Genomic DNA, 115,343 nt, shown 5'->3' with positions numbered 1-115,343 from the left:
GTACCTGGCCTGCCTGCTGCTGGCGCTGCTGGCGCTGGTGCCCACGCTGCTGTATTATTACTCAGTATATCAGTTGGGTAACCCCGAGGGCAACATCGACTCGGCCGCTACGGTGGGCTCCTACCTGGGGCTGGCGCTGCTGGCGGCCGTATTTGCGGCCATTGGCATTCTGGCCTCGGCCCTCACGCGCGACCAGATTATTGCGTTTTTGGTGGCCGTGGTAGGCTGCTTTCTGGTGTATTCGGGGTTCGACTCGCTGGCGTCGGTGCTGGAAGGCAGCGCGGCCTATTACGTGGGCCAGCTGGGCATTGCGGCGCACTACCGCGACCTGAGCAAGGGCCTGGTGGACTCGCGCGACCTGGTTTATTTCTTCAGCGTGGTGGCGGTGGCCCTGCTGGGCACGCGGCTCGCGCTGCGGAGCCGGAATTGGTAGTTTATTGACTGTTAGTCACTAGCTGGCAGCTAGTGGCTTCTGGTGTTAAGTATTAAAGTTGTCTTGTGGAAAACACTCCTAACGAGCTACCAGTGGCTAGCTCGCAGCTAGCGGCCAAAAAACGTGACTTGCTCACGTTTGCCGCCATTGTCGGCTTGCTCCTGCTGTTTAATTTTGTGGCGCAGCGCTTTTTCTTCCGCCTCGATTTGACGGAAGAGAAGCGCTACACCATGTCGGCAGCCACCAAAACGCTGTTGCGCGACCTCAAGCAGCCCGTCACCGTCACGGTGTACCTCACCGGTGACTTCCCGCCCGCGTTCCGCCGCCTGGAGCAGGGCGTGCGCGAAACCCTGACCGAATTCCAAGTGTACGGCGGCACCAACCTGAACTACATTTTCATTGACCCCAGCGCGGCCAGCACGCCCGCCGCCCGCGACGCCTTCTATCAGTCGCTGCTCAAAAAGGGGCTGAAACCCACCAACCTCGGCGCTACCGAAAACGGCAAGCGCGTGGAGAAAATCATCTTCCCCTACGCCGTGGTGAGCGTGGGCGGCCAGGACCGCAACGTGCTGCTGCTGCGCGGCAACCAGGCCGCCCCGGCCGACGTGCGCCTCAACCAGAGCATCGAAGGGCTGGAATACGAACTGGCCAGCACCATTCGCGCGCTGGTGCCCGCACTGCGCAAACGCATTGGCGTAGTGGAAGGGCACGGCGAGCTCACCAACGTGCAGGCCGGCGACATGCTCGGCTCCTGGCAGCAACAGTACGACGTGTTCCGCGTCACGCTCAGCCAGGTTAAAGACCTGAGCGCCCTCGACGCCGTGGTCATTGCCCAGCCCAAGACCCCGTATTCGGAGGACGAGAAATTCAAGCTCGACCAGTTCATTCACCAGGGTGGTCGGGCGCTATTTTTCGTCGATGCCCTGCGCGTGGACCTCGACAGCGTGAGCCGGAATGGCGTTGCCCTGGCCACGCCCTACGACCTTAACCTCGACGACCTGTTCTTCAAGTACGGCCTGCGCCTGAACCAAAACCTGCTTCTCGACCTCAACAGCGGCCAGATTCCGCTCGTGACGGGCACCGATGGCAACAAACCCAAAATAGAGCCCATGCCCTGGCAGCTCTACCCGCTCATCAACAAGTTCAGCGCCCATCCCATCACCCGCAACCTCGATGCGGTGTACCTGAAATTCGTGGGCAGCCTGGATACGGTGAAGGCCAGCGGTATCCGTAAAACGGCCTTGCTCACCACCTCGCGCTACACCCGGGCCCTGCCCGCGCCCGTGCCCATCAACTTCAACGATGCCCGCCTGGAGCCCAACCCCAAGCTCTACCAGAAAGGATTTCAGCCCGTGGGCTATTTGCTGGAAGGCCAATTCCCGTCGCTGTTCGCCAACCGCGCCCGGCCCGGCACCCTGCAATTCCAGCCCGAAAAGTCGCCCACGGCCAAGCCCTCCAAAATCGTGGTATTGGCCGATGGCGACTTCATGCGCTCCGAAATCGACCCCAAAACCGGCAACCCCTTTCGCTTGGGCTTCGACCGCCTCGCCAACACCGAATTCGCCAACCGCGAGCTGGTCCTCAACGCCACCGACTACCTGCTGGACGAAACCGGCCTCATCTCCGTGCGCGGCAAGCAAATCACCCTCCGTCCCCTCGACAAAGTGAAGCTAGCCGAGCAGCGCCGCACCTGGCAGCTGCTGAACCTGGGCGCGCCGCTGGTGCTACTGGGGCTGTTCGGCGCCGTGCGGGCGTGGCGGCGCAGGCGGCGGTATGCAGGGTTTGCGAGCTAATAGACAAACATATACCGATGGTTGTCATAAACCACTTTGGTTTCCGCATTGATTTTAAGGGTCATGCAGCCGTTACAATGGTTCTCTACTACCCAATAAAATGTAAGGTCATCTTTCTCGGCTAATCTTATGAGTGCCGGAATGTCATTCAAAACCATGTGTTCATCGTCGTAGCGTCTAACACTTGACGTAACAAATTCTGCAGTTGCCCTCGCCCGTGTTGAATTTAAGTCAACTCCGAATTGCTTGCCGATACTTAGAGCCTTGCGTTTGTCGACAGAAAATTTTCCATCTAAAATATACCTCAAGCCGATAAAATCGTCCACGTCAATATAATTAAGGCATAGCGTATTATCCAATGAAACCGTTGCTCGGCCAATAGTATCGCCTTCTGTTAACAGGTAATAAGTAAAGTCATAATTGAGTGGCATTTTATTGATTGAGTCATTTTCATATCTCTGCTCATCATAATACTCGAAATGGTAGCGACAATAAAAATTACCTAACTTCTCTGGGGCGATAACAATTCGCGCTAAGCTGTCAGAAATCAGTTTCGCCTGCCTGAAGCTATTTCTCAAATTTGGGTTCGCCGTTTTAATCTGAAAGCCGTCTGTTGTCACTTCACTTTTGCTCTTCGAGTTGGAACAGCCAGTGAAGCCAAACAAAAGCATGAGTAAAGGAAGAGTATTCCCCTGCTTGAACAGGAATTTCCACCAGCCCATTTCAGACTTGTTTATCATAGAAGTTAGCCCTGATAATCTGCTTTATTTCCTCCGAAGTAATGGCTTCACTCCGTCCGCTCGCTTCGATTTGTTGCTCTAGCTTTCTTACTTCTCCAAGGCACGCAAACAATACTTCCTTATCGAACTCGGCGGGCAATTCAGTAAAGGCAGACAAAAGTGTAGTCTTCAGCATGACTCATCGGGCTTTGTTTCGACCAATGTAAGGAGTTGCATTGAAAGAAGCTTCAGCTGCTCATCGCGCCCCTTCCAAACCCCAACCCCACCCCCTATCTTTGCCCTCCCTTAGCCCCAATCTTAGCCTCGCACCATGAAATTCATTGTATCCTCCTCCGCGCTGCTCAAGCAGCTGCAAAGCATCAACGGCGTGGTGACGAACAACCCCGTGGTGCCCATTCTGGAGAACTTTCTCTTTGAGATTGAGGCCGGTAAGCTCACCATCACCGCCTCCGACCTGGAGACGAGCATGATTACCGAGTTGCCCGTGGAGGCCCGCGACACCGGCCGCATTGCCGCGCCCGCCCGCATCCTGCTCGATACCCTCAAGAACCTGCCCGACCAGCCCGTCACCTTCACGCTGGACGAGGAAACCTACACCATCGAAATCAGCTCGGCCAACGGGCGCTACAAGCTGGCTGGCGAGAACGCCGCCGACTTCCCCCGCGTGCCGGTGGTGAAGGGCTCGGCCCCGATTGAGATGCCGTCGTCGTCGCTGGCGCGGGCCATCAACAAAACCATCTTCGCGGTGAGCACCGACGAGCTGCGCCCGGCCATGACCGGCATTCTGGTGCAGCTGGCCGACTCGCAGGTGACCTTCGTGGCCACCGACGGGCACCGCCTGCTCCGCTACCGCCGCCAGGACGTGGGCGCCGGCCAGACCGCCAACCTCATCATCCCGCGCAAAGCCTTCAACCTGCTGAAGGGCACGCTGCCCTCCGAGGCTACGCCGGTGAAGATGGAGTTCAACCAAAGCAACGCCTTTTTCTCCTTCAACCAGATGCGCCTCGTGTGCCGCCTGATTGACGAGCGTTACCCGGACTACGAAAACGTGATTCCGGTGAGCAACCCCAACAAGCTCATCATCAACCGCGCCGAGCTGCTGAATTCGGTGCGCCGCATCAGCATCTACTCCAACAAAACCACCCACCAGGTGCGTCTGCGCCTGGCCGGCTCCGAACTGGTAGTTTCGGCCGAAGACCTGGACTTCAGCAACGAAGCCAAGGAAACCCTCACCTGCCAGTACGACGGCGAGGACATGGAAATCGGCTTTAATGCCCGCTTCCTGCTCGAAATGCTGTCGAACATCGACTCGGAGGAAATCACCCTGGAGCTGAGCACGCCCAACCGCGCCGGCCTGCTCATGCCCACCACCCCGGATGACAACGAAAGCATCCTGATGCTGGTGATGCCAGTGATGCTGAATAACTACGTTTAACTACTATCGCGCTTACTGTCTGTGAACGTCATGCTGAGCTTGCCGAAGCATCTCTACCGCGCAAGTATTTAGTTACTAATGCGGTAGAGATGCTTCGGCAAGCTCAGCATGACGTTCTGGTTTTCCTCTTTTGAATTATGAAAAAATCAGAAATACGCTTCAGCATTGCCCTCGACAATAACAAAGTCCCCGAAGCCATCAGCTGGACGGCCACCGATGCAGGGCCAGACATTCACTTCGCCAAGGCCATCAACATTGCCCTCTGGGACCGGGAGCAGGCCGGCACCATGAAAATCGACCTCTGGACCAAGGACATGCCCGTGGACGAGATGAAGCGCTTCGTGGTGGACAACATTGGCTCGATGGCCGAGAACATTGTGACGGCGACCGACGACAAGGAAATGGCCACCAAAATGCGCGCCTTGTGCAAGGAGCTCTCAGCATACCTGGACACGCAGGAGCAAGGCAAGTAGGCCCTGCCAACACACAAAAAGCCCCGGTAGCAAAACGCTACGGGGCTTTTTTATTTCAGCTTGATGAACTGTCTAACGTGCGTTCCGGCCAAGGTTGCCGGCGGGCGTGTTGGCGGGCTTGGACTTGGCTGGGGAGATGGTCGCGTCGTTAGCCCGCGCTGGCGTGGGGTTCTGCACGGCGTTGGTCAGCATGATGCTGGCAGATTGCGTGGCGTAGTCCTTATCGTATTTGTAATAAGTGGAACGCGCACCAAAGTAGCTGCTGTACTGGTCGTTACTCAGCACGGCTTGCAGTTCCTGGTCGCGCTCTTTGCACACACCATTGCACTGCTCGTCGATGAGCTTTTGGTTGCCGGCATTTTTGCGCTCGATGGCGGCCATCTTCGCAATTTTATCCTCGTTGATGGCCCGAAGCTTGGTTGCCTGGTAGTTGTTGAGGCGCAGGTCGCGCACCATCTGCCTGCTCAGGCGGTCGGCGCGGGCTTCCACCGGGTTTAGACGCGGGGAAGACTGGGTCTTGTCCCGCACCTGTACCGTGGTGGCTACAGGAGCTTGCTGGGCGGAGGCGGCGCCGGCCAAAAGGGCCAGAAATACAGAAGCAAAAGCGGTTTTCATAGTCATCATGGTAGGGATTAGATACACTCTTACGCAAGGACCGGGCCAGTTAGGACTGCCCCAGCTCGGACCTTTTAAACGCAAAAATGGCCGAGGCGGTTCGGAATTGATTACCCAACTCGCACCTACGACACGCAGTAACTTCCCCAAACACCCCCTGCGTGCTCAAGTAAGGACGCATTATATTCCCGGAGCGCAGCATGGTCTGACCTGACAGGATACTTCGCAAGCGCAATAAGATAGGCTTACCTCCTATTGCGCTTACTACCAGTTATTTTTCCACATCATCGACTCCACTGGCTTGTTAGTGCGGTCGTTGTATTTCGCATTCAGCTTGCGGTTGTAGAACGTGTTAACGTCGCCCTGCACCATGAAATAAATCAGTTGGCCGATGGGCATGTGGCGGTACACCCGCACGGGCATCGATACGCTGATTTCCAGGGTCCAGTGGTTGCAAAAGCCCACGTCGCCTTTGCCCGCCGTGGCATGAATGTCGATACCTAATCGGCCCACGCTGCTCTTGCCTTCCAGGAACGGCACGGTGGCGAGCGTTTCGGTATATTCCTGCGTCACACCCAGGTAGAGGGTGCCGGGCTGCAGCACGAAGCCTTCGGTCTCCGGGATTTCGAAGGTATCGATTTCATTGTGCTTGCGGGCATCCAATACCTCGTCGCGGTAGGTGGAGAGGTACTGGCCGAGGTGCACGTCGTAGGAGTTGGTTCCCAGGCAGCTACGGTCGTAGGGCTCGATGACGATGGTGCCTTTTTCGATTTCCGCAAGGATTTGCTGGTCAGATAAAATCATGGGCGCTGGTGGGGCTGAATTTTTGAGTACGAAACTGCTCGGCAGGTAAAAAATTCAGGCGTTAGTCGTCGTCGTGGGGGCGGTTCGGGCCCTTGGGCTCGTCGTCGTATTCGTCTTCGTCGTACCGGTCTTCGCGCAGGCCCGGCGAGCGGTTGGGCCGCAGGCGGCTCGCCAAGCTGCGGGGCTCGGGCTCCGGCTCCGGGTCGGCTGCCAGATTGTTGATGCGGCGGCTCATGGCGGGCAGCACGGTGGTCATCAGGTAGGCCAGCATCACCACGCTGGTCAGGCTTAGTAGCAGGGTGAAGTAGTCTACCCAGTCGTGGCGCGGGGCGGGGCCTGGGGGGGCGGTGGCGGCGGTCTGGCTGGTGAGGGGCTCCTCGTCGTTGCCCGCCGCCGGGCCGTCACTGTCGTTGTCGTGCGTGGTGAGGGGGGCCGTCACGGGGGCTTCGGCGTCTACATCGGCGGGCGGCACGGCGGCCACTTCCTCGGGCGCGCCCGAGGCGTTGAACTGGGCCGTGGCTTGCTGAATGAGGCGCTGCTCGGCCCGCACCAGGGCCACCCGCTCGTCGCGCGGCAGGTTGTGAATGAAGAACTCAAAGTTCTTGTCCAGCAGTACCGACTTAAGCTGCTTCTCAAACTCAGCCAGCGTGTTGGGGCCGTTGCCGTAGCGGTTTTTGTAGCGCTCTGCCACGCCGTTGTAGTTCATAAACAGCTGCTTGAGCCCCGCGTTGTTGCCAAACTCATCGAAGTTGCGGCGGGCCGCGGCGGTGCGCAGCGTGATGGGAAACTTGCCGCGGGTAAACGACTTGTCGTACACCGTTTCCATGGTGCGGAAGTTCAGCTCGTCGATGGTTTTGTCGAAGAGGCGCTTGTTGGCGGCTGCGGGAGTCTGGGCATGGCTCAACTGTGCCAATAGCAGCAGCACAATCACAAATAACTGTTTTAACATGCCGCAAAGGTCGCGCAATGTTTCGCGAAGTAAAAATTAAGTTGCGCGAAGGCTGGGGTCTTCCAGTGCCCCACCGTGCTGATTACGACCTGGCAGCCTTCGCGCAACTTAATTTTTACTTCGCGCTACTTTGCGCGGTGGGCTTCTACCAGCGACTCGCGGCAGGCCTTAAGGTACATCTCTACCAGCTCCTCGCTGATGGCCGTGGACACGAACAGGGCCTCAAACTGCGAAGGTGCTAGGTAAATGCCGCGCTCCAGCATGGCGTGGAAGTAGCGGCCAAAGGCGGCGGTGTCGCACTGCTTGGCATCGTCGAGGTTACGCACCGGCTGGCTCGTGAAAAACAGGCTGAACATGGAGCCCACACGGTTCACCGTGTAGTTTAGGCCAAGCTCGGCGGCAATCTCGCGGGTGCCATCGGCCAGGCGGGCGCTGGTGGTTTCCAGGTCGCGGTACAGCTCGGGGTGCTCGTGCAGGTAGCGCAGTTGGGCCATGCCGGCGGCGGTGGCCATGGGGTTGCCGGAGAGCGTGCCGGCCTGGTACACCTTGCCCACGGGCGCTACCCAGTTCATTATTTCTTCGCGGCCGCCGTAGGCGCCCACGGGCAGGCCGCCGCCAATGATTTTGCCCAGCGTGGTGAGGTCGGGGGTGATACCGAACAACTCCTGGGCCCCGCCCGCCGCTAGGCGGAAACCGGTCATCACTTCATCAAAAATAAATACGATGCCGTGCTCGGTGCACAGGGCGCGCAGGGCCTGCAGGAAACCTTCGACAGGGGCCACCAGGCCCATGTTGCCTACTACGGGCTCCAGAATAAGGGCGGCAATCTGGCCGGGGTTGGCGGCGATGAGGGCCTCCACGGCGGGCAAATCGTTGTAGGGAGCGGTGAGGGTGTCCTGGGCCACGCCCTGGGTCACGCCGGCCGAGTCGGGCTCGCCCATGGTAAGGGCACCGCTGCCGGCCGCAATCAGAAAGGCATCGCCGTGGCCGTGGTAGCAGCCTTCGAATTTGATGATTTTGGCGCGGCCGGTGTAGCCGCGCGCCACCCGAACGGCCGACATGCAGGCCTCGGTGCCGGAGTTCACGAGCCGCACTTTTTCGATGCTGGGCACCATGGCCCGAATCAGCTCGGCCATTTCCACTTCGCGGTGGGTGGGCGCGCCAAAGCTCAGGGAGTCGGGCAGGGCCTTGCTCACGGCATCGAGCACCAGCTGCGGCGCGTGGCCCAGAATCATGGGCCCCCAGGAGTTGATGAAGTCCATGTAGCGGTTGCCGTCCACGTCGGTGAGCCAGGCGCCCTGGGCGCTTTTCATGAACACTGGCGAGCCGCCTACCGACCGAAAGGCCCGCACCGGGGAGTTGACGCCGCCCGGAATCAGGTTTTTAGCACGTTCGAAAAGGGCTGCAGAAGTGGTGAGATTGAGCATTTTTGGAAATGAGAATCAGTTTGAGTTTTGTAAGAATAGAGGTGCGACGCCCCCGCCGCAATTGGGCCGGGCGTTGCTCCTTTTCATCGCCTAGCAACTTGGTGGCACAGGTAGTTGAAAAGCATAGCACCTCACGCGGGTATGCTACCGAAGCACCTGGAGCTGGAGGCCGCTGAGCTTCACCACGGGCACCACCTGGTTGTCGTGGGCGCCGCCCGAATAGCTTGCGCCTTCGAAAATGGCCCCTGACGAGGGAGCGGCGGTGGCCAAACCGGCCTGAAACGCCGGGCCGTACTGAAAGAGCGTCGAGCCAAAGTATAACAGCATTTCGAAGCCTTGGTTGGCATACAGGGACGGCGGCACGCGCTGGCGCTGCAAGTAGAGCTGGCGGAACCGGCGAAATCCGGGCGCTGTCTCGTCGAAATACTTGGGATGGATGAAGTACACGTTGGGCGCACTGAGCTGCGATACGTCCAGCCGGGTATTGTTGAGCCAGGAGCCGGGGCAGAGCAGGGCGGGGCGCTTGGCCAGGGGCTGCAGCTGCAAGGCTTTGAAAGTGGCGGGGCCGGCTTTGCGGTTGTCGGAGAACACCACCACGTGGCCAGTGTTGGGCAGGTCGAGGCCGCTAAAAGCAGCGTTAAGACTCTCGTCCACTTCCGAATTGAAGCGCCGTAGCTGGCTAATCTGGCCGCCCTGGGCCTCGTAGGCGGTTTTGTAGGCCGTGGCAAACGCGGCATCGTCCTTGGTGTCCTCGTGCAGAATAACGCCGGGACGACCGGCCCCGAAGGCACTGAGCGCGAACTGCGCGGCTACCCGGCCCTGGGTGGCGGTGCTGGGGCTATACAGAAAATGCCAGGGGTTGTCGAGCACCAAATCACCATCTTCCGATAGTGGGTTGACGCATACTATCTGGTGCTCGCGGGCGAAGCGGGCCAGCAGACGCGCCCCGGACTTGTAGACCGGCCCAATGAGCAAATCCATGCCGGCCAGCTCGGGTTGGGCCAGCACCTGCTTCAGGGTCAGGGTGTCGGCGCCGGTGTCGTAGGCAAACAGCTGCACGGGGTAGCCGGCGCGCTGCAGGCTGTCCTGGGCCAGGCGCAGGCCGGCGTAGAGGTCCGTCACGAACTGGTTTTTGCGCTGGGTCTGCCAGCTGGGGTCGGCTAGCTCGAAGGGCAGCAGGACGCCAATGTTGTAGCTGGCCTTGCGGGTGGCGCGGGGGCGCGGGGTGTAGCGGGCGCGGTCGAGGCCGAACCTGCTGATGAGGTCGTCCAGCACCGGACGGTCGGCATCGGTGTAGGCACCACCGGTTACCAAGCGGTCGGCGTAGGCGCGGGCCAGGGTGGCGTCGTCGGGGTAGCGGCGGAGCAGGCGCAGCCAGGTATTGCGCTCCTTTATGCGCTGCACGTAGGTCGCCTTCAGGTTTTCACGTTCGGGAGTTAGCTTTTCGGCCGGCATCAGGGCCAGCGTTTTCAGGGCGGTATCATAATCCTCCTGCTCGAACGACGCCTGGCCCTGCAGCAGCAGCACGTCCGGCATGTTGGGATAGGTGGGGTACTCCGTGCGCAGCAGGTTGAGCAGTTGTTCGGCCTCGGGCCACTGCTTGAGGCGGGTGGCGGCCACAGCGCCCAGGTAGGCGGCATCGGCGGCACGGGCGAAGCGGGCGCCGGGCTGCGCCAGGGGCTCCAGGGCTTTTAGCGCGGCTTCGTAGCGGCCCTGGTCCAGGTGGGCTTTGCCGGTGCGGTAACGGGTGGCGGCATCGGCGGCTGGTGGGGCCGCAGGTGCAGGCGCGGGCACGGCAGGACGCGGCTTGGCTGGCGTCTGGGCCAGCGCGGGGCCGCCTAGCAGCAGGCTGGCCAGCAACCACCCCAGCAGGGATTTGGACAGGGAAAAGGGGAACGTCATTGAACCAGGAAAAAGCTTGCCGCAGTGGAAAGCGACACAAAATTAGCCAAAAAGCAACGGCCCGGCACCGGCCACAACTGTGCAATACGCAAGGCAGGCGCTGCCGTGGGAGATTATAATCCTATTAAAAATGATAGCAACACTTTCACGCCTCTTTGCCCTCGTTTACCTTTGTCCTTCCTTCGTTGCTCATCCACCCCGTTCATGCGGCCGTTCCTTCGCCCCGACCTCAACAACCACTTGTACCTGCGCGACCCGCAGACCACGGACCTGGGCCGCCGAGTGCTGGCGGCCAGCGTGCGGCTGTTCGATGAAATCGGCTTTGAGGCCTTCACGTTCAAAAAGCTGGCCACCTTGCTCGGTTCTACGGAGGCTTCTGTTTACCGGTATTTCGAAAACAAGCACCGCCTCCTCAACTATCTGGTGAGCTGGCATTGGTCGTGGCTGCGGTTTCGGGTGAGTGTGGCCCTGCACAACGTGGCCGACCCGTACCAGCGCCTGCACCTTGCTCTGCGGGCGGTATGCGAAGCCAGCACCAACGACCCGGCCACGCCTGATTTCGACGAGGCCGCGCTCCACCGCGTGGTGATGGCCGAGGCCAGCAAAGCCTACCTCACCAAAGAAGTGGACGCGGACAACCGCGCGGGCCTGTTCCGCGAGTACAAGCGACTGGTAGCCGAGCTGGTGGCTGTGGTACAGGCCGTAAACCCCGGTTACGTCCATTCGCACGCCTTGGTCAGCACGCTACTGGAAGCGGCGCGCAACCAGTTTTTCTACGCGCAGCACCTGCCTTCGCTCACCGACCCTGGCCAGAACGTGCGCTGCTTTCTGGAGCATTTGGCGCTGGCGGCGCTCACGGGTTCCACGGCGCCAACCGCTGTCCCAGCCAGCAACAACGCCGGGCCTTCGTCAGCGCATCTGGCCTAACCAGCTTATCAATATCTGCACTTTGGTTGTTGTGCTCCCACTCACCCCTCCCCTACGCCTTTTTTTTCTCCTTTATGTCTGATTCTTCATCGCTTTCGCCCGTTCAGCGCCTGTTTCGGCTGCTGGCAGCCGAGCGGCGCGACATCACCTACCTCTACGTGTACGCCACGCTGGCCGGCGTTATCAGCCTGAGTTTGCCGCTGGGCGTGCAGTCGGTTATCGGGTTTGTGAGCAGCGGCGCGGTGAGTACCTCGCTGGTGGTGCTCATCGGGTTCATCGTGCTGGGTACCGCGCTGGTGGGCGGCCTGCAAATCATGCAGCTGCACGTGGTGGAGTACATTCAGCAGCGCCTCATGGCGCGGGTAGCCCTGGACTTTGCCGTGCGCCTGCCCCGCGTGCGGTCCGAGGCGCTGGAAGGCGAGTACCTGCCCGAGCTCATGAATCGCCTGCTGGACGTGCCCACCCTGCAGAAGGGCTTGGCCACCATGCTGATTGAGTTCTCATCGGCGGCTCTGCAAATTATTTTTGGGCTTATCCTGCTCTCCTTTTACCACCCCATTTTTATTGCGTTTGGACTGGTGCTCATCGGGTTGCTGTATGCCCTGATTGCGGTGACGGGCGCCAAAGGCCTGCGCACCAGCATTGCCGAGAGCAAGTATAAGTACAGTGTACTGGCGTGGCTCGAAGACGTGGCCCGCACGGTGGGCAGCTTCCGGCTGCCGGCCCGTCAGGGCCTGGCCATGAGCCGTACCGACGACCTCCTCAACGACCACCTCAAGGCACGCCAATCGCACTTCAGTGTGCTCATCACGCAGTCGTGGGGCTTCGTATTGTTCAAAACGCTGGTTACGGCCGCGCTGCTGGGCATTGGGTGCTGGCTGCTGATTGACAAGCAGCTCAATATCGGGCAGTTTGTGGCGGCGGAGATTGTTATCATTCTCACCATTAGCGCCGTAGAGAAAATCATTTTCAAAATCGACGTAGTGTACGACGCACTCACAGCGCTCGACAAAATTGGGCACGTGCTGGACGTGGAAACCGTGGAGCCGGCCAGCGGCACGGCTGTCTTGCCGGGTGACTTGGGCACCGGAGCCACCCCCGGCCTGGCCGTGGACGTGCGCGGGCTCACCTACACCTACCCCCACGGCAAGCGCGCTGTGCTCGACCAGGTATCCTTCGCGCTGGCCGCCGGCGACCACCTTGCTCTGGTAGGGGCCGACGGCTCCGGCAAGACCACCCTGCTGCGCCTGTTGGCCGGCCTGCTGCAAGGCTACACCGGCCAGGTGGCCTACGGCGGCCTGTCGCTGCCCGACCTCAGCGCCGATGCCCTGGCGGCGGCCGTGGGCGACAGTCTGGCCCACCAGCACCTGTTTTCGGGCACGGTGTTCGAGAACATTACCCTTAACCAGCCGCACCTCACCGTGGCCGATGCCACCTGGGCCGTGGGCCTGGTGGGCCTGCGCGACGACATCTATTCCCGCCCCGACGGCCTGCAAACCCGCGTGGGGCCGGGCTATTCGCTGGGCACGGGCGCCACGCAAAAGCTGCTGCTGGCCCGCGCCATCGTGGGCCGGCCACGCCTGCTGCTGCTCGACGCCCTGTTGCCTGCCGCCTCGCTGGCCGAACGGGTGCGGGTGCTCCGGCGCCTGGTGGGGGCCGATTTCCCTTGGACCGTGATTCTGGGCACCACCCAACCCGAACTATTGTCACTAATGCCCCGTGTGGCTGTGCTGAGCGAAGGCCGCCTCGTAGCCGATGGCCCCATGGCCGCCGTGCAGGACAGCCCCGAGCTACGCGCCCTGCTGGGCGGCGAATAGCTTTTTGGCTATTGGCATTCTGTTGTAAAGTAGCAGCTGTGTACTTAACAAACTCGCCACACCAGCAGGCCGCCACCACCATTCAATAACCGACAACTCTTCCCCGATGCCTTTCGCCGAACACCCGTCCCCCGAAACCCACCCCGAGGCCAAACGCTTCACGGCCTTTGCCCGGGTGCGTACGCCGCGCTCGGGGCGCATACTGGCGCGCTGGGTCGGCGGCCTGAGCTTGCTGGTGTTCGCCGCCGGGTTTTTACCCTGGACGCAAAACATCCGCTCCACCGGCAAGCTGACCACGCTGCGGCCGCAAGACCGGCCCCAGACGGTGCCCAGCACCATAGGCGGACGCCTGAAAGCCTGGTACGTGCAGGAAGGCCAGCTGGTGCAGAAAGGCGACACGCTGGCCGAGATTGTTGAAATCAAGGAGAAATACTTCGACCCGCTGCTGCTGGAACGCACCCGCGAGCAGCTGGAAGCCAAAATAGCCGGCCTGCGCGAAAACGCGGCCAAAACCCAGGCTCTGGGCTCGCAGCAAGATGCCTTGCGGCTGGGCCTGCAAGCCAGCCTGGCCAAGGCCCGCAACAAAGTGCGCCAGTCCGATCTGAAGGTGCGCTCCGACCGCGCCGACCTGGTGGCCACCCGGGCCGAGTATATCATTGCCCAGCGCCAGCTGGAACGCCAGGAGTACCTGTACAAGCAAGGCCTCAAAAGCCTGACCGAGCTGGAGCAGCGCCGCCTGAAGCTGCAGGAAAGCACGGCCAAGCTCCTGTCGGTGCAAAACAAGCTGGGGGGCTCGCGGCAGGATTCGCTCAGCTCCCGCATCGAGCTGCAGTCCCTTGATGCGGAATATGCCGACAAGCTGGCCAAGAGCGAAAGCGACCGGCGCTCGGCCACGGGCTACCAGTTTGATGCCGAAGGCCAGATTGCCAAAATGCGCAACGAGCTGGCCAACCTGAGCATTCGGGCCGGTTTCTACTTCATCACCGCCCCCCAAACAGGCTACGTGGTGCGGGCCTTGAAGGAAGGAGAAGGCGAAATAGTGAAAGAAGGCGAAGACCTGGTGACGCTGATGCCCGCCAACCCGCGCCTGGCCGCCGAGCTCTACGTACTGCCCATGGATATCCCCCTGCTGCGGGTGGGCCGGCGCGTGCGCCTGCAATTTGATGGCTGGCCGGCGCTGGTGTTCACGGGCTGGCCGGGCAGCAGCTTCGGCACCTTTGCCGGGGTGGTGCAGGTGATTGACAACATTGATTCGCAGGGCAAGTACCGCATTCTGGTGACGCAGGAGCCTGGTACTGAACCCTGGCCGGCTCCTCTGCGTGTGGGCTCCGGGGTATACGGCTGGGCCCTGCTCGACGACGTGCCATTGTGGTACGAACTGTGGCGGCAGATAAATGGCTTCCCGCCCGACTACGTGGGCGATGTAGATGCCTACCCCGCCGGCAAACCCACCAAGAGCGGCAAAACGGCGAAAGCCGATAAAAGCACTGGCTATGGCACCGAGGAATAACGGCCGAGGGAGAAGGTTGAAATTGAAACTGGACTGCTTGAAGCACGCTGGCCGGGTACTTTTGAGCCTTAATTCTTTATTTTTAATTCGACCCCTTGCTGGCTGCATAGGTCGCCTAACCTTGGTGGCGCTGCTGCTGGGCACGGGCCAGGCAGCCCGTGCTCAGGCCCCGGACACCGCCGCTCTGGCGCACGCCGAGTTCCTGGCCCTGGTGGAGCAGTTCCACCCGGTGGCCCGGCAAGCCGCGCTCAACCCGGAGCGGGCCCGGCAGGACATCCGGCAGGCCCGCGGCGGCTTCGACCCCACCATCAACGGCAAATACTACGGCAAGCAGCTCAAGGGCACCGAGTACTACCACGACTGGGAAACCTACCTGCGCTTGCCCACTTGGTTTGGCGTGGACGTGAAAGCCGGCTGGGACCGCGGCACCGGCCCCTACATCAACCCCCAGGAATTCACCGCTTCCGGCGGTCTGAGCTACGTGGGCCTGAGCGTGCCCCTGGGCCAGGGCCTGCTGATAGACGAGCGCCGCACGGCCCTGCGCGTGGCCCAGGCCCTGGCCGGCCTGGCCGAAGCCGAGCGCCGCGCCATTCGCAACAAGCTGCTGCTGAGCGCCAGCAAGGACTACTGGGAATGGGCGCTGGCCACTGAGCGCCTGCGCCTGCTGACGGCCAACGAGTTGGTGGCCGCCGTGCGCTTTTCCGGCATCCGCCAGCGCGTGCTGGCCGGCGACCTCGCCGCCATCGATTCGGTGGAGGCCCAGGCCGAGCTGCAAAACCGCCAGAGCCAGCGCGTGGCCGCCCGCGTGCAGTTGCAAAATGCCAACCTGGTGGTTTCTACCTACCTATGGGACGACAATGGACGCCCCCGCGAGCTGCCGCCCCAGGCGCGGCCCCAGCCGTTGCCGCCGCCGGTGGCATGGCGGCCCCTTGCTCCCGACTCCCTGGCTGCCCTGGCAGCGCAGGCCCGGCAGCTGCACCCCGACCTGCTGAAAACCCGCGTGAAACAGGTGCAGCTGGGCCTGGAAAACCGCCTGCTGCTCAACAAGCTGCTGCCCAAGTTCAACGTGGACTACAACCTGCTGCTGCCCGGCCGGCCGTTTGCGCTGGAGAACAACCCCCAGCCCTTCCAGGGCGGCTACTCGACCAACAACTACAAGCTGGGCCTGAGCCTGAGCCAACCCATCCTGCTGCGCGCCGAGCGGGCCAAGCGCCAGCTCAACCAGCTGAAGCTGCGGGATGCCACCTTCCAGCTCGACAACGACCAGCGGCTAGTGGACAATGCGCTGCAAACCGCCGCCAACGACTGGCAGGCCCTGCTGGAGCAGCTGCGGCTACAGCAGCAGGCCACGGCCAATTACCAGCGCCTGCGCGACGGCGAGCTCATCCGCTTTGACAACGGGGAAAGCACCGTGTTCCTGGTAAATTCGCGCGAAGCCAGCCTGCTCAGCGCCCGCCAGAAGCTGGCCGAGCTGCAAGCCAAATATGCCCAGACCCAGGCCCAGTTGCGCTTTGCAGCGGGCGGCGCCGAGGCCCCGACTTTGGGTTTTGATGCGCTGCCTGGGTTGAAGTAGACGTCGGAGCCCGGGTTGTCCGCAGTACCTTGTAAGCGTATGCCAGCTCCGCTCCTGCCCAGTCTGCCTTTCACCCGCGCCCGGCTCACCCTGGTGTTTGTGCTGATGATGTCCCTCACCCTGAGCATTGTGCTGGTGGCCGGCCGGGTAGTGATGACGGGCAAGCTGCAGTTTCTGTTCTTGGTCTGGAACCTGTTTCTGGCCGTCATTCCGTTTGCGCTGAGCACGCTGCTGAGCATTTCGGCAGGCCGGCTGCGGGCCCGGCTGCTGCTGCCGGTGAGCGCGGCGTGGCTGCTGTTTTTTCCCAACGCGCCTTACCTGCTCACCGACCTTTTTCACCTCAACGCCCGCCCCGGCGTGCCGCTCTGGTACGACCTGGCCCTGATACTGAGCTGCGCCTGGAACGGACTGATGCTGGCCTACGCCTCGCTCTCGGACATGCAGCGGCTGGTGCAGGTGCGGCTGGGCGTGTGGATGGGCTGGGGGTTTGCCGCGGTGGCGCTGCTGCTCAGCAGCTTTGGCATTTACCTGGGCCGCTACCTGCGCTTCAACTCCTGGGACGTGCTCACCAACCCGCTCACGCTGTTCTACGACATCATCAACCGGATTCTCAACCCGTTTGCGTTCCCCGGCACCTGGGGCGTGACGCTGGTTTTCGGGCTGTTCCTGCTCATTGGCTACGCCACGGTACGCCTGCTGGGCCGGGAGCACGAGCAGCCGGCGGAGCTGGGCTAAACAGGCGCGGGCCTCCGCTACTGCGCGGCCACGATGCGCAGGGTTTTATCGTCTGGGGTTCCTTCGTAAAACTTATCCAGTACCTGCTGGAAAACCGGGTCGTTGCCCGCCAGCGCAAACAGCGTCATCGAGGACTTGAGCTTCAAATCGTCGGGGCTGCCCAGAACGTGGCGCGCATCAGCGGATGCCAGCCCGAGCAGCGCCCGGCTGATTTCGAGCAGCCTACTGCCCAGCACCGGGTGCGCCAGATAAGCCGCGGCCGCCTGCACATCGGCCAATGCATAGAACCGGGCCGTCTCGCTAAAGCCCAGCCCCTGGATTTGGGGAAAAACATACCACATCCAGTGGCTGCGCTTTCGGCCGTTTTGGATTTCGGCCAGCGCTGTTTGATACGACGAAGCCTGCGCGTCGAGAAAGCGCTGTAGGTTGGGGGTTGTAGTCATAATGGGTAGTTGGGTGGAGAGCACAGAACCACGCAAGCTGGTGCCTGCATGGGCTAAAAAGAGGCGTGCTCAACTGGCGGACTTGTCCCGGACCAGGTACCAAAGTACCAGCAACAACACGAACCCAAGGGCCACTGGCAGGAACCACCCGCCCAAGCCGCTTGCCTGTTCAGTAGCCGTTTGGTAGGTGCGAAATACGAGAAACAGGAACACGAGCACAATAACGGTTTTTAGCCCCTGCAACAGCCGCACCGCGCTGCGGTATTTGCCGGGGGCATTGGCCGCTGTGATAGCCGAAGGATAGTTGAGCACGTGCGGAAACCGGCCAAGTGCTGTCATCGCAACGAACAATACCGTGGCTACCATTGGCAGGTGCAGTACGCCTGCCTTCTCTCCATACCGGTCTGGCTGGCCTGCAAAATTGTAATGCACCGGAACGGTATCAGGTATCTGAAAGTAGCTCCAGGTTGCCAGGGCCCACAAAAATGCGAGCAGCCCCCACGCCAGCAGCTCCCGCTGGCTATCACCGGGGGTGGGCGCAATTATTATTTTGGGTCGTGTTTCCATCGTTGGCGCTGCATTGGCAGCCCCGCGGGCTGGTTGAATAGTGGGATTCATTAACCATTCAAAAATAAGACAGCTCCCGGATTTCACATCCTGTGCAGCGGCCTCTTGGTTGCCACGGTCAGGAGCAGCGCCGTAGCTTCGTCCCGCAGGTGCGGCTCTACTCCCCGCCTTCCCTTTTCAGCATGATGAAACGCATACTCTGCGCCCTGGTAACCCTGCTGCCCGGCCTGGGCCTGGCACAGCCCGCCAAACCCGCCCGCATATCAGCGGCGCCGTACTTCCAGCAGGAGGTAAACTATTCCATTGAGGTTGCCCTTGATGACAAAATGCACCAGCTCACGGGCCGCGAGGAGTTGACCTACACCAACAACTCGCCTACTACGCTCTCCTTCATCTGGTTTCACCTCTGGCCCAACGCCTACCGCGACAACAGCACAGCCTTTGCCCGGCAGCAGCTGCGCAACGGAGAACGCAAATTCCAGTTCGCCAAAGCCGCCGACCGCGGCTACATCGACGGGCTCGACTTCAAGGTGAACGGCCAGGCGGCCAAGCTGGAAATTGACCCCAACAACCCCGACATAGCCAAGCTACTGCTGCCGCAGCGCCTGGCGCCTGGGGCCAGCGTGAATATCACTACGCCGTTTCGGGTGAAGATTCCGGCCTCGTTTTCGCGGTTCGGGCACGTGGAGCAGAGCTACCAGATAACGCAGTGGTACCCTAAGCCGGCGGTGTACGACCGGCGCGGCTGGCACCAGATGCCCTACCTGGACCAGGGCGAGTTTTACTCAGAATTCGGCTCCTTTGATGTAAGCATCACCCTGCCCGCCAACTACACGGTAGGCGCCACCGGCGAGCTGCAAAACCCCGACGAGCGCGCCCGCATGGACGCCCTGGCCACCGCCACGGCCCGCAAAGCAACCGCCAAAGACTTCGGCTCCAACCTGGCCTTCCCACCCTCCGACGCCGCTACCAAAACCCTGCGCTACAAGCAGGACCGGGTGCACGACTTCGCCTGGTTCGCCGACAAGCGCTACAACGTGCTGAAAGACACCGTAACGCTGGCCTCGGGCCGCACCGTCACTTCCTGGGTACTCTTCACCAACAGTGAGCCCGAAAAGTGGATAAAGGGCCTGCAGGACGTGAACGACGCCCTTACCTACTACTCGCAGTGGGTGGGCGAATACCCCTATTCGGCGGCCACCGCCGTGGACGGCGCCCTGAGCGCCGGCTCCGGCATGGAGTACCCCATGGTGACCGTGACGCAGCCCGGCGCCATTGTGCACGAGGTGGGCCATAACTGGTTTTATGGGATTCTGGGCAGCAACGAGCGCGACTTCCCCTGGCTGGACGAGGGCGTGAACAGCTACGAGCAGCTGCGGGTGGAAAGCCGCGACAACCCGCAGGCGGGCATGCTGGGCGACCTCTACAAAAGCCCGAAGGCCGTTTCGGCCCTGGGTGTTGAAAACCTGCCAGGCAGCGCCCTAAACCTGCTGCCCTACCAGGCCATGGCCAGCCGCGGGCTCGACCAGGCGGTGCAGGGCCCCGGCTCGGCCGCTTTTGGTCAGGTGAACTACAGTGCGATTGTGTATTCTAAAACGGCGGGCCTGTTGAAGTACCTGGCCGGCTACCTGGGCCAGGACAAGTTTGACGAAGCCATGCGGGCCTACTACACCAAGTGGCAGTTCAAGCACCCCTACCCCGAGGACATGGAGGCAGTTTTTGAAGAAACCACCGGGCAAAAGCTCGACTGGTTTTTTCGGGAAATGCTCACCAACACCCGCGAATACGACGCCGACATTTTCGCCACCCAACAAATAGGCGACCTGGTGAAAGTGCTGGTCCGCACCGACTCGCCGGTGCTATGGTCGGTGCCCGTGTCCACGGTTGACGCACAGGGCAAAATCCTGCAGACCTTGTGGACCAAGCCCTTCGGCGACCCCGAAGACGAGGCCCAGGCCCAACTCGACTTCCGCCGCGAAAACGTGACCGCCGTGGTGGTCGATGCCGAATACCTCACGCCCCAGCTCAACCGCCGCGACGACCGCCTGCGCCTAGCCGACGGCAGCTTCCGCCGCTGGGAACCCCTGCGCCTGAAGCCCCTGCTGAGCGTGGAGCGCTGGGACCGGTCAGTTATCAACTGGATGCCGGTGCTGGGGGCCAATACCTCCGACAAGCTCATGCTCGGGGCCGCGTTCTACAACGGTTTGCTGACCACCAAACGGGTGCAGTATTTGGCCATGCCCATGTACAGCCTCAGCCGCAACGAGCTCAACGGCATTGCCTCGCTCAACCTCAACGTGCTGCCCGCCAAAGGCAGCCGGCAGGTAACCACCGGCGTCACGGTGCAGCGCTTCGAGCGCTACCTCAAGCTGGAGCCCAGCATCACGGTAGTGCTACCGCACTCGGCCTACGACCGGCCCCAGCACCAGTTCAAGCTGTCCACTACTTCCGTGGATGACCAGGATGAGGGTGTGACCAACGCCATTTCGGGCGAGTACGCCGTGCGCGGCGGCAACGCCCTGCACAACTGGACGGCCCACGTCGAGCTCAACCAGTACGACAACAAACCCACTGAGCTCATTAACACCGGGTCGGCGCTGCTGCTCCGGGCCCACGCCACCTATGAGCGGTTTTATGCGCCCAAGAAGCGGGCGTCGGTGCGCCTGTTTGGCGGGCGCTTCCTAACGCAGTCCAGCAAACCGGCCTTTGTGCTGGGCCTGAGCGGCAGCCCCGACTACCGCCGCCAAACTGCCTTCCTCGACCGGCAGCAGATTTCAAACAGCGTGACCGCGCAGTTGCACCAGACCGACAACCGCGACGGCGCCTTCAAGGCCTTTGTGCCTGGAGCCGTCAGCAGCGAGTGGATGAGTACACTGAACCTGTACGCCGATTTGCCGATTACCAAGCTCGGGGTGTTCGCTGATTTCGGGGCCACCGCCGAACGCCAACTGGTGGGGGCCGGCCGGGCCGGCCAACGCCTGTACTACGATGCGGGCCTGGCGCTGCCCATCCTGCGCAACGTGCTGGAAGTGTACCTGCCCGTGGCCGGCTCGCAGTACGTCGACGGCCTGCCCCGCAGCCGCAAGGAATTCACCGACCGCATTCGCTTCGTGCTCAACCTCAACCAGGCCAATCCGTTCCGCTTGCTCAACGAGAAACTAGCGCAATAATTCCTCCCCACTCTATGGCTTCTATGCACTGGACCCAGCTGCTTTCGCAGCGCCGCTTCCCCGACCAGCAGCTGCCGCCGGCCAGCGCGGCACCCGTGCGCGGGGCCTTTGTGGCCGATTATGACCGGGTGGTGTTCAGCTCCGCGTTCCGGCGCCTGCAGCGCAAAACGCAGGTGATGCCGCTGCCTGAAACCGACTTCGTGCACACCCGCCTCACCCACTCCCTCGAAACCGCCGTGGTGGGCCGCTCGCTGGGCCGGCTGGCCGCCCGCCACCTGCTGGAAAACGACGCCGCCCTGGCCCAACTGCTGCCCAACCTCGACCAGGATTGCGGCGACATCGTGGCCGCCGCCTGCCTGGCTCACGACATCGGCAATCCGCCCTTCGGCCATTCCGGCGAAGACGCCATCAGCAGCTACTTCGAAAGCGCGGCCGCGGCTCCGTTTCTGGCGCAGCTCACTGCGGCCCAGGTTGCCGATTTGCAGCATTTTGAAGGCAACGCGGCTGGTTTTCGCATCCTCACGCACACCTACGCGGCCCACAGTACCGGCACGGCCGGACTGGGCCTCACCTACGCTACGCTGGGCGCCTTCACCAAGTATCCCAAGCCTAGCGTCGTGCCCGCCGAGGCTCGCACCGGCGGCGCTTCGGAGAAGAAGTACGGCCATTTCCAGACCGAAAGTGCGCGCTTCCAGCACGTGGCGGCCGAGCTGGGATTGCTGCCGAAAGGCGACGCGGCCCTGGGCTTCACCCACCGCCACCCGCTGGCTTTTTTGGTTGAAGCCGCCGACGACCTTTGCTACCGCATCATCGACTTTGAAGACGGCCTGAAGCTGGGCCTCATCGCCCCCGAAACCGGCCTGCCGCTGCTCAAAAAGATGCTCAACGACCCCGCCGGCCGCGTGGGCAGCGTGCAGTGGCACGACTGGCGCGAAGAGCTGGGCTACATCCGCGCCCGCCTCATTGGCAAGCTGGTGGCGGAGCTGGCCGCGCTTTTCGCCTACCACGCCCCGGCCATCCTGCGCGGCGCGTACGACCAGTCGCTCATCAAAGAGCTGAGCTGCTGGGCAGACTTGCAGGAAGTGCAGCGCCTGAGCATCGAAAAACTCTACCGCAGCCGCCCCGTGCTGGAGATTGAAGCCGCCGGCTTCGACGTACTCGGCGGCTTGCTCGACGCCTTTCTCACCGCCATTTTCGACGCCAGCCAGGGCCACCGCAGCCGCAAGCTGCTCCTGCTGCTTCCCGCGCAGTTCCGCGCCGAAGGGCACCAGGCTGGAGTGTCGGACTACGAGAGAATCCTGCTTCTCACCGATTTCGTGGCCGGTATGACCGACCAAAATGCGCTGAGTCTGTACAAGACCATCAAAGGCATAGAGCTGCCGAAAGGATTTTAGCCCAGCGCAGGGCCATTGCGCGGCTGGCTGGCTTCACCGCCACCCGCGCAAAATGCGCGGCAGTTCCACCAGCACCGCGTCAGTGCGCGTGGCCAACTGGCGAGGCGTGGGAATAATTTCGACGTCCGGGCGCACGCCGCGTCCCAGTTGGGGACGGACGCATGCGCTCAACAGCCGGAAGTGCGGCAGTTGCAGCACCAGCTGGGTTTGGGGCAGGGTGATGGAAGAAATAATGCCACCGTTTGCGCCCGCTTCTGCGCCGCCGCTCTCTTGCCCTACCACGGTTATCCGGCGCTGGGCGCGCAAGCTGGCGGCAAAGTTGGAGGCGGCAGAAAAGGTGCCGCCATCAATCACCACCACCACTTTCCCGCGAAAATAATCCTGCCGATAAGGCTGTTGCTTGCCCGCCGTTGCGGCAGCAAAACCAAACGCGCCATTCGGAAGGCGCCTCACGTTGGTTGTGTCAAAAGCCGTATCACTGTCCTGCCCAACCGGCATGAATGAGGGAGCAAAAACGGTGGCGCGCGCACTTGCAGTCAGCGCAAAGTCCTTTTTCATCAAGTACTTAAGCACATCAATTGCAATGGCATTATTGCCACCCGTATTGCCCCGCAAGTCGATAACGAGCCGCTGAACCTTGCGCTGCGCCAGCTCAGCAAACACCGAGGCATGGTACTTCCGGTAGTCCTCCAGCTCATCGTAGCTAAAGCCGCTGATGCGCAGCACAGCGGTTGCTGGCAGCCCGGCGGGGTAGGTTAGCGAGCGGAGGCGCGCCAATTGCCGGGCCTGCGTTTGTTCGGGGGTCAGGGGTGGGCCGGCCGGCAGTTTGGCGGCCGGAGCGGCCGGCCGCTGGAGCTGTGGCGTGAGGCGGCGCTGTTGGCCCACACTGTCCTGCACCAACAGCTCGTAGGTGGGTTTGGCCTGGTACAAGGACCAGTAAGTATTGTCGAAGAAGCCCGCTTCCAACTGCTGGTCCTGGAAGCCGTAGTGGTAGCCATCGCCCGACAAAAAAGTGCGCATGCGGCTTAGCACCTCCGACGCCGGGTGCCCCTCAATGGCCAGTAGTTCCGTGCCCGGCCGCAACGTGGGGTCGGTGCTTTGGTTGGCCGCTACAAAGAGTCGGTTTTGACGAATTGCGACGGTAAACGGGAAGATATAGACCGGCTGCTGACGCGACCAAGTCCGGTAGGCCGGCGAATGTTGCACCCGCGTGTGCCCACAGTGCACCTTTGCCACCAAGCGCTGCAGCAAAGGCCAGTACTCTGCCTCACCCATCTCGTGCGTGAGGGCAGCGGCCGTACGGTCAAAATAGTGGTCCAGCGAGTCCTTGGGCGTGTACCAGTACAAACCTGGGTGAGCTTCCTCCAAAGCGCGGCGCAAGAAGGCCAAATCGGCTTGCAGCTGCGGGACTGCAAAGCGGCCTGTGGGGTCGTAAGGCGGCTTACTGGCCGTTTGAGCAGACACCGCAATCCAGCTAAATAAGCAGCAAGCGCTAACCCTTAGTTTATTCATCACGAAAGTAAAAAGTGCGCGAAAAGAGCAAACTAGTTGGTGTGGGTTGCACGAAACAAGTCTTCGTTTTCTTCCCCCTCATGCACCGCTACCAGATTCGCCAGCAGTGACTCCAGCAGCTTCCGCCCCTTCCACACCGATTTCAGCTTGGCTCGAATCTGCTCGGCGGTTTGCACAAACTCCTGCTCTTCGGCTGTTTCGTGGCCTTCAAAGGCCATGAGCTGCTCCACCATGGGCACCGTCATTTCGGGGTGAAACTGCAGGCCGATGATGCCATCGCCCCACACAAAGCCCTGCGTGGCGCACCCTGCCGACATGCCCACCCGAATAGCGCCCGGCGGCACCGTAAACGTATCCAGGTGCCAGTGCAGCACGGCCGCCTTTTCGGGCCAGCCGCGCAGCAGCGGGTGCGCCAGCGCCTTGGCCGAAAACCGCACAGTCCAAAACCCGATTTCGGGCTCCGGATTAGGCCGCACTTCCGCCCCGAGGGCCTCGGCCACCAACTGCGCGCCCAGGCAAATTGCCAGCGTCACCTTCCCAGCCCGCAGCACTTGCCGGATGAAGGCTTTTTCCGCCACCAGCCACGGAAAAGCAGCTTCGTCGTGCACGCTCATGGCCCCGCCCAAAATCAGCAGCCCGTCAAACTCGCTGATATCCGGAAACACGGGGTTGGGCTCGAATAGCTTGGTGAACGTGAGCGAGTGGCCGTGCGCGGCCAGCCAGTCGGCCGCGTGGCCGGGGCCTTCGTCGGGCAAGTGTTGGAGGCAGTGCCAACGCATGTTGTAAGAATTTAATGGAGAAACAAAAACGTCATGCTGAGCGAGCCAGCATCTCTACTGCATTAGTAATCGAATTACTTGCGCGGTAGAGATGCTTCGGCTCCGCTCAGCATGACGTTCTTTTAGTTATTGACCTAGATTTACTCCCACTCAATCGTCGCAGGTGGCTTGCTCGAAATGTCGTACACCACCCGGTTGATGCCGCGCACCTGGTTGATGATTTTGTTGCTCACCTCGGCCAGGAAATCGTAGGGCAGGTGGGCCCAGTCGGCGGTCATGCCGTCTACGCTGGTCACGGCGCGTAGGGCCACCACCCGCTCGTAGGTGCGCTCGTCGCCCATCACGCCCACGCTCTGCACGGGTAGTAGCATGGCGCCAGCCTGCCACACTTTGGAGTAGAGGCCGTGCTCTTTCAGGAGGTTGATGAACACGGCATCGGCGCGCTGCAGCAAGTCCACTTTCTCGGGGGTAATGTCGCCGAGGATGCGGATGCCGAGGCCAGGGCCGGGGAACGGGTGGCGATTGAGGATGTCGGCGGGCAGCTCCAGCGCGGCGCCCACTTCGCGCACCTCGTCTTTGAATAGCATCCGCAGCGGCTCAACAATCTTCAGGTTCATCTTCTCCGGCAGGCCGCCCACGTTGTGGTGGCTCTTGATGGTGACCGACGAGCCGTGCACCGACACCGACTCGATAACGTCGGGGTAGATGGTGCCCTGAGCCAGCCAGCGGGCGCCGTCCACTTTCTGCGCCTCGCGGTCAAACACCTCAATAAAGGTGCGGCCAATGGCCTTGCGCTTGGCTTCGGGGTCGGATAAGCCAGCCAGCGCCGAGTAAAATTCGGGCGCGGCACGCACGCCGGTCACGTTCAGACCCAGGCCCTCGTAGGCTTTCAGCACCGTCTCAAACTCGTCTTTGCGCAGCAGGCCGTTGTCTACGAAGATGCCGTGCAGGCGCGGGCCAATGGCGCGGTGCAGCAGCAGGGCCGCCACGCTGCTGTCTACGCCGCCCGAAAGGCCGAGAATAACCTGGTCGTCGGGGCCGATGGTGTTTTGCAGGGCCGTCACGGCCGAATCCACGAAGTGGTCGGGCGTCCAGGTCTGGGCGCATTCGCAGATGTTGACTACGAAGTTGCTCAGCAGCTGCTTGCCTTCGGTGGAGTGTGTCACCTCGGGGTGAAACTGGATGCCGTAGGTGTTCTGGCCGTCAATTTTGAAGGCGGCCACCGCTACTTCGGGCGTGCTGGCAATGATGTTGTAGCCGGCGGGCAGCGTCTTAATGGTGTCGCCGTGCGACATCCACACCTGCGAATCGGCGTGCATGCCGCGCAGCAGCGGCGATGCCTCGTTGAGCTTCGCCAACCGGGCCCGGCCGTATTCGCGGATGGTGGCCGGCGTGACCTCGCCGCCGCCCTGCTGGGCCAGCAGCTGCGCACCGTAGCACACGCCCAGCACCGGCACCTGGCCGAGCAGGTGGCTCAGGTCGGGATTGGGCGCGTTCTCATCGCGCACGGAACAGGGCGAGCCGGAAAGAATAACGCCCCGAATATCCTCAGTTAAAACGAGGTTCGGGGCGTGGGTGTAGGGGTGAATTTCGCAAAAAACATGCAGCTCGCGAATGCGGCGGGCTATCAATTGGGTGTATTGCGAGCCGAAATCCAGAATGATGAGTCGTTCCATGCCGCAAAGTTAACCACGGATTAGCACGGATTTTAGCGGATTTCACGGATTTTGTGCCCGGCTAAATGCCTCATACTTGCTTTCAACGTCCCCCGTATCCCGGGCTATTTGCAAAAAGCTCAATCTATTATCAGGCACATTGAATGCGGAGCGACCCTCCCGCCGCCCACAAAATCCGTGAAATCCGCTAAAACCCGTGCTAATCTGTGTTCTGTGCATTACCTTTGCAATGGCAAGTCAGAACGACCAGCTCCCGCTGAACTCCCCCAGGACCGGAAGGTAGCAAGGGTAAGTGGTTGTAGCGGTGCGATTTTGGCTTGCTTTTTTTTGCCCTTTCGTGTCGGCCCCATCGCTGCTCGGTTCCGCATTTTGGCGGCCCGTTGAGTAGCTTTGGGGCTGATTCTTTTTTGGGGACTCAGGGTTTTGGGGACGTGGGAGCTTGTTTTTTTCCGTCAGCAATCCTCGTCCAAAACCAAGTCCCCAAGTCCCCAAGACCCCAAGACCCCTCCTATGAAATTCTTCATTGACACCGCCAACCTCAACGAAATCCGCGAAGCCGTAGAGCTGGGCGTGCTCGACGGCGTGACCACCAATCCGTCGCTGATGGCCAAAGAAGGCATTCGCGGCATCGACAGCGTGATGGCCCACTACCGCCAAATCTGCGAGCTGGTGGACGGCGACGTGTCGGCCGAGGTGATTGCCACCGACTACGAAGGCATGGTGCGCGAGGGCGAAGAGCTGGCCGAGCTGCACCCCAATATTGTGGTGAAAGTGCCCATGATTAAGGACGGCATCAAGGCCATCAAGTACTTCTCAGACAAAGGCATTAAAACCAACTGTACGCTGATTTTCACGGCCGGGCAGGCGCTACTGGCGGCCAAAGCCGGCGCTACCTATGTGTCGCCCTTCGTGGGCCGCCTCGATGATATCGGGCACGACGGCCTGCAGCTGGTAGAGCAAATCGTGCAGATTTTCAGCAACTACGGCTACCCCACCGAGGTGCTGGCGGCTTCGGTGCGCCACGTGCCACACCTCATCCAGTGCGCCGAAATTGGCGCCGATGTGGTGACTTGCCCCCTCAACGTGATTACGGCCCTGCTCAACCACCCCCTGACCGACAAGGGCCTGGCTACGTTCCTGGCCGACCACAAGCGCGTTAATTCTTAACGCTCAATTATGAGTTATAAATTATGAATTAGAAGTTTCTTCGCTGTGAGATTGATGCGTCGAAATACCAATTCATAATTCATGATTCAACACTCATAATTCCCACCATGTACATCATCAAAGTGAAGGGCAAGGCCAAGATTCCGGACTATATCCAGCTCCGGGACGAAGCCTTTGTGCTCATTGCCTACTTCCGGGCCGACCGGCCGCTGAAGGACCTGCACCGCTACGGCCTGGAGGGCAAGGAAGTGGAGCTGGCGGCGGTGATTGCGGATTTGGAGTTCGGCAAGCTGCGCCCGTTGGCGCTCTAGCGCGCCAACGGGCAGCGGCGCTCTTTGTATTTTCAACTTCCCAGGCAGCGGTTTTGCGCCACTGCCATTTGGCCGTTTATTCTATGTCTGAGAACGTTATTGAGCTGCACGATGCCACGATAATGCAGGAGCAGCAGGCAGTATTGCAGGGCGTAACTTTCACGCTGGAGAAAAGCGCCTTTGCCTACCTGGTGGGCCGCACGGGGGCGGGCAAGTCCTCGCTACTCAAAACGCTATATGCCGACCTGCCCCTGCAAAACGGCAGCGGCACCGTGGCCGGATTTGTGCTGCCCAAGCTGTCGGCGGGCAAAGTGCCCTATCTGCGCCGCCGCCTGGGCATTGTGTTCCAGGATTTCCAGCTGCTGTCAGACCGCTCGGTGGCCGAAAATCTGCTGTTCGTGCTCAACGCCACCGGCTGGAAGGGCAAGGCCAAAAAGCAGCAGCGCATCAGCGACGTACTCACCCAAGTGGGCCTCAACGGGGCCGCCAACCGCATGCCGCACCGCCTCTCGGGCGGCGAGCAGCAGCGCGTGGTCATTGCCCGGGCCATGCTCAACGAGCCCGTGCTCCTGCTGGCCGACGAGCCCACCGGCAACCTCGACCCGGACGTATCGGCCAGCATCATGCAGCTGTTTGGGGAGATAAATAACGCCGGCACCGCTATTCTCATGGCCACCCACAACTTCCAGCTGATTGAGAAGTACCCGCACCGGGTGCTCACCTGCCAGGACGGTGAGTTGCTTGACTCGGCCCGGCCACCCCGGGTTTAGCCCAATTGCCGGCCCTACTTCGCGGCCGGCTTGTTGTTAATGGTTACGTAGCATGGCACCTGGGCTGTCGGTATTGATTCCTGTTTTCAATTGGAACGTCAACCCCTTGGTTGAGGCGCTGTTGGCGCAGGCCGGCGACTGGCCGGGGCCAGTCGAGATTATGTTATTGGACGACGGCTCCCGCGAGGAATTCCGGGAGCTCAACCGCCCACTGAGCGCGCGGGCCGGCGTGCGCTACCGCGAGCTGGCCCAGAACGTGGGCCGGGCCGCCATTCGCAACCAGCTGGCGGCTACCGCGCAACACGAGTGGCTGCTGCTGCTGGATAATGACAGCCTCCTGCCCGACGCTCAGCTGCTGGCCCGGTACGCAGCGGCCCGCACCCAGGCGCCGGTCCTTATCGGGGGCACCAGCTACGCCCCTGCCAAGCCTGCCGATGCGGCCCTGCACCTGCGCTGGCTATACGGGCGGGAGCGGGAGGCGCGTCCTGCCGCTGTGCGGCAGCTGGCCCCACACGGACAGCTCACCGTTAACAACGCCCTGATTCGGGCCGATGTACTGGCCCGCTTTCCCCTCGATGAAACCCTGAACGGCTATGGCCACGAGGATACTGCCCTGGGCCTGGCCCTGGCCCGGGCGCAGGTTGCGGTGGTGCACTTGGACAACCCCGTGTTGCACGCGGGCCTGGAGCCAGCCGCAGTGTTTCTACAAAAATGTGAAGAGGCCGTGCGCAACCTCGCGCAGATGCACCGCCACCCGGGCCATGCCAGCGAGTCGCGGTTGCTTAGTACTGCCGGGCGGCTGCATCGCCTGGGCCTGGCAGGTGCTGCGCGGCACCTACTCAGGGCGCTGGCCCCCGTCCTGCGGCGCGGGTTGCTCTCGCTGCGCCCGCGCCTTGCTCACCTCGATTTGCTGAAGCTATACTGGCTGCTGGTAGCACAAAATCAGGCTGCTATTGAGTAGTAATAGAACGTCATGCTGAGTGCAGCCGATGCATGAAGTTCTGGAGATAGTTACGAATGCTTTACGCAGCTACATTAACACAAAAATGCCGGTTCCCAGCACGTAGCTGAGAACCGGCATTTTGGAGGGCCGATGCAGTCCGAAAGCAGATTTAGTCGTTGTCTTTGCCGTCGAATACGTCTTTCACGGCACCGCCTACTTTCTTGCCGGCCTGCTTCACGTCGGTGGCCGTATTGCGGGCGGCCTGGCCTACTTTGCTGCGCTCATCGGCAGTTTCGGCTTTTACGTCCTGAGCCGCTCCGCTTACGGCGTTGGCACCCTGAGCGGCACGGCCCTGTGTTTTATCCCAGGATTTGAAGGCGGCATACTTCAGCTTTTCCTTCTGAATCTCGGCAAGGTCGCGGGCAGAGATGTCGCCTTTCACGTTGTCGTAGGCTTCATCCAGGGCACGCCACTCGGCGTTGATGTTGCGCCAGTCATCGAGGTCGTAGCGCTCTTCGTTCTTCTTTATATCGCGGGTAAACGCCTCGTAGGTGGCGCGGGCATTGGCTGCCGTGAGCTGAGCCGCGGGCTGGGTGGGTTTGTAGTATTGGCCCATTTTCATGGCACCGCCTGTGCCCCGGGCATCCCAGGTGGCCTGGCGCCGGTCGTAGGCGGTAGAGTAGCGGGTGCGCAGGCCGTCTATTTCCTGGCGGCGGGCTTCGTCGTAATCGCTGGAATACTTATCAACGGCGGCCACTTTGGCGTCGAAATCAGCTTTCAGCTGGGCGCTTTCGCGCTCATAATCGGCTTCCACTTCATCGGCTGCCGCATTGGCTTTGTTTTCGGTTTGCTCTACGAAAACCACCAAGTCGTTGTACGCCTGGTCTTTTTCGGCTGAAAGCTCTTGCTTGTCAGCCTGCGAGCAACTGGTGCTGGTAAAGCCGACGCCGCCTACCATCAAAAGGGCGGCCAAAGAGTGGAGGGTGAGGTATTTTCTGAACATAGCGCAGGAGAAAGAAAGGGAGAAAAAGGTGGATGTCTGATAGCCCTGGAGCTATCAAGCGCCTTTTTAACGCAATCTTTGGCTGCGAAGTTGTCGCAGCTGCCGGTACGCGGCCCTGGTCAGGCGGGAGAGTGGTCCAGCGCGGCCCACCTAATAAAGCGGCTGTGGCGAGGCAGCCCTCTATCTTTGAGCACCGCTTTTCTGCTTGTCCGTGTCCATTTTACCCGCTCCGCCCACTCCTATTCTTCTGCTCGACCTGGCCGGGGAGCATGCCGCCATGCAGCCGGCTCTGGCCGATGCCCTGAGTGAGACCGTGGCCGGGGCCGCCTACATCCAGGGGCCGGCGGTGGGGAAGTTTGCCACGGAGCTGGGTGCCTACCTGGGCGGCGCTCACGTGGTACCGTGCGCCAATGGCACCGACGCCCTCGCCCTGGCCCTGATGAGCCTGGAGCTGCCGGCTAGTGCCGAGGTGATTGTGCCGGCATTCACCTACGTGGCCACCCTGGAGGCGGCGGCGCTGCTGGGCCTGCGCCCGGTGCTGGCCGATGTGCTCCCCGACACTTTCAACCTGGACCCCGCCGCCGTAGAGGCGGCTCTCACGCCGCGCACCGGGGCCATCATTGCCGTGCATTTGTTTGGGCAATGCGCCGATTTGGAGGCCCTGCACCGCGTTTCCACGCAGCACGGCGCGGCGCTGATTGAGGACAATGCCCAGGCCATTGGCGCCACCTTCCAGTTCGCTGGCGGCGCAACGGCCTTCGCCGGCACGGTGGGAGAAGTGGGCACCACGTCGTTTTTTCCCTCCAAGAACCTGGGTGCAATGGGCGACGGCGGTGCCCTGCTCACCCGCGACCCGACCCGCGCCGCCCTGCTCCGCCAGCTGGCCAACCACGGCCAGAGCCGCAAATACCACCACCAGCGCATTGGCCTCAACTCCCGCCTCGACACGCTGCAAGCCGCCCTGCTCCGTGTGAAACTGCCGCACCTGCCCGCCGCCACTGCCGCCCGCCAGGCCGTAGCAGCCCGCTACGATGCGGCGCTAGCCGGCATCTCGGGCCTGCGCGTTCCGGCCCGCGACCCGCGCAGCACGCACGTTTTCCATCAGTACACCCTCACGGTAGCGGAAGGGCGCCGTGATGACTTGCAGCACTTTCTGCAACGGTGCGGCGTGCCCACCATGGTTTATTATCCGCTGCCGGTGCATGCGCAGCCGGCCTATGCTTACCTGGGCTACCAGGCGGGGCAATTCCCGGTGGCCGAGCGGCTGTGCGCATCGGTGCTGTCGCTGCCGGTGCATCCGCGGCTGACGCCGGAGCAGCAGGAGTACATTATCGACTGCGTTGGCTCTTTCTTTGGTAATTAATTCTGCCTAGTGAGCCTACCCATTACCCCTGTTCGTTTTGCCATTTGCGGCGTGGGCCACATTGGCCGCCGCCACGCCGCGCTGGTGGCGCGGCACGCCAGTGCCCAGGTAGTGGCCCTCATTGACGTGCGCCCCGAGCTGCAAGCCGGCTTAGCGGTCGAGTTTCCGGGGGTGCCGTTTTTCCTTTCGCTTGAAACCTACCTGCAACACGGCCCCACCGCCGACGTCCTCACCGTGGCCACGCCCAACGGGCTGCACGCGCCGCAGGCGGTGGCGGGCCTGCACCACGGCCTGCACGTGGTCATCGAAAAGCCCATTGCCCTGACTACCATCGATGCCGAAACCATTGTGCGCACGGCCCAACAAACCGGCAAGCTGGCCTTTGGGGTGATGCAAAACCGCTACTCGCCGCCCGCCGCCTGGCTCAAGCAGGTGGTAGACGAAGGCCACCTGGGCGAGGTGTTTCTGGTGCAGCTCAATTGCTTCTGGAACCGCGACGCCCGCTACTACCAGCCCGGCAGCTGGAAAGGCACCCAGGCCCTGGACGGCGGCACGCTCTTCACGCAGTTCAGCCACTTCGTGGATTTGCTGTACTGGGTATTCGGCGACATAACCAACATCTCGGCCCGCTTCCGCGACTTCACCCACGCAGGATTGACGGAGTTTGAGGACAGCGGCCTGGTGACGTTTGATTTGGTGCGCGGCGGCAGCGGCACCCTCAGCTACAGCACCGCCGTGTGGGACCGCAACCTCGAAAGCAGCCTGACCGTGGTGGCTGAGCGCGGCAGCCTGCGCATTGCCGGTCAGTACATGGACAAGGTGGAGTACTGCCACCTGGAAGGGTATGCGTTACCTGACCTCGCCCCCACCAATCCCGCCAATAATTACGGCGCCTTCCAGGGCTCCGCCGCCAACCACGTACAGGTTATCGACAACGTGGTGGACACGGTGCAGCAGCGCAGCTCGGCCACAACCAATGCGCTGGAGGGCCTGAAAGTGGTGGAAATAATTGAGCGGATTTACGCGCTGCGGTAGTTGCCTTCAGTTCTTGAAAGCTGGTGGCTGGCCTGGCCCATTTCTGCACTGCACAACAACTGCCCTTCCAGCTAGTTGCAAAACCCGATATGATGGACGCTATTTATATACCCACACAATGCAGACAGCACTGACAAAGCTTTTAAACATAGATTTTCCAATTATTCAAGCACCCATTGGAAGTGCGACAACACCTGAATTAGCAGCATCCGTTTCCAATGCAGGGGGGTTAGGCATGTTGGCACTTTCGTGGACAGATATTGCTACCACAAGGGAAAAAATCAGAGAAACCAAACGACTGACAAACAAACCGTTTGGTGTAAACCTGATTTTGGAATGGGAACAATCGGAACGAGTCGAAATTTGCATACAGGAGCAAGTACCCGTGGTTTCATTTGCCTGGGGCAACTCACTTCCTTTTTTGCAGGCTTTAAAATCAAAAGGCATCAAAGTTTGTCAAACTGTTTCGACTAGTGAAGAGGCCTTATTTTTTGAAAATCTTGGGCTTGATTTTTTAGTTGCACAAGGTTGGGAAGCAGGTGGGCACGTACTTGGAAAAGTTGCTTCAAGTGTACTGGTTCCTTCTATAGCAGATAAAATCAAGATACCTTTTGCTTCGGCAGGTGGTTTTACTGAGGGAAGAGGCCTTTTAGCAGCATTGTCATTAGGGGCGTCAGGAATTTGGATTGGCACAAGATTTTTGATGGCAAAAAAAGCAAATGCGAGTTCGGTTTATCAGGAATTAATTGCCAAAGCAAATGAAAATGACACTGTTTACGCTGAAAGGCTTTTTAATATTGGGTGGGACAATGCACCGCACCGAGTAATTAGAAATAGCACCGTTATAAATTGGGAAAATTCAGGCAAACCCTCAATTGGACAAAGACCAAATGAACATGAAATTATCGCTCAAAAGCAAAGCGGAGAAACCATCAAACGTTATGCTGATGATATTCCAACTAAAACAACAACAGGTAACCTGGAGGCACTTGCATTATATGCAGGCCAAAGCGTAGGGCTTATTGGACAGACAATAAAAACGGCAAAAGAAATTATTACCGAAATAATAGAAGAAGCAAATTTGCAACTTGATAAACTGCATTCGTTAAGGGCAAAATAAAGACCGAGCGCCTGATGCTGAGTTAACTGAAAGATGTATGACCAGCCTTATTTCTTCTCGTCCACAAAGTTCTGGAAGGCGTAGGCTACGCCGATGGTGAGGCCCTGCGAGTACTGCAGGCCGGCGTCCTGGTCGAAATCGTAGAGGCCGATGCCGTTGAGGGCGACGTTGACGTATTTGCCCACTTTGGCGGTGAGGCCGAGGTCGAGGCGGTGGTCAATTTCTTTGCCGTTGAGGTTGGCGTAATTGGCGAAGAGGACGTAGCGGGCCTTGAGGGCCACGGCGGGACTGAGGGGCTTGTCGTATTCGGCCAGGACTTGGGCGGCCAGGACTTCCCAGCGGGTGCTGTGGCCGGGGTTCACGCCGTAGGGCGTGTCGCCGAGCACTCCCACAAACCGCTCGGCGCGGTTCACCACGGTGAGGCGGGGCGCGAATGGTGCCAGGCGCACCCGAAACGCGGGGTTGGGGTGGTATTCGAAGCCGTAGGCAGCGGTGAGAAATGCGGGGGCGAAGAACCCGGACACCTGCCGGGCGCGGTCGTTGCTGAGGGCGTCTTTGTCGTATTTGTAGCCGCCGGCGAATTGCGTGAGCAGGTTAAGGGAGAGGAACATGTTCCAGTTGGAGCTGATGGCGCGGCCGTACTTGGTGTCGAGGTAGAGGCGGTCCTGGCCCTTGCGGTAGCCCAGGCCGCGGGTTTCGGAAAAGGCAAAAAGGAAGTCCGACTCGTTGTCGAAGGAGTGCACGCCCAGCCTGCGGTTGGCCTTGAGGTTGGCCAGGGCATTGAAGCCGATGGTGTTGACGCCGCCGCCGCGCCAGTTGGTGCTCAGCAGCGACTCGTTAAGGCCAAGGCCGGCTTTGCCGGACTTGCGCCAGAGCGGCGGCGGCACGGGACGGACGGTGTCCGCGGGGGGGAGCACTACCTGGGCCTGGCCGCGGCCGGGAGCCGCCAGCAACCCGAGGCCCATTGCAATGAGTAGTAAGGTAGCACGCATAAGGCAACTGACGAGTACAGATGAACTGCCAAAGAAAGGAACAAAGCTCTAATCCGGGAGTGTCTCAGGACCGCCGTGGCTTAACCTGTACCATTTGGGTGCGTCATTATTTTAGTAATTTGCTGTGTGATGTGCTGGGCCGGATGGGGAAGCGCCGGCGGCACTGAGCGGGCCTCTATACACTTCCTTGCTGCCGCGTCATGGTACTCTATCAACTCATCTACCAAAGCCAGTCGCTGGTGCCGTTCGAGACGCCCGAGCTGGAGGACTTACTGGTGCAGTCCCGGGCTTTCAACCTGGCCCATCACATTACGGGCATCCTGCTCTACACCCCCGACGGGCGCTTTATGCAGGTGCTGGAGGGCCAGAAAAGCGTGGTGCGCGACCTTTACTACAACCACATCCTGCTGGACCCGCGCCACTACAACTGCCGGGTACTGACCGACGGCCCGGCCATGCGCCGCAGCTTTAGCACCTGGACCATGGGCTTTCGGGTAGCCACCGCGATGGACTTGCGAGCCCTGTTGTGCACCGTGCCTCCCGATGCGCCGGGCCTGCTGGTGCCCCGCCCCCACACCCGCCCCGAGCTGCTGGACCTGCTGCAGGATTTTGTGGAAAGCTGCGAAACCGAACCCTGGCTGGAACACCCGCGGGCATAGCGCGGGGCGGTGCTTTGTGCTGCTGCCGGTATCTTTACCGCAATGCCTGCCCAGCCCGCTTCCTACCCCGTTTCTGCCCCTGCTTTGCCCGTTGGGGCACCCGTCTCCTTCCTTGCCGGGGTGGCCCGCGAGTTGCTGGAGCGCTACGGCTCCGGTCCGCTCGATGAGCTGTCGGACCTGGTGGTGGTGGTACCCACGCGCCGCGCTGTGGTTTACCTCAAAAACGAGCTGGCCCTGGCCCTGCCGGTGGGCGCACCGCTGTGGGCCCCGCGCGTGGCCGCCATGGAAGACTACATGGTGGAGCTGGCCGGCGTACAGGTGGAGGAGCCCATTGCGCTGCAGTTGCTGCTCTTCGACCTGCTCAAGCACATCGACACCAGCTTGGAATTCGACCGCTTCGTGGGCTGGGCTGGCCTGTTGCTCAGCGACTTCTCCAACCTCGACCAGAACCTGGCCCCCACCCACAAGGTGTTTGAATACCTGAGCCAGGCCAAAGCCCTGGAGCGCTGGAACCTGGAGGCCCTGCCCGAGAAAAGCAAGGCCGCCGCGCACTCCTTCAGCTTCTGGGACCAGCTCGAACGCGTGTACCTGGAGCTGCAGCGGCGCATGAAGGCCACCTCCCTCGCCTATCCCGGCCTGGCCTACCGCTTGGCGGTGGAGAAGCTAGAGAAGCGCCTGCAGGACCCCGCCGAGGCCGAAGTAGCCCGCCACGTGTTCGTGGGCCTGGGCAACTTGTCGAAGGCCGAGGAGAAGCTCATCCGGCTGCTCCTGGGGGCCGGGCGGGCCGAAGTGTGCTTCGACGCCGACCCGTTTTACCTGGAGGAAGACTCGCCCAACCGGGCCGGCCAGCACTTGCGCCGCTACCTCAAAAAATGGAACCTGCCCCTCGAAAACTTCGGCGGTGGCACCGAGTGGCTGCGCGGCCAGCCCCGCCACGTGCGCTACCTGGGCGTGGCCAACCCCAGCATGCAGGGCAAGCTGGCCGGCCAGCTCCTGGCCGAAGCCCGCCGCCAGTACCCCGACGCCACCGTGGCCGTGGTGCTGCCCGACGAGACCCTGCTCCTGCCCGTGCTCCACGGCCTGCCGCCCGACGAAGTGCCCGACTACAACGTGACCATGGGCCTGAGCTTCCAGGCCACGCCGCTGTTCAACCTGGTCGATTTGCTGTTTGAAGTGCACCTCACCGGCATCCGGGAAGGCAGCGCCGAGACGGGCTACGGCGTGCCGCGCTACCACCACCTGGCCGTGACCAAGCTGCTGGGCCACCCCTTCCTGCGCCGCTACCAGCAGTGGCTCGACAAGCAGGCCGACCAGCCCCAGTACCACGGCGTGCTCGACCAGGTGTGCCGCGAAATCGTGCGCCTCAACGCCGTGCTGCTGCCCGCCACCGAGCTGCTGAAGCTGGGCGCGCACCACCCGCTCATTGAGGCCCTGTTTAAAACCTGGGACAACTGCGACGACATTATTGCGGCCTGTCACGCCCTTATCGACCTGCTCAAGCAGGTGTATGCCGACAAGCAGTCGGGCATCGAAGCCGAATACCTCTACCTTTTTTACACGCTGATAAAGCAGCTGGATTCGGCCTTCGACTGCCGCGAGCAGCGCCTGTCGGTGCGCTCGTTTCGGCGCTTTCTGTATGAGCAGATGGGCCGCACGCGCCTGCCCTTTTCGGGCGAGCCCCTGGCCGACGTGCAGGTGATGGGCCTACTCGAAACCCGGGCCCTGGACTTCGACCACGTCATCATTCTGAGCTGCAACGAAGGCGTGCTGCCAGCACCGAAAAAACAGCAGTCGCTGTTTCCGTACGATGTGCTCACGGAGTTCAAGCTGCCTACCTACGCCGATGCCGAGGCCATTACGGCCTACAATTTCTGGCGGCTGCTGCAGCGCACGCAGCGCGTGGATTTGGTGCACGTGCTGCCCGGCGCCGAGGGCATGAAGAGTGGCGAGCGCAGCCGCTTCCTGCTGCAGCTGCAAAACGACCTGCTGCCCCAGAACCCGCACATGGTGCTGGAGGACCTGACCGTATCGGTGGCCACCGCGCCCACCCCGATGGGCGTTGACGCCTACGAAGGCGACCTGGTGCTGGAAAAAGACGAGGAGATGCTGGCCGCGCTGCGCGGCGTGCTGGAGCGGAATATTTCGCCCTCGCGGCTCAACGATTTTCTGGCCTGCTCGCTGCGGTTTTACTTTTCCAAGGTGGCCCGCTTTCAGGAAAACGAAGCCGTGGAAGAAACCCTGGAAGCCGGCAGCTTTGGCACCATGGTGCACGCGGCGCTGGAAAACCTGATGCTGCCCTTCGAGCAGGACGCCCGGCCCATTACCGCTGCCGACATTCCGGACCTGCTCAAACTGGTGCCCGAGGAAGTGCGCAAGGCCCTGCGCCAGGAAGAAACCGAGAAGCACGCCCGCCCCGACGAAGGCCTCAACCACGTGTACGGGCAGGTGGCCGGGCGCCTCATCTCGCGCTACCTCGAAGGGCTGGAGCAGTACGAAGGCCTGCCCCTGCGCCTCTTCAGCCTGGAAAAAGACCTGGCCGCCACCGTGTTTGTGGACGTGCCCGGCTCGGGCAAGCTGGCCGTGCGCCTCTTCGGCAAAGCCGACCGCGTGGACCAGCTGCCCGACGGCCGCCTGCGCGTGGTGGACTACAAAACCGGCCTCGTGGAAGCCAACGACCTCAACCTGACCAACCGCGGCAAGCTCAGCCCGGCCGAAGCCACCGAGCGCCTGCTCTCGGAAACCACTTCCAGCGCCGACAAAGTGCGCCAGCTGTGGCTCTACCGCCTCATGCTGGCCAGCACCGAAAAGCGCGAAACCGAAAACACAGCCATCGTCTCGATGCGCAACCTCGACAAAGGCCTGCTATCGGCGGATTTGGGCTTCCTTACCCCAAATGGCGAAGATTTTGTCCGGGTTTCCGAGGAATTAGTGAGTAAAATTGTGCTGCGAATCCTCGACCCGGCGGAGCCCATTCGCAAAACCGACGATTTAAAAAAGTGTGAATACTGCCCCTATCGCGGCATTTGCGCCCGGTAATAAGCTCTAACCCTCTGTCATCCTGAGCTTGCGAAGACCTTATCAGGTTCGAACAGTTTGCAGTATTTATAACGGCGCAGGCGTGGTAAGGTCCTTCGCAGGCTCAGGATGACAAACAAATATTTTCGAAAACCCACCCATGACTGACCACAATACCAAAGACGAATTCATGCAAGCCGCCATTGACGAAGCCCGCCTGGGCCGCTCGCAGGGAGGCATCCCCATTGGCTCGGTGCTTGTTCGCGACGGCAAGATTGTGGGCCAGGGCCACAACAAGCGCGTGCAGGAAGACTCCGCCATCAAGCACGGCGAGATGGACTGCCTCACCAACGCCGGCCGCCAGCGCACCTACCGCGATACTGTGATTTACACCACGCTCATGCCGTGCTACATGTGCGCCGGCACCATCGTGCAGTTTAAAATCCCTAAGGTGATGGTAGGCGAGTCGCGCACCTTCGGCGAGTCGCGGGCTTTCCTCGAAAGCCACGGCGTGGAAGTAGTCGACCTGGACCTGCAGGAATGCGTGGACATGATGGACGAGTTCATCGCCGCCGAACCCACCCTCTGGAACGAGGACATTATGGAGTTGTAGACGGGCACCACTTATCAGCTGGCTGGTTCGACGGGTAAAGCCACCGGTTCATCGAGCTTATGCCGAAGCCCGGCATCCGACGGCTTTATTTTTGCGTCCCTACCTACGCGTTAGCCTTTTGTTGTAGCCCATGTCCCTTCACGCCGTTCACCGCCTGTTGCGCCCGCTGCTGATATGGCGCGCGCGCCACATCAGCGAGCGGATGTACATGCTTATTCTGAGCGTGTTGGTGGGCTTGGGCGCGGGCCTGGCGGCGGTGTTGCTGAAAACGGCCATCCGGGCGCAGCAAAACCTGCTGCAGAGCTCCATTTCGGAACCGCAGCGGGTGTTTGCCCTGTCGCTGTACCCCATTATCGGCATCACCCTCACCGTGCTGGTCACCAAGTACTTGCTGGGCGGGCAGTTGGGCCGGGGCATTGGCCCCATCATCTACAGCACGGCCCGGGAAAACAGCGTGGTGCCGCGCTCCAAGCTGTATTCGCAGATGATTACGGCCTTCCTCACGGTTAGCTTCGGCGGCTCGGCCGGTACCGAGGCCCCTATTTCCGTGACCGGGGCGGCCCTGGGCTCCAACATTGGCCGCGTGCTGCACGTGGACCGGCGGCGGCGGCGCCTGCTCACCGGCTGCGGCGCGGCGGCGGGCGTGGCGGCCATCTTCAACTCGCCTATTGCGGGCGTGCTGTTCGCCGTCGAAACCATTTTGCTGGAGCTGCCGGCGCAGTATTTTATTCCGCTGCTCATTTCCTCGGCCACGGCCACGGTGGTGTCCAAATTTCTGTACGAAGGCCAGCCCTTCGTGCTCATCACCACCAGTTGGCCCGTGGATGCGGTGCCGTTCTACATTTTACTGGGCTTTTTTACGGCCATCTTTTCGGTTTACATGATTCGGACCTACCATTGGTTCGAACGTTTTTTTGACCGGTGGCCGGGCCTGGACTGGCGCAAGGTGCTGCTGGGCGGCGCGGCGCTGGGCGGCCTGATTTTCTTCTTCCCTACCCTGTACGGCGAGGGCTACAACACCGTAGAGCAGCTGTTGCGGGGCCAGTCCGACCGCCTGACCGACGGCAGCATTTTCTCGGTATACCAGGACAATAACCCTTGGATGCTGCTGGTGCTGGTGCTGTTCAGCTTGCTGCTGAAGGTGGTGGCTACCAGTATAACGGTGGGCGCGGGCGGCAACGGTGGCATGTTTGGCTCGTCGCTGTTTGCGGGGGCGTTGGCGGGATTTTTCTTTGCCCGGCTACTCAATCTGAGCGGGGTGGTGCATATCCCGGAGGTGCACTTTGTGGTGCTGGGCATGGCCGGCACGCTGGCCGGCGTCATTCACGCGCCGCTCACGGCTATCTTCCTCATCGCGGAAATCACGGGCGGGTACGCCCTGTTTGTGCCCCTCATGCTGGTGAGCAGTTCCTCTTACCTCATCACCAAGTACTTCGAGCCCTACTCCGTGTACACCCGCAAGCTCACGGCCCGGGGCGTGGACGTGTACGCCAACCGCGACCGCGGCCTGCTGGCCCAGCTCGACCCCCGCAAGTTGCTCGAAACCGATTTCATTGCCGTGCGCCCCAACACCACGCTGGGCGAGCTGGTGGATATCTTCCGCCACACCTCGCGCAACCTGTTTCCGGTGGTGGCAGCCGGTGGCCGGCTCCTGGGCATCGTCAGCCTCGATTCTGTGCGGGATGCTCTTTTCGATGACGCCCACTACACCACCACGCAGGTGCGGGAACTCATGCAGCCCGCTCGCGCCGTGGTGGGCCCCAACGACGACCTGCAGCACACCCTGACGCTCTTCGACCGCCACGACGCCTGGGCTCTGCCCGTGTGCGAGGAAGACGGCCGCTACCTCGGCTTCATTCTAAAGTCGGCCATCCTGGCCCGCTACCGGCGGCAGCTCATCCTGGAAAGCGAAGCGTAGTAAGTGATTAACGGTTAATGGCTGGTTCAACTTCTGAGTTGACACACCACTAACCGTTAATCACTAATCACTTACCGTTTAGTTAAACTTCCAGCATGTCGGGCGTGCGGTGCGCTAGCATCAGCCCTATCATCATCAGAATGCCGGTGAAGAGAATTACGACGAAAAGGATGTTTTCGCTGACCTCGCCGATGAGCATGTTCTGGGGAATGCTGTAGAAGAGCAGGACCGAAATCAGGCCTTTGGGGGCAATGAACAGCTCGGGAATGAGGTCGGTTTTGGCCACGTACCGCAGGTACAGGAACCGGATGAAGGTGAGCATAGCCACAATGAGCACCCCCTGGAACAGCAACGACAAGCTCACCAGATTGGAGAGCGTGATGGAGAAGCCGAACATCAGGAAGAAAAACGTGCGGATGAGAAACGCCGATTCGGCGGTGATGCTCTTGAGCTGCTGAAGCTCGGCGGCCAGTTTTTCGGGCTGGAACCAGCGCTGCATGCGCGCGCCACGTGTGAGCATATCGGCGTTGTTCACCACCAGGCCAAACACGAGTACCAGCACCAGGGAAGAGAGGTGCAGCTTTTTGGCCAGGCTGTAGATGAGCACCAGGAAGGCGAACAGCAGGAAAAACTTAACGTGAGCACGCAGGCGCCCCAGCAGGAAAACCAGCAGCGCGGTACTGAGCACAGCCACCACCACTACAGCTATTACGTCGCGCCCAAACGTGACCACCGAAAGCCCCTGCGCAAAGTTGTCCTGCAGGGCAAAGTTGAACAGCATGATGCCGATGATGTCGGAAAAAGTGCTTTCGTAAATGATAAACTCCTGCTTTTCGCCCCCCAGCCCGGCCACGCTCGGAATAGCCACCGCGCTGCTCACCACAGCCAGCGGCACAGCATTCACGATGCAGCTCTGCCAGCCCACGTCCAGGTAGGCGTGCAGCAACGCCGCGATGGCCCCCACCTGCACCAGCATAATGACCAGCGCCGCTAGGAAGGAACGCCGCACAAGGGGGAATTTTTCGGGCGTCAGGCGAAGGTCCAAAGAGCCCTCCAACACAATGAAAATCAATCCAACAATACCAAACAGCTGCAGCACTACTGGAGACACTACAATGGGCATTTCCCAGTAGGCGCTGGCCTGGCTGAGGGCAATGCCAGCCAGCAACAGCAGCAGCACCGAGGGAACCTTGGTGGCACGCGCAGTGAGGTCGAATAAGTACGACAGGAGCACGGCGAGGCTCAGGCCGATTAGTATAGTGTAGGGTCCCATGCGCCAAAACTAACGGCAAAGTCGCCCATTGGTTGGTTTCATTCCCAACTGCGGGCCGTACTTTGCAGCTTTACCCCTCCTGGCCGTGGCCGAATCGCCCCGTATTAATGCGTCTTTTATAGCGGTGGTGGGCGGCGGACCGGCCGGCCTGCTGGCCGCACAGCACCTGGCCGAAGCCGGGTGCCGGGTGCGGGTGTACGAAGCGCAGGCCACCGTGGGGCGCAAGTTTCTGGTGGCCGGACACGGCGGCTTCAACCTCAGCAATGCCGAAGACATGAGCCGCTTCGCCAGCCGCTACGGCCCCGAAGAGTCCCGGTTCCGGGACTTGCTGCACCACTTTTCGCCGGCTGAGCTGCGGGCCTGGGCCACGGGCTTGGGCATTGAAACATTTGTGGGCACCAGCGGCCGCGTTTTTCCGGTGGCCGCTCACAAACCCGCCGAGCTGCTACGCGCCTGGGTGGCCCGGCTGGGCGAGCTGGGGGTTGAAATCCTGACCCGCCACCGCTGGCTGGGGTTTGCGGGCACCACGGGGCTGCGCGTGTGCGACGAGAGCGGCGGCCCGGAAGCGGCCCGCGAGCTGGTGCTGGAGCCTGCCGCAACCATCCTGGCCCTGGGTGGCGCCAGCTGGGCCAAAACGGGCTCCGACGGCGCGTGGCTGCCCCTGGTGGAACAGCTTGGCGTGGCCGTCGCCTCTTTTGCCCCGGCCAACTGCGGCGCGGAAGTGGCGTGGTCGGCTTTCTTCAAGGAGAAAGCAGGCCGGGCACCGCTCAAGAACATGGCCCTGCGTGTGAACGACGGCCCGGCCCTGCGCGGCGAAATAATGCTAACCGAGTACGGCCTGGAAGGCACGCCCGTGTACGCCAGCACACCCCAGCTCCGGGCGGCCCTGGCCACCGGCAGCCCGGCCAATCTTTACTTAAACCTAAAGCCTGACCTGACGCCTGAAGCCCTGCTTGCCAAGCTGCAACAGCGGCGTCCGGGCGCTTCGCTGCCCGACTTCCTGCGCAAAACCCTGCACCTGGGCCCACCCGTGCCTACCCTGCTGCGGGAAGCGCAGCCCGAAGCAGCCACGCTAAACCCGAAAGCGCTGGCCGCCCTTTTGCAGGCCGTGCCGATTGCCGTGACAGGCCTGCGCCCCCTTGACGAGGCCATTTCCACGGCCGGCGGCATTGCCTTCGCGGCCGTGGACGAGCACCTGATGCTGCGACAGCGGCCGGGCACCTTTGTAGCGGGCGAAATGCTGGATTGGGAAGCGCCCACCGGCGGCTATTTGCTGCAGGGCTGCTTCAGTACCGGAGCGTGGGTGGCCAGGGGTGTGCTGGCGCGGTTAGCGGTTAGCGGTTAGCGGTTAGCGGTTAGCGGTTAGCGGTTAAATTTCGTTTCGACTAACCGTTAACCACTAATCATTAACCACTACTAACGGCTACTTCTCGGCCCGGATGCGGGCGGCGGCTTGCTCGGCGTCGCGAAGAATCTGTTTGGCTTCGCCCAACAGCCGGCGCCCCGGGTGGAGCTCATCGCGGGCAATGAGGGCGAAGAGCAGAAAAAACGAAGCAAAGGGCAGCACCCACCCCAGCACAAACCAGAGCCAGAACGACCGGCCGCGGCTGTGTGCGCAGTAGCCGGTCAGAATTGGGATGAAGGAAATGGCCACCGCCATCACAAAAAGCATGTCGACGAAGAGCATAGGCTTGCGAGGTTGGCGGTGTGTGAAGGAGCCGCAATCGGGGGGGGCTGGCTTTATCCCGAATATACGGCAATGCAACCGGCAAATGAAGCAACTTGACAGGAAATTTGTTTGAATGCACCACTATGCCGAGCTTTTTTCCGTAGTTCGAAGCGAAGTCGGGTCCGCAACGGGGCCTGGCCGTTCTGTAATTGCCAATGTGGGAACACCAAAGCCTGTTTCGCGTCTCTGCCCAGCTCTTCGCCGAGGGAATATTTAATCTACTGGACCGCAGCCTGCGGCCCGAAGTTTTCCTGCTCGGTTTCGCTTCCTCAAAGGAAGCGGACGAACCCGGTGCCGTAATCATCGAGCCTTCCACCATGCGCTACTCGCCCCTCGATTTCAAGGACGTGAAGGGCATAGCCGCCACCCTGGAAACGGATACTGGCCCGCAGGGAATTGTGTACCACCTGCACCCCAACGACCACGACCGCACCGCCAAGCACCACTGGTATGAGCTGGTGTGCCGGGCTACCGAAACCACCCTTCAGGACCTGGCCACGTCGCGCAACGAAAACCGGCGCTCCTTTTGCGCCGTGCCCGTGAGCCTGCAGGGCTACCTAGTGACGGTGGTGCTGCAGCTTTCCACCGATTGCTATGATGGGTACTATACCCTGCCAAAGTCAACCGCCGGCCGCCCCGTCAACCTCCCCCACGCGGCGTGATAGAGTTTTTGCACGACTGCAACCGCGCCCTGCGCGAGGCCGACACAGTGGATAACGACCAACCCGTGCTCGACCGCGACTACAACGAGCTGCTGCGCTCGGCGGGCCGCCGCCTCATGCTGCGCGTGGCCCCGGCCGGCACCCACGGCCTCTACGATGCCTGCAACGGCGTAGCGGCCCTGCGCCACGAGGGCGACGAGGGCGTGGGCACTATGCTGGTAAGCCGGCGCCTGCACCCGGCCATTGTGCCGGTGCTCACCCTGGAAACGCCCGTGCCCATGCGCGACCACCGCTCCATTCGCAAGCTGCTGGAACTGAGCGAGGGACATACGGCACTGATTTCAGATGCCTCGCACGTCTTTGGGCTGGGCCAGCTCGTGGCCGAGTCCGATGGCCAGTACGAGCCGCTGGTCACGGTGCATTTTACCAACCATTACAGCTGGGAAATGAGCCACGCCGGCCATGTGCTGATGCGCGTGGTGAGCAATACCCCACGCCTACCGCAAGGCCAGGTAGCGGCCGACAACTTTGCCCGCACCGCCCGCATTGTATTCCCCAGCCTCTCCCTCGATAGCATCGATTACCTGTGGGATTTGGCCCACAAAGCCACCACCCAACCCACCGGCACCATCCTGGTTATCAGCACCGGCGCGGCCAAAGAAGCCCAGCGCCTCACGCGCCAGTGCTTCCGGGTGGTGCCGCGCATTATGACGCCCTCCGTGCTCCGCTTGGTCACCAACATCGACGGGGCCGTGCTCATTGAGCCCAGCGGCATGTGCCACGCTATTGGCGCCATTCTCGATGGCCTGGCCACCGAAAAGGGCGACTCCTCGCGGGGTTCGCGCTACAATTCGGCGCTACGTTATGTAAACAGCAGCAAATACCCCGCCTTGGCCGTGGTAGTGAGCGAAGACGGCTGGATTGATTTGCTGCCCTCCTGATAAATGCAAGGCGCTTTATTGGGCGATAAAACCGAGGCGCATCGCCTGCTGCCCATGGCTGGGCGCCGTACCTTTGCCCCGTGAAATACTTGCAACCTACCCACTGGGCTCTGGTGGCCGCTACCGGGCTGCTGCTGGCGGCGTGCGCCTCGCCCGATAAGCCCATTGCCGAGCAAGGCCCGCCCTCGCCGGCCTCCGCGGCCGAAATGGCCGTTATGGCACGCCACGATTCGTTGATGGCCAAAATGGACGAGCTGTACCGGCTCAAGGGTCTAATCACCAAGGCTAAGGCGCCGGGAGCCGGCCCGTATTTCCGCGGCCTGGCCGCCGCCGATGCTGCCATGATGGGCTGGATGCACCAGTACCGCGCCCCCGATTCCACGGCCACTCCGGCCGCGCGCCTGGCCTACTTCCAGCAGCAACAGCAGCTGCTGGCCACGGTCAGCCAGCAATTTCGTGCAACGATAGACTCCGCTTCGTTGTTTATCAATCGGCAGCCCGCGCTGCCGTCACCGGCTGAGTCCGCTCCTTCCAAATAAGTTATGTTGAAACGCCTTTTTCTGCTGCCCGTCTTGGCAGCATCGCTCTTCACGTCCTGCACCGAGCCCGGCTCCGATACCGCCGCCCGCCTGCCCATTCTGGGCGAGCGCGACGTGCGGCCCCGCGCTGATGGCGGCCCCGCCGATACGATTTTTGCCACGGTCCCCGCGTTCAAGCTCACCGACCAGTCCGGCAAAGTCATTACCAACCAAACCTTTGCTGGCAAGGCGTACATCGCCGACTTCTTCTTTGCTACCTGCCCCGGCATCTGCCCCAAAATGCAGGCCGAGCTGCTGAAAGTGTACGCCAAGTACGGCCAGGACCCGCGCCTGGCCTTCCTGTCCCACACCATCGACCCCGCCCACGACACCATTCCGGTGCTGCGCGACTACGCCGACCGCCTGGGCATGGGCGCGGCCAAGAACTGGTACTTCGCCACCACCGGTGCCAAGGGCGAGCCCACTGCCAAGGACTCTGTGTTCCAGCTGGCCCGCGCTTACTACACGGCAGCTGAGCCCGACAAGCAGGCCCCCGGCGGGTTTGCCCACAACGGCACCTTTGCGCTCGTGGACGACCAGGGCCACATCCGGGGCCTCTACGACAGCCTCAACGAACAGGAAGTGGCCCGGCTGATGACGGAGCTGCCCATCCTGCTGGATGAAATCAAGTCCCGTCAGCCGGCCGTGGCCCGCCAGTAAATGCGCATAGCGTTTCGACTTATGTTGGCAGGCGCCATGGTGGCGCTTATGCTGCCCGCCTGCTTCCCCGTCAATAAAAACCAGGGCGAGCGGCTGTACGTGGACCACTGTTCCAGCTGCCACGGCGGCGAGGGCCAGGGCCTCGCCCGCCTGATTCCGCCCTTGGCCGGGGCCGACTACCTTGCCCTGCACCGCGCCGAGCTGCCCTGCCTGCTGCGCAACGGGCAAAAAGGACACATTGTGGTAAACGGCATTTCCTACAACAACGTGATGCCCGGCGAAAAAGGCATGAGCCCCGCGCAGCTTACCAATTTGCTGAACTACATCGAGAACAGCTGGGGCAACAAGTCCAAGCCGCGCACCATCCGGGAGGTGGAGGAGCAGCTGCAGGCCTGCCGTTGAACTAATGCCATCACGCGGCAGCCCGCCCACCGCAACGGGCGAATATTTTCCCTCGCAAGCGCCACACTGTGCCCGTTTGCCCTCTTTTCAACCCGTTTTCTGCCGTAGATTGCGTCCCTAATCCATTTGCATTCTTAATTCCGTTATGGGCCTGCTCGACTTTCTGAAGAATAAACCCGCCGACACCACGCCGGCCACTCCCACTCCGGCGGCTGCCCCTTCGGCGCAGCCCGCTGATAAAGCTGCGAATAAACCAGCCGAAAAGCCCGCTGGTGGCCCCCGCTACCAGGGTTCTAAATTTGTGGCGCCGCCCGAGCCGGTAGCGCCGGCTCCTGTCTACCAAATGCCGGAGCCCGCGCCGTTTCCCTTCGAGCCCGAAAACGTGCTGGAGCAGCTGCTGCTGCTGGCCTCTACCGAAGAGAACGCCCGTCCGGCGTTTTACCAGGCCCTGCTGCAGGAGGAAATCCTTATGATTCTGGCGCCCATGGAAGGCATCAACGAAGGCGAAGTGGTGCTGGCCGAAGGCCAGGAAATCCAGCTGCAGATTTTGTCCGATGGCAAGCTGCCCATCTTCTCTTCGGTGCCCCGCCTCACCGATGGCGGCATGGACAACGGCCCCGTGAGCTACGTGCGCCTGCCCGGCCACGCGTTTTTCAACATGGTGCAGGGCCAGGACTGCGTGCTAAACCCGTTCTCGCCCGCCGGCAAGATTCTGCCCAAAGACGAGCTGGCCGCCCTGCTGGCCGGGCAGCTCACCGGACCGCTTTCGCCCGCCGGCGGCGATGCCCAGGTGCTGCTTAGCGTGCCCGCCGAACACCCCACGGCCGTGGCCGACGCCATTGCCGCTTGGGCCGCCACCCAGCCCCACCTCGAAGCCGCCTACCTGGCCCAGATGCAGCTCGCCGATAATCCGGAAGTACCGCGGCTGCTCCTCGCTTTTGTAAGCAACAACCCCGACCCGAGCTTCATGCAGGAGTTGGGCCCGGTGCTGCAAGGCCAGACCGACGCTTACCAGTTCGTGGATTTGATGCTGCTGGACATGAATTCGGAAGAGGGCGTGAATCCGTATTTCCGCACCATTGAGCCATTTTACAAGGCTGGGTAAGGGAGACGGAGTAGTATTTTGACGCACTGTTTGGCTAAACAGGAACGTCATGCGGAGCTTGCCGAAGCAGCTCTCCCGCGCCTCTTGTCATGCTGACGAAGGAAGCATCTTATCAGGTTAGAACAAATCGTTCTGCTGTGAGAAGGTCCTTCGCAAGCTCAGGATGACAGAAGGCGCGGGAGAGCTGCTTCGGCAAGCTCCGCATGACGTTCTTTTTTTACAATTGTCTACATGATTTTGGCACTGACTGCTCGTGGCTTGCTCACAACTGGCACCGAGCGCTACCTTTCGTGTATGAAACTCGCTGCACTCCTGCTCCTGGCGCCTTTTGCCGCCCTTGCCCAAAACAAACCCGGCCCGCTGCTTCCGCCCGCCGACCCGCGCATTCAAAAACTGGTCGAGCAGATTTCGGCCAAAAACCTGGAAGCGGACATCCGCAAGCTGGTTTCCTTCGGCACCCGCCACACCCTGAGCGAGACTGACAACCCCAAGCGCGGCATTGGCGCGGCCCGCAACTACGTGCGCGATGAATTCCTGAAGTACAGCAAGGCCGGCGGTGGGCGCATGACCGTGGAGATGGACACCTTCACGGTGAAGCCCGACGGCCGCCGCATCAACAAGCCCGTGCTGATGGCCAACGTGCTGGCCACCCTGCCCGGCACCGACCCGAACGACACCCGCATTATCCTGGTGAGCGGCCACATCGACTCCCGCGTTTCGGACGTGATGAACGCCACCGCCGACGCGCCCGGCGCCAACGACGACGGCTCGGGCACGGTGCTGGTGATGGAGCTGGCCCGCGTGCTGGCCGGCGAAAAATTCCCCTGCACCCTCAAGTTTGTGGCGGTACAGGGCGAAGAGCAGGGCCTCTACGGTTCGGGCCACCTCGCGGCCCGCGCCAAAAAGGAAAACTGGAACCTGATTGCCATGCTCAACAACGACATCGTGGGCAACTCGCACGGCTTCGACCCGGTGATTAACAATGACAAGCAGCTGCGCGTGTTCAGCGAAGGCGTTCCCGCCAACGAAACGCCCGAGCAGGCCCGCGTGCGCCGGCAGCTCAGCAACGAGAACGACGGCATCAGCCGCCAGCTGGCCCGCTACACCCAGCGCGTGGCCCAGCAGTACGGCAAAGGCCACGAAGTGGTGCTGGAGTACCGCCCCGACCGGTTCCTGCGCGGCGGCGACCACACACCGTTCAACCAGCAGGGCTTTCCCGCCGTGCGCTTCACGGAGATGAACGAGGACTACACCCACCAGCACCAGGACCTGCGCACCGAAAAAGGCCGCGCCTACGGCGACGTGATTGAGGGCGTGGACTTTGCCTACCTGCGTCGCAACGCCGGCATCAACCTGGCCACCATGGCCAGCCTGGCCCTGGCCCCCGCCGCCCCCTCTAAGGTAGAAGTCCTAACCGCCAACCTCACCAACCGCACCGAGCTGCGCTGGGAAGCGCCCACCACCGGCGCCAAGCCCGCCAGCTACGTGGTGCTGGTGCGCGAAACCAGCGCCCCTCAGTGGCAGCAGCGCATCCCCATGACCGGCATGACGGCTAACCTGGACATCAGCAAGGACAACTTCATTTTCGGCGTGGCCAGCGTGGACGCGGCTGGGCACGAGAGTGTGCCCGTACTGCCGGTAGTGGGCCGGTAATCCCTACTAAATCAACTTGTTAGCTTATCGTGTTTAAGATGTTTCGGTATTTTGTGGCTGCGCTTTCGCTGTTGGCGAATTTCTGGTCTTTACCAGCAAATGCAACCAGTTGCGTGGAGTCTCCTTGGATAAGGGTGTGGCCCAGCTACGATGTGCCAACGATTCGAACACGTCAGATTTTTTTACTTTTCGCTGACCAAGAAGAGGGCTACTTGCAAAAAGGGCTCAGGCAGTTTGGCACGGAGGCTCAGCTGTATTTATGGTCAGCGAAAGACTCGGTACCATTTCGCGTGCTGGACCGAGTTTTGGATGAGAAAGGAAAAATGCAACTACTGCTTCAGCCCAACCGCTCGTTGCTGGCGGGGCACGAGTATGAGTTACGCGCCAGTCGCGGACAGGAAAACCTATTCTACTACTTCGAACAACCTCCTGCTTCCTCAAAAAGCAGTGGCAAAACCCGATATCGATGGAAGGCATTAGTGGCAATGGACTGGCAATCACCTGTTTGGATGTCCTCTCCACAGGTTTTGAAAAAGGTTTATGAGAACTGCGCCAGCTATAGCAATTCGGTACTGTTTTCGTGCCCGGTGAGAGATTCTTCTTCGTACCTAATCAAAATGACTGTTCAACACCAGACTACTAGTCGCCACTGGAGTGCTTATCAAATACCCGTGAACCGTACGCCTTGGAAGCATCAGATTTGGATGGGTAATGGCTCGTGCGGGGGCAATGTGCGTTTCGAGTCGGAGAACAATTACGAGGTTGCTTTTGAAGCTGTCGATTCTATTGGAAACCGCGCTAGTGCTGGTAGTTCACCGCTTGTATTCCAATCTCCAAAGAGAGTAGAATGCTCCACGAATTTGCAGCCAAAGCGGCCAAAAGCTAAAATCCGCAATAAGTAATTTCGATTATTTGGACATGAAAAAGGCTTCGTACTTGACTGCACGAAGCCTTTTTCATGTCCAAATATTAGCGCTACCACCTACTTCTTCCCACCTGCCGCAGCCAGCACGGCTTGGTTCAACCGCGTGTATTCGGCTTTGACTATTGGATTCTTTTGGTCGCTGAGCAGCTCCAGCGACTTATTGGCGGCCATGATGGCGTCTTTATTGTTGCCCTGCTTTTGGAGCAGCTTGCCGCGCCAGTAGTAGCCGTCGTAGCGGGCCGGATTGGCGGCGATGTACTCGCTGAGCCAGCCCAGGGCGGGTGTGAGGTCCTTGCCGGCATTGTAGTAGTACTGCACGGCCGTGAGGTAGGGCTTCTTCTCGCCTTTCATGGCCTGCTCAATCTGGGTCACCACAATGCGGTCGGGGTCGGCGGTGATGGGCAGCGCCACTTGCGTGCGGTCCCAGGTCACTACCAGGTCGGCGGAGGCGGGGCGGAGGTTTTCCACGGTCAGCGACATGGTTTCCTGGGGGGCGGCCAGCTTGGTCGGTTTGGCTTTCACGCGCAGCACGTCGAGGTCGGGCTTGTAGGCGTAGGTGCCCCACTGCGCGGTGTCGCGGTTCAGGATAAAGGTCCATTCCCTGGCGTCGGGGATGGCCAGCAGGGCGTAGGTGCCGGCGGGCACGGCCTGGCCGCCTATTTTGACTTCCTCGCCGAAGCGCACCTTGGTCACGGTGTTGGCCCCGGTGCGCCACACCGTGCCGTTGGGCACCAGCTTGCCGAAGGCCTCCCGCCCCCGCAACGAGGGCCGCGAATACGTGAGGTCGATGAAGGAAGTAGAGAAATCCTGGCGGATGTGCGTGGCCGGGCTCAGCGGCGGCACCGTGAGCTTGGTTTGGGCCTGAGCGGTGGCGGCCAGCAGCAGGCCGGTGGCCAGCATTGCAAACGTGTGTTTCATGGGTGCAAAGATGCTGATAATGCAGCGATTGCGGAGCCCGATTCGTTTCGACTCAAAACAACGCCCCGTCTCAGCCGTTCAGATAATGAGCGTGCTCGCTCCGAGCTGTTAACTACTTCGCCGCATGAAAATCCTCCTCACCGGCGCGACCGGTTACATTGGGCAGCGCCTGCTGCCGCTGCTAGCCGCCGACCACGACGTGGTGTGCCTCGTGCGCGACCCGCGCCGCTTCTCGCTGCCCGACTCTCTCCCGGAACTGCTGCACGCCCGCGTGCAGGTAGCCAAGGGCGACCTGCTGCGACCTGCCACCCTCAAGAACCTACCCACCGACATCGACGCCGCCTACTACCTGGTACACTCCATGAGCGGGCAGGGCAAGGATTTTTTTACCCTGGAGCAACAGTCGGCGCACAACTTCACGCAGTACCTCAACACGACCTCCGCCCGGCAGGTCATCTACCTCTCCGGCATTGCCAACGACGAGGCGCTGAGCGTGCATCTGCGCTCCCGCCGGGCCGTGGAAAACGTGCTGGGCCAGGCCACAAATGCCCGGCTCACGGTGCTGCGCGCCAGCATCATCATCGGGTCCGGCTCGGCCTCGTTTGAGATAATACGTGACCTGGTGGAGAAGCTGCCAGTGATGGTAACTCCCAAGTGGCTGAACTCACGTTGCCAGCCCATTGGCATCCGTGACATCATGTACTACTTGACATCCGTTTTGGATAATCCCGCCTGCCTGGGCAAGGCCTTCGACGTGGGCGGGCCCGACGTGCTGACCTACCGTCAGATGCTCCTGGGCCTGGCCGCCGAGCGGGGCTACAAGCGCTGGATTGTGACCGTGCCCGTGCTCACCCCGCGCCTCTCGTCGTGGTGGCTGTACCTGGTCACGAGCACCACGTTTTCGCTGGCCCAGAGCCTGGTCGAGAGCCTTAAAAACGACACGGTGTGCGACCCGGCCAAGAGCATTAGTGGCATCGTTCCGCACGAATGCATGGGCTACCGCGCCGCCCTGGCGCTGGCCTTCCAGCGCATTGAGCAGAACGAAGTGGTGAGCAGCTGGAGCGACGCGCTGAGCTCGGGCACCATGCGGCAGAACTACATGGATGCCATTCAGATTCCCAAGCACGGCATGTTCTTCGACCGGCAGCTCATGGCCTTTCATCGGCCCGTGGCGGAGGTGCTGGATAATATCTGGCGCATCGGCGGCGACCGGGGCTGGTACAAAACCGACTGGCTCTGGCGCATCCGGGGCCTCATGGACAAGGCTGTGGGCGGTCCGGGCCTACGCCGCGGCCGCCGCTCCCCTTCGCGCCTGCGGGCCGGCGACCCGCTCGATTTCTGGCGCGTGCTGGTGGCCGACAAAGCCAGCCAGCGCCTGCTGCTCTACGCCGAAATGAAGCTACCCGGCGAGGCCTGGCTGCAGTTCCGCATCTTGGACCAGCCCGATGGTGGGCACGCCGTGGAGCAGCTTGCCGCCTACCGCCCCCGCGGCCTGGCCGGGCGGCTGTATTGGTACGCCGTGCTACCGTTTCACGGCATCATCTTCAAAGGCATGGTCAAAAACCTGATTCAGTACGAAGCAGCGCCGGAGGCGGAAATAAGGGAATCCAGTCCGGCCCAGTAGCGCACGCGTTGCAGGACTGAGCTGTTATGTCTAATTATTGTTACATAAAATATTAATAGACAGGATATTATAAACATTAAACAGCGTTAATAAAGTCGGACAAAAGCAAAAGTATTGTTGCAGCGTAGTAGCATAAGCGACTAGATTTGGGCACTTCTATATCACCGTAGCTCAATGCCTCGCTCATGACGCTTCCCAACTCCCACGGCTACGATTACTACACGCCCTTTTACCTGCTGGCTACGCTCACCAACGTGCTGTTGCTGCTGTGGGAAGGCTGGCGGCGCGGCTTCCCGCTGCGGCCGTGGCTGGCGCTGGTAGCCGCCAGCAGCCTGGCCCTGATTCTGGGCTCGAAGCTGATTACGCACCCATTTGGCGAGTGGGCCACGCTGCTGTTTGCCGATACTCCGGCCGATACGGCGCGCTCCATTCTGGGCGGGAGCCTGGCGGCAGTGCTTACCGCCGTAGCCCTGCGGCGCTGGCTGGGGCTGAGCCGGGCGGTGCTAGATGCCATGGCCCTGCCGCTGTGCGGGGCGCTGGTGGTGCAGTGCGTGGGCTGCGTGCTTACCGGCTGCTGCTTTGGAGAACCTACTACGGGCTTCTGGGGGCTCACATACGCCGCCGGCACGCTGCCATGGGCCACGCAGGTACAGGCAGGGCTGCTGCCGGCCACGGCAGCGCACAGCCTGCCAGTGGCTCCTACGCAGTTGCTGGCGCTGCTGCTCTGCGCGGCGGTGGGCGGGGTGCTGCTGGCGGTACGGCAGCGACGCTGGCCCGTGGGCTCCTGGCTGCTGCTGCAAACGGGCCTGCTACTGCTGGGCCGCGTGGCGCTGACCTTCTGGCGCGACCCTGCGGGCGAGCCCGTGGCGGGCACCGTGCATCCGGTGCTGGGCGGGCAGTGGTTGGAACTGCAGCTGGTGCTGTTGCCATTGGGGCTGGTGGCACTGGGCGTGTGGGCCTGGCGCGTGTATGGGCCAACGGCGGTTGGCGAAGCAGTGCCGGTTACGACCGAACCCGAAGCTGGCCCGGCGCGCACGGTAGCGGTGGTGGTAGCTATGCTGGCGCTGTCGGCGATGTTCGGCCGCCAGGCCCTGACCCTGCCCGAAGTGCTGGTGGTGCGCGCCCTGCTGCTTACGCTGCTGATAGCCGAATGCGGGGCCATGCTTGTCTCGTTCCGGATACAGGGTCTGCGGCTTGCAGGACTGCCGCTGATTGCAGCAGTGGGCGGCATGATGATGCTGACTACTGCCCAAACGCCGGCCGATAGCACCCGTTATCGCAGGCTCACAATATCACTGGGAGGACAGCAAGGCCAATACGATGAGGACATAACGCGGGCAGCCACTACCAGCTTCGGCGGCTGCGGAGGCGGTCAGCCGGCGCAGCGAATGGCCTACTACCATGATTATTCGGTGCTTGGTGGCAATGTCGCCTACAGCTTGCGCGGGCCAGCGGCCAAAGGTCTCCAAACCGTTGGGGTCGGGGTATGGGCCGGCACCGAGCGCATTGGCTTTCAGTCGCTGGCGTCCAACGTGGCCTTTCCCCCAACTCCCCCAAGTAGCCGCGTCAGTTTTCCGATTTACGATTTCAATCCCTATGTGGAGGGCCGAAAACAGTTCCGCCACCTAGCCCTTGGCTACCGGCTGGGCGTACACGTAGGGCGCCTGCGCAACACGTCCACCGTTTCGGCCGACTCGTCGGTGCGAACAGTGTGGGGGGCTCCCGACGTCCAATTTTGGTTAGGCAACCGACGAACCCTATTTGGGCAAGTAGATACAGGAGTGGGGCCATTGGCGCTGGGCAATTACACCTCGCGTTTCGCTCTGGGCAGCGGCTTGGGTGCCGACGATGGACGCTACCTGCTGGCCGGACTAGCCATTGCAACACATGAGCGCAGCTACAGCATGGGTTTTCTCAGTGCCAACATCCGACTGGCAAAAACCGGACTAAGCGTCGAGCCCTACGCGGCTTCCGATTTTGGCCGACACCACCAGGTAAACCTCCGCATCAACTACCAAATACCCCTGGGCCACAAATAAATTATTTGGAGGCCCGCCCTTACCCAAACACCGGCACCACGCGCCCTTCTTCCACCTTCAGCGCGGCGTCGTACTTATTCCCGGTTTTGGCTGAGATAAAACCTTTGATGACAGTGGTTTCGCCCCGCCGCAGCAACTGCTTGAGCTGCGTTTCGGTGAGTTGCTTGCCGCCCCACTCGAAGGCCACCCGAAACTGGCAGTCCTCGCGGAAGCGGGAGCAGCCATAAGCGGCCTTGCCCTTGAGCATGGTGCCGAGCTTACACACGGGACACGGAATCTGGCCGGAGTCGGGCGCGGCGCCGGGCTTGGGTTCCGCCACCAGCTGTAGCACAGGCTGAAAGGCAGCATCGAAGCCAATGGCGGCATCGAACTTCTGCCCCCCGGCACCCACGAAACCCTTCATAATGGGTGTGCGGCCCTTGGCCAGCAGGGCTTTCACCTGCGGGTCGCTCAGCTTTTTGCCGTGCATCTCGGCAGCCAGCCGGAACGTGCAGCCCTCGCGGAAGCGGGCGCAGCCAAAAGCGGTTTTGCCCCGCAGCACGTGGCCGGTTTTGCACACGGGGCAGTAGCCCAGGCCCTTAGCTGAGCTATTAGCTGCTGGCTGCTGGCTGTTAGCTTTTCCTTGAGCTGAGCTAACGGCTAACGGCTGAGAGCTAACAGCTGAAGAGGAAGTCACCATCCGCCCCCGGCCGTCGGTCTTTACTTCCTGCACCATCTCGCGCACCAGGGCGCTGAGCTCGGCCAGAAACTGTTCCGACGACAGCTCGCCCTTCTCAATCTGGCGCAACTTCCGCTCCCACTGGCCCGTGAGCTCGGCCGATTTCAAGGTAGGGTTGCGGATGAGGCCGATGAGCTCGACGCCGGTGGGCGTGGGCAACAGGCGCTTCTTCTCGCGCCGGATGTAGTTGCGCTTAAACAGCGTTTCGATGATGGCAGCGCGGGTACTGGGGCGGCCGATGCCATTTTCCTTCATGGCCTGGCGCAGCTCGTCGTCGTCAATGTTGCGGCCGGCGGTTTCCATGCCGCGCAGCAGGCTGGCTTCGGTGTAGTCCTTGGGCGGCTGGGTGGTTTTGCTGTCGAGGCGCGGCACGTGGGGGCCGCTTTCGCCCTGCGCGAAGCTGGGCAGCACGGTGCTCACCACGTCTTCGGCCTCCTCGCCGCCGGCTTTTTGGTTGGGCGCGGGGGCCGGGGTGGGCGCCTGCTGCTCCTCGGGGTTGCCGTACACCACGCGCCAGCCGGGGCTGAGAATCTGCCGGCCGCGCACCCGGAACGGGCGCTCGGCCGCCTCGGCCAGCACGGTGGTGTTGCTCACCTCGCAGTCGGGGTAAAAAGCCGCGATGAAGCGCCGCGTGATGATGTCATACACGCTGCTTTCCATCCCGCCGCCCGGGCCCGCCGCGCCGGTCGGAATGATGGCGTGGTGGTCGGTCACCTTGGCGTTATTGAACACCTTGGGCGTCTTCGGAATCTTGGTGGCGAGCAGCGGCGCGGTCAGGCTGTCGTAGCCAATGCCACGCAGAATGCCGGGGATTTTAGGATACTGGTCGTCGGGCAAAAACGTGGTGTCCACCCGCGGGTAGCTCACGGCCTTCTTCTCGTACAGGCCCTGCACAATCTTGAGCGTGTCCTCGGCCGAGAGGCCCAGCTGGTTGTTGCACTGCACCTGCAGCGAGGTCAGGTCGAACAAGCGCGGCGGCGACTCCCGCCCTTTTTTAATCTCTACTCCTGTGATAATCAGCGGTGCAGTCCGCACCGCCTCAAGTGCTTCTTGCGCTTCCTTCTCCGTCACAAAGTAACCGAGCGCCCGGAGCCGCGTTTTCTCGTCGGGGGCGTCTTCGGCCTCCTTGGCTTGCTTGGGCGGGGCAATGTGGCTGAACATCGTACCCCGGTATTCGGTGCGCAGCACCCAATAGGGCTCGGACTTGAAGTTCTGGATTTCGTGCCAGCGGTCCACCATTAGGGCCAGCGTGGGCGTCTGCACCCGGCCAATGCTGAGCAGCTGCTTGTCCTGGTAAGTGGTGTACTTGAGGGTGAAGAGGCGGGTGGCATTCAGGCCCAGCAGCCAGTCGCCCACGGCCCGGCTTTTGCCGGCCTGGTACAGCTTGTCGAACTCCTTGCCGTCGCGCAGGTTGGCGAAGCCCTGGCGGATAGCCTCCTCGGTGAGCGACGAAATCCAGAGCCGCTTCACCGGCTTGCGGCACTTGGCCTCCATCAACACCCAGCGTTGAATCACCTCCCCTTCCTGCCCGGCGTCGCCGCAGTTGATGACTTCCTCGGCCTCAGCCACCAGCTTCTTAATGGTGTGGAACTGCTTCACCACGCCTTCGTCGCGGCGCATGAGCTTGATGCCGAACGAGTCCGGAATCATGGGCAGGTTGTGCAGGTTCCAGCGCTTCCACTCGGGCTGGTAGTCGTCGGGCTCCTTGAGCTGGCAGAAGTGGCCGAAGGTCCAGGTAACCTGGTAGCCGTTGCCCTCATAGTAGCCGTCCATGCGGCGGGTGGCGCCCAATACGTTGGCAATTTCGCGGGCCACGCTGGGCTTTTCGGCTATGCAAACCTTCACTGATTTTCGCTGATTAAAAGGACGCCTCCCATGTTTTGAGCGGCATCGTAATCAACAAAGATAGCCGAGGAAAAGGTCGGTTTTGGCCGTGCAGCGCCTACTTGCCAGTCTTGGCTTTGGGAAGTTCGGCCAGGGCCACTTGCAACGCGCGGCGCATGGCTTTGGCCAGGTACTGGGCCTCTTCCATGCGGGAAGCATCGTATCTGGCCGCATCTGCGGGGTCAACGACTGTTGTCAATTCGCGCAGTTCGGCCAGGGTGCGCAGGCGGGTGAGGGACTCGTCAAGGGGGCCGTCGAGGCGGGAGCGCAGCGTGTCGTCTAAGGCCTGAGCCGCCTGAAGCTCCAGCAAGTCGGTAGCCACCAGCGCCAGCTGCTCAAGGAGCTGGGCTTCGGGCTCAGTGAGCTGCCGGGGTTTGCGGTCGAGCACGCACAGGCTGCCGATGCCCATGCCATCGGCGCCGCGCAGGGCCTGCCCGGCGTAGAAGCCCAAGTGCATTTGCTGAGCCGTAAGCGGATTGACCAGTGAACAGGGCTTGGAGGCGATGTCTTCAAAAACCGCTGGTCCCTCCTGCAAAATGGCAACCGAGCACATGCTGTCCTCGCGGTTGACAATGGTGGCTTCGGGCAGCCCCGCATTGCCGATGAACACCACGTCGCTCTCCCGCACCAACGACACCAGCGCAATGGGCACGTCGAAGAGCTTGGCTACCACGCTCACAAAATCGTTGAACACCCCCTGCCCGGGCGTGCCCAGCACCCGGTAGGGCCGCAAGGCTTCCAGGCGCTCGTGTTCGTAAGTAGGTATCAGGTCAGAGTAGGAGGATTCGGTCAAAGCGTATTAATTAGTGCCCAAATAGTGATAATACTGGTTTCCGGGCTCTGTAAATTTACGATAATTAACGCAGTAAGTTGCTAAAAAGCTCCTGTTCCGAGCGATTTGCTGCAACTGCAGACCCTCCCTTTTGCCTAGCATCAACTTCCAGAAATCTCCCAGGCACCCAACGAAGCAAAAGTCCTAATAGAGCAATTTCCAGGTTACTAAAGCCAGTTGCTTACCGAATGCGCTGCCTCTCTAATCAGGAAATACAGGCCTACCGGCGCGCTGACATACAGGGCCAGTCGCCCCAGCGTGAGCTTCCATAGCGTGGCGCTGGCAGGCTCAGCCAGGCGCAGCTTGCTGTTGCGCTGCCCGTAGAAGTAATATATCAGGAGGCCTAGCACCAGCCACACGTACAGCCGCAGCCACGTCTCCACGGGCAGTGAGAACATCATCACCAGGCACACCACTATGCCCAGAATGGGCACCACCGGCACCCACGGCGTCCGGAACGGGCGCGGGGCATCGGGGTTGGTGCGGCGCATGATGAGCACGCCCAGGCACACCATCACGAAGGCCAGCAGCGTGCCGATGCTCGTCATCTCGCCCACTACGGAAATGGGCACGAAGCCCGCAAACACCGCAATGAATGCCCCGAGTAGCAGCGTGGACTGCGCCGGCGTGTTAAACCGGGGATGGAGCCGGGAAAAAACCGGCGGCAGGAGCCCGTCTTTCGACATGGAGAAGAACACCCGCGACTGCCCCAGCAAATCCACCAGAATCACCGACGTGTAGCCGATGAGAATGGCCATAATCACGGCCGAGCTCAGCCAGGCATAAGGCGTCTTTTCGATGGCAATGGCCACTGGCGCGGCGCTGTCCTTGAACTCGGTGTAGTTGGCCAGGCCCGTGAGCACGTGCCCGAAGAGCACGAACAGCACCGTGCACACGGCCAGCGAACCCAGGATGCCGATGGGCATGTTGCGCTGGGGGTTCTTGGTTTCCTGCGCCATGGTGGCCACAATATCGAAGCCAATGAACACAAAGAAGATAACACCAGCTCCGCGCAGAATTCCGCTCAGCCCAAACTCACCAAACTCGCCGGTATTGGCCGGAATGTAGGGCTGGTAGTTGGCCGGGTCGATGTACTGCCAGCCCAGCGCGATAAACACCAGCACCACCGCCACCTTCAGCGCCACCACCAGCGCATTGAACCACGCCGAGCCCTTGGTGCCCCGCGTGACAATGGCCGTGATGGCCAGCACAATGAGCATGGCCGGCACGTTCACGTAGCCCGACACGGTGGAACCGTCGGCCAGGGTGGCCGTTTCAAAAGGCGACATAACCAGCTGCGCCGGAATGTGCAGCCCGTACTTGCCCAGGAATTTGATGAGGTACTGCGACCAGCTAATGGCCACCGTGGCCGCCCCTACCGAGTATTCGAGCACCAAATCCCAGCCGATAATCCAGGCAAACATCTCGCCCATGGTGGCGTATGAATACGTGTAGGCGCTGCCCGATACGGGCACCAGCGCCGCAAACTCGGCGTAGCACAGGGCGGAGAATGCGCAGCCCACCGCTGCCACAATAAACGAAAGGGTAACGGCCGGCCCGGCGTTGTTGGCCGCCGCAATGCCGGTGAGGGAAAACAGGCCCGCCCCGATGATAACGCCAATGCCAATGGCTATGAGGCTGAATCCGTTGAGACTACGTTTGAGGGTATTAGCCCCCGTTTCGGCCGCTTCTAACTGAAGCAGCGCTAATGACTTTTTAAGCATGAAATTTCTTGATGCGCGTTGCTGCTTTAAAAAGAACGTCATGCTGAGCTTGCCGAAGCATTTCTACCGCCATAGCAAACGCAATCCATAGGGATAGTTGCGCGGTAGAGATGCCTCGGCAAGCTCAGCATGACGTTCTGTGTAATTTCCTTTTCATCGTAGTTGACTCACGCCAGCACCTGAATAACGGACTTCGAAAACCGCTCCATTTCCTCCAGCTGCGGGCTGGCCTGTAGCAGGAAGAAATCAACCCCTACCTGCTCAAAGGCCCCAATCCGGTCCTGAAGCTGGGCGGGCGTGCCGGTGAGGCCCGTGCGCAAGCCGCGGTTCGAAACGGAGTAATCCTGCAGCGACATCTGCTGCTCCAGCTGGGTGCCGGCCAGCCACTGCTGGTAGTTGCCGTAGCCCGCCGCCGACGCCTTCACGTTGGTGATGCGGTCAAGCTCCTTTTTCACGTCTTGCTCGTTGTCGCGCACAACGGTGTAGCCGGCCACGCCGAATTTCATCGGCGGCAGGCCTTTTTGCTCGCGGCGGCGACGCATGTCGGCTATGCGGGCCCCTATTTGCTCCGGCGAGTCGCCGTGCATCACGTAGCCGTCGCACTGCGTCGATATCAGTTCCTTGGCCGCCTCCGACTCACCGCCCGCATACAAGAACGGGGCCTTGGCGGGCTTGGGCTGCAGCACGTTGTCGGCCACCTGGTAGTACTTGCCATCGTAGCTGAAATGGTCCTGTTTCCACACGTTGGTTACTACGTCGAGCCACTCACGGGTGCGGGCATACCGGTCGTCGTGCTGCTCAAAATGCAGGCCGTACTTGGTGGCCTCGTCGCGCCACCAGCTCGATACCACGTTGAGCGACAGGCGGCCCGGCGCAATCAGGTCGATGTTGGCCGCCTGTTTGGCCAGCTGCGCGGGGTTGTGAAAAGTGGGGCGCACGGCCACCATTATTTCCAGCTGCTCGGTCACGGCGGCCAGCGCGGCGGCCGTGCTCCAGGCTTCCATGGAGGGCGCCTCCGTGCCTTTGATATCGTTCAGGTAGAGCTCCGCAATCAGCGTGAGGTCGTAACCCAGGGCTTCGCTGCGCTGCGCCAATTGCTTGACGTAGCTCCAGTCGGTGGGCATGTGCTCGTCCTCGACGTTGCGCAGCCAGCCTCCAAATACAGGCATCCAATATCCGAATTTCATAATTTATGTGCTTTAAGAACGTCATGCCGAGCGGGGCCGAAGCATCTCTACCGCAGTAGTAATTCATGTTGATTGGGCCGAAGCGGTAGAGATGCTTCGGCTGCGCTCGACATGACGTTCCGTTGTTGTTTTTTTGAGTTAAGCTGTGGCTAATTCGCCTTTCCTGGCCCCCACCGCCACCGCCGGCAGCTGCGTTTCCAGGTAGTCCACAAAGCGGGCGTAGGGGTCAAACCCCACCACGTTCACGGCATCGGCCACGAAGTTGGAAAGCGCGTTGATGTCGTAGAACAGCACGTCGCCGGTGCGGTCGTCGATAAGGTATTCAATGCCGCCCACGTCTATTTTGGCCGCGGCCACAATGCGTTCCACAGCGGCAATCACCTCCGCCGGCGGCGTAAAGGCTTCCACCTGAATGCCCTTTTTCGGGGCTTCGGTCAGGCAGAATTCCGCCGACTGCTCCTCCGGAATCTGGCAGATTTCGGCGGGGCACAGGTTGAAGCTCTCGCCGGTGGTGAACACCTTCATGGCGTAGAGGAATTTTCCATCCAGCATTTCTACCCGGTGAATGTTGCCGCCGCGGGGCGTCACATACTCCTGCACCAGCGCCGTCTGGTCGATGCCGAGGTCAATCTGGTTGTTGTCCACCGCGGCTTGCAGGCCCGCCAGGGTATCGAAGCGAATAATGCCCGCCCCGCTGCCGCCAATGTTCACCTTCACCACAATGGGAAAGCGCAGCTCCTTGGCCGCATCCACGGCCCGCGAGGCGTGGTTTATCACAAACGACTTCGGGTATTTCAGCCCCAACGACTCAAACAGCGAGAGCTGCCGGGCCTTGTTGGTTTCAATGGCCGTGGCCGCCGACCCGTTGATAATGCGCGTGCCGATGCGCTCCAGGTGCGTGGCAAATCCGGCCGTGTGAAAAATGCCCTGCCCATGTCCGCGCAGGTAAGCGGAGGAACTCATGCGGTTCACCACCAGGCTGTAGCGGCTTTCCTGCTCGGCGGGGTTGAACAGGTGGTGGGCGGCGTCTATTTTCTCGTAGGGCAGCCCACGGCGGTCCAGCTCCGCAAACAGCGGCTTGAACCATTCGGGGTGTTCGAAATAGATGCCAATGGGCTTCATCGTCAGCGACATAATAAGGAAAATTAATGGGGTTTGAAACAGGGGCGAAAGTCCTGCGGCCGATGCGGGGCGCACGGCGACACGGGTTCCGGATAAGAATCTTCTAAGCCCATGATATTCGTTGGAGACCTGCCTCTCGGGGGTGTTGTTGTGGCCGGCGCTTGCCCCGATTCCGCGCAGTGCGGGCAGGAAATAGCAAATCGGCTTTTGCACGAAACCGCCTCAGCGTCAATGCGCCAAGTGGATAACAACCCAAAAGAAAAAGCATGTAGCCGCTCGAAGCAGCCACAATATGCAGGCGTGCGGAAGCCCTCAGCTCCCGCTGCCGCCTACCTACCCACGAATATCAATCGGGGCAGGCTAAGCCGGACAACAACAACAGCAGCCCATACCAGCCCGGCGCATAAGAGCGGGGATGGCGTTAAAACCAGCGGTGTGATTGGGGGGGGTGTTGGCAGCGTCCACGGCAACTTGTTTTTATATGGTCAGGAATTGGCACCTTGCCCGCGGTTGCGGATGGTTGCCGGCGCGTCGTTGAGCCTGTCTCTCAGCGCCTCTGTATAAAAACAATCCTTTGGAATAAAGAATTGATACGGCAAATATACAACGAAGCCCCCGACTTGTTCAAAGTCGGGGGCTTTTTATTGTTTTCAGCGGCTGCACCGCTCAACGATTGAACGCGCTATGCCGGCTATTTGCGTAGCGCCAGTCGCACGCCGCCCATCAGCCAGCGGTTGGGCATTTGGGCACCCAGCAGGTCGGAGTACTGCTCATTGAACAGGTTCTGTACCTGGCCAGTAAGCCAGAGGCGCTGCGGCAGCAGGGCCACCTCCAGGCGGGCGTTAAAAACCATGTACTCGGCAGCCTGGGCGCGGCTGATGGCCGCCACGGCGGCGGCATTGCGCTGCTTCCACAGGCCACTCACGCTGCCATTCACGCGCTTGGTGGTGAGGCCCACCGTACCCGAAACTACCTGCCGGGCAATGTTGGCCAGGTACTGCGAGGCGATGTTTTCGGCATTGGTCACCTTCACGTAGGTGTAGCCCACGCTGCCATCAAACCGGGTGGTGGGCGTGAGCTGATGCGCGGCGGTCAGCTCTGTTTCCAGTCCATTGGTCGTCACGTCGAATAGATTTTGAGCAAAGCGGTAGGTCCGGGAGGCGTTCAGGTTGGTCAGGCCCGTGGCCTCAATCACCTGCGCGCCGGACACGGGCACGTAGTCTATTTGATTGTTGCCTTTGCGCAGGAAGTACGTGGCTTTGGCCGTGAGACCGGGCAAGGGGCGGTAGTCCACGCCTGCTTCGTAGTTGAGCGTGCGCTCGGCCTGCAGCTCCGGGTTGCCCACGTTAAAACCGTTCGGGACGACGCCGGGGCGGCCGTTGGACGTGTAGCGCTCCGTGAAATCGGGGGCGCGAATGGCCCGGCCAATGGCCCCGCGCACGGTGAGCACCTCCCCTATTTGCTGGCTCACGTTGAGCTGCGGCACCAGTTCGGTACCGTAGGCCTGGTCGTGGTCGAGGCGCAGGCCGCCGGTGAGGGCCAGGCCGGGCGTGGGCGTCACGGCCACTACCCCGAAGGCGGCGTAGTGCCACTGGGTGTGGTTGCCCCGGTCGTTGCTGCGCACGGCGCGGCGGTCGGCCTGGGTGCCCAGGGTGGCACGCACCTTATCCGAGAACTGCTGCTGGTGGCTCAGCAGCAGGTTGGTATAGTGCATGAGGTGGTCGCTGGCCACCGACGTGGGCGTGAACACGTAATAGTCGGTACTGCGGCTGGTCGAGAACTGGGCCTCGGTGCGGGCGCGCTCGGAGTGCTGGTAGCGCACCTGGCCCTGGTACCAGTCGCGGTTGGTGGTTTCGCGGGCCTGGTCGGCGGGGTTGGTGGTGTAGAAATACTGGGCGTTGTAGTCGCGGCGGTCCAGGCTGGCACGGGCGGCCACGCTCAGCTTGGGGGCCAGCTCGTAGGCGGCGGAGAGGGAATACGTTTTCAGGTTGGCATCGCTGCGCAGCTTGCTGGGGGCGGCGCGCAGCTGGCCATCGGTGGTATTCAACAATATGCCGCCGCCCACGCGCAGCTTGTTTTTGGCCAGAAAGCCGCCCGTATTGGTGTGCCACAGGTTCCATTCGCCACGCATGGTGGTGCTGGTGAGCTCGGCTTCGTTGCGGCGCTCAGTGGCGGCAAAGGTTTTGGTGACGATGTTGATAACGCCGCCCACGGCATCTGGCCCGTAGAGGGCAGCGCCAGCGCCGCGAATGATTTCAATCTGCTCGATTTCGGCGGGCGTAATGGGCAGGTAGGCACCAAAATGGCCCGATAGCGGGTCGTTGAGCCGCATGCCGTCCAGCAGAAAAAGCACTTGGTTGAAGGTACTGCCGCGCAGGCTCACATCGGCCTGCGCCCCAAAAGGGCCGCGGCTCTGCACTTCCAGCGCCGGCAGGCAGCGCAGCAAATCATCGAGGGAGTTGACGGGATAGCGCGCAATGCTGGCCCCGGCAATCACAGTCACGGCGCGCCCGGTCTGGTTCAGGGGTTGGCTCAGGCGTGAGGCGTACACGGTGACTTCGCGCAGGGCGCGGCTGCTGTCGGCCGGCGCCTGGGCTAACGTGGTGAGGGAAGGAACGAGAAGAGAACTGAGCGCGGCAAGGCGTAGAGAATGCATCATGCGGGGGTTAATGGGAGCACAAAGCTACAGCACGTAAGTAGCCTTAGTGCCGTGCCTGACCTGCCCGGCAGGCAACTTTCCGGGCCGGTTCCGGCTTCGTCGTCCCTTTCCTTCACTGTATCACCCTACTTTAGCATTCAAATGGGCAACGCGGAAGTAATAAGCGGTGTCCTTTGCGCGAATCATTCTCATCCAACCCGTTTTCATGAAGCATCTTTTTGCGCTGGGCCTGCTGGGCCTGGTGGCCACCACACCGGCCCTGGCTCAGGCGCCGGCCGCCCCCGCCGCAATGGCGGAATCGCCCTACCGAGCCTCCGCCACCAAAATCAACGACCTGGTGCATACCAAGCTCGACGTGCGTTTCGACTACGCCAAGCGCTACCTCTACGGCAAAACCTGGATTACGCTCAAGCCCCACGCCTACCCCACCGACACGCTGCGGCTCGATGCCAAGGGCATGGACATCAAGGCCGTGGCCCTGATGAACGGTGACCGGCAGACGCCCCTGAAGTACACCTACACCGACGGCGCCAACCTGCGCATCAACCTGGGCAAAACCTTCAAGCCGGGCGAGCAATACATGATTTACATCGACTATGTATCGAAGCCCGACGAGCTGAAGGTGCAGGGCAGCGCCGCCATCACCGACGCCAAGGGCTTGTACTTTATCAACCCCGACAGCGCCGTGGCCGGCAAGCCCGTGCAAATCTGGACGCAGGGCGAGACCGAAGCCTCCTCGGCCTGGTTCCCTACCATCGACCGCCCCAACCAGAAAACCACCCAGGAAATCAGCATGACCGTGCCCAGCAAGTACGTGACGCTGAGTAACGGGGAGCTAATCAGCCAGAAGCCCGCCGGTCCCGGCCTGCGCACCGACACCTGGAAAATGGACCTCCCCCACGCGCCCTACCTGTTTATGATGGCCGTGGGCGACTTCCGCATCACCAAGGACACCTGGCGCGGCAAGGAAGTGAGCTACTACCTGGAACCCAAGTATGCGCCCTTCGCCAAGCAGATTTTTGGCAACACCACCGACATGCTGGAGTTCTACTCCAACCGCCTCGGCGTGGAGTATCCCTGGAACAAGTACGCCCAGATTGTGGCCCGCGACTACGTGAGCGGCGCCATGGAAAACACCACCGCCACCCTGCACGGCGAGCAGGTGCAGATGACCGACCGCGAGCTGCTGGACCGCGAGTACGGCAGCGAGTCGGTGATTGCCCACGAGCTGTTTCACCAGTGGTTCGGCGACTACGTGACGGCTGAATCCTGGTCGAACATCACCGTAAATGAGTCAATGGCCGACTTCTCGGAAGGCCTCTACGCCGAGCACAAGTACGGCCGCGACGCCGCCGACGCCCACTACTACCGCTATCTGCGCCGCTACCTGAGCAGCCCGCGCGACGCCGCCAAAAACCTGGTGCGCTTCCACTACGACAGCCAGGAAGACGTGTTTGACCTGGTGAGCTACCAGAAAGGCGGGGCCATCGTGGACATGCTGCGCACCTACCTCGGCGACGACGTGTTTTTTGCCGGCCTGCAGAAATACCTCCAGGACAACAAATTCGGCAACGGCGAAGCCCACCAGATGCGCCTGGCTTTCGAAGCCGTGTCGGGACAGGACCTGAACTGGTTCTACAACCAGTGGTACTTCGCGCCGGGCCACCCGGTGGTCACCATTGACTACGCCTGGGACGCGGCCAAAAAAGTGCAGTCCGTGACCGTAAAGCAGACCCAGCCGGGCCAGCCGTTCCGCCTGCCCTTCGCCATCGACTACTACGTGAACGGCAAAGTACAGCGCCAGCAAGTGGAGATGACGGAGGCCACCCAGACTTTCAGCATGCCCCTGGCGGCCAAGCCGGAGCTGGTGAACGTGGACGCCAACAAGAAAACGCTGTGGCAGAAAACGGACAACAAGCCCTTCGGCGAGTACGCGTTGCAGTTCAGCAAAGCGCCCTTGTTCGTGGACCGCATTGAGGCGCTGGCCGAGGCAGCCAAAGACCAAACCACCAACGCAGCCGCTCGTGGCGTGCTGGTGGCCGCCCTCAACGACCCGTTCTACGGCGTGCGCGTAGCGGCGCTGGAGTCCCTGAAACTGGACGATGCGGCCGTGGCCAAAGCCGCGACGCCCGCCCTGCGCAAGCGCCTCGCGGCCGAGAAAGACCCGCTGGTGCTGCCCGAGCTGCTGACGGCGGTAGCCAAGCTGAAGGACAAGAAGAACGAAAAGTTCTTCGTGCAGCAGCTCAATAGCCGGTCGTACAGCGTGCAGGGCGCAGCCCTGGTGGCGCTGGCTACGCTGCAGCCGGCGCAGGCATTGGCTCGTGCCAAAACCTTTGAGGCCGACGACAACGGCACCCTGGCCCAGGCCGTGACCGAAGTGTACGCCAAGTACGGTTCGCTGGAGCAGTGGGCGTACGTGCGCGACAAGTTTGACGCGGCCCGCCCCCAGGGCCAGTTTAACCTGATGGAGCCGATGGCAACCATGCTCGGCCGCCTCAACGATGCCATCGCCTTTGCCGAGGGCGTAACCCGCCTCAAAACGCTGGCCTTGAAGTACAAGAGTTACGGCGCCGACAAGCCCGTAATCGGCCTTCTGCAAAGCCTGGTGCCCAAAGCCGGCACCCCCAACGCCGCCGAAATGCAGCAAATGGTGGAGAAAGCAGTAGGCGAGATTCAGGCCGCGAAATAACGGATGGGCGCCGGGGAGCAAGCTGCACCCCGGCGGCGTTCTAATCCAAAAAAAGAAGGCCTTCCGCACGTTGCGGAAGGCCTTCTTTTTTAACAAGCTAGCTTGGCTAGCAGGATATTTATTTGGCCACACTGCTGGCCGTGGACTGCGCGGCGGGGTCGTGCTTCGGGCCTTCGTAGGTACTGGAATCCTCTTCGGCAGAAGGCTCGGCAGGCACTTGGCTCTTCTCTTCCACTTTATGCACTTTGGTGGCGTAAATGTGCTTCATGTCGCGCATCACGTCTTCGCTGCTCACCTTCAGGTCTTTCAGTACGCCATCGGCAATGTCATACACGAGGCCGTGCAGGCGGGGCGGGCTATCGTTACGCATGGCGTTCTGAATGATGTTGGTCTTGGCCAGGTTGCGCACCTGCTCAATCACGTTCAGCTCCACCAGGCGGCGGGCGCGCTGGCCCTCGTCTTCAATGCTCTGTATTTCCTCGTCGTGCAGCCGCACTACATCGCGGATGTTCACCAGCCAGTTATCAATCAGGCCGTACTGCTTGTTGGCGGCAGCGGCAGCCACGCCGCCGCAGCCGTAGTGGCCCACCACCATGATGTCCTTCACGCCCAGCACTTCCACGGCGTACTGCAGCACCGAGAGCATATTGATGTCGGTGTGAACCACCAAATTGGCAATGTTGCGGTGCACAAACATTTCGCCCGGCCCGGTGCCCGTGATGCCCGATGCGGGCACCCGTGAATCGGCGCAGCCAATAAACAAGTAACGGGGGGTTTGCCCCTTGGTCATTCGCTGAAAAAACTCCGGGTCGTTGGCATTTTGCGTGGCCACCCAGTTGCGGTTGTTGTTGAGAATGTCTTGGATACCGGACATGTTGGTTGGTTCTGGTTAGAGTTAAGTGGGAAGTGCAAGAAAAAAGCGTCCCGTAAAAAATCAGACAAGAAAAAGCGTTTGATTGAGCTAGCTGGGGCAATGCCTCCGCTTAGTGCGACCCCATGGCCACCGAGCGAATGCCGCGCAGTTCCAAGTCAATGTTGCGCGCGGGAGCAGCTTGGCGAAAGGCCTCGATGGCTTCCAGTACGTCGTGGTCGATGACATCGGAACGGGTGCCATCCAAGATAACGCGGCTGCCGCTAGGGAGTTGCTCGAGGGTAGTCACGATGCTGGCTTTATTAAGAAACGAAACGTGCTCGGGCAGCCGGAGGTGCATCAGGCCAGGCTCGTCTTCCGGAGTGGTCTCGTTGCGCAGGTAGGAACCAGCCTTGGAGTTGTCGCGCAGAATAAAGAAGAAACCCAGCACCAGGCCAATGGTCACGCCTTTGAGCAAATCCGTGAACAACACCGCCACGATGGTGATGATGAAGGGGATGAACTGCTCGCGTCCAATGCGCCATTGCGAGCGGTACAAGGCGGGCTTAGTGAGCTTATAGCCCACCAGCAGCAGCACCGCAGCCAGAGCCGACAGGGGAATCAAGTTAAGCACCGAACCCAGGAACACCAAGCTAATGAGCAGCAGCAGTCCGTGGATAAAGGCTGACATGCGGGACTGGCCGCCAGCGCTGATGTTGGCCGACGAGCGCACGATAACGGCGGTGATGGGGAGCCCGCCCAGCAAGCCGCTCACCAGGTTGCCCGTGCCTTGCGCCAGCAGTTCGCGGTTGGTGGGCGTGTGGCGTTTCTGGGGGTCCAGGTTGTCTACTGCCTCCACGCTCAGCAGCGTTTCGAGCGAGGCCACCAGGGCAATGGTCAGGGCTACGCCGTAGGTGGCGGGATTGCGCAACGCGCCAAAGTCGGGAAACGTCATGGCTCCTACCAACTGCTGCATCGACGAAATGACGGGCAGCGTAACCAAATGCTCGGGACGCACCTGGATTTCAGGTGCCACTGCTCCAAGGAGTTGGTTGATGCCAACGGCCACCAGCACAGCTACCAGGGCCCCCGGTATCAAGCGGGCCCAAGGCTGCTGGCGAATGGCTTTGGTGTCCCATAGCAACATCAGCACCAGCGACACGGTGCCCACCAGCACCGAACCCAGACTTAAGCTTCTAAAAGCGGCACCAATGGCCGAAAAGGTGTTTAACCCATCAACCTGAGAAAAATTGAGGTCTTCGAAAAAGTCAGAATCTGCCCCCAAAAAGTGCGGAATCTGCTTCATTATCAGAATAATACCAATAGCAGCCAGCATGCCGCGAATAACGGATGCTGGGAAATACAGCGCAATGATGCCGGCCCGGCCCAGCCCCATGATAATTTGCATAACCCCCGCAACCGCCGTAGCGGCCAGCATAGCCGGAAACGACCCAAGGGTGGCAATGCCCGCCAGTACAATGGTGGTGAGGCCCGCCGCGGGCCCGCTTACGCTCACGGCCGAGCCACTCAACCAGCTCACCAGCACCCCGCCCACAATGCCGGCCACCACACCCGAAAGCAGCGGCGCGCCCGACGCCAGGGAAATACCCAGACACAAAGGCAGCGCAACCAGAAAAACAACAAGACCCGCCGGAGCGTCCTGCCCGATGGTAGCGAAAACTGACTTATTCGCCGGCAACGGCGACGGGGAAGAAGGCTGAATGGGAGCCCCGGTACGCGAAGGCGATGAAATAATCTCTGGCATGTGGGTGAAATAGATGGGCTTTAAAACAAATGATGTCCCGATAAATCGGAATTATTCAATTAATTACCCCAAGCTACGAGCGCCCTATTAAGACCGAATTAAAGGCGTGTTAAAAAGAAATTAAAATGTTGGTATGGTTATACAAACTGCTTTCTGGGCCATTCAAGCCACACCTGGGCCCCAAGACCTACTTCGCTTTCTACGCGCACCGTTCCGCCGTGCAGTGCCATTATCCGGGCGGTGAGCGGCAGCCCAATGCCGTGGCCGGGCACCGTGCGGACCGAGGCCGCCCGGAAAAACGGCACGAACACGTGCTGTAAATCGTCCTGGTTCAGGCCAGGCCCCTCGTCTGAAACCAAGAGGGTGATGCGCGGCCCCACGTGGGCCAGCGTGGCCGTGACGGTCCCGTTGTTGCAGGCCGAAAACTTGCAGGCGTTATCCAGCACGTTGAGCATGGCCGACAGGATAAGTGCTTCGTTGCCCCGCACGGCAAAGGCCCTGGCGTCGTCTACTTCGCCAAAATCCAAGTCGACGCGGCAGGTGGAATGACGCCGCAGGATTTGCTCGTGGGCCTGCAGCAGCAGCTCGTCGAGGCGCACCGGGGCCATGGGCACCTGCGAGGGGTCGTCGGAAGCCCGCGCTATTTGCAGCAGCCCGTTGGTGAGGTTGTTTAGCTGCTGAGCCGAGTCCAGGGTGCTTTGCAGCACGCGGCGGTATTCAGTGGGCGGGCGCTCGGCTTGCAGCAGAGACACTTCCAGTTCGCCGATGAGGGCCGTGAGCGGCGTACGCAACTCATGGGAGGCATCACGTACGAAAGTGCGTTGGCCCACAAAGCTGGTTTCAAGGCGGTCGAGCAGGCGGTTGAAGCGCTGCGCCAACCGGCCAATTTCGTCGTTAGAGCCCTCGGCCTGGGTCAGGCGCTGGCTTAGGTCCGTGGCCGTGATGCCGTCCACTTCGTGGACCATGCGGCGAAGCGGACTAAGCGCCTGTCCGGCAAAAATCCAATTACCGATGGCCATTACCAGCAGCGCGGCCAGTAGGCCAATAGCCAGCAGCTCGCGCAGCTGGGCCAGTTGCTGGCGGCTGTCTTCGTCTACCGAAGAGGCTACTACTACCAGCGGCCCCAGGCGGGCATCGTGGTAGAGCAGGCCCACCGTTTCGTGGTAATTGGTTTCGGTTTCCAGCACGGCTTTGCCCGAACGGCGCACTTTTGCCAGCCACGCAAGCGGCACGGGCTTGGTGGGGCCCTGCCCCTCCCGGAACACCAGCCGGTTGCGGGCGTCGTACACGCGGCCTTCTTCGTCGGGCAGGGTGCGGTAGAGTTGCCGCAGGTAGCGTCGGTACGAGGCCTGCTGGTCGGCGGAGGCCGCGTTGTCCTGGCCGTCGGCGTAGGCGTGGCCCACTACCAGCGTCCGCTTAAACAGCGTTTGGGTGAACAAGGAGCGGCGCGACTGCTTTGTGGCCACGTAAATAGCCAAGGCGAACAGCAGCAGCGTAACCGCAAGAATAAACCCAAACTGCAGGGCAAGGCGGAGGCGAATGGACATCGTGGAACTGGTCAGGCGGGAAGGAGCCAATACAACAGCATTCTTCCCTTAATGGATAACATGCCCCGTCGCCACCGGCGGGCGCTCCGCAACTTGCGCCAGCTAGGCCTCAGTTTTCATTACGTAGCCCATGCCCACCAGCGTGTAAATGAGCTTGGGCTCAAAGCCCTTGTCAATTTTTTTGCGCAAGAAGTTGATGTATACGTCGATAACGTTGGAACCAGTATCGAAGCTCATTTCCCAAACGTGCTCCAGCAAATCGGCCCGGGACACCACCCGCCCCTGATTGCGCAACAGGTACTCGAGCAGCGAAAACTCCCGCGCCGTGAGCTGCACCGGCTGGCCTGCCCGCTCCACCCGCTTGGCGGCGGGGTCCAGGGTCAGGTCGGCGAGGTGCAGAATGGCTTTGGGCGCGGGCGCTTCGGTGCGGCGGCGCACCAAGGCCCGCAGCCGGGCCAGTAGCTCCTCAAAGGCAAATGGCTTCACGAGGTAGTCATCGGCCCCGGCGTCAAGGCCGCGGATTTTGTCATCGGTTTCGCCCAGGGCCGTGAGCATCAGAATGGGCACGCCCGGGTCGTGGGCCCGCACCTGGCGGCACACTTCCAGGCCGCTCAGGCCGGGCAGCATCTGGTCCAGAATCAGGCAGTCGTACTGGGTAGACTGGGCCCGGCGCAGGCCAAGCAGGCCATCGGCGGCCAGGTCTACGGTGTAGTCCTGCTCGGTGAGGCCCTGGTGGAGAAACGCCGCAACAGAAGGTTCGTCTTCGACTAAAAGAATTTTCATGGCGCCGGAAGGTAATGCGAGTGGCCCGGAAAAGCCGCCGGCCCTCCCCGGCAGCTTTCGCTACGAAGAGGGCCGGCCAGGCGTCAACAATGCTAAAAAAAACCGCCGGCTTAACGGAATGCAACAGTGGCTGATACGCTACCCGGCTGAGCAGCAGGCGCTGCAAGGGCCACTGCCTTTTCGGCAGCAACAGCATTGATGCCCAGCGGGGCAGTTTGCAATCGAACGCCTACCGCCAGCAAGATTGATAGCAGCGCTGCCAGGTAGTAGCGAAAGTGTCGTTGAATAGTGGTTTGCATAAGGCAGAGACCCGAAGAATGAGTAGCCCGGAAAAGGCTGAATATGTTCTGACTTTCGAATTTATCAGTGCGCGCTTTGCAGAGAAAATCGTTTTAGCTCAACACTATATTATTCACGTTGAATACTAGAAGCTTCCCGTTGAATTGCGGCGCTTAATTAAGCACAAACCTGTGCCCTACTCAGGGGCTGAAACGCTTGCACGCCTGACCAGCGGCCCGATACGCTGGCAACTCCCCATCGGCCATTGCTTTGCAAGGCAACGCTACGCCGGTTTGAGCACGTATAGAATAAAGAGCTGGCTCTGCGCACCTCTCCGGTTGTGCGCCAGCACCGCGCTACTGCATATTCACTCCTTCCTTCCGTACCCATGACCCACGTTACCCAAGCGCCGCTGGGAAAGGCCCCTGCCACGCTGGCCCCCACGCAGCCCGTCTCGCTGCGCATCAATGGCCAGGACCGCACCCTGCACATTGCCCCCTGGACCACGCTGCTCGACGCCCTGCGCGAGTACCTGGACCTGACCGGCACCAAGAAAGGCTGCGACCACGGCCAGTGCGGGGCCTGCACAGTGCTCGTCGATGGCAGGCGCGTCAACTCCTGCCTGTCGCTGGCCGTGATGCAGGAGGGCAGCGAAATTCAGACCATTGAAGGCCTTGGCTCGGAAGCCCAGCTCAGCCCACTCCAGCAGGCGTTTATCGACCACGACGCCTTTCAGTGCGGCTACTGCACGCCGGGCCAGATTTGCTCGGCCCAGGGCCTCATCAACGAAGGCAAAGCCACAACCGAAGCCGAGGTACGGGAGCTGATGAGCGGCAACCTCTGCCGCTGCGGGGCCTACTCCAACATCCTGAGCGCTGTGATGGAAGTAGTGGGAAATTCTAAATCATGAGTTATGAATTATGAGTTACACACTCATTTTCAATTCATAAAACATTCAAAGGCTGAATTATGACCAGGGTGGTTTTCCCACTCACCCCAATTCATAATTCATGATTCATAACTCATAATTCAAGGCAATGAACAGTTTCACTTTCACCCAAGCCGCTGCCGTGGATGCGGCCGTGCGCGAAAAAGCCAGCCACGACGGGGCCGCCTACATTGGCGGGGGCACCAATCTGGTTGATTTGATGAAGGAAAACGTGGCCCGCCCCACGCACCTCATCGGCCTCAAAAAACTGGGCCTCGACACCATTGAAAACACGCCCGATGGCGGCCTGCGCCTCGGGGCGCTCGCTACCAACGCCGACACCGCTTACCATCCCGAGGTAATCAGCCGGTACCCGCTGCTCAACCAGGCCATTCTGGCCGGGGCCAGCCCGCAGCTGCGCAACATGGCCACCGACGCCGGCAATCTCATGCAGCGCACCCGCTGCTACTATTTCTACGACCTGGCCACGCCCTGCAACAAGCGCGAGCCGGGCACGGGCTGCTCGGCCATTGGCGGCTACAACCGCGTGTGCGGCATTCTGGGCACCAGCGACTCCTGCATTGCCACCCACCCGAGCGACATGTGCGTGGCCCTGGCCGCCCTCGACACCATAGTGCGCGTGAGCGGCCCCAACGGCGAACGCACCATCAAGTTTGAGGATTTCCACCGCCTGCCCGGCAATCACCCCGAGCGCGACAACACCCTGGAGCCGGGCGAGCTCATCACTGGCCTCGACTTACCTAAGAAAGGCTTTTCTGAGAACTTCAGTTACTTGAAACTGCGCGACCGCAGCAGCTATGCGTTTGCGCTGGTGAGCGTGGCCGCGGCGCTGGAGTTGGACGGAAACACCATTAAAGATGCCCGCCTGGCGCTGGGCGGCGTGGCCCACAAGCCCTGGCGCGACCAGGCAGCCGAGGCCATGCTGGTAGGCCAGCCCGCCACCGCCGATACCTTCCGCCGCGTGGCGGCCAAAGTGCTCGAAAACGCCAAAGGCTACGGGGAAAACACGTTTAAAATAGAGCTGGCCAAGCGCGCCATTGTGCGGGCGCTCAAGCAGGCTACCGAAATGAAAGAGGCGGTTGATACCAACGCTTTCTTGAATTCCAACCCGTAAGATACTGCGCCTTTGTTATCAAAAAAGGCGGTCATGCTCATCTGGCGTCCGCTTTTAGAAGCATCTTCTTCCCAGCACTAACACAACCAAGTAGTTGCGCGGTAGAAATGCTCCGGCGGCGCTAAGCATGACGTTCTAATAGGTCCCACGTTTTGAATCCGCCCAACCTTATGACTCTCCAAACCGACTATATCGGCAAGCCTACCAACCGCGTGGATGGCCCGGCCAAAGTGACCGGCGGCGCCAAGTACGCCGCCGAATACAACGTGCCGAACATGCTGTACGGCTACGTGGTAAGCAGCCCCATTGCCAAGGGCAAAATCACGAAAATAGACGCGGCGCCGGTGCTGGCGCTGGCGGGCGTGCAGCAGGTGTTCTCGCACGAGAACGTGCCGCATTACGCTTTTTTCGACCGCAGCTACCAGGACGAAATCGCGCCCGGTGGCTCGCCGTTCCGGCCGCTCTACGATGCCGAAATCAAGTTCAGCCTGCAGCCCGTGGCGCTGGTGGTGGCCGACACCTTTGAACTGGCTCGCTACGCGGCGTCGGTGCTGTACATTGAGTACGAGGAGGTCGCCCACGAAACCAAGCTAAGCCAGCACATTGATGATGCCTACGAGCCGGGCACTGGCAAAACTGGTTACCAGCCGCCTAAGTCGCGCGGCAACTTTGGCAAGGGCTGGAAGGAAGGCGTGGCCCACGTGGAGGCGCAGTTTTCGCACCACGCCCAGCACCACAACCCTATGGAGAACTTTGCCACCACCGTGGAGTGGCTGGGCGATAAATACCTGAATATCTACGACAAAACGCAGGGTGCCTTCAACAGCCAGCTGCTCGTGACCAAAATTTTTGGGCTGAGCAAGGAGCAAGCGCGGGTGGTGTCGAAGTATACCGGTGGCGGCTTTGGCTCCGGCCTGCGGCCCCAGTACCAGCTGTTGCTGGCCGTGATGGCCTCGCTGGAGCTGGAGCGCTCGGTGCGCGTGTCGCTCACCCGCGAGCAAATGTTCAGCTTCGGCCACCGGCCCGAAACCATGCAGCACGTAGCCCTGGCCGCCGCCGCCGACGGCTCACTTACCGGCATCAACCACTTTGCCGTAGCCGAGACCTCGCAGTTTGAGGACTTTACCGAAAACGTAGTGGGCTGGAGCGGCATGCTCTACGACTGCAAGAACGTGGCGCTGGGCTACCGCCTGGCCAAGCTCGACGTGTACACGCCGTTGGACATGCGCGCGCCCGGCGCGGCCTCGGGCTCCATTGCTCTGGAAATTGCGATGGACGAAATGGCCTACGCCGCCGGCCTCGACCCGCTCGAATTCCGCATCCGCAACTACTCCGACCGCGACCAGGCCCAGGACCTCCCCTACTCCAGTAAGGCCCTGCGCAAGTGCTACCACGAAGGCGCCGCCAAATTCGGCTGGGAAAAACGCACCGCCGAGCCTGGCTCGATGCGCGACGGCAACCTGCTGGTGGGCTGGGGCATGGGCGGCGGCGTGTGGGACGCTACCACGAAACCCGCCACCGTGCGCGCCAGTCTCGACGCCGACGGCCACCTCACGGTGAGCAGCGGCACCAACGAAATTGGCACCGGCACCTACACCATCATGACGCAGATTGCGGCCGAAAGCATGGGCCTGCCCATCGAGGCCGTCACCTTCGTGCTCGGCGACACCGAGCTGCCGGAGTCGCCGCTGCAAGGAGGCTCCTGGACGGCCGCCTCGGTCGGCAACTCCGTGGTGGAAGCCTGCGCCGCCCTTGGCGAGAAACTGCTCAAACAGGCGCAGAAAATGGATAGCTTGGCGTTCAAAGACGTCAAAATCGAGGATGTGCAGTTTGCCAACGGCCAGATGCGCCTGCGCTCCGACAGCACCAAGGCCATGGTGCTGCGCGATGTGGTGCAGGCCAGCGGCGAAGGAAAAATAGAAGCCCAAAACGCCAAGGAGAAATCCAAACTGGCGGCACTGAAGCCCCCGAAATACTCCATGCACGCCCACAACGCCGTGTTTGTGGAGGTGAAAGTGGACCCCGACCTGATGACCGTGCACGTGACCCGCGTAGTAAACGCCGTGGCCGCCGGCCGCATCCTCAACCCCAAAACGGCCCGCAGTCAGGTGCTTGGCTCCGTGGTGTGGGGCCTGGGCATGGCCCTGATGGAAGAATCGGTGATGGACCACCGCTTCGGCCGCTACATGAACCACTCCCTGGCCGAATACCACGTGCCCGTGAATGCCGACATTCACGACATTGATGTAATTTTTGTAAATGAGGAGGACGATAAAGTCAACCCACTTGGCATTAAAGGCATAGGCGAAGTAGGCATGCTGGGCGTAGCGGGAGCCGTGGCCAACGCCATCTACCACGCCACCGGCAAGCGCGTGCGCGACATGCCTATTACGGTGGATAAGCTGCTCTAAAAACTGGGGCGCCGTGAGGTGCTTTGGTCACTGGATTTTGTGTACCCCTATCGAACCAAACCCTAATCAGCACGTCATGCTGATTTTAGCATGACGTGCTGATTTTAGTATCCTTGCCCCCCACATGACCGAACTCCAACGCCTGCTCCTCGCCTACGACCAGCACCGCGCCAACTCGCGGCCCTGCGCCCTGGCCACGGTGGTAGAAGTGCTGGGCTCAGCCTACCGCCGACCCGGCGCCCGCATGCTCGTCACCGACGATGGCCAGTTGACCGGCGCCATCAGCGGAGGCTGCCTGGAGGGCGATGCCCGGCAGCGGGCCCGGCAGGCCATTTTCCGGGGCGAGCCCGCGCTAGTCACCTACGATACTCGCGACGAGGACGACCCGCGCCACGGCCTGGGCCCCGGCTGCCAGGGAGTGGTGCGCATCCTGCTGGAGCCGCTGGATTTTGCCGCCCCCGACAACCCCATGGAGTTGTTGCGCGGTTTTGCCGGACACCCCGAACCGGCCGTGCTGGCCACGGTGTTTGAAACCGATGCGTCCGGCCTGAAAGCCGCCGTGGGGCAGCGCGTGCTGCTGGCGGCCAACGGCGCGCTCCGGGGCACGCCCCTGCTGGCCGCCCCACTCGCGGAAGCGGCCCGCGCCACCCTGGAGCAAGGCAAATCCCAGATTCTGGACGTGGAAACCGACGCCGGCCCGGTGCGGGCACTACTCGAAATTCTCACGCCGCCGCTGCGGCTGGTGGTGTACGGCGCGGGCAACGATGCCCAGCCGCTGGTGCACCTGGCGGCCTCGCTCGGCTGGCATATTACGGTGGTGGATGGGCGGCCCAACCTCGCCACGGTGGCCCGCTTTCCGGAGGCGGCGGAAGTCCGCATCGTGCCCGTGCGCGAGCTGGAAACCGCCGTGCCGGATACGGGCGCATACCACGTTTTGCTCAGCCACAACTACGCCTACGATTTGGCCGCGCTGCAAATTCTGCTGCCCACTTCCGCGCCCTACATTGGCCTGCTGGGCCCGCGGGTGAAGGCCGGCCGGCTGCTGGAAGAGCCGGAGCTGGGTTTCTCAGGCGTTGAAATAGTGGATGCGCTGCACCGCCTGCATAGTCCCATTGGCCTGGGCCTGGGCGGCGAAACGCCGGAAGAAATCGCGCTGGCCATCGTGGCCGAGATTCAGGCGGTGAAGAATGGCCGGGAGCCCCGCCACCTGCGCGATACGAGGGCAGCAATTCACGCTGATTCGCCGCGGGATGCCCACGTCACGCTCTAAGCCTACTTTTACGGCTTATCCAGTGCGTCGCAGCATCTCTTCGGTATGACCCATTTAGTTCTGATTCATTGCCCCAACCAACCGGGCCTCATTTATAAAGTTACGGGCGTGCTGTTTCGGCACGGGCTAGACATGGTGCGCACCGGCGAATTTGTGGACCGCCTGGCCAACCAGTTTTTCATGCGCAGCGAGGTAATCGGCGAGTTTGACGCGGCGGCCGTACTGCAGGAGCTGCGGCAGGCGCTGCCACCCACGGCCAGCATTCGCATCACCAACAATGAGCCGAAAAACATTGTGCTCATGGCCACCAAGGAGCACCATTGCCTAAGTGAGCTGCTGGTACGCCACGAATTCGGGGAGTTGAATGCCCGCGTATTGGGCGTAATCAGCAACCACGAGGTGCTGGGCGACCTCACCCGCAAGTTCAACCTGCCCTTCCACTACCTGCCCCATGCCGGCCGCCCCCGCGAGCAGCACGAGGCCGAAGTACTGGCGGTGCTGGCGCAGTACCAGCCCGATTTTGTGGTACTGGCCAAGTACATGCGCATTTTATCACCGGAATTTGTGGCGCACTACACCAACCGGCTCGTGAATATTCATCACTCCTTTTTGCCGGCTTTCGTGGGGGCCAGCCCCTACGCCCAGGCGTTCGAGCGGGGCGTTAAGTTTATCGGAGCCAGCGCCCATTTCGTGAACGAACAGCTCGACCAGGGCCCCATTATTTTCCAGAGCGTGATGCCCATCGACCACACCCAGAGCGCCGCCGAAATGGCCCAGGCCGGCCGCGACGTGGAGAAAATCACCCTGGCGCGCTCCCTAAAGCTGGTATTCGACGAGCAGGTATTCGTGAACGGCAATAAGACAGTGATTTTTGACTAAAGGGCGGCGGCATCCTGTTATAGCAGCATGTCTTAATAGCAGCACGTCATGCTGAGCGCAGCGGAGCATCTCTACCGCAGTAGTAATCAAATTTACTATTGCGGTAAAGATGCTTCGCTGCGCTCAGCATGACGTTCTTTTTTGCGGCTATGCTTCGGCTGGCGCTTCCGTTTCACCAGCATAAATCCGGGCTTTGCCGGGCAGGGTTTTGTGGCGCTCCTTGCCCAGGGCGGCGCTGGGCTCGGGCACCCAGTGGTGCCGGCCACCGGCGCGCTCGTCGTTGAACTCGGTGGGCGCGGTGCCGGCTTCCACCCGTTCCTTCCAGGTGAGGTGCTCGGTGCCGGAGTCGGTGCGGTCCATGGTAATGCACTCCTCTACGGGGCAGACCAGCGAGCACAGGTTGCAGCCCACGCAGTTTTCCTCGATGATTTCCGGCACGCGGGTGTCGGCATTGAGCTTGATGGCCTGGTGTGCCCCGTCTTCGCAGGCGGTGTAGCAGAGCTGGCAGCCGATGCACTTTTCGGCGTGGATGTTGGCCGTCACCTTGTACTTCATGTTGAGCTGCTCCCAGGGCAACACGTTGGGCAGGGCCTTGCCCACGAAATCATAAATGGTGTGGAAGCCTTTGTCCACCATGTATTGCTCCAGGCCCGAAGTCATTTCACGGATGATACCGAAGCCGTAGTGCATGGCCGCCGTGCACACCTGCACGCTGCTGGCACCCAGCAAAATGTGCTCCACCGCATCGCGCCAAGTCTCGATGCCGCCGATGCCCGAAATGGGCAGTTGGATGTCGGGGTGCTGGGCGCAGTTCTTCACCATGTTCAGGGCAATGGGCTTCACGGCCGGGCCGCAGTAGCCGCCGTTACTGCCCTTGCCGTCCACGACGGGGTACGGCGCAAAATGGTCAATATCAACGCCCACAATGCTCTGAATGGTGTTGATGAGCGAAATGGCATCGGCCCCGCCGCGCCGCGCCGCCAGGGCCGGTTCGGTGATGTCGGATATATTGGGCGTGAGTTTTACGATGACGGGCTTGGTGGCCACTTCCATCACCCATTCCACTATCATCTGCAGAATCTTGGGCTCCTGCCCCACCGCCGAGCCCATGCCGCGCTCGCACATGCCGTGCGGGCAGCCAAAGTTCAGCTCGAAGCCATCGGCGCCCGCGTCCTGGCTTTGGCGCACGATGTCGTGCCACTCCTGCCGGCTCTGCACCATGAGCGAGGCGATGACGGCGTGGTTGGGGAAGCGCTTTTTCACTTCCTCAATCTCGCGCAGGTTGTCGGCCAGCGGACGGTCCGAAATCAGCTCAATGTTGTTAAACCCGACCAGTCGCTTGTCGCGATAATTCACCCCGCCGTAGCGGCTCGACACGTTCACCACGGGCACGCCCATGGTCTTCCACACCGCGCCGCCCCAGCCGGCATCAAAGGCCTTCATGATTTGGTAGCCGGAGTTGGTGGGCGGTGCCGAAGCCAGCCAGAACGGGTTCGGCGATTTGATACCGGCGAAATTAATGGAGAGGTCGGGCATGAGGTTTTTCGGTTCTGTCATCCTGAGTTGCGAAGGACCTTATCACGGTCGCCGCTGCTTTTTGGACAATGGATTTACTGCAAATTGTCCTGCTGTCCTTAGGTCTTCGCAAGCTCAGGATGACAGTTCTAACTCTTGACTACTTGCTCAAATAGGCGTGAATGCCGCGGGCCGTTAGTTTGGCTTCGGCCGCGGCGTTCACTACTTCGGCGCCGCCGTTCCAGGCATCGCCGGAGGCGAAATATTTGGGGTTGGTGGTCTGGCCGGTGTGGGCATTGGCCACAATGCGGCCCTTGCCGTCTACTTCCAGGCCGGGAATCAGGCTCAGGAATTGGGTTTGCTTGGCCTGGCCGGTGGCTTTTATCACCATGTCGCAAGGCTCAACAAATTCGGAACCGGCTATTTCTGACACGCGACCATCAATGGTTTCGGTGCGAATAAACCGCACGCCCGCCACGTAGTCATCGCCCACAATTTCGAGCGGCGCCACGTTAAACACGCCGCTCACGCCCACGCCTTTGGCCAGGTCGTACTCGAACTCGTAGGCCCCCATTTCTTCTTTGCCGCGCCGGTACGCCAGCAGCACCCGTTCCGCGCCCAGCCGTGCCGATTCTGATGCCGCGTCCATGGCGGTATTGCCGCCGCCCAGCACAATTACCTTGCGGCCCACGACTATTTTGTGGTGCTGCTGGCGCAATTCGGCAATGAATTCAACCGCACCGGTGCAATTGATTTTGTCCTCGCCCGGCAGGCCCAACGCGTTTGTTTTACCCAGGCCAATACCCAGGAAAATAGCATCGTATTTATTTTCCAATTCTATTAATTCTTCGCGGGAATTAATGGGCGAATTGAAATGAGTATGATAGCCGAACTGGGCCTGCAAATAGTCCATTTCGGCCAGGGTTTCTTCGTTGGTGATTTTGTAAGGTGCCACCCCGTAAACCGTAAGGCCCGAGGGTTGCGCTTTGGCCTCAAATACATCCACTTCGTACCCCAAGGCGCGCAGTTCGCAGGCAGCAGATATACCAGCCGGACCGGCCCCGATTACAGCCACGCTTTTACCATTGGCCGCGCCGGGACCGAACAGCTTTTTGCCGCTCGCAATCACCTTGGTAGTGGCGTAGCTCTGCAGCCGACCAATCTCAATGGGCTTCACTTCCTGCAGGTTATACACGCAGGCGCCTTCGCACAGCACCTCCGTCGGGCACACCTTACCGCAAGCATTACCGAAGTAGTTGGCTTCGTAAATAGTGCGCGCCGCGCCAGTGTCGTTGCCCGAATTAATCTGCCGAATAAACTGCGGAATGTCAATACCCGACGGGCAGGCTTTGATGCACGGCGCATCGAAGCAAAACAGGCAGCGCGAGCTTTCAAACAGCGCTTCCGTTCGGTTCATGAGCGGCTTGAGCTGCGCGAAGTTTTCCGCGAATTCCTGTTCAGTGGTGGGTGTAGAAAATTCGGCCATGAATGGGCGGGATTATTCGGAGTAATTGAAAACGTTTGTCATCCTGAGCGCAGCGAAGGACCTTATGACCAATGAACGATTCGCAGTAATTACAATCGGCCACACCGTGATAAGGTCTTCGCTGCGCTCAGGATGACAGGTGGAAGCCTAGAGCTCTACCAGTTTTTCGTAAGTCTCGGGGCGGCGGTCGCGGAAGAACTGCCAGGTATTGCGCACTTCCTCAATCATATCGAGGTCGAAGTCAGCAATTAGCAATTCGTCATTGTACTCGTCGGCCTGCGCGATGATTTGACCGCGTGGGTCCACGAAGTAGCTGGTGCCGTAGAAGCGGCCCAGGTTCCAGGGCTTCTCCTCGCCCACGCGGTTGATGCAGCCCATGAAGTAGCCGTTGGCGGCCGCGTGCGCGGGCTGCTCCAGCTTCCAGAGGTACTGCGAGAGGCCGGCTACGGTGGCCGAGGGGTTGTACACAATTTCGGCGCCGTTGAGGCCCAGCACGCGGGCACCGTCGGGGAAGTGGCGGTCGTAGCAGATGTACACGCCTACTTTGGCGTACTTGGTCTGGAACACGGGGTAGCCCAGATTGCCGGGCTTGAAGAAGAACTTCTCCCAGAAGCCGGTGGTGTGGGGAATGTGGTTTTTGCGGTACTTGCCGAGGTAGGTGCCGTCGGCGTCAATCACAGCGGCCGTGTTGTAGAGGAAGCCGGCGGCTTCGCGCTCGTACACGGGCACTATCATCACCATGTTGTATTTCTTGGCGTATTCGGCCATGCGGTCGGTGGTGGGGCCGGGCACGGCTTCGGCCGAGGCGTACCAGTTTTTGTCCTGGCCGGGGCAGAAATACGGGGTGTTGAAAATTTCCTGCAAACAGAGAATCTGCACGCCCTTGCGGCCGGCTTCTTCAATGAGCGGAATGTGCTTGGCTTCCATGGCCTGCATGATTTCGGCAATCGTGCCTTCGCCTTCGGTCATCGGCAAACTCATCTGGATGAGGCCGGATTTAATCATTCTGGGCATAGGGGAAGATTAAGTTTCGCGCAAGGTTTCGCGAAGTTTTAAATTACGTTTCGCAATGTTTTATTTATGAGCAGCCTTCGCGAAACTTAATTTTAAAACCTCGCGGGACTTTGCGCTCAGATGTTGGTTTTTTCGCGCTTGATGAACTGACCATAGCCTTTCGAAACCTTCGTTTCACCGGCATCTACGGCAACTTTACCGCGTAGCAACACGGTGTCAATTTTGCCGGTTACTTCCCAGCCCTCGTAGGCCGAGTAGTCACAGTTCATGTGGTGTGTATCGGCCGAAATAGTGTGTTTCTTTTGGGGGTCCAATATTACCAAATCCGCATCGGCACCGATGCTGATGGTGCCTTTGCGCGGGAACATGCCGAAAATTTTAGCCGCGTTGGTCGAGGTAACTTCCACAAATTTCTGCGGCGTAATCCTTCCCTTGTTCACCCCTTCCGAAAACAGCAATTCCATGCGGTGCTCGATGGCGGGATGGCCGTTGGGAATTTTCGAAAAGTCGTCCTTACCCATCAACTTCTGTTCCCACATAAAGGGGCAATGGTCGGTGCCCACCACATTCACCAGGCCCTGGTTAATGCCGGCCCACAGCGTTGCCTGGTCCTTTTTCTCGCGCAGCGGCGGCGACATGACCCACTTCGCGCCGTTGGCCTTGTCCTCATACAAACGCGCATCAAGCAGCAGGTACTGAATGCAGGTTTCGACCAGTACGCGCTGGTTGCGCTCGGTGGCGCGGCGCACCTGGTTGAGGGCACCTTCGCAGGTAAGGTGCACGATGTAGGCATTCACGCCCGTGTAGTTGGCGATGTCAGCGAAACGTCCCGATGCCTCGGCTTCGGTTACTTCGGGTTGCGAGAGGTAGTGGTAGAGCGGCGTGAGCTTGCCCTGCGCCCGGTGCTGGGCAATGAGCGTGTCAATCATGTCGCCGTTGGTGGCGTGGGCCGTCACGAGGCCGCCGTGCTTTTTCACTTCCTGCATCAGGCCCACCATCTGCGCGTCGTCAATCATGAGCGCGCCTTTGTAGGCCATGAAGGTTTTGAAAGAGGTGATGCCTTCAGCAATCATGTCCTTGATTTCCTCCTTGGTGTCGGGGTTGAAATCCGTCACGGCCATGTGGAAGCTGTAGTCGCCCACGGCGTTGCCGGTGGCGCGGCCGCTCCACTCCTCAAAGGCCGAACGCAGCGAGCTTCCCTGCTTTTGCAGAATGAAATCGATGACGGTGGTGGTACCGCCGTGCAGCGCGGCGCGGGTGCCGGTTTCGTACGTATCGGACGAAAACGTGCCCATAAAGGGCATTTCCAGATGCACATGCGGGTCGATGCCGCCGGGCATAATCAGCTTGCCGACGCAGTCGATGACTTCCGCGCCCTCCGCCGACAAATTGCGGCCGATGGACACAATGGTTTCGCCTTCAATCAGAATATCACAGACGGCGTCCGAGTCAGCGGTGACGACGCGGCCGTTTTTGAGGAGGATGGACATGTTCTGGATAACCTCACCCCCTGACCCCCTCTCCCAAAAAGAGGGGGCACCGGACAAGCTCGGTTTTGAATACGACTGTTAAAATGCAATTCCGGTGCCCCCTCTTTTTGGGAGAGGGGGTCAGGGGGTGAGGTTGACGTGTACAGGCCTTAGTGCACGTGCTTATCGGCGATGCTAACAGCTTCCGAAATGATAGCCAGGCCTTCGTCAATTTCCTCCTTCGTAATCGTGAGCGGGGGGCAGATGAAGATGTAGCTCCAGCGCACGAAGGTGTACATGCCCAACTCGCGGAGCTTGGCGGCTACCTGGTTCATGATGTCCATCTGGGCGGCGGTGGCGTTCCAGGGGGCCATGGGCTCCTTGGTGGCGCGGTTTTTCACCAGTTCCAGGCAGCCGAAGAGGCCGGTGTTGCGCCAGTCGCCGATGCTGGGGTGGTGGCGCATGAGCTGAGCGACTTGCTCATCCATGTACTTGCCCATTTCCACGGTGTTTTCGAGCAGGTTGTCGGACTCGTAGATGTCGAGCACAGCCACGGCGGCGGCGCAGGAAACGGGGTGCGCCGAGTAGGTCAGGCCCAGCGGCAAGGGCTTGTCGTCGAAGGACTTGGAAATGGCTTCATCCACCATCACCGCGCCCAGGGGCAGGTAGCCGGCGGTGATGCCCTTGGCCATGCACATGATGTCAACTTTCACACCGTGGTGGTCGGAGCCGAACCACTTGCCGGTGCGGCCGAAGCCGCTCATCACCTCATCGGCCACCAGCAGAATACCGTGCTGGTCGCAGATTTCGCGGATGCGCGTCCAGTAGCCGGGCGGGTACTTGATGCAGCCCGACGTGCCCGACTCCCCCTCCAGAATGATGGCCGCCACGCTGCCAGGGTTCTCGTAGCCAATGATGCGCTCCATGGCATCGGCGGCGCGCTGGGCGCACTGCTCGGGCGAGTCGGAGTACCAGGGGCAGCGGTAGGAATACGGGTTTTCGACGTGCACCACGCCCGGCATGGCCTGGCTGTCCACGGCGAATTTGCGGGGGTCGCCGCCGGCGCTCATGGCCCCGTAGCTGGCCCCGTGAAACGACTGGTACAGCGTCACAATCTTGTGGCGGCCGGTGTACACCCGCGCCAGCTTGATGGCATTTTCGATGGCCTCGGCCCCGCCCAGCGTAAAAAACGCTTTGGTGAGGTTGGGGGCGGTGATTTCGGCCAGCCGCCGGCCCAGGTCGCCGCGGGCCTTGGTAATCATGCCGGGATACACGTAGCTAAGCTCGCGCATTTGGGCGGCCACGGCTTCGGTCACGCGCTGGTCGCCGTGGCCGATGTTCACGTTCATGAGCTGGGCCGAGAAGTCGATGTAGCGCTTGCCGTCGCGGTCGTACACGTACACGCCTTCGGCGCGCTCGGCGTTGATGGGGTTCAGGCCCGTTTGCTTCGACCACGAGAAGAGCGTGTGGTCGAGGTTGTCGTGCAGGATTTGGGTTGGGTCGGGGGCGAGGGTTGTTTCCATTTAAAGAATTTCTATGTGAACGTCATGCCGAGCGCAGCCGAGGCATCTCGCTTGAATCGTTGAACGATTGGTTTACTGCTGCACGCGAGATGCCTCGGCTGCGCTCGGCATGACGTTCTGTTCTAGCTCATCCAGTTCACCCGCGACTCGGGGTTCCACTTCGTCGTGGTCTTCTTCAGCTGCGTCCAGAATTCAATGGAGCTTTTACCCGTGATGTCACAGGCGCCGAATTTCGAGTCGCCCCAGCCGCCGAAGGAGAACGGTTCGCGGGGGACGGGCACGCCGATGTTCACGCCTATCATGCCGGCGTTGGCGTGGTCCATTACGTAGCGGGCGCTGCTGCCGCTGCTGGTGAATACGGCGGCGGCGTTGCCGTAAGGGTTGGCATTTTCAATGGCCAGGGCTTCGTCCAGGGTGTTGGTGCGCATGATGGCGAGCACCGGGCCGAATACCTCCTCCTGAGCGATGCGCATGTCGGGCGTCACGAAGTCGATGACGGTGGCGCCCACGTAGTAGCCGTCTTCGTGGCCCGGCACCACGGCGTTGCGGCCGTCGAGCAGGACTTTGGCGCCGGCGGCTTCGGCCTCGGCAATGTGCTGTTCGATGCGCTCCTTGGCTTCTTTGCTGATGACGGAGCCCAGGTTCTGGCCGGCCACAATCTTGCGGGCTTCTTCCACTATTTTGGCCACGATGCCATCAACCGCCCCCACTCCTACCATGGTGGAGCCGGCCATGCAGCGCTGGCCCGCGCAGCCCGACATGCTGGCGGCCACGTTCGAGGCCGTCATTTCGGGATGGGCGTCGGGCAGCACCATCAGGTGGTTTTTGGCACCGCCAAGGGCCACGCAGCGCTTGAGGTTACTGGTGGCGCGGATGTACACCACTTTGGCAATTTTGGTGGAGCCCACGAAGCTGACCGCCTCGATGTCAGGGTGGTCGCAGATAGCTTCCACAATGGTGCGGTCGCCGTTCACCACGTTCAGCACGCCGTCGGGCAGGCCGGCTTCCTTCAAGAGTTCGGCAATTTTTACGGCACTCAGGGGTACTTGCTCCGAGGGCTTCAGAATCATGGTGTTGCCCAGTACGAGGGCGTTGGGGATGGTCCAGTGGGGCACCATGTTGGGGAAGTTGAACGGCGCGATGCTGGCCACTACGCCCAGGGGCTTGCGCTCGGCACGGGCTTCCACACCCTTGCTCACCTCCAGGAATTCGCCCTGAATAAGCTGCGGCATGGAGCAGGCAAACTCGGTTAGTTCAATGGCTTTTTCGACTTCGGCCTTGGCCTCGTCGTAGGTCTTGCCATTTTCCTCGCGCACCAGGTCGGCCAGGGCCTTCATGTCGCGCTCCAGCAGGGTTTTGTAGCGGTAGAAAATCTGAACCCGCTCCTTAATGGGAGTGGCCGACCACGAGGGGAAAGCAGCTTTGGCGGCCACAACGGCGGCGTCGAGGGTGGCGGCGCTGCTCAACGGGACGGTGGAAATGACCGCGCCGGTGAGGGGACTGAACACGTCCATGGTGGCCGCACTGGCTGGCTCGGCAGCGCTACCGCCCACGTAATTGCGAATAGCTGGGTATTTCAACGTCTGTACTTCCATATTCCGTAGGGTTAAGCGGGGTGCAAGCTAAGGGTTTTGCCGGACATGCTACACCGACCCAATCGTTTCCGGAAAATAATTTTGCCCATGCCCATCAACCTACTGCAAGCGGTGACGTCTTCCATCCTGAAAACCAGCGCAAAGACAGCCCTCCTACTGGCTAACTTGCCATAAAGCCGGCGGGGGCACGGCCAGGGTCGCCCTGAAAGGCAATACTTTCGCCGGACTTACCGATACTTTTTTTTGGCTTCCGTATGCGCGTTCAGCCATCCCATTTGTCAGTTGATTTCCTAATATGCGCACGTTTCTCCTCACCCGTATTGCTGCTGTCGCCTTGCTGATTGGGGGCATCCATCCGGCTTTTGCCCAAGTGGTGCCGGTACCCGCGCCCGATACCACGCGCAAGTATGCAAACCCCGCCGGCGTGTCTTCGCCAGAGAAAGCGCAGTGGTACAAGAGCAAGCTTTTCCGGGCCACCGTTATTCCGGCGGCGCTTATTACCTATGGAGCCATCACGGCGCAGGGCAATGCGGGCATCAACCGCCAAAATCGGGAGTTTGTCCGCAAGCAGTTCCGGCCGGTGAATAGTATGATTGACAACACCGTCATCTTTCTGCCCTACCTGGAACTGGGTGCTGTGGCCCTTGCCGGCGTCGAGTCGCGGGATGACCGCCTCAACACCCTGCTCATTATTGCCAAGGGCGAAGCTATAATGCTGGCTTCGGTGTATGCCGTGAAGTTCCTGAGCCGTGAGATACGCCCCGATGGCTCCAACAACCAATCGTTCCCTTCGGGACACACGGCGCAGGCATTTCTGGCCGCCAGCATTGTGCACACCGAGTTCCGCGACAAAAGCCAGTGGTATGGCGTGGGGGCCTACACCATTGCCAGCAGCGTGGCGGCCCTGCGCATGATAAACGACAAGCACTGGCAGAGCGACGTGGTGGCCGGCGCGGGGTTTGGCATCCTCTCCGCTCACCTGGCCTACCTCAGCCACCGCAACCGCTGGGGCCGCAAGTCCATTGGGCGGGGCATTGGCCTGGCACCGGCCTACTTTGGCAGCGGCGCTTCGGGCATGACCGTTACGTGGCGCGCCACCAGGTAGCAGCGCCGGGACCGGCACCCCATAATTATTTACGCTCGGGCACGGCCCAAAAAGGGAATTTTGTTCAAACTTGACCTAAGTTTGGGCAGCGACGCAACGGCGGGCTTTTTCAACTGTCTTATCAGTGAAGATTTAAGTCCCTTCTTTTCGAACCTGCTTTTTCTCATAACAGAACCTCTATTCTCTTTTGAAACGCCGCGACTTTGTGGGACTTTCCGGCCTGGCGGCTGGCGCCCTGTTTCTCCCCGCCTTCCCCAGCCTGGGTGGCACCTCCGTTGACCCGTCCCGTTTGCTGGAAGGCATCGACCCGGCCGTGAACAAGCACATGGCCGACGCCGCGCTCAACGCCGCCAAAACCGCCGGTGCCACCTACGCCGACGTGCGCATTGGCCGCTATCTAAATCAAAGCATTTTCACCCGCGAAAAGCAGGTGCAGAACATCGCCAGCGGCGAGAGCTTTGGGGCCGGTGTGCGGGTGCTGGCCAACGGCACCTGGGGCTTTGCCGCCACCAACACCGTGACCGAGGCCGGCCTGGCGAAAGCCGCCCAGCTGGCCGTGGCCATTGCCAAAGCCAACGCCAAAGTGCAGAAGGAGAAGGTGCAGCTGGCCCCCGTGAAAGGCTTCGGCGAAGTAACCTGGAAAACGCCCATTCAGCAGAACTCCTTTGAGGTGCCGGTGGCGCAGAAAGTGGAGCTGCTGCTGGCCGCCAACGCCAAGGCCACCGACAACGGCGCCTCGTTCGTGAACTCCTCGCTGTTCCAAATCAACGAGCAGAAGTACTTCGCCAGCACCGACGGCTCCTACATCGACCAGGACGTGCACCGCATCTGGCCCACGTTCAGCGTCACGGCCATCGACCGGGCCACTGGCAAGTTCCGGACCCGCGATGCGCTGAGCGCCCCCATGGGCCTGGGCTACGAGTACCTCACGCCCAAGGCCGTCGACAAAATCGCCGGCCCGGCCGGCACGGGCCTCATCGGCTACCGCAACAGCTACGACATACTGGAGGACGCCGCCCTGGCCGGCAAGCAGGCCAAGCAAAAGCTGACCGCCAAGTCGGTGACGCCCGGCAAGTACGACCTCGTGCTCGACCCCAACCACCTGGGCCTGACCATTCACGAATCGGTAGGCCACCCCACCGAGCTGGACCGCGTGCTGGGCTACGAGGCCAACTACGCCGGCACCAGCTTCGCCACCTTGGAGTGGAAAGCCAAGAAAATTCCGTTTGGCTCGAAGCTGGTCAACATTGTGGCCGACAAGCTGCAGCCCGGCTCGCTGGGCGCGGTGGGCTATGATGATGAGGGCGTGAAAACCAAGCGTTGGGACCTCATCAAGGAAGGCATGCTGGTGGACTACCAAAAAATCCGGGACCAGGCGCACATCGTGGGCCAGAATGAGTCGGACGGCTGCTGCTACGCTGACTCCTGGGATGCGGTGCAGTTCCAGCGCATGCCCAACGTGAGCCTGCAGCCCGGCACCGCCAAAATGAGCGTGGACGAGATGGTGAAAAACGTGGACAAGGGCGTCTACATCGCCGGGCGCGGCTCCTACTCCATCGACCAGCAGCGCTACAACTTCCAGTTTGGCGGGCAGGTGTTTTACGCCATCGAGAAAGGCAAAATCACGGAGATGATTGAGGACGTGGCCTATCAGGCCAACACCCAGGAATTCTGGAACAGCTGCTCGGCCATCTGCGACGAGTCGGACTACCGTCTGTTTGGCTCTTTCTTCGATGGCAAGGGCCAGCCCTCGCAGGTATCGGCCGTGAGCCACGGCTCGGCCACCACGCGCTTCAACGGCGTGAACGTCATCAACACCGCCCGCAAAATCGGGTAATTGAACGTCGTTAATAGAACGTCATGCTGAGCGCAGCCGAAGCATCTCGCTCGCTTCGTTGAGCTTGCTATTAATTACTTCTACATGCGAGATGCTTCGGCTACGCTCAGCATGACGTTCTGAATTTATCCAGCATCTTCAAACTTGAAATCATGGCCATTCTCTCTCAAACCGAGGCACAGGACATCCTGAAAAAAGTCCTCTCGTACAGCACCGCCGACGAGTGCGAGGCGACCCTCAACGGCAGCATCAGCGGCAACGTCCGCTCGGCGCGCAATACCATCAGCACGGCCGGCACCGCCGATAACGTGTCGCTGGGCGTGCAGTCGCGTTTTGGCAAGCGCAGCGGCGTGGCTACTTGCAACGAGTTCGACGAGGCCAGCCTGCGCCGCTGCGTGCAGCGGGCCGAAGAAATTGCCCGGCTCGCGCCCGAAAGCCCGGAGTACGTGCCCTTCCTGGGCCCGCAAAAGTACCTGGCCTCGCCGGCGGCCTTTGCCCAGCGCACGGCCGACATCACGCCCGACTACCGCGCCCAGCAGATTGGGGCCAGCATGGCGCTGTGCGAAGCCCGGAAGCTGTCGTCGGCAGCCTTTTTCAACGACTCGGCCGGCTTCGTGGCCAAGCGCAACACCAAAGGGCTGGAAGCATACCAGCGCCTCACCAACCTGGACTTCACCATCACGGTGCGCACCGCCGACGGCCAGGGCTCGGGCTACGCCATTGCCAACTACACGGACTTAGCCAAGTTTGACGCCGCCCGCCTCACCCGCGTGGCCGCCGACAAGGCTGCGTCGTCGGTGAAAGCCAAGGCCCTGGAGCCCGGCAAGTACACCGTGATTCTGGAGCCGGCCGCGGCCGTGGATTTGCTTAGCAACATGATGCGCTCGATGGACGCGCGCAACGCCGACGAAGGCCGCAGCTTCCTGAGCAAAAAAGGCGGCGGCAATCGCAAGGGCGACAAGCTCTTCGACGAGCGGGTGACCATTTACTCGGACCCCACCAACGCCGAAGTACCCGACCAGACCTTCGCCGGTGACGGCCGCCCCCAGCAGAAAACCACTTGGATTGACAAAGGCGTGGTGAAGAACCTCTACACCTCGCAGTTCTGGGCGCAGAAGGCGGGCATTCCCGACCTGCCCCCTCCCGGCGGCTGGATTATGGAAGGCGGCTCGCAAAGCACCGCCGACCTGATAAAGGGTACGGCCAAGGGCATTCTGGTGACGCGCCTCTGGTACATTCGGGCCGTAGACCCGCAGACCTTGCTCTACACCGGCCTGACCCGCGACGGAACCTTTTACATCGAAAACGGCCAAATCAAGTTCCCGGTGAAGAACTTCCGCTTCAACGAAAGCCCGGTTATCATGCTCAACAACCTGGAGGCCGTGGGCAAGCCGGTGCGGTTGGGCGGCAATCTGGTGCCCCCGCTGAAGATTCGGGACTTCACCTTCACCAGTCTTTCCGACGCGGTATAGATTAAGTTCGCAGCCAAAAGGTCGTCATGCTGAGCTTGCTGAACCGTAGGTCGGCATAGCCAAGCACCTCTACCTCATTACTAATTGATTACTTGTGCGATAGAGGTGCTTCGGCAGGCTCAGCATGACGTTTTAAAGCAAACAATACACATGAAAAGACGCGACTTTGTGGGACTCTCCGGCCTGGCGGCTGGCGCCCTGTTCATTCCTACTTTCCCCGGTTTTGCCGGCAACCTCGTGGACCCGGCCCGCCTGCTGGAGCCCGGCGTGGACGTAGCCATCAAAAAGCGCCTGGCCGATGCCGGCCTCAATGCCGCCAAGGCCGCGGGCGCCACCTACGCCGACGTGCGCATAGGCCGCTCCCTCAACCAAAACGTGTTCACCCGCGAAAAGCAGGTGCAGGGCATCTCGAGCACCGAAAGCTACGGCGCCGGCATCCGCGTGATTGCCAACGGCACCTGGGGCTTTGCCGCCACCAACTCGGTGACCGAAGCGGGCATTGCTAAAGCCGCGCAGCTGGCCGTGCAGATTGCCAAAGCCAACTCCAAAGTGCAGAAGGAAAAGGTGCAGCTGGCCCCAGTTAAAGGCCACGGCGAAGTGAGCTGGAAAACGCCCATTCAGCAAAATGCCTTTGAAGTACCGATTAAAGACAAGGTTGATTTACTCCTGAGCGTCAATGCGAAAGCGTTGGACATGGGCGCATCTTTTATCAACTCCACCATTCAGCAGGTAAACGAGCAGAAGTACTTCGCCAGCACCGACGGCTCGTACATCGACCAGGACATCCACCGCATCTACCCCAGCTTTGGCGTCACGGCCATTGACCGGGCCTCGGGCAAGTTCCGGACGCGGCAGGCCCTGAGCTCGCCCATGGGCCTGGGCTACGAGTACCTCACGCCCAAGGCTTCCGACAAGATTGCCGGCCCCGCTGGCTCGGACGTGGTGGGCTACAAAAGCAGCTACGACATGCTGGAAGACGTGGCCTCCGCTACCAAGCAGGTGAAGCAGAAGCTGACCGCCAAGTCGGTGACGCCCGGTAAGTACGACCTCGTGCTCGACCCCCATCACCTGGGCCTGACCATCCACGAATCGGTGGGCCACCCGCTGGAGCTCGACCGCGTGCTGGGCTACGAGGCCAACTACGCCGGCACTTCCTTCGCCACCCTGGAGTGGAAAGCCAAGAACATCCCTTACGGCTCGAAGCTGGTGAACATTGTGGCCGACAAGCTGCAGCCCGGCTCGCTGGGTGCGGTGGGCTACGATGATGAGGGCGTGAAAACCAAGCAGTGGGACCTTATTAAAGAGGGCACGCTGGTGGACTACCAGAAAATCCGGGACCAGGCCCACATGGTGGGTCAGAACGAATCGGACGGCTGCTGCTACGCCCAGAACTGGGCCGACGTGCAGTTCCAGCGCATGCCCAACGTGAGCCTGCAGCCCGGCAAAACCAAGCTGAGCGTAGACGAGATGGTGAAAAACGTGGACAAGGGTATTTACATCGCCGGCAACGGCTCCTTCTCCATCGACCAGCAGCGCTACAACTTCCAGTTTGGCGGGCAGGTGTTCTACGCCATCGAAAAGGGCCAGATTACGGGCATGCTCGAAGACGTGGCTTACCAAGCCAACACCCAGGAATTCTGGAACAGCTGCTCGGCCGTGTGCGACCAGAGCGACTACCGCCTGTTTGGCGCGTTCAACGACGGCAAGGGCCAGCCCTCGCAAAGCTCGGCCGTGAGCCACGGCTCGGCCACCACGCGCTTCAACGGCGTGAACGTCATCAACACCGCCCGCAAAATCGGATAACGAATGTCTTAGAGGAACGTCATGCTGAGCGTAGTCGAAGCATCTCTACCGCGTAAGTAATCCATTTACTATTGCGGTAGAGATGCTTCGGCAAGCTCAGCATGACGGGCTGACTAAACTCAAAATAAGCTAACCACATGGCAATTCTTTCTAAAGACGAAGCTCAGAGCATTCTCAAAAAGGTGCTGAGCTTCAGCACCGCCGACGAATGCGAGGTAACCCTCAACGGCCGGATTGGCGGCAACGTGCGCTCGGCCCGCAACAGCATCAGCACGGCCGGCGCCGTAGACAACGTGTCGCTGGGCGTGGAAAGCCGCTTCGGCAAGCGCAGCGGCGTGGCCACCTGCAACGAGTTTGACGACGCCACGCTGCGCCGCTGCGTGCAACGGGCCGAGGAAATAGCCCGACTTGCGCCCGAAAGCCCCGAGTACATGCCCCTGCTGGGCCCGCAGGAGTACGGCACCAGCAGCAAGGCCTTTGCCGCTTCCACGGCTGCCATCACCCCCGACTACCGCGCCCAGCAAATGGGGGCCAGCACCGGCCTCTGCGACCAGCGCAAGTTGAGCTCCGCCGCCTTTCTGGTAGACACGGCCGGCTTTGTGGCCAAGCGCAATTCCAAAGGACTGGAGGCTTACCAGCAGTCCACCAACGTGGAGTTTTCGGTGACGGTGCGCACGCCCGACGGCACGGGCTCCGGCTACGCCGCCGCCGACTACACCGACGCGAGCAAGTTTGACGCCGCCCGCCTCACCCGCGTGGCCGCCGACAAAGCGTCGTCGTCTATGAAGGCCCGGGCCCTGGAGCCGGGCAAGTACACGGTTATTCTGGAGCCCAACGCCCTGGTTTCCAATGTAGACACCTCGTTGATGGCGGCTTTGATGGGCAGCTTTGACGCGCGTAACGCCGACGAAGGCCGCAGCTTCCTGAGCAAGAAAGGCGGCGGCAACCGCAAGGGTGAAAAGCTGTTCGATGAGCGGGTGACCATCTACTCCGACCCGATGAACGCCGAGATTCCCGACCTGATGTTTTCGGGCGATGGCCGGCCGCAGAAACGCGTGACCTGGATTGAGAAGGGCGTGGTGAAAAACCTCTACTCTTCGCGTTTCTGGGCGCAGAAGGCCGGCATTCCCGACCTGCCCCGCCCCGGCGGCTGGATAATGGAAGGCGGCACGCAAACCACCGCCGACCTGATTAAGGGTACGGCCAAAGGCATTCTGGTGACGCGCCTGTGGTACATCCGCCCGGTAGACCCGCAGACGCTGCTCTACACCGGCCTGACGCGCGACGGAACCTTCTACATTGAGAACGGCCAAATCAAGTTCCCGGTGAAGAACTTCCGCTTCAACGAAAGCCCCATCATCATGCTCAACAACCTGGAAGCCATTGGCAAGCCGGTGCGGTTGGGCGGCAACCTGGTGCCCCCGCTGAAGATTCGGGACTTCACGTTCACGAGCTTGTCTGACGCGGTATAAAATTCTTTAGCGCGTTATGCGCAACGTCATGCGGAGCGCCGCCGAATCATCTTGCGTGCCACGAGTATTCCCGTGTTTAATTGGGTTACTATTGCACGCGGGATGGTTCGGCGGCGCTCCGCATGACGTTTTTTTCTTTACCCCCTTTTCCGCTGCACTTTTATGATGAACAGACGCGACTTTGTAGGACTCACCGGCCTGGCAGCCGGAGGCCTTTTGCTGCCCAGCCTGCCGGGCTTTGGCTACACCCCCGTAGACCCCGCCCGCCTGCTGGAGCCGGGCGCGGATGTCATCATGAAAAAGCGGCTGGCCGACGCGGCCCTGAACGCGGCCAAAGCCGCCGGCGCCAGCTACGCCGACGTGCGCATTGGCCGCTCCCTAAACCAGTATGTATTCACCCGCGAAAAGCAGGTGCAGAACATTGTGAGCACCGAGAGCTACGGCGTGGGCATTCGGGTGCTGGTGAACGGCTGCTGGGGCTTTGCTTCCACCAGCGTGGTAACCGAGGCCAGCCTGGCCGCTACCGCCCGCGTGGCCACCGACATTGCCAAGGCCAACCGCCTGGTGCTGAAGGAGCCCGTGCAGCTGGCCCCGCAGCAGGGCTACGGTGAAGTGAGCTGGAAAACGCCCATTGAGCAAAGCGCTTTTGAGGTGCCCATCAAACAAAAAGTGGACTTGCTGCTGGCCGCCAACGCCGCTGCCCTAGACAACGGCGCCAGCTACATCAATTCGGGCCTGTTTCAGGTGAACGAGCAGAAGTACTTTGCCAGCACCGACGGCTCCTACATCGACCAGGACGTGCACCGGCTGTGGCCGACATTCAACGCCACGGCCGTGGACACCAAAACCGGCAAATTCCGCTCGCGGGAGGCGCTGAGTGCGCCCGTCGGGCTGGGCTACGAGTACCTGAACCCCAGCGCCAGCCAGCAGATAGCCGGCCCCCAGGGCACCAACACCGTGGGCTACAAGCTGCGCTACGACATACTGGCCGATGCTGCCATGGCCGGCAAGCAAGCCAAGGCCAAGCTTACCATGAAGTCCGTAACGCCCGGCAAGTACGACCTCGTGCTGGACCCCGGCCACCTGGGACTCACCATCCACGAATCGGTAGGCCACCCCACGGAGCTGGACCGCGTGCTGGGCTACGAGGCCAATTTTGCCGGCACTTCCTTCGCGACTTTAGAGTGGAAGGCCAAAAACCTGCCCTACGGCTCCAAAGCGGTAAACATTGTGGCCGATAAGCTGCAGCCGGGCTCGGTGGGCAACGTGGGCTACGACGATGAAGGCGTGAAAACCCGCGAGTGGGACATCATCAAAGACGGCAAGCTGGTGAACTACCAGAAAATCAGGGACCAGGCGCACATCGTGGGCCAGAAGGAGTCGGATGGCTGCGCCTACGCGCAGTCGTGGGAAGACGTGCAGTTCCAGCGCATGCCCAACATCAGCCTGCGCCCCGGCACTGCCAAAATGAGCCCCGACGAAATGGTGAAGGGCGTGGACAAAGGCATTTACATCGCCGGCGCTGGCTCGTTTTCCATCGACCAGCAGCGCTTCAACTTCCAGTTCGGCGGGCAGCTCTTCTTTGCCATCGAGAAAGGCAAAATCACCGAGCCATTGGAGGACGTGGCGTACCAGTCAAACACCCAGGAATTCTGGGGGGCCTGTGCGGGCTCGTGCGACCAGTCGGACTACCGCTTGTTCGGCACGTTCTTCGACGGCAAAGGGCAGCCCTCGCAGGTTTCGTCGGTGAGCCACGGCTCGGCCACCACGCGCTTCAACGGCGTGAACGTCATCAATACGGCGCGCAAGGTGTAGGCCAGAACGACCACTCCCCTCCTCAGTTGAGGAGGGGACGTTTCCGCGCAGCGGAACTGGGTGTGCCCTCGTTGAACGACACCCGAACAGCTTGCGAATGGTTCGTTCGGCTATCGTTCAGAGGGCAACCACCCCCGTCCGAGCCTTCGGCTCGAACATCCCCTCCTCGGCTAGGAGGGGAGTTTCGTCCACCTTCCATTATCTGCAAATCAACATCATGGCTATTCTTTCCAAAGACGAGGCCCAGGCCTTGCTCAAAAAAGTGCTGAGCTACAGCACCGCCGACGAGTGCGCGGTGTCGCTCAACGGGCGCAACACCGGCAACATTCGCTACGCCCGCAACAGCGTGAGCACGGCCGGCGCGGCCGACAGCGTGTCGCTGGCCGTGGAATCGCGCTTCGGCAAACGCTCCGGCATTGCCACCTGCAACGAATTCGACGACGCCACCTTGAAGCGCTGCGTGCAGCGGGCCGAGGAAATTGCCCGACTGGCCCCCGAAAGCCCGGAATACATGCCGCTGCTGGGCCCCCAGACCTACCTGGCCCCGCCGTCGGCGGCCACTACCCTGCTCACGGCCACCACGCGCGCCCAGGCCGCGGCCGAAAGCATGGCCCTGTGCGCCGCCAAAAACCTCACGGCCGCAGGCTTCCTGGACGGCGGCACCCGGTTTCAGGCGCTGCGCAATTCCAAGGGCCTCGAAGCCTACCAGCAGTCCACCAATACCGACTTTTCGGTGACGGTGCGCACCGCCGACGGGCGCGGCTCCGGCTACGCCATCGGCGATGCCACGGACCCGGCCAAGCTCAACGCCAAAGTACTCACCCAGCGCGCCGCCGACAAAGCGCTGGGCTCGGTGAACGCCAAGGCCATTGAGCCCGGCAAATACACCGTGATTCTGGAGCCCGCCGCCCTCATGGACGGCGGCGACCTCTCGCTGCTGGGCGGGCTGCTCTACGGGCTGGACGCCCGCTCGGCCGACGAGGGCCGCAGTTTCATGACCAAAAAAGGTGGTGGCAACCGCAAGGGCGAAAAGCTGTTCGACGAGCGAATTACCATTTACTCCGACCCGATGAATGCCGAAGTGCCGGGCAGCGCCTTCGACGGCGACGGCCTGCCCACCAAGCGCATGAGCTGGGTGGAAAAAGGCGTGGTGAAAAACCTGTTCTATTCGCGCTTCTGGGCCGAGAAAAACAAGCAGACCGCCACCGCCTTCCCCAGCGGCTTCGTCATGGCCGGCGGCACCCAGAGCACCGCCGAGCTGATAAAAGGCACGGCCAAGGGCATACTGGTCACGCGCCTGTGGTACATCCGCGAGGTAGACCCGCAGACGCTGCTCTACACCGGCCTCACCCGCGACGGCACGTTTTACATTGAGAACGGGGCCATCAAATTCCCCATCAAGAACCTGCGCTTCAACGAGAGCCCCATCATCATGCTCAACAACATTGAGGCCATTGGCCGACCCCAGCGCCTGGCCGGATGTATGATTCCGCCTCTAAAAATCCGCGACTTCACGTTCACGAGCTTGTCCGACGCTATTTAGATTCTGTCATGCTGAGCTAAGCGAAGCATCCTATCACCGCAGAACGTGTCGTTCGCTCTTGATAGGGTGCTTCACTGCGTTAAGCATGACACCAACAATTTCTACATTTACGCCTTAATGCCCGCTACGCCTTTCACATTTGTACGCCTGAAGTACCAATCCGGCGATTGGGACGCGGTGGATGAGCGCATGCCCGCCAACCTGCTGCACTCATTGGTGCAGTACACCACCGTGCCCGTCGACACCAAGGAAAAAGTAGTGGCGCTGGACAGCGCTGAGCTGTTCAACTACCCGTTCTGCTACTTATCGGGGCACCGGCTGGTGCAGTTTTCGGCGGCGGAGAAACGGAATTTCACGCAGTATGTGCGCAACGGCGGCTTCGTGTTCGTCGACGACTGTAACCACGACATCGACGGGCTGTTTGCCCGCTCTTTTGAGGAGCAGATGCGCCAATGCTTCGGCAGCGGCGCCCTAAAGAAAATCCCGAAAACCCACCCGATTTATTCGCAGTTTTTCACCTTCAAAGACGGCCCCCCCAACACAGGGTTCGAGCTCAATGGCTGGGGCGACGACTTGGTGCACGACTACCTGAAAGCCGTGGAAATCAAGGGCCGTATTGGGGTGCTTTATTCCAACAAAGACTACGGCTGCGAGTGGGACTACGACTTCCGCAACAAGCGCTTTCTGGCCGAAGACAACACCAAGTTTGGGGTTAATATCTTGCTTTATGCGCTGACGTAACTGACTTAAAAACGAAACCCAATTCCAAGCCGGCCGTCCGCCGTAAGCACCTCGTTCTCATAATATGCCGTTGGCTCGTAGAAGGAGTCTGCGACTTTTCCTAGCTTTTGCCAACTCATGACGCCTACTGAGATATCAATAATCATCCTGGAGCGCCGCCCCAGCGGTGCTTGGCAACCAAGTAGCGCGCCTGCTCCAATATAATGACGGCGAAGGGCCGACCCGTAGGAATAGCTGTTGAACTGAACTGACCGATAGCCCAAAACCGGCGCCCCATAGAACCCCAGCAAGGCGGGCCATATACTGACGAGCGGCGCATACCAACGGCCTTGAACAGACAACCCGGATTTACGCTCAAAGGCTTCACCGCCGTTGACCAAGCCCTCGGCTACTAAACTGAAGCGACGACTTACCTGCCTCTCATATGCCAGCAGAATAGGTAACAGAACTACTGCATTAGAGTTGAACGCTCTAGTGCCGATATTTAACAACAAAATACCGCCGACATCAAGCCTGACAGCGTTCCGATAAAGGTTAACCTGCGCAGCTGGGGCCGCCAAAGAGTCGGCAAAGCTTTGCGCTTGGGCGCGGCTAATTGTTGCCCCCAATGCCGTTAGCAAAAAGAAGACGATTAAAAGGCGGCTGGTAAATTTGGGGCATTTCATAGCAGAAAGTTAAATCCGCAGCGAAATACGACCGAACATCATGAGTCAACCTAATTAATATACTAGAATTAAAGACATTATTTTATTACCTTATGCAAGTGCAAGTTATTGATAATAAGATAACTGATTGCTAATTATCAGACTTTGAATTAGTGTTTTTTTGACATATACCCCACACCTTTTTCCTGTGACTGAACAAGAAGTGAATACCCTGCTGGCCAAGCTGCCAGTGCTAAAAGCCGAGATTGCCAAGGTCATTGTGGGCCAGGAAACCGTGCTGGAAGAAGTGCTGGTAGCGCTGCTGGCCGGCGGGCACGCCTTGCTGGAAGGCGTGCCCGGCCTGGCCAAAACCCTGCTGGTGCGCACCCTGGCATCGGCCACCGATTTGCCGTTTCGCCGCATTCAGTTCACGCCCGACCTGATGCCGACTGACATTCTGGGCACCGAAGTGCTGGAAGAAGACCACGGCACCGGTCACCGGTCCTTCAAGTTCAACCCCGGCCCCATTTTCGCCAGCCTTGTGCTGGCCGATGAAATAAACCGGACGCCCCCCAAAACCCAGGCCGCCCTGCTCGAAGCCATGCAGGAAGGCCACGTGACCTACGCCGGTACCGAGCACGCGCTGCCCAAGCCGTTCTTCCTGCTGGCCACCCAAAACCCTATTGAGCAGAGCGGCACCTACCCCCTGCCCGAAGCCCAGCTCGACCGGTTTCTGCTGTACGTGCGCATTGGCTACCCCACGGCCGAGGAGGAGCTGGCGGTGCTGCGCGGCACCACCGGCGCGGCCGGCCAACAGGTGCAGCCCGTGCTGGGCGGCGCCGACATCCGGCAGCTGCAGCAACTGGTGCGCCAGGTGAGCCTGAGCCCGGAGCTGATGGATTTTGTGAACCGCCTGGTGCGGGCCACGCGGCCGGCCACGTCGGAGGTAAAGTTTATTCAGGACTACGGACGCTGGGGCGCCGGGCCACGCGCTGGCCAGGCACTCATCCTTTGTGCCAAAGCCCGGGCTTTGCTCCACGGCCGCTTCGCCGCCACGTTGGAAGACATTCAGACCCTGGCGCCGCCGGTGCTGCGCCACCGGGTGCTGCTCAATTTCAACGCCGAAGCGGAGAACCTGACCGCCGACGATGCCGTGGTGGCGTTGCTGAAAGCGGTAGCCGTATAGTGGATAGATGAACGTCATGCTGAGCGCAGTCGAAGCATCTCGCGTGCAGTGGTGACTCAATCAATTGGAGTTAGTGGTGGCACGCGAGATGCTTCGGCTGCGCTCAGCATGACGTTTTAGAACCGTTAACTGTTAACTGCTAACTCTAATTGAACAATGCTTACTCCCGAACTTCTCCATGGCCTGCGCAACTTGTCTTTGGCTGCCCGGCGGGCGGCGGAGGGCTTCCTAAACGGCGCGCACGCCAGCCGGCGGCACGGCGCGGGCATGGAGTTCAGCCAGTACCGCCCCTACCAGCCCGGCGACGACCTGCGCCGCCTGGACTGGCGCCTGGCCGCGCGCTCGGACCGGTACTACCTGCGCGAATCGGAAGTGGACACCAGCCTGACCGTGCACCTGCTGCTTGATGCCAGCGCGAGTATGAACCACCGCGACGACAACGGCCTCACCAAGCTCGACTACGCGCGGCTGCTGCTGGCATCGTTGGCCTACCTGGCCCAGCAACAGGGCGATTCCGTGGGCCTCACCATTCTCAGCCCGGCTGGCCTGCGGCACCTGCCCGCCCGGGCCGATACCCGCCAGCTGCCCCGCATTTACCACGCGCTGGCAACTGCGGAGGCGGCCGGCACGTTTCCGGATTCGGCCACCCTGGCCCCGCTCACGGCCCGGCGCCAGCGCGCCCTCACGGTGTGCGTGAGCGATTTGTACGAGGAGGAATCGGAGATAAACGCCCTGCTCACCCGGCTGCGGGCCGTGAGCGGCGACGTGCTGCTACTACACGTAATGGCCCATAATGAGTTGGCCTTCAGCTATCATGGGGCCGTTACGTTCCGGGACCTGGAAAGTGGCCGCACCATGCAGCTCGATGCCGACCAGCAGCGCCCCGCCTACCAGCTGCAGCTGCAGCAGTGGCTGCGCGACACCGCCCAGGCCGCTCGTGGCAAGGGCTTCGACTACCACCTGCTCAGCACGGCCGAGCCGCTGGACCAGGCCATGCGGGAGTTTTTGCGCCGTCGCATCACGGCCGGATAGCACCTGTGGTGGCCCCGGCAGAAACGCAGTGAGGCCACCTGCGCGGTTTTGGGCCGGGAATTGCTTGGTGATATGTAGCGTTCAATAGCCGAATGCCCGTATAGCTTTCTTTTAGCCGACTTATGAAACGTATTCTTGCCCCCTTCGCGCTTGCTGCGCTGATGTTTACGCTGGCCACAGGGCTGGCCTGCGCGCAGACCACCACCACAAAGACCACTCCTGCGGCCAAAGCGCCAGCCGCCACCACTACTAAAACCGCGCCCGCTACTTTGGAACAGGACCTTCGCACATTCAGCAACTGGGTTGACGAAAAACTCGAGCTTCCCATGGCCAACGTGCGCCTGGACTGGGCCACGCTGGAAAGCGACTACACCCGTATGACCAAGCGCCTCGACAGTGCCGCCGTGGGGCTGTCGGTGCAGTCGAAGCGCGAATACCTCGGCCAGAAAGCCCGCTACAAAGCCTGGGCCGCCGAAAACGGCCACCCCGTGCCCGAAACCATACTGGTGGGCGAAGCCCGCGACAACGCCGTGGACAACGTGCAGCGCAAGCTGCTGAACACCTCGGCGCCCATCAACCGGGCCATGGCCAGCGACCTGCCCAACCTGTATGCCCAGCTGGTGGAATCGACCAACGCCCAGCATCGCACCTGGACCAAGACCAACTGGGACGAAGCCAATCTGGTGCTGGGCCGCCTCAACGCCCGCTACGACCAGGTGGGCAGCCAGCTTACTATCGAAGACCGGGTGCGGGTACGTTCGCTACAGGCCGAATTCCGTGCCCAGGAAAAAGCACGCGACCTGAAAAGTATTCTGAACGGCTTGTAATAGCGGGGAAGCGTCCTGTATTCCGGGCCGGCAGCGCACGGGCTATAAAGATTCAAAGTCCTTTAAACGCGTAGCGATTGATAGTGGCGAGTGGTAAAAGGAAGGCAGCGCCTACTTTTACCACTTTCTTTTTGGCCGCCCTGCAATGGTGGTCCGCCATTACGCGTCTGTGTTCTGGTTTCATCCTGCTTCGCCTTTGTTCACCCTGCTATCCCCGTCTGCGCTGTTGGCCTTGCTGGGGTTATTGGTGCCAATTGCCATCCACTTATGGAACCGCCGGCCCGGCCGCGAGATAGCCGTGGGCAGCCTGCGCTGGCTGGCCGCCGGCGCCAATCGCCGCCTGCGCAACCTGAAGCCCGAACAGTTGTGGCTGTTGCTATTGCGCGCCAGCCTGCTGGCCGTGCTGGCCGTGGCGGTGGCCGGGCCGGTGTGGCAGCAGCTGGTGCCCCGCGGCCGGGGCCAAGTGCTGCTGAGCCCCCAGGTAATTGGCACGCCCGCTTTTGCAGCCCTGCGGCCCACGGTCGATTCGCTGCGCCGTCGCGGCTACGCCTTGCGGTGGCTGACTCCGGGGTTTCCTAAAATGTCGCGGGCCGCATTGCGGGCCGACTCCCTGGGGCAGCGCGATAGTGCGCGCCTGCTTTCCGGCAGTACCGCTTTAACTTCCGCATCCTATGCGGAGCGGGTCCGGCAAGCGGCTGGTGCTTTTGCGGGGCAGCCCCTTTTTGTGGCCACGCCCGCCACGCTGAGTGGTTTTCAGGGCTTGTTGGCGCCGCTCCCGGCGAGAGTCACCTGGCAAACGCTGCCCGTGGGCACCGCCACTGCGTGGGTGCAGGCCGCAGCCTTCAGGGGGGATAGTTTGCGCCTGCTGATGGGAACGAGTGATGAAAACCAAACTGCTTTTCGGTGGACGTCCATTGCCAAGCCCCCTCCCAACGGAATGGTGCGCCCGGCGGGGACGCCCGCTTATCGGCTGGAAGCCGGCAGCCTGCAGCCGCTGGCTGGTGCCAAGGCAAGCCGGGGCAAAGCGCTGCCTGCTGTTCTTGTTCGCACCCAGCCATTGCGCGTTGTCATTTATTCAACACCGGAATACGCTCTGGATGCGCGCTACCTGCAGGCTGGTGTGCGCGCCACGGCCCCCGGCCTGGCCGTGCCGCTGGCGCTGAGCACTACCACGGCCCCTCCCCCGGCCACAACGCCCACCGACTGGCTGTTTTGGCTGAGCAGCGCGCCATTGCCCGCCGAGTGGCAGGCGGCCGTGCGCAAAAGCGGCACCAAGGTGTGGCAGGAAACCACAGGTGCCGGAGTGGCCGATATCAGCCGCCTTTTGCCCATATCTGCCGATGAAGTGCCGGCCATGATAATGAAACGTCAGCGGCCTGACTCACTGGCCGCGAGTACTGCCTCCGCGCTGTGGGTAGACGGCCAGGGCCGGGCCGTGCTCTCGCGGCTGGCACAGGGCCAGGGCGCTATTTACAACTTACACACGCGCCTGAACCCCAACTGGAGCAACCTGGCGGATAGCCCCGCGCTGCCCACCCGGCTGCTGGCACTTCTTCAGCCCGAAACAACCGACGCACTGCTTCCCGGGCAGCGAAGTGGCCCCGACCAAGCCCTGGCCGCCCAGGACCAGCGGGCGTTGGACCCTGCCCAGCTTTACGCCAGTACCGCCGCCCCGGCGGCGCAGGCCGCCGCGCCGCGACCTCCCGCGCCACTGGCATCACGCCAGACGGACCTGCGGCCGTGGTTTGTGCTGCTGGCCGGGCTGTTGTTTGCCTGTGAACGTCTGCTCGCCCGTCGTCGGGACGGACAGCCTCAGCCCTCCCTTGTATGAGCCAGCCGGTAGCCCCCTCTCAAACGCCGGATATTGCAACGGCCCGCCACTTGGTTGCCGCCGCAGGCCGCAGCTACGCCTGGCGCCGTGCCGGTGCTGTTTTACTGCCGGCTACGGCCGGGGCGGGGCTGTTGCTGGCACTGGCGCGGCACTGGCCGGGTGCCCAGCTGCCGTTGCTGGCCGTGGCAGCCGTGGGGCTGCTGGGTGTAGTGCTGCTGCTCTGGCCGCTGCGCCTGATTAGCCCCGCCACCGTTGCCCCCCGGCTCGACCGGCAGTTTACAGCGCTGGAGGACAGCACGGGCTTGCTGCTTCAGCCCGATGACAACCTGAATTTACTAGAGCACCTGCAGCAGCAGCGCGTGGCCCAGCGCCTGCGCACCTTGCGAGAAAATGGCGGCTTAACGCTGCCGGTTTCGTGGCGAACATCGCTGGTGGTCACGGCGCTGCTGGGGCTGGCGGGCCTGGCGCTTTGGTGGTGGCCTGCCACTCCGAAGAGTGCGCCGGTGGCGGGAGTGCCGGTTCGGTTTTCTTCCTCGCCCGTGCCAGTAGCGGGGAAAGTCCCGCCGCGCATCGTGGAGACGCAGGTGCGGGTGACACCGCCTGCTTATACCCGTCTGCCCGCGTTTGCGCCGCCCCAGGCTTCTTTTCAGGGGCCGGAAGGCGCGCGGGTACGCTGGCAGATGCGCGTGAGTGGCAGCAGCCGCGCGGTGCCGGAAGTGGAAATTGGCCGCCAGCGGCTGCGCATGCAGGCAGTGGCCGGGCAGGCCGGTGTGTTCAGCGCCGAGTACACGCTGCGTAGCTCCGTGCTGTACCGGCTGCGCTTCGCGGGGACGGTGTCCGACGATTACGCTATTGAAGTCCGCGCCGACCAGGCTCCCATTATCCGCATCCAAACCCCAAAGCAGTACACCCTGGTTGAGTTTGGCGTGCGGCCCGAGCTGCCGGTGCGCGCTACCCTGCGCGACGACTACGGCCTGAGCCGCGCCGAACTGGTAATTACCGTGGCACAAGGGCAGGGCGAAGCCGTAAAATTCCGGGAAGTGCGGCGCGATTTGAGTGCCGCCGTGGGCGGGCAGCCCGCCCAGGCCAACCTGCTCAGCCAGCTCAACCTGCCCCAGCTGGGCCTGACCTACGGCGACGAGCTGTATTTCTACATTTCGGCCCGCGACAATGCTGGCCATTCCTCCCGCACCGATGCCTACCTCGTGCAATGGCAGGACACGGCCGTGGCCGACAGCCCTTCCGATATGGGCATGGGCGTGAAAGTAGCGCCGGCCTACTTCCGGAGCCAGCGCCAAATCATCATCGACACCGAAAAGCTGATTGCTGAAAAGCCAAAGCTCGACGCGGCCACTGTGGCCAGCCGGGCCAACGCTCTGGGCTTCGACCAGCAGGCGCTGCGCCTGCGCTACGGCAAGTTTATGGGCGAGGAAGTGGGCGGCAGCATGGGGGCCAGCGCGCCGCGTTCGCCCGTTGCCGAGGATGATGAAGACGGGCACGAAGAAACCGCCGCCGAGCACGCGGCCGAAGCGGGCGACCACAGCGGCCACGACCACCCCTCGCCACCCGCCACGTCGGCCATAGCGTCGCTCACGGCCGAAACCGACGCGCTGATGGACCCCTACATTCACAAGCACGACGATTCCGAAACCGCCGATTTTCTGGAACCTGCCGTGAAAGCCAAGCTCCGGGCCGTGCTCGACCAGATGTGGGCCGCGGAGCTGCGTCTGCGCACCGGACAGCTCGCCGAAGCCCGTCCCTACGAGTACCGCGCCCTCAAGCTGCTGAAAGAAGTACAGCAACAGACGCGCGCTTACGTGAAGAAAGCCGGCTTTGTGCCCCCGCCCATGCCCGAGGCCACGGGGCTCCAGGCATTGCTCGACGACACTTCGGTGGCGGAAAAGGCTCGTGTATTTGCCAGCCTCACGCCGGCGCTGGCGGCTACGCGCACCTCGTGGGGTGCCAGCCGGAGAGTTCATAACCATGGCGCTGCGGCAGCCTCCGTCCTCGTATCGGCAGCACCCCATTCCGAGCAGTTCCTGACTTTTTTGCTGCGCCAGGGCAACATTGCCTTCACTTCCTGGACGCTGAGCGTGGCCCTGCGGCACTGGCAGCCCACCGAGCCCGACGCGGCCGAGATTCTGCAGCCCTATCTAGTGTCGCCCAAACCGTTATTGTTCGAAAGCGCCCAACTAGCAGCCATGGCCCTGGCCGACCGCACGGGCCAGCAGTTGCCCACTTCCACCACTTTCACGCCCATGAACCACTCCAATTCCTCCGAAAACCGTGTGTCTGCTTTGGAGCGGGTAGTGGTCCTGAAAAGCACTGCCCTCTTCGCCCACACCCCCGAAAACGTGCTAAGCAGCATCGTGCCCATCATGAAAGAGGTGAATTTTCAGGAAGGCGAGAAGATTTTTGCCAAGGGTGACATTGGCACGTCCCTTTTCATCTTGCACGACGGACAGGTGGGCGTTTTCAACGGCAATCAGCAGCTGGCAACCTTCGGACCCGGCGATTTTTTCGGGGAGTTGGCGCTGCTCGACACCGAGCCCCGCTCCGCCTCTGCCGCGGCCCTGAGCCAGGTGCTGGCCTTTCGCCTCGACCAGGAGGATTTTTACGACGTGATGGAAGAGCGCGGCGAGGTGCTGCGCAACATTCTCAAGATGCTGTGCCAGCGCATCCGGCTGCAAAACGAGAAGATGCGGGAAATGGCTGCCTGAGCAGCAGTTCAGCAGTCTCAGGTGCATACCCGGCGGTCATGCTGAGCGTAGTCTAAGCATCTTTACCGCAGTAGTAAATCAATGGCTGCAACGAAGCGGTAGAGATGCTTCGACTACGCTCAGCACGACGTTCTCTTGGTGGCACTCGGGTGCTTCGGCGGGCTATTCTACTACTTCGTAGATTTTAACTGGCTGCGCCTTGTTTTTGAGCTTTACTTCGCTTACAAACTTGCACTGAAAGGACTCCTTTACTTTGAGGTAAACGGCTTCGCTGATGATAATCTGGCCGGCTTTGCCCACCGACTGCAGCCGCTGGGACGTGTTCACCACATCGCCGATAACGGTGTAATCCAGCCGCTTAAGCGACGCCGAGCCGATGTTGCCGGACACGACTTCGCCGGTGTTCACGCCAATGCTCACTTCGGGCCGGTACTCGAAGCCCGGAGGCAGCGTGGCGTTGCTCTGCCGCAAAACCATGCGCGCCGACAGCGCCGCGTCGATGGCCCGGTCGAGGTGATGCTCGCCCCGGAAAACAGCCATCACAGCATCGCCCATGAATTTATCAACGTGGCCGTTTTGCGCAATTACCTCCTTCACTATCAGGTCGAAGTAGGTATTGAGCAGGCTCACCACGTCGGTGGGGGCGAGCTTTTCGGCGAGGCCCGTGAAGCCGCAGATGTCCAGAAAAACCACCGTGGCCTCTACCGTTTCGCTGGCCAGCAGGCGGTTCTCAAAATCCGGCCGGGTCATGAAATTCAGCACCGTTTCGTCGACGTACATCTTCAGGATGTTGTTTTCCTGGATGGCGCGCAGCGTGTCGCGCAGCTGGCGCACCTGGTCGGCGGTTTTCTCAATGGTCAGTTCCAGGTCGGCAAAATCGACGGGTTTCACCACAAAATCGAAGGCCCCCCGGTTCATGGCGGTACGCAGGTTGGCCAGGTCGCCGTAGGCCGATACCATGACCGTTTTCATGGCCGGATGCTGGGCATGGGTCAGGCTGAGCAGGGTCAGGCCGTCCATCACCGGCATGTTGATGTCGCTTAGAATAACGGACGTATCGGGGTTTTCCGAAATGCGGTCAAGCGCCTCCTGGCCGTTGTTAGCGAAAATGAATTCGTAGACACTTTCCCGGATTTTGCGCCGAAACTTCTGCTTGATGAGCAGCTCAAGGTCGGCTTCGTCGTCGACTACCAGAATTTTCGTCTTCATAATAAAAGCGTTGGAGCAGCGGCCCGAAAGTAGCGCACCGGACCTCAACGAGCTTGACGAAGTGCCGGGCGTTTGGGATGCCGCTATGGCAATAAATGCCTTAATTTTTCTTTCAGCGCACCGAAATCTACGGGTTTGGTAAGGAAATCATTGGCCCCCAGCTCCATGGCTTGCTGGTAGCTTTGGTCGTCGCCGTAGGCCGTAATCATCATCATGGTAGTAGGCGGCATCTCAAATTCTTCCTTCACGTGGCTCAGCAGCTCCAGGCCGCTCATGCCGGGCATGTTGATATCGGAGAGGATGATGAGTACCTCGGAGCTGTGCTTACGCATAAACGTCATGGCTTCCTCGCCCGAGAAGGCAAAGCTGAAGCTCATTTCGCCACTGCGGATTTCACGCCGGAACCGCTGCAGGAACAGGTCGCGCACATCGGTTTCATCGTCAACGACCAGAATTTGCATGAGGGTACTTTTCAGGAGTTGTGTTGGACCAAAGTTAGGGCTTGCGGCGGGTTAAGCAGGCAGGGCCAGAATAAATTCAGTGCCCTGGTCTTCCTGGCTTTCTACGGCCAGCGTGCCGCCGTGGCCGGTGGTCACAATGTCGTGGCTCAGCGAGAGGCCCAGGCCCGTGCCCTCACCCACGGGCTTGGTGGTGAAGAAGGGCTGGAAAATTTTGGACCTCACCTTCTCCGACATGCCCGTGCCATTGTCCCGGATGCGGATTTCTACGCCTCCGGGCACGGCTTGCGTCGTCACGGCCACCTCGGGCGCATAGGCTGCTCCGAGGTGCTGGCGCTGGCGCTGCTGCACGGCATGAAACGCGTTGGTGAACAAGTTGATGAGAACGCGACTCAGGTCTTGTGGTACCACCGGCACGTCTGCCAGCGACGCATCGAAGGACGTGGTGAGCTGCGCGGTGAAGTCCCTCTCCTTGGTGCGCAGGCCCTGGTAGGCCAGCCGCAGGCTTTCGTCGACCAGGGCGTTGAGGTTAGTGAGCTCGCGCTGGCCGGTGCCGGTGCGCGAGTGCTCCAGCATGCCCTTGATGATGGAAGTGGCCCGCTGCCCGTGCTGGCTGATTTTTTGCAGATTCTGTTTGAGGCCAGCCAGGATTTCCTGTTCCAGCCCGGCGTTGCGGGACGGGCCCTGGCCGGTAGCGGCGTGGTGCTCGCCGGTTATCTCGTCTACCAGTTCGGTGCTCACTTCGGCGAAGTTCTTCACAAAGTTGAGCGGGTTCTGCAGCTCGTGGGCAATGCCGGCGGTGAGTTCGCCCAGAAAAGCCATTTTTTCGCGCTGCACCAGCTGCTCCTGCGCGGTCTTTAGCTCGGCCAGTGACTGCTCCAGGGCCTCTTTGGCGCGCTGCTGCTGGCGGGCGTGGCGCCACAGCAGCAGCGCCAGCGCCACCAAGCCCACCACGCCCGCTACCAGACCATAAGTGCGGTACCGGGACTTGAGCGCCGCTTGGCTGGCGGCTGCGGCTTGGGCACGCTGCTGCTCGCGGTAGTTGAGGCGCTGCACGGACATCACCTTTTCCTGGCCAAAGAGCGTGTCTTTCATCACCAGCATCAGGCTCTGGTACTTCAAGGCACTGTCGGCCGGACCGCGCTTTTTAAAATCCTGGGTGAGCAGGGTGCTGGCGTTGAGCACGCCCCGCAGGAAGCCGTTGGTTTGGGCGGCCTGCGCCCCCAGACGGGCGTAGTAAATGCTGGAGTCGGCCTGGCCCTGCTGCTGGTAGAGTGTGGCCAGGCCCACATATGCAAAGTTGAGGCTGCGCAAGTGCTGCACTTTCTTCGATTCGGCAATGCTTTGGCGGTAAAAATCCCGCGCCTCAGCCAAGCGGCCCTGCTTGCGGGCCACGTTGCCCAAGCCATACAAAATGTAGTTGGTGGGGGTGCGCAGGCGGCGCGCCAGCGCATGGGCCCGCTCCTGGTATATCTGGGCCGAATCCAGCTCATTAAACAAGTCATAGGCCAGGCCAATGTTGCTGAGCTCGATGACAACGCGGCGCTGGTCGCCCAGCTTCTGGCCAATTTTCAGGGCCCGGAAGTAATAATCCAGCCCCTGCTGCTTGTCGCGCAGGTACACGTATATAATGCCAATGCTGCGCAGGTTTTGCGCCTCCAGAGCCGGGTCGCGGGTGGCCTTGGCTATGCGCAGCGACTGCTGAAACAACTCCAGAGCCCGAGCCAGATTGCTTTCCCGCAACGCCGCCCCAAGGCGGTTCAGGGCCTCTCCTTCGCCGTTCCGGTAGTTCACACGCCGCGCCAAAGTCAGCGCCTTGATGGCGTAAACCGCTGCCGAATCGGTGCGCTGCGTCCATAGCTGGTCGCTAACCTGACACAGCAGAATTACCCGGTCGTAATCGGTCTGCGGCAGCGACAAAAGGTATCGCAGGCTGTCGATGGCCCGGCTTTGGGGTGGGGGTGGCAACGCCCGTGCCGGCGCCGCCGCCACGCCAAGTAGCAGCAGCACCAGCATAAGGCTGAGCCGGCGAAACATGTAATTAAACAAAATGCATTTAAAAAGAATTGGCAATATACTAAAGCTTATACATAGGATTGCAAAGCTGACCGTAAAGCGGCCCCAATTCTGGTTATCAATAGCTTAGTTTCTCGCGAGGCAAGTATATCACAACCCTTTTCATGCTTTTTTTGTTCTTAACAAAATCTGGCATAACAGGAAAAATTTACAATTAGCTCTGGCGCTTGCCTGCATCCTACCAAAGGTTCTCGTGCCAGCATAAGCCAAGCCCCATTACAGCGTCTCAGCCGGAAACGGTGGCTTTCCTTACCCGGTGGGCTGCTACTGCCAGCAACACCCAAAAGGCCACGAACTAAACAAATCAATAGAATTTGATTCGGAAGCAATGCACAACTTGCTCACAAAACGCCCCAATCCGGAGCTTACTGATGCTGCAAAGGGCCTCTGATTCAGGATTGAGAAGGCCCGCAAAAGGGCGGCGTCCGGGAGTGTTTTCCAGGCCTGCACTTAGCGACTACCCGTTTCTTGCTTAATGGCTGTTTAGGCTCCTTTGGAACACGGTTTCGCGCTACTGCCGCCTCCATGCCCCGGCGTGTGAACCGGAGGCACCTCTGCCACCTGCCAGCACGCCAACCTGGAAACCGCCTTTAGCTCACCTGACCAACGGGCAGGCCAATCAGGAATTCGGTGTTGCCGGGCTCAGAATCTACGGTGAGGGTGCCGCTGTGGCCCTGCGTCACGATGTCGTAGCTGAGCGACAGGCCCAGACCGGTGCCTTCGCCGCTGGGTTTGGTGGTGAAGAAGGGCTGAAAAATCTTCTGCTGCACCGCTTCCGGAATGCCCAGCCCATTGTCGCGCACCCGGATTTCGACCAATCCCTCCGCCAGACGCGTGCTCAACGACACGGTGGGAATGTAGCCCCGCTCCTCCGTGAGCTGGCGCTGGCGCACGGCGTAGAAGGCGTTGCTGAACAGGTTGAGCAGCACCCGGCCCAGGTCGGGGGCTATGGCTTCTACTTCGGGCAGGGCAAGCTCAAAATCCGTGACGAGGGTGGCATTGAAGGACTTGTCTTTGGCCCGCAGGCCTTGGTAGGCCAGCCGCAGGTATTCTTCGGCAAGGTGGTTGACGTTGGTGGGAAGGCGCTCCCCGGTGCTGGTGCGGCTGTGCTCCAGCATGCCCTTCACAATGCTGGCGGCCCGCTGCCCGTGGTGGTGTATTTTCTGCAGGTTCTGGGCGATGTCGTCGAGCAGCTCGGCTTCCAGGCCGGGTTCGCGCTGGGGGCGGGCCTGTTCTTCGCGCAACTCGCTGAGCATCTCCAGGCTCACGTCGGCAAAGTTGTTCACGAAGTTGAGCGGGTTCTGGATTTCGTGCGCAATGCCCGCCGTGAGTTCGCCCAGGCTGGCCATTTTCTCGGATTGCACCAGCTGGGCCTGGGCGGCGCGCAGGTCCGTGAGGGCGGCCCGCAGCTCGGCGGCCTGGTGCGTAAGGGCAGCCGTGCGTTCGACCACCAACCGCTCCAGTTCCACGTTCTGGGCCTCAATCAGGCGCTTGGCCTTTTCCTCTTCTTCGCGCAGCACCCGCTCTTTTTCCAGGGTTATTTTCTGGTTTCGCGCAATGATGATGAACGTTATCAGCCAGATAATGGAAAATCCCTGAGTGGTGTCCACCAGGGTGTCGTACTGCTTTAGCACATGGCCATCGGAGCCCAGCAGGATGTACTCAATGATTTTGGTGAGCAGAAACGGAGACAGGGCCAGCAGCAGCGAGCGGGCCGGGCGGTAGTCCCGCAGCGCAACCAGCACCGCCCCAATGGTGAGCAGCACAAACAGCCAATAGGCATCGGGCAGCGTCGCCGACTTCAGGTTCAGCACAAGAATGCCGAAGGCCAGTACCGCGGCCGGCACCCAGAGGTAGTCCAGGAGCTTGTTCCACCGCGGCAGCCGGCTGGGCAAATCCAGAAACTTGCGCATTCCGCGAATGAGCAAATAACCCATTATGGCCAAAAACAGAAGTTCACCGTAACCGGAGGCGTTGTTCATTGCAGAAGGTAGGCAGAAGTAGCAGGTGCAAGTTAGGCACTTCGACGAAAGCGGTGAAATATCTGGGAGCCATTACTGGGGCCCACCTTCTCCAGTGGCTCCCAGCGGTTTCCGCGGGCGTTTGGCCGAAGCCTGTTTACTGCGGCAGAGTGATGATGAATTCGGTTCCCACGCCCTCCTGGCTCTCCACCGTGAGCGTGCCGCCGTGCCCCTTGGCCACGATGTCGTGGCTCA

At 61.1% G+C, this 115,343-nt stretch carries 90 protein-coding genes, 1 other RNA gene and 1 riboswitch (1 of these 92 running past the window's edge); of the genes, 53 read left to right on the top strand and 38 right to left on the bottom strand.

Features of this window, described 5'->3' with window-relative positions; translation table 11 throughout:
• Together gldF and gldG are read left to right on the top strand one after the other, a co-directional pair.
• Positions 1–433, top strand: partial view of a gliding motility-associated ABC transporter permease subunit GldF gene (gene gldF, locus BEN48_RS16900; RefSeq protein ID WP_070736300.1) — the 3' portion only. Its footprint begins 293 nt before the window's first position; the window shows 433 of its 726 coding nt (coding positions 294–726); its start codon lies off the left edge, out of view; it ends in the stop codon at positions 431–433.
• Positions 434–498: 65 nt separating this feature from the next.
• Positions 499–2,226 (top strand): gliding motility-associated ABC transporter substrate-binding protein GldG, encoded by a 1,728-nt coding sequence (gene gldG, locus BEN48_RS16895; protein ID WP_241502309.1) that lies wholly within the window; start codon positions 499–501, stop codon positions 2,224–2,226.
• Here the strand turns inward: gldG and BEN48_RS16890 are convergent.
• Positions 2,223–2,966, bottom strand: a complete 744-nt coding sequence (locus tag BEN48_RS16890) for a hypothetical protein (RefSeq protein ID WP_125932707.1) — start codon at positions 2,964–2,966, stop codon at positions 2,223–2,225. The genes gldG and BEN48_RS16890 overlap by 4 nt on opposite strands.
• A 310-nt stretch (positions 2,967–3,276) precedes the next feature.
• Here BEN48_RS16890 and dnaN point away from each other — a divergent pair, with 310 nt between their 5' ends.
• Both dnaN and gldC read left to right on the top strand, forming a co-directional pair.
• Positions 3,277–4,401: a DNA polymerase III subunit beta gene (gene dnaN, locus BEN48_RS16880; protein WP_035567181.1), complete on the top strand. Its 1,125-nt coding sequence runs from the start codon at positions 3,277–3,279 to the stop codon at positions 4,399–4,401.
• A gap of 137 nt (positions 4,402–4,538) precedes the next feature.
• Positions 4,539–4,874, top strand: a complete 336-nt coding sequence (gldC, locus tag BEN48_RS16875) for a gliding motility protein GldC (protein ID WP_070736294.1) — start codon at positions 4,539–4,541, stop codon at positions 4,872–4,874.
• Between the two features lie 72 nt (positions 4,875–4,946).
• Here gldC and BEN48_RS16870 read toward each other — a convergent pair whose 3' ends face one another.
• The 5 genes from BEN48_RS16870 to BEN48_RS16850 all read right to left on the bottom strand — a co-directional run bounded on the left by BEN48_RS16870 (position 4,947) and on the right by BEN48_RS16850 (position 10,571).
• Positions 4,947–5,489, bottom strand: a complete 543-nt coding sequence (locus BEN48_RS16870) for a hypothetical protein (RefSeq protein WP_070736292.1) — start codon at positions 5,487–5,489, stop codon at positions 4,947–4,949.
• A gap of 264 nt (positions 5,490–5,753) precedes the next feature.
• Entirely contained in the window at positions 5,754–6,293 is a 540-nt protein-coding gene (gene dcd / locus BEN48_RS16865; RefSeq protein ID WP_070736290.1) for a dCTP deaminase, read from the bottom strand.
• Between the two features lie 61 nt (positions 6,294–6,354).
• Positions 6,355–7,242, bottom strand: a complete 888-nt coding sequence (locus BEN48_RS16860) for a hypothetical protein (protein WP_070736288.1) — start codon at positions 7,240–7,242, stop codon at positions 6,355–6,357.
• Between the two features lie 125 nt (positions 7,243–7,367).
• Positions 7,368–8,669 (bottom strand): glutamate-1-semialdehyde 2,1-aminomutase, encoded by a 1,302-nt coding sequence (hemL, locus tag BEN48_RS16855; RefSeq protein WP_070736286.1) that lies wholly within the window; start codon positions 8,667–8,669, stop codon positions 7,368–7,370.
• Between the two features lie 144 nt (positions 8,670–8,813).
• Positions 8,814–10,571, bottom strand: a complete 1,758-nt coding sequence (locus BEN48_RS16850) for an ABC transporter substrate-binding protein (protein ID WP_083321164.1) — start codon at positions 10,569–10,571, stop codon at positions 8,814–8,816.
• A gap of 204 nt (positions 10,572–10,775) precedes the next feature.
• Between BEN48_RS16850 and BEN48_RS16845 the strand changes: the two genes are divergently transcribed.
• The 5 genes from BEN48_RS16845 (at position 10,776) to BEN48_RS16825 (ending at position 17,133) form a co-directional block, all read left to right on the top strand.
• Entirely contained in the window at positions 10,776–11,498 is a 723-nt protein-coding gene (locus BEN48_RS16845; RefSeq protein ID WP_070736284.1) for a TetR/AcrR family transcriptional regulator, read from the top strand.
• A gap of 74 nt (positions 11,499–11,572) precedes the next feature.
• Positions 11,573–13,315 carry a peptidase domain-containing ABC transporter gene (locus BEN48_RS16840; protein ID WP_070736283.1) on the top strand — a complete coding sequence of 581 codons (1,743 nt, stop codon included), beginning with the start codon at positions 11,573–11,575 and terminating at the stop codon, positions 13,313–13,315.
• Between the two features lie 106 nt (positions 13,316–13,421).
• Positions 13,422–14,825 carry an HlyD family secretion protein gene (locus tag BEN48_RS16835; RefSeq protein ID WP_083321163.1) on the top strand — a complete coding sequence of 468 codons (1,404 nt, stop codon included), beginning with the start codon at positions 13,422–13,424 and terminating at the stop codon, positions 14,823–14,825.
• A gap of 124 nt (positions 14,826–14,949) precedes the next feature.
• On the top strand, positions 14,950–16,398 hold the full coding sequence (locus BEN48_RS16830; RefSeq protein ID WP_241502313.1) for a TolC family protein: 1,449 nt from the start codon (positions 14,950–14,952) through the stop codon (positions 16,396–16,398).
• A 39-nt stretch (positions 16,399–16,437) separates the two neighbouring features.
• On the top strand, positions 16,438–17,133 hold the full coding sequence (locus BEN48_RS16825) for a DUF1361 domain-containing protein (RefSeq protein ID WP_070736280.1): 696 nt from the start codon (positions 16,438–16,440) through the stop codon (positions 17,131–17,133).
• 17 nt (positions 17,134–17,150) lie between these two features.
• Here the strand turns inward: BEN48_RS16825 and BEN48_RS16820 are convergent, their stop codons facing one another.
• Positions 17,151–17,576 carry a DUF1810 domain-containing protein gene (locus BEN48_RS16820; protein WP_070736278.1) on the bottom strand — a complete coding sequence of 142 codons (426 nt, stop codon included), beginning with the start codon at positions 17,574–17,576 and terminating at the stop codon, positions 17,151–17,153.
• 69 nt (positions 17,577–17,645) lie between these two features.
• Positions 17,646–18,194 carry a DUF1648 domain-containing protein gene (locus BEN48_RS16815; protein WP_083321161.1) on the bottom strand — a complete coding sequence of 183 codons (549 nt, stop codon included), beginning with the start codon at positions 18,192–18,194 and terminating at the stop codon, positions 17,646–17,648.
• A gap of 131 nt (positions 18,195–18,325) precedes the next feature.
• On the opposite strand from BEN48_RS16815, the gene BEN48_RS16810 reads away from it, so the two are divergent.
• Together BEN48_RS16810 and dgt are read left to right on the top strand one after the other, a co-directional pair.
• Entirely contained in the window at positions 18,326–21,313 is a 2,988-nt protein-coding gene (locus BEN48_RS16810; protein ID WP_070736276.1) for a M1 family metallopeptidase, read from the top strand.
• Positions 21,314–21,327: 14 nt separating this feature from the next.
• The gene (gene dgt / locus BEN48_RS16805) at positions 21,328–22,707 is read left to right on the top strand and encodes a dGTP triphosphohydrolase (protein ID WP_083321160.1); all 1,380 of its coding nucleotides are present in this window, start codon (positions 21,328–21,330) and stop codon (positions 22,705–22,707) included.
• Positions 22,708–22,740: 33 nt separating this feature from the next.
• On the opposite strand, the gene BEN48_RS16800 is transcribed toward dgt, so the two are convergent.
• The 3 genes from BEN48_RS16800 to guaA form a co-directional block, all read right to left on the bottom strand.
• Entirely contained in the window at positions 22,741–24,171 is a 1,431-nt protein-coding gene (locus BEN48_RS16800) for a S41 family peptidase (RefSeq protein WP_070736272.1), read from the bottom strand.
• Between the two features lie 80 nt (positions 24,172–24,251).
• Complete coding sequence (locus tag BEN48_RS16795) at positions 24,252–24,998, bottom strand: type 1 glutamine amidotransferase (protein WP_070736270.1); 747 nt, start codon at positions 24,996–24,998, stop codon at positions 24,252–24,254.
• A 140-nt stretch (positions 24,999–25,138) separates the two neighbouring features.
• A complete protein-coding gene (gene guaA, locus BEN48_RS16790; RefSeq protein ID WP_070736268.1) occupies positions 25,139–26,674 on the bottom strand; it encodes a glutamine-hydrolyzing GMP synthase in 1,536 nt (511 codons plus the stop codon).
• Positions 26,675–26,903: 229 nt separating this feature from the next.
• Between guaA and ffs the strand changes: the two genes are divergently transcribed.
• The 5 genes from ffs to BEN48_RS16765 all read left to right on the top strand — a co-directional run bounded on the left by ffs (position 26,904) and on the right by BEN48_RS16765 (position 29,883).
• An RNA gene (gene ffs / locus BEN48_RS16785) (signal recognition particle sRNA small type) lies at positions 26,904–27,001 on the top strand.
• A gap of 183 nt (positions 27,002–27,184) precedes the next feature.
• On the top strand, positions 27,185–27,841 hold the full coding sequence (gene fsa / locus BEN48_RS16780) for a fructose-6-phosphate aldolase (RefSeq protein WP_070736266.1): 657 nt from the start codon (positions 27,185–27,187) through the stop codon (positions 27,839–27,841).
• A 107-nt stretch (positions 27,842–27,948) separates the two neighbouring features.
• The gene (locus tag BEN48_RS16775; RefSeq protein ID WP_070736264.1) at positions 27,949–28,152 is read left to right on the top strand and encodes a fructose-6-phosphate aldolase; all 204 of its coding nucleotides are present in this window, start codon (positions 27,949–27,951) and stop codon (positions 28,150–28,152) included.
• A gap of 83 nt (positions 28,153–28,235) precedes the next feature.
• Complete coding sequence (locus tag BEN48_RS16770) at positions 28,236–28,922, top strand: cell division ATP-binding protein FtsE (protein ID WP_070736262.1); 687 nt, start codon at positions 28,236–28,238, stop codon at positions 28,920–28,922.
• Between the two features lie 52 nt (positions 28,923–28,974).
• A complete protein-coding gene (locus tag BEN48_RS16765; protein ID WP_083321158.1) occupies positions 28,975–29,883 on the top strand; it encodes a glycosyltransferase in 909 nt (302 codons plus the stop codon).
• Positions 29,884–30,034: 151 nt separating this feature from the next.
• On the opposite strand, the gene BEN48_RS16760 is transcribed toward BEN48_RS16765, so the two are convergent.
• Entirely contained in the window at positions 30,035–30,868 is an 834-nt protein-coding gene (locus BEN48_RS16760) for a DUF6565 domain-containing protein (RefSeq protein ID WP_070736258.1), read from the bottom strand.
• Positions 30,869–31,079: 211 nt separating this feature from the next.
• On the opposite strand from BEN48_RS16760, the gene BEN48_RS16755 reads away from it, so the two are divergent.
• From BEN48_RS16755 to BEN48_RS18345, 3 genes are all read left to right on the top strand, one after another.
• Entirely contained in the window at positions 31,080–32,231 is a 1,152-nt protein-coding gene (locus BEN48_RS16755) for a DegT/DnrJ/EryC1/StrS family aminotransferase (RefSeq protein WP_241502308.1), read from the top strand.
• Between the two features lie 9 nt (positions 32,232–32,240).
• Complete coding sequence (locus BEN48_RS16750; protein WP_241502307.1) at positions 32,241–33,266, top strand: Gfo/Idh/MocA family protein; 1,026 nt, start codon at positions 32,241–32,243, stop codon at positions 33,264–33,266.
• Between the two features lie 118 nt (positions 33,267–33,384).
• The gene (locus BEN48_RS18345) at positions 33,385–34,386 is read left to right on the top strand and encodes an NAD(P)H-dependent flavin oxidoreductase (protein ID WP_083321157.1); all 1,002 of its coding nucleotides are present in this window, start codon (positions 33,385–33,387) and stop codon (positions 34,384–34,386) included.
• Between the two features lie 47 nt (positions 34,387–34,433).
• Here the strand turns inward: BEN48_RS18345 and BEN48_RS16745 are convergent, their stop codons facing one another.
• The gene (locus BEN48_RS16745; protein ID WP_070736256.1) at positions 34,434–35,378 is read right to left on the bottom strand and encodes a DUF3078 domain-containing protein; all 945 of its coding nucleotides are present in this window, start codon (positions 35,376–35,378) and stop codon (positions 34,434–34,436) included.
• Positions 35,379–35,578: 200 nt separating this feature from the next.
• Between BEN48_RS16745 and BEN48_RS16740 the strand changes: the two genes are divergently transcribed.
• From BEN48_RS16740 to BEN48_RS16725, 4 genes are all read left to right on the top strand, one after another.
• Complete coding sequence (locus BEN48_RS16740; RefSeq protein ID WP_070736254.1) at positions 35,579–36,037, top strand: BLUF domain-containing protein; 459 nt, start codon at positions 35,579–35,581, stop codon at positions 36,035–36,037.
• A 42-nt stretch (positions 36,038–36,079) separates the two neighbouring features.
• Complete coding sequence (locus BEN48_RS16735) at positions 36,080–39,073, top strand: PD-(D/E)XK nuclease family protein (protein WP_083321156.1); 2,994 nt, start codon at positions 36,080–36,082, stop codon at positions 39,071–39,073.
• Positions 39,074–39,212: 139 nt separating this feature from the next.
• Complete coding sequence (locus BEN48_RS16730; protein WP_070724343.1) at positions 39,213–39,665, top strand: nucleoside deaminase; 453 nt, start codon at positions 39,213–39,215, stop codon at positions 39,663–39,665.
• A 130-nt stretch (positions 39,666–39,795) separates the two neighbouring features.
• Positions 39,796–41,583 carry a chloride channel protein gene (locus BEN48_RS16725; RefSeq protein ID WP_070736252.1) on the top strand — a complete coding sequence of 596 codons (1,788 nt, stop codon included), beginning with the start codon at positions 39,796–39,798 and terminating at the stop codon, positions 41,581–41,583.
• A gap of 82 nt (positions 41,584–41,665) precedes the next feature.
• On the opposite strand, the gene BEN48_RS16720 is transcribed toward BEN48_RS16725, so the two are convergent.
• Positions 41,666–42,856: a cation:proton antiporter domain-containing protein gene (locus BEN48_RS16720; RefSeq protein WP_070736250.1), complete on the bottom strand. Its 1,191-nt coding sequence runs from the start codon at positions 42,854–42,856 to the stop codon at positions 41,666–41,668.
• Between the two features lie 85 nt (positions 42,857–42,941).
• On the opposite strand from BEN48_RS16720, the gene BEN48_RS16715 reads away from it, so the two are divergent.
• Positions 42,942–44,201 (top strand): BaiN/RdsA family NAD(P)/FAD-dependent oxidoreductase, encoded by a 1,260-nt coding sequence (locus BEN48_RS16715; protein WP_206599877.1) that lies wholly within the window; start codon positions 42,942–42,944, stop codon positions 44,199–44,201.
• Positions 44,202–44,279: 78 nt separating this feature from the next.
• On the opposite strand, the gene BEN48_RS16710 is transcribed toward BEN48_RS16715, so the two are convergent.
• Entirely contained in the window at positions 44,280–44,543 is a 264-nt protein-coding gene (locus BEN48_RS16710; RefSeq protein WP_070736248.1) for a hypothetical protein, read from the bottom strand.
• 197 nt (positions 44,544–44,740) lie between these two features.
• Here BEN48_RS16710 and BEN48_RS16705 point away from each other — a divergent pair, with 197 nt between their 5' ends.
• The 8 genes from BEN48_RS16705 (at position 44,741) to BEN48_RS18900 (ending at position 51,488) form a co-directional block, all read left to right on the top strand.
• Positions 44,741–45,247 (top strand): hypothetical protein, encoded by a 507-nt coding sequence (locus tag BEN48_RS16705; RefSeq protein ID WP_070736246.1) that lies wholly within the window; start codon positions 44,741–44,743, stop codon positions 45,245–45,247.
• A complete protein-coding gene (locus BEN48_RS16700; protein ID WP_070736244.1) occupies positions 45,244–46,188 on the top strand; it encodes a diadenylate cyclase in 945 nt (314 codons plus the stop codon). The genes BEN48_RS16705 and BEN48_RS16700 overlap by 4 nt, the downstream gene beginning before the upstream one ends.
• A gap of 80 nt (positions 46,189–46,268) precedes the next feature.
• Positions 46,269–46,727 carry a hypothetical protein gene (locus tag BEN48_RS16695; protein WP_070736242.1) on the top strand — a complete coding sequence of 153 codons (459 nt, stop codon included), beginning with the start codon at positions 46,269–46,271 and terminating at the stop codon, positions 46,725–46,727.
• A 33-nt stretch (positions 46,728–46,760) separates the two neighbouring features.
• Positions 46,761–47,426 (top strand): SCO family protein, encoded by a 666-nt coding sequence (locus BEN48_RS16690; RefSeq protein WP_241502306.1) that lies wholly within the window; start codon positions 46,761–46,763, stop codon positions 47,424–47,426.
• A 36-nt stretch (positions 47,427–47,462) separates the two neighbouring features.
• On the top strand, positions 47,463–47,828 hold the full coding sequence (locus BEN48_RS16685) for a c-type cytochrome (protein WP_241502305.1): 366 nt from the start codon (positions 47,463–47,465) through the stop codon (positions 47,826–47,828).
• Between the two features lie 145 nt (positions 47,829–47,973).
• Positions 47,974–48,933 carry an enhanced serine sensitivity protein SseB C-terminal domain-containing protein gene (locus tag BEN48_RS16680; RefSeq protein ID WP_070736236.1) on the top strand — a complete coding sequence of 320 codons (960 nt, stop codon included), beginning with the start codon at positions 47,974–47,976 and terminating at the stop codon, positions 48,931–48,933.
• 294 nt (positions 48,934–49,227) lie between these two features.
• Positions 49,228–50,586: a M20/M25/M40 family metallo-hydrolase gene (locus BEN48_RS16675; RefSeq protein WP_083321155.1), complete on the top strand. Its 1,359-nt coding sequence runs from the start codon at positions 49,228–49,230 to the stop codon at positions 50,584–50,586.
• 53 nt (positions 50,587–50,639) lie between these two features.
• Positions 50,640–51,488 (top strand): hypothetical protein, encoded by an 849-nt coding sequence (locus BEN48_RS18900; RefSeq protein WP_125932705.1) that lies wholly within the window; start codon positions 50,640–50,642, stop codon positions 51,486–51,488.
• An 80-nt stretch (positions 51,489–51,568) separates the two neighbouring features.
• Here the strand turns inward: BEN48_RS18900 and BEN48_RS16670 are convergent, their stop codons facing one another.
• The gene (locus tag BEN48_RS16670; protein ID WP_070736234.1) at positions 51,569–52,429 is read right to left on the bottom strand and encodes a DUF2911 domain-containing protein; all 861 of its coding nucleotides are present in this window, start codon (positions 52,427–52,429) and stop codon (positions 51,569–51,571) included.
• Between the two features lie 124 nt (positions 52,430–52,553).
• Between BEN48_RS16670 and BEN48_RS16665 the strand changes: the two genes are divergently transcribed.
• On the top strand, positions 52,554–54,053 hold the full coding sequence (locus BEN48_RS16665) for an SDR family oxidoreductase (RefSeq protein ID WP_070736232.1): 1,500 nt from the start codon (positions 52,554–52,556) through the stop codon (positions 54,051–54,053).
• A gap of 185 nt (positions 54,054–54,238) precedes the next feature.
• Positions 54,239–56,092, top strand: coding sequence for a prolipoprotein diacylglyceryl transferase family protein (locus tag BEN48_RS16660; RefSeq protein ID WP_070736230.1), 1,854 nt, complete (start codon positions 54,239–54,241; stop codon positions 56,090–56,092).
• A gap of 19 nt (positions 56,093–56,111) precedes the next feature.
• Here BEN48_RS16660 and BEN48_RS16655 read toward each other — a convergent pair whose 3' ends face one another.
• The 6 genes from BEN48_RS16655 to BEN48_RS16630 all read right to left on the bottom strand — a co-directional run bounded on the left by BEN48_RS16655 (position 56,112) and on the right by BEN48_RS16630 (position 66,218).
• Positions 56,112–58,655 (bottom strand): type IA DNA topoisomerase, encoded by a 2,544-nt coding sequence (locus tag BEN48_RS16655; protein WP_070736228.1) that lies wholly within the window; start codon positions 58,653–58,655, stop codon positions 56,112–56,114.
• 97 nt (positions 58,656–58,752) lie between these two features.
• Positions 58,753–59,487, bottom strand: coding sequence for a GAF domain-containing protein (locus BEN48_RS16650; protein WP_070736226.1), 735 nt, complete (start codon positions 59,485–59,487; stop codon positions 58,753–58,755).
• A 206-nt stretch (positions 59,488–59,693) separates the two neighbouring features.
• Positions 59,694–61,250 carry an amino acid permease gene (locus BEN48_RS16645; protein ID WP_083321154.1) on the bottom strand — a complete coding sequence of 519 codons (1,557 nt, stop codon included), beginning with the start codon at positions 61,248–61,250 and terminating at the stop codon, positions 59,694–59,696.
• 167 nt (positions 61,251–61,417) lie between these two features.
• Positions 61,418–62,437 (bottom strand): LLM class flavin-dependent oxidoreductase, encoded by a 1,020-nt coding sequence (locus tag BEN48_RS16640; RefSeq protein WP_070736224.1) that lies wholly within the window; start codon positions 62,435–62,437, stop codon positions 61,418–61,420.
• 138 nt (positions 62,438–62,575) lie between these two features.
• A complete protein-coding gene (locus tag BEN48_RS16635) occupies positions 62,576–63,571 on the bottom strand; it encodes an ATP-grasp domain-containing protein (RefSeq protein WP_070736223.1) in 996 nt (331 codons plus the stop codon).
• Positions 63,572–64,033: 462 nt separating this feature from the next.
• Positions 64,034–64,126, bottom strand: a riboswitch (SAM riboswitch).
• 124 nt (positions 64,127–64,250) lie between these two features.
• The gene (locus BEN48_RS16630; RefSeq protein ID WP_070736221.1) at positions 64,251–66,218 is read right to left on the bottom strand and encodes a TonB-dependent receptor plug domain-containing protein; all 1,968 of its coding nucleotides are present in this window, start codon (positions 66,216–66,218) and stop codon (positions 64,251–64,253) included.
• Between the two features lie 205 nt (positions 66,219–66,423).
• Here BEN48_RS16630 and BEN48_RS16625 point away from each other — a divergent pair, with 205 nt between their 5' ends.
• A complete protein-coding gene (locus tag BEN48_RS16625) occupies positions 66,424–68,907 on the top strand; it encodes a M1 family metallopeptidase (RefSeq protein ID WP_070736219.1) in 2,484 nt (827 codons plus the stop codon).
• A 118-nt stretch (positions 68,908–69,025) separates the two neighbouring features.
• Here BEN48_RS16625 and BEN48_RS16620 read toward each other — a convergent pair whose 3' ends face one another.
• From BEN48_RS16620 to BEN48_RS16605, 4 genes are all read right to left on the bottom strand, one after another.
• Positions 69,026–69,781: a carbonic anhydrase gene (locus tag BEN48_RS16620; RefSeq protein ID WP_193408692.1), complete on the bottom strand. Its 756-nt coding sequence runs from the start codon at positions 69,779–69,781 to the stop codon at positions 69,026–69,028.
• Positions 69,782–69,890: 109 nt separating this feature from the next.
• Entirely contained in the window at positions 69,891–71,522 is a 1,632-nt protein-coding gene (locus tag BEN48_RS16615) for a SulP family inorganic anion transporter (RefSeq protein WP_083321153.1), read from the bottom strand.
• 137 nt (positions 71,523–71,659) lie between these two features.
• Positions 71,660–73,069, bottom strand: coding sequence for a sensor histidine kinase (locus BEN48_RS16610; RefSeq protein WP_070736215.1), 1,410 nt, complete (start codon positions 73,067–73,069; stop codon positions 71,660–71,662).
• A gap of 102 nt (positions 73,070–73,171) precedes the next feature.
• Positions 73,172–73,852 carry a response regulator transcription factor gene (locus tag BEN48_RS16605; RefSeq protein ID WP_070736213.1) on the bottom strand — a complete coding sequence of 227 codons (681 nt, stop codon included), beginning with the start codon at positions 73,850–73,852 and terminating at the stop codon, positions 73,172–73,174.
• 667 nt (positions 73,853–74,519) lie between these two features.
• Here BEN48_RS16605 and BEN48_RS16595 point away from each other — a divergent pair.
• The 5 genes from BEN48_RS16595 to purU all read left to right on the top strand — a co-directional run bounded on the left by BEN48_RS16595 (position 74,520) and on the right by purU (position 80,754).
• Complete coding sequence (locus BEN48_RS16595; RefSeq protein ID WP_070736209.1) at positions 74,520–75,041, top strand: (2Fe-2S)-binding protein; 522 nt, start codon at positions 74,520–74,522, stop codon at positions 75,039–75,041.
• 127 nt (positions 75,042–75,168) lie between these two features.
• Positions 75,169–76,194, top strand: coding sequence for an FAD binding domain-containing protein (locus BEN48_RS16590; RefSeq protein ID WP_070736208.1), 1,026 nt, complete (start codon positions 75,169–75,171; stop codon positions 76,192–76,194).
• Between the two features lie 170 nt (positions 76,195–76,364).
• Positions 76,365–78,605: a xanthine dehydrogenase family protein molybdopterin-binding subunit gene (locus BEN48_RS16585; protein WP_070736206.1), complete on the top strand. Its 2,241-nt coding sequence runs from the start codon at positions 76,365–76,367 to the stop codon at positions 78,603–78,605.
• Positions 78,606–78,729: 124 nt separating this feature from the next.
• Entirely contained in the window at positions 78,730–79,875 is a 1,146-nt protein-coding gene (locus BEN48_RS16580; RefSeq protein ID WP_070736204.1) for an XdhC family protein, read from the top strand.
• 45 nt (positions 79,876–79,920) lie between these two features.
• Positions 79,921–80,754 carry a formyltetrahydrofolate deformylase gene (gene purU, locus BEN48_RS16575; protein ID WP_070736202.1) on the top strand — a complete coding sequence of 278 codons (834 nt, stop codon included), beginning with the start codon at positions 79,921–79,923 and terminating at the stop codon, positions 80,752–80,754.
• A gap of 147 nt (positions 80,755–80,901) precedes the next feature.
• On the opposite strand, the gene preA is transcribed toward purU, so the two are convergent.
• The 6 genes from preA to BEN48_RS16545 form a co-directional block, all read right to left on the bottom strand.
• Positions 80,902–82,290, bottom strand: a complete 1,389-nt coding sequence (preA, locus tag BEN48_RS16570) for an NAD-dependent dihydropyrimidine dehydrogenase subunit PreA (protein ID WP_083321175.1) — start codon at positions 82,288–82,290, stop codon at positions 80,902–80,904.
• 139 nt (positions 82,291–82,429) lie between these two features.
• Positions 82,430–83,755, bottom strand: a complete 1,326-nt coding sequence (locus BEN48_RS16565) for an FAD-dependent oxidoreductase (protein ID WP_070736199.1) — start codon at positions 83,753–83,755, stop codon at positions 82,430–82,432.
• A 147-nt stretch (positions 83,756–83,902) separates the two neighbouring features.
• Positions 83,903–84,769 carry a nitrilase-related carbon-nitrogen hydrolase gene (locus tag BEN48_RS16560; protein ID WP_193408691.1) on the bottom strand — a complete coding sequence of 289 codons (867 nt, stop codon included), beginning with the start codon at positions 84,767–84,769 and terminating at the stop codon, positions 83,903–83,905.
• A 116-nt stretch (positions 84,770–84,885) separates the two neighbouring features.
• A complete protein-coding gene (gene hydA, locus BEN48_RS16555; RefSeq protein ID WP_070736197.1) occupies positions 84,886–86,259 on the bottom strand; it encodes a dihydropyrimidinase in 1,374 nt (457 codons plus the stop codon).
• Between the two features lie 149 nt (positions 86,260–86,408).
• On the bottom strand, positions 86,409–87,761 hold the full coding sequence (locus tag BEN48_RS16550; RefSeq protein ID WP_070736195.1) for an aminotransferase class III-fold pyridoxal phosphate-dependent enzyme: 1,353 nt from the start codon (positions 87,759–87,761) through the stop codon (positions 86,409–86,411).
• 122 nt (positions 87,762–87,883) lie between these two features.
• Positions 87,884–89,356, bottom strand: coding sequence for a CoA-acylating methylmalonate-semialdehyde dehydrogenase (locus BEN48_RS16545; protein ID WP_094122977.1), 1,473 nt, complete (start codon positions 89,354–89,356; stop codon positions 87,884–87,886).
• A 295-nt stretch (positions 89,357–89,651) separates the two neighbouring features.
• On the opposite strand from BEN48_RS16545, the gene BEN48_RS16540 reads away from it, so the two are divergent.
• The 8 genes from BEN48_RS16540 to BEN48_RS16505 all read left to right on the top strand — a co-directional run bounded on the left by BEN48_RS16540 (position 89,652) and on the right by BEN48_RS16505 (position 101,144).
• Positions 89,652–90,461, top strand: a complete 810-nt coding sequence (locus BEN48_RS16540) for a phosphatase PAP2 family protein (RefSeq protein ID WP_070736193.1) — start codon at positions 89,652–89,654, stop codon at positions 90,459–90,461.
• A 187-nt stretch (positions 90,462–90,648) separates the two neighbouring features.
• On the top strand, positions 90,649–92,298 hold the full coding sequence (locus BEN48_RS16535; RefSeq protein ID WP_070736191.1) for a TldD/PmbA family protein: 1,650 nt from the start codon (positions 90,649–90,651) through the stop codon (positions 92,296–92,298).
• A 152-nt stretch (positions 92,299–92,450) separates the two neighbouring features.
• The gene (locus BEN48_RS16530; RefSeq protein WP_070736189.1) at positions 92,451–93,770 is read left to right on the top strand and encodes a TldD/PmbA family protein; all 1,320 of its coding nucleotides are present in this window, start codon (positions 92,451–92,453) and stop codon (positions 93,768–93,770) included.
• A 150-nt stretch (positions 93,771–93,920) separates the two neighbouring features.
• A complete protein-coding gene (locus tag BEN48_RS16525) occupies positions 93,921–95,573 on the top strand; it encodes a TldD/PmbA family protein (RefSeq protein ID WP_070736187.1) in 1,653 nt (550 codons plus the stop codon).
• A gap of 137 nt (positions 95,574–95,710) precedes the next feature.
• A complete protein-coding gene (locus BEN48_RS16520; protein WP_070736185.1) occupies positions 95,711–97,045 on the top strand; it encodes a TldD/PmbA family protein in 1,335 nt (444 codons plus the stop codon).
• Positions 97,046–97,210: 165 nt separating this feature from the next.
• On the top strand, positions 97,211–98,860 hold the full coding sequence (locus BEN48_RS16515; protein ID WP_070736401.1) for a TldD/PmbA family protein: 1,650 nt from the start codon (positions 97,211–97,213) through the stop codon (positions 98,858–98,860).
• A 217-nt stretch (positions 98,861–99,077) separates the two neighbouring features.
• Entirely contained in the window at positions 99,078–100,403 is a 1,326-nt protein-coding gene (locus tag BEN48_RS16510) for a TldD/PmbA family protein (RefSeq protein ID WP_070736183.1), read from the top strand.
• Between the two features lie 117 nt (positions 100,404–100,520).
• Positions 100,521–101,144, top strand: coding sequence for a DUF4159 domain-containing protein (locus BEN48_RS16505; RefSeq protein ID WP_070736181.1), 624 nt, complete (start codon positions 100,521–100,523; stop codon positions 101,142–101,144).
• Between the two features lie 5 nt (positions 101,145–101,149).
• Here the strand turns inward: BEN48_RS16505 and BEN48_RS16500 are convergent, their stop codons facing one another.
• A complete protein-coding gene (locus BEN48_RS16500) occupies positions 101,150–101,809 on the bottom strand; it encodes a hypothetical protein (protein WP_070736179.1) in 660 nt (219 codons plus the stop codon).
• Between the two features lie 187 nt (positions 101,810–101,996).
• Here BEN48_RS16500 and BEN48_RS16495 point away from each other — a divergent pair, with 187 nt between their 5' ends.
• From BEN48_RS16495 to BEN48_RS16475, 5 genes are all read left to right on the top strand, one after another.
• Complete coding sequence (locus tag BEN48_RS16495; protein WP_070736177.1) at positions 101,997–102,974, top strand: AAA family ATPase; 978 nt, start codon at positions 101,997–101,999, stop codon at positions 102,972–102,974.
• Positions 102,975–103,130: 156 nt separating this feature from the next.
• Positions 103,131–104,006, top strand: coding sequence for a DUF58 domain-containing protein (locus BEN48_RS16490; RefSeq protein ID WP_070736175.1), 876 nt, complete (start codon positions 103,131–103,133; stop codon positions 104,004–104,006).
• Positions 104,007–104,128: 122 nt separating this feature from the next.
• Positions 104,129–104,833 carry a hypothetical protein gene (locus BEN48_RS16485; protein ID WP_070736173.1) on the top strand — a complete coding sequence of 235 codons (705 nt, stop codon included), beginning with the start codon at positions 104,129–104,131 and terminating at the stop codon, positions 104,831–104,833.
• A 145-nt stretch (positions 104,834–104,978) separates the two neighbouring features.
• Positions 104,979–106,664 carry a BatA domain-containing protein gene (locus BEN48_RS16480; protein ID WP_083321152.1) on the top strand — a complete coding sequence of 562 codons (1,686 nt, stop codon included), beginning with the start codon at positions 104,979–104,981 and terminating at the stop codon, positions 106,662–106,664.
• The gene (locus tag BEN48_RS16475; RefSeq protein WP_070736169.1) at positions 106,661–109,384 is read left to right on the top strand and encodes a cyclic nucleotide-binding domain-containing protein; all 2,724 of its coding nucleotides are present in this window, start codon (positions 106,661–106,663) and stop codon (positions 109,382–109,384) included. The genes BEN48_RS16480 and BEN48_RS16475 overlap by 4 nt, the downstream gene beginning before the upstream one ends.
• Positions 109,385–109,546: 162 nt before the next feature.
• Here the strand turns inward: BEN48_RS16475 and BEN48_RS16470 are convergent, their stop codons facing one another.
• From BEN48_RS16470 to BEN48_RS20280, 5 genes are all read right to left on the bottom strand, one after another.
• A complete protein-coding gene (locus BEN48_RS16470; protein ID WP_070736167.1) occupies positions 109,547–110,593 on the bottom strand; it encodes an adenylate/guanylate cyclase domain-containing protein in 1,047 nt (348 codons plus the stop codon).
• A gap of 83 nt (positions 110,594–110,676) precedes the next feature.
• Complete coding sequence (locus BEN48_RS16465) at positions 110,677–111,054, bottom strand: response regulator (protein WP_070736164.1); 378 nt, start codon at positions 111,052–111,054, stop codon at positions 110,677–110,679.
• A 51-nt stretch (positions 111,055–111,105) separates the two neighbouring features.
• On the bottom strand, positions 111,106–113,088 hold the full coding sequence (locus BEN48_RS19865) for a tetratricopeptide repeat-containing sensor histidine kinase (RefSeq protein WP_125932703.1): 1,983 nt from the start codon (positions 113,086–113,088) through the stop codon (positions 111,106–111,108).
• Positions 113,089–113,717: 629 nt separating this feature from the next.
• Complete coding sequence (locus BEN48_RS16455; RefSeq protein WP_241502303.1) at positions 113,718–115,040, bottom strand: sensor histidine kinase; 1,323 nt, start codon at positions 115,038–115,040, stop codon at positions 113,718–113,720.
• Positions 115,041–115,245: 205 nt separating this feature from the next.
• Positions 115,246–115,343, bottom strand: a 98-nt coding sequence (locus BEN48_RS20280) for a HAMP domain-containing histidine kinase (RefSeq protein WP_162274740.1), incomplete at its 5' end; no start/stop codon positions are given.

Source organism: Hymenobacter glacialis (genome assembly GCF_001816165.1).
GTDB classification, from domain to species: Bacteria; Bacteroidota; Bacteroidia; order Cytophagales; family Hymenobacteraceae; genus Hymenobacter; species Hymenobacter glacialis.
This window is presented reverse-complemented; position numbering and strand designations above follow the sequence as displayed.

What these genes read in the sequence shown, in the direction of transcription:
- BEN48_RS16890 (WP_125932707.1), bottom strand. Translation starts at nt 2,966, where the DNA reads ATGATAAACAAGTCTGAAATGGGCTGGTGGAAATTCCTGTTCAAGCAG.
- dnaN (WP_035567181.1), top strand. Translation starts at nt 3,277, where the DNA reads ATGAAATTCATTGTATCCTCCTCCGCGCTGCTCAAGCAGCTGCAAAGC.
- gldC (WP_070736294.1), top strand. Translation starts at nt 4,539, where the DNA reads ATGAAAAAATCAGAAATACGCTTCAGCATTGCCCTCGACAATAACAAA.
- BEN48_RS16870 (WP_070736292.1), bottom strand. Translation starts at nt 5,489, where the DNA reads ATGAAAACCGCTTTTGCTTCTGTATTTCTGGCCCTTTTGGCCGGCGCC.
- dcd (WP_070736290.1), bottom strand. Translation starts at nt 6,293, where the DNA reads ATGATTTTATCTGACCAGCAAATCCTTGCGGAAATCGAAAAAGGCACC.
- BEN48_RS16860 (WP_070736288.1), bottom strand. Translation starts at nt 7,242, where the DNA reads ATGTTAAAACAGTTATTTGTGATTGTGCTGCTGCTATTGGCACAGTTG.
- hemL (WP_070736286.1), bottom strand. Translation starts at nt 8,669, where the DNA reads ATGCTCAATCTCACCACTTCTGCAGCCCTTTTCGAACGTGCTAAAAAC.
- BEN48_RS16850 (WP_083321164.1), bottom strand. Translation starts at nt 10,571, where the DNA reads ATGACGTTCCCCTTTTCCCTGTCCAAATCCCTGCTGGGGTGGTTGCTG.
- BEN48_RS16845 (WP_070736284.1), top strand. Translation starts at nt 10,776, where the DNA reads ATGCGGCCGTTCCTTCGCCCCGACCTCAACAACCACTTGTACCTGCGC.
- BEN48_RS16840 (WP_070736283.1), top strand. Translation starts at nt 11,573, where the DNA reads ATGTCTGATTCTTCATCGCTTTCGCCCGTTCAGCGCCTGTTTCGGCTG.
- BEN48_RS16835 (WP_083321163.1), top strand. Translation starts at nt 13,422, where the DNA reads ATGCCTTTCGCCGAACACCCGTCCCCCGAAACCCACCCCGAGGCCAAA.
- BEN48_RS16825 (WP_070736280.1), top strand. Translation starts at nt 16,438, where the DNA reads ATGCCAGCTCCGCTCCTGCCCAGTCTGCCTTTCACCCGCGCCCGGCTC.
- BEN48_RS16820 (WP_070736278.1), bottom strand. Translation starts at nt 17,576, where the DNA reads ATGACTACAACCCCCAACCTACAGCGCTTTCTCGACGCGCAGGCTTCG.
- BEN48_RS16815 (WP_083321161.1), bottom strand. Translation starts at nt 18,194, where the DNA reads ATGAATCCCACTATTCAACCAGCCCGCGGGGCTGCCAATGCAGCGCCA.
- BEN48_RS16810 (WP_070736276.1), top strand. Translation starts at nt 18,326, where the DNA reads ATGATGAAACGCATACTCTGCGCCCTGGTAACCCTGCTGCCCGGCCTG.
- dgt (WP_083321160.1), top strand. Translation starts at nt 21,328, where the DNA reads ATGGCTTCTATGCACTGGACCCAGCTGCTTTCGCAGCGCCGCTTCCCC.
- BEN48_RS16795 (WP_070736270.1), bottom strand. Translation starts at nt 24,998, where the DNA reads ATGCGTTGGCACTGCCTCCAACACTTGCCCGACGAAGGCCCCGGCCAC.
- guaA (WP_070736268.1), bottom strand. Translation starts at nt 26,674, where the DNA reads ATGGAACGACTCATCATTCTGGATTTCGGCTCGCAATACACCCAATTG.
- fsa (WP_070736266.1), top strand. Translation starts at nt 27,185, where the DNA reads ATGAAATTCTTCATTGACACCGCCAACCTCAACGAAATCCGCGAAGCC.
- BEN48_RS16775 (WP_070736264.1), top strand. Translation starts at nt 27,949, where the DNA reads ATGTACATCATCAAAGTGAAGGGCAAGGCCAAGATTCCGGACTATATC.
- BEN48_RS16770 (WP_070736262.1), top strand. Translation starts at nt 28,236, where the DNA reads ATGTCTGAGAACGTTATTGAGCTGCACGATGCCACGATAATGCAGGAG.
- BEN48_RS16765 (WP_083321158.1), top strand. Translation starts at nt 28,975, where the DNA reads ATGGCACCTGGGCTGTCGGTATTGATTCCTGTTTTCAATTGGAACGTC.
- BEN48_RS16760 (WP_070736258.1), bottom strand. Translation starts at nt 30,868, where the DNA reads ATGTTCAGAAAATACCTCACCCTCCACTCTTTGGCCGCCCTTTTGATG.
- BEN48_RS18345 (WP_083321157.1), top strand. Translation starts at nt 33,385, where the DNA reads ATGCAGACAGCACTGACAAAGCTTTTAAACATAGATTTTCCAATTATT.
- BEN48_RS16745 (WP_070736256.1), bottom strand. Translation starts at nt 35,378, where the DNA reads ATGCGTGCTACCTTACTACTCATTGCAATGGGCCTCGGGTTGCTGGCG.
- BEN48_RS16740 (WP_070736254.1), top strand. Translation starts at nt 35,579, where the DNA reads ATGGTACTCTATCAACTCATCTACCAAAGCCAGTCGCTGGTGCCGTTC.
- BEN48_RS16735 (WP_083321156.1), top strand. Translation starts at nt 36,080, where the DNA reads ATGCCTGCCCAGCCCGCTTCCTACCCCGTTTCTGCCCCTGCTTTGCCC.
- BEN48_RS16730 (WP_070724343.1), top strand. Translation starts at nt 39,213, where the DNA reads ATGACTGACCACAATACCAAAGACGAATTCATGCAAGCCGCCATTGAC.
- BEN48_RS16725 (WP_070736252.1), top strand. Translation starts at nt 39,796, where the DNA reads ATGTCCCTTCACGCCGTTCACCGCCTGTTGCGCCCGCTGCTGATATGG.
- BEN48_RS16720 (WP_070736250.1), bottom strand. Translation starts at nt 42,856, where the DNA reads ATGGGACCCTACACTATACTAATCGGCCTGAGCCTCGCCGTGCTCCTG.
- BEN48_RS16710 (WP_070736248.1), bottom strand. Translation starts at nt 44,543, where the DNA reads ATGCTCTTCGTCGACATGCTTTTTGTGATGGCGGTGGCCATTTCCTTC.
- BEN48_RS16705 (WP_070736246.1), top strand. Translation starts at nt 44,741, where the DNA reads ATGTGGGAACACCAAAGCCTGTTTCGCGTCTCTGCCCAGCTCTTCGCC.
- BEN48_RS16685 (WP_241502305.1), top strand. Translation starts at nt 47,463, where the DNA reads ATGGTGGCGCTTATGCTGCCCGCCTGCTTCCCCGTCAATAAAAACCAG.
- BEN48_RS16680 (WP_070736236.1), top strand. Translation starts at nt 47,974, where the DNA reads ATGGGCCTGCTCGACTTTCTGAAGAATAAACCCGCCGACACCACGCCG.
- BEN48_RS16675 (WP_083321155.1), top strand. Translation starts at nt 49,228, where the DNA reads ATGAAACTCGCTGCACTCCTGCTCCTGGCGCCTTTTGCCGCCCTTGCC.
- BEN48_RS16670 (WP_070736234.1), bottom strand. Translation starts at nt 52,429, where the DNA reads ATGAAACACACGTTTGCAATGCTGGCCACCGGCCTGCTGCTGGCCGCC.
- BEN48_RS16665 (WP_070736232.1), top strand. Translation starts at nt 52,554, where the DNA reads ATGAAAATCCTCCTCACCGGCGCGACCGGTTACATTGGGCAGCGCCTG.
- BEN48_RS16660 (WP_070736230.1), top strand. Translation starts at nt 54,239, where the DNA reads ATGACGCTTCCCAACTCCCACGGCTACGATTACTACACGCCCTTTTAC.
- BEN48_RS16645 (WP_083321154.1), bottom strand. Translation starts at nt 61,250, where the DNA reads ATGCTTAAAAAGTCATTAGCGCTGCTTCAGTTAGAAGCGGCCGAAACG.
- BEN48_RS16640 (WP_070736224.1), bottom strand. Translation starts at nt 62,437, where the DNA reads ATGAAATTCGGATATTGGATGCCTGTATTTGGAGGCTGGCTGCGCAAC.
- BEN48_RS16635 (WP_070736223.1), bottom strand. Translation starts at nt 63,571, where the DNA reads ATGTCGCTGACGATGAAGCCCATTGGCATCTATTTCGAACACCCCGAA.
- BEN48_RS16630 (WP_070736221.1), bottom strand. Translation starts at nt 66,218, where the DNA reads ATGATGCATTCTCTACGCCTTGCCGCGCTCAGTTCTCTTCTCGTTCCT.
- BEN48_RS16625 (WP_070736219.1), top strand. Translation starts at nt 66,424, where the DNA reads ATGAAGCATCTTTTTGCGCTGGGCCTGCTGGGCCTGGTGGCCACCACA.
- BEN48_RS16620 (WP_193408692.1), bottom strand. Translation starts at nt 69,781, where the DNA reads ATGTCCGGTATCCAAGACATTCTCAACAACAACCGCAACTGGGTGGCC.
- BEN48_RS16615 (WP_083321153.1), bottom strand. Translation starts at nt 71,522, where the DNA reads ATGCCAGAGATTATTTCATCGCCTTCGCGTACCGGGGCTCCCATTCAG.
- BEN48_RS16610 (WP_070736215.1), bottom strand. Translation starts at nt 73,069, where the DNA reads ATGTCCATTCGCCTCCGCCTTGCCCTGCAGTTTGGGTTTATTCTTGCG.
- BEN48_RS16605 (WP_070736213.1), bottom strand. Translation starts at nt 73,852, where the DNA reads ATGAAAATTCTTTTAGTCGAAGACGAACCTTCTGTTGCGGCGTTTCTC.
- BEN48_RS16595 (WP_070736209.1), top strand. Translation starts at nt 74,520, where the DNA reads ATGACCCACGTTACCCAAGCGCCGCTGGGAAAGGCCCCTGCCACGCTG.
- BEN48_RS16590 (WP_070736208.1), top strand. Translation starts at nt 75,169, where the DNA reads ATGAACAGTTTCACTTTCACCCAAGCCGCTGCCGTGGATGCGGCCGTG.
- BEN48_RS16585 (WP_070736206.1), top strand. Translation starts at nt 76,365, where the DNA reads ATGACTCTCCAAACCGACTATATCGGCAAGCCTACCAACCGCGTGGAT.
- BEN48_RS16580 (WP_070736204.1), top strand. Translation starts at nt 78,730, where the DNA reads ATGACCGAACTCCAACGCCTGCTCCTCGCCTACGACCAGCACCGCGCC.
- purU (WP_070736202.1), top strand. Translation starts at nt 79,921, where the DNA reads ATGACCCATTTAGTTCTGATTCATTGCCCCAACCAACCGGGCCTCATT.
- preA (WP_083321175.1), bottom strand. Translation starts at nt 82,290, where the DNA reads ATGCCCGACCTCTCCATTAATTTCGCCGGTATCAAATCGCCGAACCCG.
- BEN48_RS16565 (WP_070736199.1), bottom strand. Translation starts at nt 83,755, where the DNA reads ATGGCCGAATTTTCTACACCCACCACTGAACAGGAATTCGCGGAAAAC.
- BEN48_RS16560 (WP_193408691.1), bottom strand. Translation starts at nt 84,769, where the DNA reads ATGCCCAGAATGATTAAATCCGGCCTCATCCAGATGAGTTTGCCGATG.
- hydA (WP_070736197.1), bottom strand. Translation starts at nt 86,259, where the DNA reads ATGTCCATCCTCCTCAAAAACGGCCGCGTCGTCACCGCTGACTCGGAC.
- BEN48_RS16550 (WP_070736195.1), bottom strand. Translation starts at nt 87,761, where the DNA reads ATGGAAACAACCCTCGCCCCCGACCCAACCCAAATCCTGCACGACAAC.
- BEN48_RS16545 (WP_094122977.1), bottom strand. Translation starts at nt 89,356, where the DNA reads ATGGAAGTACAGACGTTGAAATACCCAGCTATTCGCAATTACGTGGGC.
- BEN48_RS16540 (WP_070736193.1), top strand. Translation starts at nt 89,652, where the DNA reads ATGCGCACGTTTCTCCTCACCCGTATTGCTGCTGTCGCCTTGCTGATT.
- BEN48_RS16530 (WP_070736189.1), top strand. Translation starts at nt 92,451, where the DNA reads ATGGCCATTCTCTCTCAAACCGAGGCACAGGACATCCTGAAAAAAGTC.
- BEN48_RS16525 (WP_070736187.1), top strand. Translation starts at nt 93,921, where the DNA reads ATGAAAAGACGCGACTTTGTGGGACTCTCCGGCCTGGCGGCTGGCGCC.
- BEN48_RS16520 (WP_070736185.1), top strand. Translation starts at nt 95,711, where the DNA reads ATGGCAATTCTTTCTAAAGACGAAGCTCAGAGCATTCTCAAAAAGGTG.
- BEN48_RS16515 (WP_070736401.1), top strand. Translation starts at nt 97,211, where the DNA reads ATGAACAGACGCGACTTTGTAGGACTCACCGGCCTGGCAGCCGGAGGC.
- BEN48_RS16510 (WP_070736183.1), top strand. Translation starts at nt 99,078, where the DNA reads ATGGCTATTCTTTCCAAAGACGAGGCCCAGGCCTTGCTCAAAAAAGTG.
- BEN48_RS16505 (WP_070736181.1), top strand. Translation starts at nt 100,521, where the DNA reads ATGCCCGCTACGCCTTTCACATTTGTACGCCTGAAGTACCAATCCGGC.
- BEN48_RS16500 (WP_070736179.1), bottom strand. Translation starts at nt 101,809, where the DNA reads ATGAAATGCCCCAAATTTACCAGCCGCCTTTTAATCGTCTTCTTTTTG.
- BEN48_RS16490 (WP_070736175.1), top strand. Translation starts at nt 103,131, where the DNA reads ATGCTTACTCCCGAACTTCTCCATGGCCTGCGCAACTTGTCTTTGGCT.
- BEN48_RS16485 (WP_070736173.1), top strand. Translation starts at nt 104,129, where the DNA reads ATGAAACGTATTCTTGCCCCCTTCGCGCTTGCTGCGCTGATGTTTACG.
- BEN48_RS16480 (WP_083321152.1), top strand. Translation starts at nt 104,979, where the DNA reads ATGGTGGTCCGCCATTACGCGTCTGTGTTCTGGTTTCATCCTGCTTCG.
- BEN48_RS16475 (WP_070736169.1), top strand. Translation starts at nt 106,661, where the DNA reads ATGAGCCAGCCGGTAGCCCCCTCTCAAACGCCGGATATTGCAACGGCC.
- BEN48_RS16470 (WP_070736167.1), bottom strand. Translation starts at nt 110,593, where the DNA reads ATGAAGACGAAAATTCTGGTAGTCGACGACGAAGCCGACCTTGAGCTG.
- BEN48_RS16465 (WP_070736164.1), bottom strand. Translation starts at nt 111,054, where the DNA reads ATGCAAATTCTGGTCGTTGACGATGAAACCGATGTGCGCGACCTGTTC.
- BEN48_RS19865 (WP_125932703.1), bottom strand. Translation starts at nt 113,088, where the DNA reads ATGTTTCGCCGGCTCAGCCTTATGCTGGTGCTGCTGCTACTTGGCGTG.
- BEN48_RS16455 (WP_241502303.1), bottom strand. Translation starts at nt 115,040, where the DNA reads ATGCGCAAGTTTCTGGATTTGCCCAGCCGGCTGCCGCGGTGGAACAAG.